General features: G+C 66.4%; 98 protein-coding genes and 3 pseudogenes (1 of these 101 cut by a window edge). 53 read left to right on the forward strand and 48 right to left on the reverse strand.

Annotation, left to right across the window (positions count from 1 at the left end; translation table 11 throughout):
- Positions 1-1,406 carry the 5' portion of a multicopper oxidase family protein gene (locus IBJ82_RS21420; protein WP_194827849.1) on the reverse strand. 37 nt of this gene lie to the left of the window's left edge, so the window shows 1,406 of its 1,443 coding nt (coding positions 1-1,406); the start codon lies at positions 1,404-1,406; its stop codon lies beyond the left edge, outside the window.
- Positions 1,407-1,657: 251 nt separating this feature from the next.
- On the opposite strand from IBJ82_RS21420, the gene IBJ82_RS21425 reads away from it, so the two are divergent.
- The 3 genes from IBJ82_RS21425 to IBJ82_RS21435 all read left to right on the forward strand — a co-directional run bounded on the left by IBJ82_RS21425 (position 1,658) and on the right by IBJ82_RS21435 (position 4,631).
- The gene (locus IBJ82_RS21425) at positions 1,658-2,812 is read left to right on the forward strand and encodes a sensor histidine kinase (protein WP_370585408.1); all 1,155 of its coding nucleotides are present in this window, start codon (positions 1,658-1,660) and stop codon (positions 2,810-2,812) included.
- The gene (locus tag IBJ82_RS21430) at positions 2,809-3,447 is read left to right on the forward strand and encodes a response regulator transcription factor (RefSeq protein WP_194827726.1); all 639 of its coding nucleotides are present in this window, start codon (positions 2,809-2,811) and stop codon (positions 3,445-3,447) included. Before IBJ82_RS21425 ends, IBJ82_RS21430 begins: the two co-directional genes overlap by 4 nt.
- A 146-nt stretch (positions 3,448-3,593) precedes the next feature.
- Positions 3,594-4,631, forward strand: coding sequence for an alpha/beta hydrolase family protein (locus tag IBJ82_RS21435; protein WP_194827727.1), 1,038 nt, complete (start codon positions 3,594-3,596; stop codon positions 4,629-4,631).
- Here IBJ82_RS21435 and IBJ82_RS21440 read toward each other — a convergent pair whose 3' ends face one another.
- Genes IBJ82_RS21440 through IBJ82_RS21450 form a run of 3 tightly spaced genes read right to left on the reverse strand, consistent with a single transcriptional unit; the run spans position 4,632 to position 7,820 of the window.
- Positions 4,632-5,513 carry an amidohydrolase family protein gene (locus tag IBJ82_RS21440; protein WP_194827728.1) on the reverse strand — a complete coding sequence of 294 codons (882 nt, stop codon included), beginning with the start codon at positions 5,511-5,513 and terminating at the stop codon, positions 4,632-4,634.
- Positions 5,510-6,550, reverse strand: a complete 1,041-nt coding sequence (locus IBJ82_RS21445; RefSeq protein ID WP_194827729.1) for a nucleoside hydrolase — start codon at positions 6,548-6,550, stop codon at positions 5,510-5,512. The genes IBJ82_RS21440 and IBJ82_RS21445 overlap by 4 nt, the downstream gene beginning before the upstream one ends.
- 55 nt (positions 6,551-6,605) lie before the next feature.
- Positions 6,606-7,820 carry an FAD-dependent monooxygenase gene (locus IBJ82_RS21450; RefSeq protein WP_194827730.1) on the reverse strand — a complete coding sequence of 405 codons (1,215 nt, stop codon included), beginning with the start codon at positions 7,818-7,820 and terminating at the stop codon, positions 6,606-6,608.
- Positions 7,821-7,926: 106 nt separating this feature from the next.
- Here IBJ82_RS21450 and IBJ82_RS21455 point away from each other — a divergent pair, with 106 nt between their 5' ends.
- On the forward strand, positions 7,927-8,496 hold the full coding sequence (locus IBJ82_RS21455; protein ID WP_194827731.1) for a TetR/AcrR family transcriptional regulator: 570 nt from the start codon (positions 7,927-7,929) through the stop codon (positions 8,494-8,496).
- A 13-nt stretch (positions 8,497-8,509) separates the two neighbouring features.
- Here IBJ82_RS21455 and IBJ82_RS21460 read toward each other — a convergent pair whose 3' ends face one another.
- Positions 8,510-9,928, reverse strand: a complete 1,419-nt coding sequence (locus tag IBJ82_RS21460; protein ID WP_194827732.1) for a CoA transferase — start codon at positions 9,926-9,928, stop codon at positions 8,510-8,512.
- Positions 9,929-10,039: 111 nt separating this feature from the next.
- Here IBJ82_RS21460 and IBJ82_RS21465 point away from each other — a divergent pair, with 111 nt between their 5' ends.
- Positions 10,040-10,723: a thioesterase II family protein gene (locus IBJ82_RS21465; RefSeq protein WP_228537430.1), complete on the forward strand. Its 684-nt coding sequence runs from the start codon at positions 10,040-10,042 to the stop codon at positions 10,721-10,723.
- Here IBJ82_RS21465 and IBJ82_RS21470 read toward each other — a convergent pair.
- Both IBJ82_RS21470 and IBJ82_RS21475 read right to left on the reverse strand, forming a co-directional pair.
- Positions 10,704-11,078 carry a DUF2784 domain-containing protein gene (locus IBJ82_RS21470; protein WP_194827733.1) on the reverse strand — a complete coding sequence of 125 codons (375 nt, stop codon included), beginning with the start codon at positions 11,076-11,078 and terminating at the stop codon, positions 10,704-10,706. The two genes, IBJ82_RS21465 and IBJ82_RS21470, sit on opposite strands and share 20 nt — an antisense overlap.
- 69 nt (positions 11,079-11,147) lie before the next feature.
- The gene (locus IBJ82_RS21475) at positions 11,148-12,578 is read right to left on the reverse strand and encodes an SDR family NAD(P)-dependent oxidoreductase (RefSeq protein WP_194827734.1); all 1,431 of its coding nucleotides are present in this window, start codon (positions 12,576-12,578) and stop codon (positions 11,148-11,150) included.
- An 83-nt stretch (positions 12,579-12,661) separates the two neighbouring features.
- Between IBJ82_RS21475 and IBJ82_RS21480 the strand changes: the two genes are divergently transcribed.
- Entirely contained in the window at positions 12,662-13,384 is a 723-nt protein-coding gene (locus tag IBJ82_RS21480) for a TetR/AcrR family transcriptional regulator (protein ID WP_370585419.1), read from the forward strand.
- Here IBJ82_RS21480 and IBJ82_RS21485 read toward each other — a convergent pair.
- The gene (locus IBJ82_RS21485) at positions 13,381-13,731 is read right to left on the reverse strand and encodes a hypothetical protein (RefSeq protein ID WP_194827735.1); all 351 of its coding nucleotides are present in this window, start codon (positions 13,729-13,731) and stop codon (positions 13,381-13,383) included. The two genes, IBJ82_RS21480 and IBJ82_RS21485, sit on opposite strands and share 4 nt — an antisense overlap.
- 258 nt (positions 13,732-13,989) lie before the next feature.
- Here IBJ82_RS21485 and IBJ82_RS21490 point away from each other — a divergent pair, with 258 nt between their 5' ends.
- Positions 13,990-14,700, forward strand: a complete 711-nt coding sequence (locus IBJ82_RS21490) for a hypothetical protein (protein ID WP_194827736.1) — start codon at positions 13,990-13,992, stop codon at positions 14,698-14,700.
- A gap of 42 nt (positions 14,701-14,742) precedes the next feature.
- Here the strand turns inward: IBJ82_RS21490 and ligD are convergent, their stop codons facing one another.
- The 3 genes from ligD to IBJ82_RS21505 all read right to left on the reverse strand — a co-directional run bounded on the left by ligD (position 14,743) and on the right by IBJ82_RS21505 (position 17,375).
- A complete protein-coding gene (ligD, locus tag IBJ82_RS21495) occupies positions 14,743-15,741 on the reverse strand; it encodes a non-homologous end-joining DNA ligase (protein ID WP_194827737.1) in 999 nt (332 codons plus the stop codon).
- Positions 15,738-16,817: an ATP-dependent DNA ligase gene (locus IBJ82_RS21500; RefSeq protein ID WP_194827738.1), complete on the reverse strand. Its 1,080-nt coding sequence runs from the start codon at positions 16,815-16,817 to the stop codon at positions 15,738-15,740. Before IBJ82_RS21500 ends, ligD begins: the two co-directional genes overlap by 4 nt.
- Before the next feature lie 174 nt (positions 16,818-16,991).
- Positions 16,992-17,375 (reverse strand): cold shock domain-containing protein, encoded by a 384-nt coding sequence (locus tag IBJ82_RS21505; RefSeq protein ID WP_228537431.1) that lies wholly within the window; start codon positions 17,373-17,375, stop codon positions 16,992-16,994.
- A 198-nt stretch (positions 17,376-17,573) separates the two neighbouring features.
- Here IBJ82_RS21505 and IBJ82_RS21510 point away from each other — a divergent pair, with 198 nt between their 5' ends.
- Positions 17,574-19,112 (forward strand): condensation domain-containing protein, encoded by a 1,539-nt coding sequence (locus IBJ82_RS21510; RefSeq protein WP_194827739.1) that lies wholly within the window; start codon positions 17,574-17,576, stop codon positions 19,110-19,112.
- Here IBJ82_RS21510 and IBJ82_RS21515 read toward each other — a convergent pair whose 3' ends face one another.
- The 6 genes from IBJ82_RS21515 to IBJ82_RS21540 form a co-directional block, all read right to left on the reverse strand.
- Positions 19,113-20,426 (reverse strand): pyridoxal-phosphate dependent enzyme, encoded by a 1,314-nt coding sequence (locus tag IBJ82_RS21515; RefSeq protein WP_194827740.1) that lies wholly within the window; start codon positions 20,424-20,426, stop codon positions 19,113-19,115.
- Positions 20,426-21,835: an alanine racemase gene (locus IBJ82_RS21520; RefSeq protein ID WP_194827741.1), complete on the reverse strand. Its 1,410-nt coding sequence runs from the start codon at positions 21,833-21,835 to the stop codon at positions 20,426-20,428. Before IBJ82_RS21520 ends, IBJ82_RS21515 begins: the two co-directional genes overlap by 1 nt.
- A complete protein-coding gene (locus tag IBJ82_RS21525) occupies positions 21,832-23,085 on the reverse strand; it encodes a heavy-metal-associated domain-containing protein (protein ID WP_228537432.1) in 1,254 nt (417 codons plus the stop codon). The genes IBJ82_RS21520 and IBJ82_RS21525 overlap by 4 nt, the downstream gene beginning before the upstream one ends.
- A gap of 40 nt (positions 23,086-23,125) precedes the next feature.
- Positions 23,126-24,403, reverse strand: coding sequence for an aminotransferase class V-fold PLP-dependent enzyme (locus tag IBJ82_RS21530; protein ID WP_194827742.1), 1,278 nt, complete (start codon positions 24,401-24,403; stop codon positions 23,126-23,128).
- 85 nt (positions 24,404-24,488) lie between these two features.
- On the reverse strand, positions 24,489-24,923 hold the full coding sequence (locus IBJ82_RS21535) for a CBS domain-containing protein (protein ID WP_194827743.1): 435 nt from the start codon (positions 24,921-24,923) through the stop codon (positions 24,489-24,491).
- Positions 24,924-25,010: 87 nt separating this feature from the next.
- A complete protein-coding gene (locus IBJ82_RS21540) occupies positions 25,011-25,199 on the reverse strand; it encodes a hypothetical protein (protein WP_194827744.1) in 189 nt (62 codons plus the stop codon).
- 351 nt (positions 25,200-25,550) lie between these two features.
- Between IBJ82_RS21540 and IBJ82_RS21545 the strand changes: the two genes are divergently transcribed.
- Both IBJ82_RS21545 and IBJ82_RS21550 read left to right on the forward strand, forming a co-directional pair.
- Positions 25,551-25,784, forward strand: a complete 234-nt coding sequence (locus tag IBJ82_RS21545; protein WP_056817490.1) for a DUF397 domain-containing protein — start codon at positions 25,551-25,553, stop codon at positions 25,782-25,784.
- Between the two features lie 18 nt (positions 25,785-25,802).
- Entirely contained in the window at positions 25,803-26,687 is an 885-nt protein-coding gene (locus IBJ82_RS21550; RefSeq protein ID WP_194827745.1) for a helix-turn-helix transcriptional regulator, read from the forward strand.
- A 99-nt stretch (positions 26,688-26,786) separates the two neighbouring features.
- Here IBJ82_RS21550 and IBJ82_RS21555 read toward each other — a convergent pair whose 3' ends face one another.
- From IBJ82_RS21555 to IBJ82_RS21570, 4 genes are all read right to left on the reverse strand, one after another.
- Positions 26,787-27,041, reverse strand: coding sequence for a hypothetical protein (locus tag IBJ82_RS21555; protein WP_194827746.1), 255 nt, complete (start codon positions 27,039-27,041; stop codon positions 26,787-26,789).
- A 355-nt stretch (positions 27,042-27,396) separates the two neighbouring features.
- A complete protein-coding gene (locus IBJ82_RS21560; RefSeq protein WP_194827747.1) occupies positions 27,397-28,050 on the reverse strand; it encodes an NAD(P)-binding oxidoreductase in 654 nt (217 codons plus the stop codon).
- A gap of 10 nt (positions 28,051-28,060) precedes the next feature.
- Positions 28,061-28,546, reverse strand: coding sequence for a DUF2599 domain-containing protein (locus tag IBJ82_RS21565; protein WP_194827748.1), 486 nt, complete (start codon positions 28,544-28,546; stop codon positions 28,061-28,063).
- An 80-nt stretch (positions 28,547-28,626) separates the two neighbouring features.
- Positions 28,627-28,878: a hypothetical protein gene (locus IBJ82_RS21570; protein ID WP_194827749.1), complete on the reverse strand. Its 252-nt coding sequence runs from the start codon at positions 28,876-28,878 to the stop codon at positions 28,627-28,629.
- Between the two features lie 278 nt (positions 28,879-29,156).
- Here IBJ82_RS21570 and IBJ82_RS21575 point away from each other — a divergent pair, with 278 nt between their 5' ends.
- From IBJ82_RS21575 to IBJ82_RS21585, 3 genes are all read left to right on the forward strand, one after another.
- Positions 29,157-30,374 carry a lipase family protein gene (locus IBJ82_RS21575; protein ID WP_194827750.1) on the forward strand — a complete coding sequence of 406 codons (1,218 nt, stop codon included), beginning with the start codon at positions 29,157-29,159 and terminating at the stop codon, positions 30,372-30,374.
- A gap of 251 nt (positions 30,375-30,625) precedes the next feature.
- Positions 30,626-31,990, forward strand: a complete 1,365-nt coding sequence (locus IBJ82_RS21580; RefSeq protein ID WP_194827751.1) for a lipase family protein — start codon at positions 30,626-30,628, stop codon at positions 31,988-31,990.
- A 281-nt stretch (positions 31,991-32,271) separates the two neighbouring features.
- Positions 32,272-33,453, forward strand: coding sequence for a triacylglycerol lipase (locus IBJ82_RS21585; protein WP_194827752.1), 1,182 nt, complete (start codon positions 32,272-32,274; stop codon positions 33,451-33,453).
- Positions 33,454-33,522: 69 nt separating this feature from the next.
- Here IBJ82_RS21585 and IBJ82_RS21590 read toward each other — a convergent pair whose 3' ends face one another.
- Positions 33,523-34,698, reverse strand: coding sequence for a PucR family transcriptional regulator (locus IBJ82_RS21590; RefSeq protein ID WP_370585409.1), 1,176 nt, complete (start codon positions 34,696-34,698; stop codon positions 33,523-33,525).
- Positions 34,699-34,931: 233 nt separating this feature from the next.
- Between IBJ82_RS21590 and IBJ82_RS21595 the strand changes: the two genes are divergently transcribed.
- On the forward strand, positions 34,932-35,408 hold the full coding sequence (locus IBJ82_RS21595; protein WP_194827754.1) for an HAD-IIIC family phosphatase: 477 nt from the start codon (positions 34,932-34,934) through the stop codon (positions 35,406-35,408).
- Positions 35,409-35,486: 78 nt separating this feature from the next.
- On the opposite strand, the gene IBJ82_RS21600 is transcribed toward IBJ82_RS21595, so the two are convergent.
- A complete protein-coding gene (locus IBJ82_RS21600) occupies positions 35,487-36,365 on the reverse strand; it encodes a sigma-70 family RNA polymerase sigma factor (RefSeq protein ID WP_194827755.1) in 879 nt (292 codons plus the stop codon).
- A gap of 121 nt (positions 36,366-36,486) precedes the next feature.
- Here IBJ82_RS21600 and IBJ82_RS21605 point away from each other — a divergent pair, with 121 nt between their 5' ends.
- Positions 36,487-36,831 (forward strand): DoxX family protein, encoded by a 345-nt coding sequence (locus IBJ82_RS21605; RefSeq protein WP_194827756.1) that lies wholly within the window; start codon positions 36,487-36,489, stop codon positions 36,829-36,831.
- 45 nt (positions 36,832-36,876) lie between these two features.
- On the opposite strand, the gene IBJ82_RS21610 is transcribed toward IBJ82_RS21605, so the two are convergent.
- A complete protein-coding gene (locus IBJ82_RS21610; protein ID WP_194827757.1) occupies positions 36,877-38,466 on the reverse strand; it encodes a GMC family oxidoreductase N-terminal domain-containing protein in 1,590 nt (529 codons plus the stop codon).
- A 145-nt stretch (positions 38,467-38,611) separates the two neighbouring features.
- A complete protein-coding gene (locus IBJ82_RS21615; RefSeq protein ID WP_370585410.1) occupies positions 38,612-40,093 on the reverse strand; it encodes an FAD-dependent oxidoreductase in 1,482 nt (493 codons plus the stop codon).
- A 180-nt stretch (positions 40,094-40,273) separates the two neighbouring features.
- Here IBJ82_RS21615 and IBJ82_RS21620 point away from each other — a divergent pair, with 180 nt between their 5' ends.
- Positions 40,274-40,765, forward strand: a complete 492-nt coding sequence (locus IBJ82_RS21620) for a glutathione peroxidase (protein ID WP_056817451.1) — start codon at positions 40,274-40,276, stop codon at positions 40,763-40,765.
- 1 nt (position 40,766) lies between these two features.
- On the opposite strand, the gene IBJ82_RS21625 is transcribed toward IBJ82_RS21620, so the two are convergent.
- From IBJ82_RS21625 to IBJ82_RS21635, 3 genes are read right to left on the reverse strand one after another with little or no spacing between them, the layout of a single operon-like run.
- Entirely contained in the window at positions 40,767-41,984 is a 1,218-nt protein-coding gene (locus IBJ82_RS21625) for a hypothetical protein (protein WP_194827758.1), read from the reverse strand.
- Positions 41,960-43,537: a serine/threonine-protein kinase gene (locus tag IBJ82_RS21630; RefSeq protein WP_194827759.1), complete on the reverse strand. Its 1,578-nt coding sequence runs from the start codon at positions 43,535-43,537 to the stop codon at positions 41,960-41,962. Before IBJ82_RS21630 ends, IBJ82_RS21625 begins: the two co-directional genes overlap by 25 nt.
- Positions 43,538-43,546: 9 nt before the next feature.
- Entirely contained in the window at positions 43,547-44,239 is a 693-nt protein-coding gene (locus tag IBJ82_RS21635; protein ID WP_194827760.1) for an MFS transporter, read from the reverse strand.
- Between the two features lie 176 nt (positions 44,240-44,415).
- On the opposite strand from IBJ82_RS21635, the gene IBJ82_RS21640 reads away from it, so the two are divergent.
- Together IBJ82_RS21640 and IBJ82_RS21645 are read left to right on the forward strand one after the other, a co-directional pair.
- A complete protein-coding gene (locus IBJ82_RS21640) occupies positions 44,416-45,246 on the forward strand; it encodes an SAM-dependent methyltransferase (protein WP_194827761.1) in 831 nt (276 codons plus the stop codon).
- A 63-nt stretch (positions 45,247-45,309) separates the two neighbouring features.
- A complete protein-coding gene (locus IBJ82_RS21645; RefSeq protein WP_370585411.1) occupies positions 45,310-45,894 on the forward strand; it encodes a QsdR family transcriptional regulator in 585 nt (194 codons plus the stop codon).
- Here IBJ82_RS21645 and IBJ82_RS21650 read toward each other — a convergent pair.
- On the reverse strand, positions 45,891-46,505 hold the full coding sequence (locus IBJ82_RS21650; protein ID WP_194827763.1) for a TetR/AcrR family transcriptional regulator: 615 nt from the start codon (positions 46,503-46,505) through the stop codon (positions 45,891-45,893). The two genes, IBJ82_RS21645 and IBJ82_RS21650, sit on opposite strands and share 4 nt — an antisense overlap.
- Before the next feature lie 57 nt (positions 46,506-46,562).
- Here IBJ82_RS21650 and IBJ82_RS21655 point away from each other — a divergent pair, with 57 nt between their 5' ends.
- Genes IBJ82_RS21655 through IBJ82_RS21675 form a run of 5 tightly spaced genes read left to right on the forward strand, consistent with a single transcriptional unit; the run spans position 46,563 to position 51,950 of the window.
- Complete coding sequence (locus IBJ82_RS21655) at positions 46,563-47,726, forward strand: acyl-CoA dehydrogenase family protein (RefSeq protein ID WP_194827764.1); 1,164 nt, start codon at positions 46,563-46,565, stop codon at positions 47,724-47,726.
- Positions 47,727-47,735: 9 nt separating this feature from the next.
- Positions 47,736-48,863: an acyl-CoA dehydrogenase family protein gene (locus IBJ82_RS21660; protein WP_194827765.1), complete on the forward strand. Its 1,128-nt coding sequence runs from the start codon at positions 47,736-47,738 to the stop codon at positions 48,861-48,863.
- Complete coding sequence (locus IBJ82_RS21665; protein WP_194827766.1) at positions 48,863-49,987, forward strand: alcohol dehydrogenase catalytic domain-containing protein; 1,125 nt, start codon at positions 48,863-48,865, stop codon at positions 49,985-49,987. The genes IBJ82_RS21660 and IBJ82_RS21665 overlap by 1 nt, the downstream gene beginning before the upstream one ends.
- Positions 49,984-51,426 carry an NAD-dependent succinate-semialdehyde dehydrogenase gene (locus IBJ82_RS21670; RefSeq protein WP_194827767.1) on the forward strand — a complete coding sequence of 481 codons (1,443 nt, stop codon included), beginning with the start codon at positions 49,984-49,986 and terminating at the stop codon, positions 51,424-51,426. Before IBJ82_RS21665 ends, IBJ82_RS21670 begins: the two co-directional genes overlap by 4 nt.
- 41 nt (positions 51,427-51,467) lie before the next feature.
- Positions 51,468-51,950: a hypothetical protein gene (locus IBJ82_RS21675; protein WP_370585420.1), complete on the forward strand. Its 483-nt coding sequence runs from the start codon at positions 51,468-51,470 to the stop codon at positions 51,948-51,950.
- Here IBJ82_RS21675 and IBJ82_RS21680 read toward each other — a convergent pair.
- On the reverse strand, positions 51,920-53,176 hold the full coding sequence (locus IBJ82_RS21680; protein ID WP_194827768.1) for a CdaR family transcriptional regulator: 1,257 nt from the start codon (positions 53,174-53,176) through the stop codon (positions 51,920-51,922). The genes IBJ82_RS21675 and IBJ82_RS21680 overlap by 31 nt on opposite strands.
- A gap of 549 nt (positions 53,177-53,725) precedes the next feature.
- Between IBJ82_RS21680 and IBJ82_RS21685 the strand changes: the two genes are divergently transcribed.
- A complete protein-coding gene (locus tag IBJ82_RS21685; protein ID WP_194827769.1) occupies positions 53,726-54,283 on the forward strand; it encodes a TetR/AcrR family transcriptional regulator in 558 nt (185 codons plus the stop codon).
- Positions 54,284-54,450: 167 nt separating this feature from the next.
- Positions 54,451-55,767, forward strand: coding sequence for a lipase family protein (locus tag IBJ82_RS21690; protein WP_228537433.1), 1,317 nt, complete (start codon positions 54,451-54,453; stop codon positions 55,765-55,767).
- Positions 55,768-55,829: 62 nt separating this feature from the next.
- Here the strand turns inward: IBJ82_RS21690 and IBJ82_RS21695 are convergent, their stop codons facing one another.
- The gene (locus tag IBJ82_RS21695; RefSeq protein WP_194827770.1) at positions 55,830-56,921 is read right to left on the reverse strand and encodes an alkene reductase; all 1,092 of its coding nucleotides are present in this window, start codon (positions 56,919-56,921) and stop codon (positions 55,830-55,832) included.
- 59 nt (positions 56,922-56,980) lie between these two features.
- On the opposite strand from IBJ82_RS21695, the gene IBJ82_RS21700 reads away from it, so the two are divergent.
- A complete protein-coding gene (locus tag IBJ82_RS21700) occupies positions 56,981-57,361 on the forward strand; it encodes a MerR family transcriptional regulator (RefSeq protein WP_194827771.1) in 381 nt (126 codons plus the stop codon).
- Positions 57,362-57,458: 97 nt separating this feature from the next.
- On the opposite strand, the gene IBJ82_RS21705 is transcribed toward IBJ82_RS21700, so the two are convergent.
- A complete protein-coding gene (locus IBJ82_RS21705) occupies positions 57,459-58,463 on the reverse strand; it encodes a diiron oxygenase (RefSeq protein ID WP_194827772.1) in 1,005 nt (334 codons plus the stop codon).
- Positions 58,464-58,887: 424 nt separating this feature from the next.
- On the opposite strand from IBJ82_RS21705, the gene IBJ82_RS21710 reads away from it, so the two are divergent.
- The 4 genes from IBJ82_RS21710 (at position 58,888) to IBJ82_RS21725 (ending at position 61,864) form a co-directional block, all read left to right on the forward strand.
- Entirely contained in the window at positions 58,888-59,307 is a 420-nt protein-coding gene (locus IBJ82_RS21710; protein WP_194827773.1) for a hypothetical protein, read from the forward strand.
- A gap of 123 nt (positions 59,308-59,430) precedes the next feature.
- On the forward strand, positions 59,431-60,627 hold the full coding sequence (locus tag IBJ82_RS21715) for a zinc-dependent alcohol dehydrogenase (RefSeq protein WP_194827774.1): 1,197 nt from the start codon (positions 59,431-59,433) through the stop codon (positions 60,625-60,627).
- Positions 60,628-60,752: 125 nt separating this feature from the next.
- Positions 60,753-61,427: a phosphate signaling complex protein PhoU gene (phoU, locus tag IBJ82_RS21720; RefSeq protein WP_194827775.1), complete on the forward strand. Its 675-nt coding sequence runs from the start codon at positions 60,753-60,755 to the stop codon at positions 61,425-61,427.
- Positions 61,428-61,666: 239 nt separating this feature from the next.
- Positions 61,667-61,864, forward strand: coding sequence for a hypothetical protein (locus IBJ82_RS21725; protein WP_194827860.1), 198 nt, complete (start codon positions 61,667-61,669; stop codon positions 61,862-61,864).
- Positions 61,865-61,890: 26 nt separating this feature from the next.
- Here IBJ82_RS21725 and IBJ82_RS21730 read toward each other — a convergent pair whose 3' ends face one another.
- Positions 61,891-62,364: an STAS domain-containing protein gene (locus IBJ82_RS21730; protein WP_194827776.1), complete on the reverse strand. Its 474-nt coding sequence runs from the start codon at positions 62,362-62,364 to the stop codon at positions 61,891-61,893.
- A gap of 256 nt (positions 62,365-62,620) precedes the next feature.
- Complete coding sequence (locus tag IBJ82_RS21735; protein ID WP_194827777.1) at positions 62,621-64,108, reverse strand: FAD-dependent oxidoreductase; 1,488 nt, start codon at positions 64,106-64,108, stop codon at positions 62,621-62,623.
- Between the two features lie 323 nt (positions 64,109-64,431).
- Between IBJ82_RS21735 and IBJ82_RS21740 the strand changes: the two genes are divergently transcribed.
- Positions 64,432-64,749 (forward strand): hypothetical protein, encoded by a 318-nt coding sequence (locus IBJ82_RS21740; RefSeq protein ID WP_194827778.1) that lies wholly within the window; start codon positions 64,432-64,434, stop codon positions 64,747-64,749.
- A gap of 27 nt (positions 64,750-64,776) precedes the next feature.
- On the opposite strand, the gene IBJ82_RS21745 is transcribed toward IBJ82_RS21740, so the two are convergent.
- The 4 genes from IBJ82_RS21745 to IBJ82_RS21760 form a co-directional block, all read right to left on the reverse strand.
- Complete coding sequence (locus IBJ82_RS21745) at positions 64,777-65,562, reverse strand: MerR family transcriptional regulator (protein WP_194827779.1); 786 nt, start codon at positions 65,560-65,562, stop codon at positions 64,777-64,779.
- A gap of 93 nt (positions 65,563-65,655) precedes the next feature.
- Positions 65,656-66,825, reverse strand: coding sequence for a serine hydrolase (locus IBJ82_RS21750; protein ID WP_194827780.1), 1,170 nt, complete (start codon positions 66,823-66,825; stop codon positions 65,656-65,658).
- Between the two features lie 253 nt (positions 66,826-67,078).
- Positions 67,079-67,438: a nuclear transport factor 2 family protein gene (locus IBJ82_RS21755; RefSeq protein WP_194827781.1), complete on the reverse strand. Its 360-nt coding sequence runs from the start codon at positions 67,436-67,438 to the stop codon at positions 67,079-67,081.
- Between the two features lie 165 nt (positions 67,439-67,603).
- On the reverse strand, positions 67,604-68,158 hold the full coding sequence (locus IBJ82_RS21760; RefSeq protein WP_370585412.1) for a VOC family protein: 555 nt from the start codon (positions 68,156-68,158) through the stop codon (positions 67,604-67,606).
- Between the two features lie 138 nt (positions 68,159-68,296).
- Between IBJ82_RS21760 and IBJ82_RS21765 the strand changes: the two genes are divergently transcribed.
- Positions 68,297-69,247: an alpha/beta hydrolase gene (locus IBJ82_RS21765; RefSeq protein WP_194827858.1), complete on the forward strand. Its 951-nt coding sequence runs from the start codon at positions 68,297-68,299 to the stop codon at positions 69,245-69,247.
- 82 nt (positions 69,248-69,329) lie between these two features.
- Here IBJ82_RS21765 and IBJ82_RS21770 read toward each other — a convergent pair whose 3' ends face one another.
- The 3 genes from IBJ82_RS21770 to IBJ82_RS21780 all read right to left on the reverse strand — a co-directional run bounded on the left by IBJ82_RS21770 (position 69,330) and on the right by IBJ82_RS21780 (position 73,177).
- Positions 69,330-70,364, reverse strand: a complete 1,035-nt coding sequence (locus IBJ82_RS21770) for a CdaR family transcriptional regulator (RefSeq protein WP_194827782.1) — start codon at positions 70,362-70,364, stop codon at positions 69,330-69,332.
- A 363-nt stretch (positions 70,365-70,727) separates the two neighbouring features.
- The gene (locus IBJ82_RS21775; RefSeq protein WP_194827783.1) at positions 70,728-71,597 is read right to left on the reverse strand and encodes an isopentenyl transferase family protein; all 870 of its coding nucleotides are present in this window, start codon (positions 71,595-71,597) and stop codon (positions 70,728-70,730) included.
- A complete protein-coding gene (locus tag IBJ82_RS21780; protein WP_228537434.1) occupies positions 71,594-73,177 on the reverse strand; it encodes a GMC family oxidoreductase in 1,584 nt (527 codons plus the stop codon). Before IBJ82_RS21780 ends, IBJ82_RS21775 begins: the two co-directional genes overlap by 4 nt.
- 165 nt (positions 73,178-73,342) lie before the next feature.
- Here IBJ82_RS21780 and IBJ82_RS35415 point away from each other — a divergent pair, with 165 nt between their 5' ends.
- The 3 genes from IBJ82_RS35415 to IBJ82_RS21795 all read left to right on the forward strand — a co-directional run bounded on the left by IBJ82_RS35415 (position 73,343) and on the right by IBJ82_RS21795 (position 76,544).
- Entirely contained in the window at positions 73,343-74,545 is a 1,203-nt protein-coding gene (locus tag IBJ82_RS35415; protein WP_194827784.1) for a helix-turn-helix domain-containing protein, read from the forward strand.
- A 189-nt stretch (positions 74,546-74,734) separates the two neighbouring features.
- Entirely contained in the window at positions 74,735-76,117 is a 1,383-nt protein-coding gene (locus IBJ82_RS21790) for a glutamate decarboxylase (RefSeq protein WP_194827785.1), read from the forward strand.
- A 253-nt stretch (positions 76,118-76,370) separates the two neighbouring features.
- Entirely contained in the window at positions 76,371-76,544 is a 174-nt protein-coding gene (locus IBJ82_RS21795; RefSeq protein WP_194827786.1) for a CsbD family protein, read from the forward strand.
- A gap of 269 nt (positions 76,545-76,813) precedes the next feature.
- Here the strand turns inward: IBJ82_RS21795 and IBJ82_RS21800 are convergent.
- Positions 76,814-77,572, reverse strand: a pseudogene (locus IBJ82_RS21800) (helix-turn-helix transcriptional regulator); the annotation flags it as partial.
- Positions 77,573-78,832: 1,260 nt separating this feature from the next.
- Between IBJ82_RS21800 and IBJ82_RS21810 the strand changes: the two are divergent.
- The 6 genes from IBJ82_RS21810 (at position 78,833) to IBJ82_RS21835 (ending at position 86,283) form a co-directional block, all read left to right on the forward strand.
- On the forward strand, positions 78,833-79,750 hold the full coding sequence (locus IBJ82_RS21810; protein ID WP_194827788.1) for a hypothetical protein: 918 nt from the start codon (positions 78,833-78,835) through the stop codon (positions 79,748-79,750).
- On the forward strand, positions 79,743-80,261 hold the full coding sequence (locus IBJ82_RS21815) for a hypothetical protein (RefSeq protein WP_194827789.1): 519 nt from the start codon (positions 79,743-79,745) through the stop codon (positions 80,259-80,261). Before IBJ82_RS21810 ends, IBJ82_RS21815 begins: the two co-directional genes overlap by 8 nt.
- On the forward strand, positions 80,258-80,887 hold the full coding sequence (locus IBJ82_RS21820) for a hypothetical protein (RefSeq protein ID WP_194827790.1): 630 nt from the start codon (positions 80,258-80,260) through the stop codon (positions 80,885-80,887). The genes IBJ82_RS21815 and IBJ82_RS21820 overlap by 4 nt, the downstream gene beginning before the upstream one ends.
- Positions 80,884-83,961 carry a hypothetical protein gene (locus IBJ82_RS21825; RefSeq protein WP_194827791.1) on the forward strand — a complete coding sequence of 1,026 codons (3,078 nt, stop codon included), beginning with the start codon at positions 80,884-80,886 and terminating at the stop codon, positions 83,959-83,961. The genes IBJ82_RS21820 and IBJ82_RS21825 overlap by 4 nt, the downstream gene beginning before the upstream one ends.
- 169 nt (positions 83,962-84,130) lie before the next feature.
- Entirely contained in the window at positions 84,131-85,372 is a 1,242-nt protein-coding gene (locus tag IBJ82_RS21830) for a Wadjet anti-phage system protein JetD domain-containing protein (RefSeq protein WP_194827792.1), read from the forward strand.
- A 350-nt stretch (positions 85,373-85,722) separates the two neighbouring features.
- On the forward strand, positions 85,723-86,283 hold the full coding sequence (locus IBJ82_RS21835) for a TetR/AcrR family transcriptional regulator (protein ID WP_194827793.1): 561 nt from the start codon (positions 85,723-85,725) through the stop codon (positions 86,281-86,283).
- A gap of 41 nt (positions 86,284-86,324) precedes the next feature.
- On the opposite strand, the gene IBJ82_RS21840 is transcribed toward IBJ82_RS21835, so the two are convergent.
- Positions 86,325-87,443, reverse strand: a complete 1,119-nt coding sequence (locus IBJ82_RS21840) for an alpha/beta hydrolase (protein ID WP_194827794.1) — start codon at positions 87,441-87,443, stop codon at positions 86,325-86,327.
- 225 nt (positions 87,444-87,668) lie between these two features.
- Positions 87,669-87,839 (reverse strand): hypothetical protein, encoded by a 171-nt coding sequence (locus tag IBJ82_RS21845; RefSeq protein WP_194827795.1) that lies wholly within the window; start codon positions 87,837-87,839, stop codon positions 87,669-87,671.
- Here IBJ82_RS21845 and IBJ82_RS21850 point away from each other — a divergent pair.
- The 6 genes from IBJ82_RS21850 (at position 87,833) to IBJ82_RS21875 (ending at position 95,056) form a co-directional block, all read left to right on the forward strand.
- Entirely contained in the window at positions 87,833-89,068 is a 1,236-nt protein-coding gene (locus IBJ82_RS21850) for a helix-turn-helix domain-containing protein (protein ID WP_194827796.1), read from the forward strand. The two genes, IBJ82_RS21845 and IBJ82_RS21850, sit on opposite strands and share 7 nt — an antisense overlap.
- Before the next feature lie 168 nt (positions 89,069-89,236).
- Entirely contained in the window at positions 89,237-89,572 is a 336-nt protein-coding gene (locus IBJ82_RS21855) for a hypothetical protein (protein WP_194827797.1), read from the forward strand.
- Between the two features lie 94 nt (positions 89,573-89,666).
- Positions 89,667-91,394, forward strand: a complete 1,728-nt coding sequence (locus tag IBJ82_RS21860) for a DUF3556 domain-containing protein (protein WP_194827798.1) — start codon at positions 89,667-89,669, stop codon at positions 91,392-91,394.
- On the forward strand, positions 91,391-92,848 hold the full coding sequence (locus IBJ82_RS21865; RefSeq protein WP_194827799.1) for an NAD(P)/FAD-dependent oxidoreductase: 1,458 nt from the start codon (positions 91,391-91,393) through the stop codon (positions 92,846-92,848). The genes IBJ82_RS21860 and IBJ82_RS21865 overlap by 4 nt, the downstream gene beginning before the upstream one ends.
- Entirely contained in the window at positions 92,841-94,634 is a 1,794-nt protein-coding gene (locus IBJ82_RS21870) for a long-chain fatty acid--CoA ligase (protein WP_194827800.1), read from the forward strand. The genes IBJ82_RS21865 and IBJ82_RS21870 overlap by 8 nt, the downstream gene beginning before the upstream one ends.
- A gap of 32 nt (positions 94,635-94,666) precedes the next feature.
- On the forward strand, positions 94,667-95,056 hold the full coding sequence (locus IBJ82_RS21875; protein ID WP_194827801.1) for a hypothetical protein: 390 nt from the start codon (positions 94,667-94,669) through the stop codon (positions 95,054-95,056).
- Between the two features lie 344 nt (positions 95,057-95,400).
- Here the strand turns inward: IBJ82_RS21875 and IBJ82_RS21880 are convergent, their stop codons facing one another.
- Positions 95,401-96,258, reverse strand: coding sequence for a helix-turn-helix domain-containing protein (locus IBJ82_RS21880; RefSeq protein WP_194827802.1), 858 nt, complete (start codon positions 96,256-96,258; stop codon positions 95,401-95,403).
- 124 nt (positions 96,259-96,382) lie between these two features.
- A pseudogene (locus tag IBJ82_RS21885) lies at positions 96,383-96,529 on the reverse strand (transcriptional regulator); the annotation flags it as partial.
- Positions 96,530-96,747: 218 nt separating this feature from the next.
- Between IBJ82_RS21885 and IBJ82_RS21890 the strand changes: the two are divergent.
- The 6 genes from IBJ82_RS21890 to IBJ82_RS21915 all read left to right on the forward strand — a co-directional run bounded on the left by IBJ82_RS21890 (position 96,748) and on the right by IBJ82_RS21915 (position 102,231).
- Positions 96,748-97,170: a cupin domain-containing protein gene (locus IBJ82_RS21890; protein WP_194827803.1), complete on the forward strand. Its 423-nt coding sequence runs from the start codon at positions 96,748-96,750 to the stop codon at positions 97,168-97,170.
- A gap of 26 nt (positions 97,171-97,196) precedes the next feature.
- Positions 97,197-97,451, forward strand: coding sequence for a DUF2255 family protein (locus tag IBJ82_RS21895; protein ID WP_194827804.1), 255 nt, complete (start codon positions 97,197-97,199; stop codon positions 97,449-97,451).
- Positions 97,452-97,469: 18 nt separating this feature from the next.
- Entirely contained in the window at positions 97,470-98,507 is a 1,038-nt protein-coding gene (locus tag IBJ82_RS21900) for an alcohol dehydrogenase catalytic domain-containing protein (RefSeq protein ID WP_194827805.1), read from the forward strand.
- Positions 98,508-98,629: 122 nt separating this feature from the next.
- Positions 98,630-99,232, forward strand: coding sequence for a TetR/AcrR family transcriptional regulator (locus tag IBJ82_RS21905; protein WP_194827806.1), 603 nt, complete (start codon positions 98,630-98,632; stop codon positions 99,230-99,232).
- Between the two features lie 90 nt (positions 99,233-99,322).
- Positions 99,323-100,804, forward strand: coding sequence for an amidase (locus IBJ82_RS21910; protein WP_194827807.1), 1,482 nt, complete (start codon positions 99,323-99,325; stop codon positions 100,802-100,804).
- 188 nt (positions 100,805-100,992) lie between these two features.
- Entirely contained in the window at positions 100,993-102,231 is a 1,239-nt protein-coding gene (locus IBJ82_RS21915) for a CdaR family transcriptional regulator (RefSeq protein WP_194827808.1), read from the forward strand.
- Between the two features lie 54 nt (positions 102,232-102,285).
- Here the strand turns inward: IBJ82_RS21915 and IBJ82_RS21920 are convergent, their stop codons facing one another.
- Entirely contained in the window at positions 102,286-103,410 is a 1,125-nt protein-coding gene (locus tag IBJ82_RS21920; protein WP_194827809.1) for a CdaR family transcriptional regulator, read from the reverse strand.
- 7 nt (positions 103,411-103,417) lie between these two features.
- Positions 103,418-103,858: pseudogene (locus tag IBJ82_RS21925) on the reverse strand (lipase); the annotation flags it as partial.
- Positions 103,859-104,048 lie beyond the last annotated feature (190 nt).

Here is a 104,048-nt window from a genome sequence, read left to right on the forward strand (position 1 = left end):
GGAGCGGGTTGCTGACCAGGGGCGAGGACCAGGAATTGGCCCATCATGCCCTGGTCTTCGTGGTGGAGGAGGTGGCAGTGGTACATGTACGGGTAGGTGGGATCGGTGTGGTCGGCGAAGTGCATGGCGAGGGTGTAGGTGATGTCGGGGGCGGTGTAGACGGTGTCCTTCCAGCCGGAAAGGGCTGGGGGAGGCGGTGTTCCGTCGACAGCGAGTATCTGGAATTGGACGTCGTGGACGTGGAAGTTGTGCGGCCAGTTGTCCTTGTTGCGGACCGTCCAGACTTCGGTGGTGTCGACGGGAATGCTCATGTCGATGCGGTTCATGTCCATGCGGCGGTTGTTGATCATGAACCATTGCAGGTCGAACGAGCGGGTCGGTGCGGTGGTCGCGGAGGCGAGGGCGCGCATCGGGATCAGCGTCGTGGGCAGCGCGGCGGAAGGTCGTAGCGATCCGGCGGCACGCAGTGTCAGGATGTCGAAGGTGTCGTCGAAGCCGAACTCAGTGGCGCGGTCGATGCCCGCGCGCTCGCTGATCGGCAGCGACCGTAACGTGACGTTCTCGCCCGCACCAACGGTGACCACCACCTCGGCACGTTCACCGGGGCTGAGCTGAATCCGGTTCGTGGAAAATGGTTTCGGGAGCAGGCCGCCGTCGGTGGCGATGAGCTGGAACGTTCTGCCGTCGGCGAAGGCGAGGTTGTAGAGGCGGCCCGACGAGCCGTTGAGGATTCGCAACCGGACCCGGTCGGTGGTGACCGACAGGTGGGCGTTGGCGATGCCGTTGGTGACGATCGTGTCGCCGAGCAGGCCGACATCGGTGGCGTCGGATTCGTCGAGTGCGCCGTCGGCGGTGAACCGGCGATCCTGAATTACCACCGGAATGTCGTCGACGCCGTAGTCTTTCGGCAATTCCAGTGCGTCCGCCGCATCGTCGTCGATCAGGAAGAAGCCGGAAAGCCCACGGTGGACATGCTTTTCGGTCGCGCCGTGTGGATGCGGGTGGTACCAGAGCGTCGCGGCCTGCTGCTGCACCGTCCACGTCGGCGCCCACACCGCGCCCGGCCCGATCATCTGATGGGGACCACCGTCGAACTTCGCGGGCAGGTGCATGCCGTGCCAGTGCACCGAGGTGGGCTCGGGCAGCTCATTGGTGATGGTGAAGGCGACCTTCTCGCCGCGTCGAGCGCGCACCGTCGGCCCGAGAATCGACCCGCTGTAGCCCCAGGTGGGGGTCTGCTTACCTTGGATCATCTCGGTGGTGCCTGCCTGCGCCCGCAGCGTGAACCGGCGGACGCCGTCCGCTCCGACGGCAGCGGCGGCCAGTGGCGGGATAGGCAGCGGGCGGGTCGAGCCGGCGCCCGGACCAGGTGTCGACGGGCGGATCGAACACCCGGCCGCGTACATCACCGGTGTGAGGGCCAGCCCGGTGAGAAATCCTCGTCGCGAGACCACATGTGCTCCTTCTGTGCGGGAACCTCCAGCTTCATGCGATGACGGCGGCTGCGACTCCGCCGAACAGCCGGACCGGACCCACCGGATTCCGCCCGCACGGCCCTTGCGGACATGCCGGTCGCGTGGTACATCGAGCCGCTCTCGCGGACGCGCCGACCGCCTGCTGGTGCGGTCCGAACCTTTCGGTCGCCTACCGTGGGGGCGTGATCGACATCCGTGCCCGCCGCGACCTGCGCGGGCTGCTGCGGTGGCTGCCGCTGGTGCTGATCCCGGTGTTGCTGCTGGCCAGCACCTACCCGGACCAGTACCGCGTACCCGCGCACTATTGGCTGCCGGCGATGACGGCGGCCGTGGTGTTCGCGGCCGGATCGCGATGGCCGCTCGCGGTCTCGCTGGTGCTGTCGGCGCTGGCTGTACCGATGTTGCGCACGGAGGCCTGGGGCGTATCGGGCCTGGTGCCCTACCTCGGCGCGGTGGCCCTGGTCGATGTGGTGGCGCGCACGCACCGGTGGTCGATCGTGGCGGTGGCGACCGCGGGATGGGCAGCCGCGGTGATGCTCGGGCGGGTCGGTCTGCACGACAACTCGATCGGGCGGGCGTCCACCCTCGTCGAGGCCGCGGCGTATGTGGGACTGCCGTTGCTGCTCGGGCTGTACCTGCGCGGACAGCATGACCTGGCGCAGAATCTGCGACTGCGCGCTGTCGAGGCGCAAGCGCGGACCCGTCTCGACGAGCGCGCCGCACTGGCCAGAGAACTCCACGATGTGGTCGCGCATCACATGGCATCGATCATCCTGCGGATCTCGGTGGCCGAACACGTTGTGCGAGAAGCTGATCCGCGCATCGTCGCTGTCCTCGACGACGTCCGTGGCACTGCGGCCGACGCGCTCGCCGACATCCGCAGGCTGCTCGCCGCCCTGCGTGATCCTGCTCTGGGCACCGTCGCCCTGGTCGACACCGACGCGGTCGCTACCGAGATCGACGCCGCGCTCACCCGGGCTCGTGCCGCCGGGTTCGCCGTGGAGGCCGAGGTCGATGCCGACCTCGGCGGGCTCGACGCGATCAGCAGGCTCACCCTGCTGCGGCTGGTACAGGAATCACTGACCAACGTGATGAAACACGCCGATCATGGTGTGCCGGTGCGATTCCGGATCGGCAGACACGACGACGGGATCTCGATCGAGGTCGTCAGCGGCGTTCACCAGGCGACTGCCGTCGCGGGACACGGAATCGTCGGGATGCGCGAGCGCGCCGAACTCGCGGGTGGCACCCTCACTGTCGGCAAAGGCGCCGACGACGAGAGTTGGACGGTGCGCGCCTGGCTGCCGGACAGCACCAAGGGAGTGGAGGCGTCGTGATCACGGTCTTGCTGGTGGATGATCAGCGTCTCGTCCGCGCCGGCCTGCGGATGCTCATCGAGGACACCACCGATCTCGTCGTTGTCGGCGAAGCGGCCGACGGCGTCGAGGCGGTGCGACTGTACGCCGAGCTGACCCCCGACCTGGTCGTCATGGATCTGCGCATGCCGGGACTGGACGGTGTCGCGGCGACCCGGCAGATCCTTGCCTCGACACCGCGCGCGAAGGTGCTCGTACTCACCACCTTCGACGACGACGAACATTTGTTCCCCGCGCTGTCGGCCGGGGCCGCGGGCTATTTCGTCAAAGACACCGAGCCCGCTGTGCTGCTCGACGCGATCCGGCGCACGGTGGACGGAGATCTGCTGTTCTCACCCGCGCTCCTGCGCCGACTGGTCGGGCGGGCTCTCGCAGCGCAATCAGCCCCTGAAACACCGGCCCTGCCTGCCGATCTGACGCCTCGTGAACTCGATGTTCTGCGCCTGGTCGGCGCCGGGCACGGCAATCAGGCGATCGCCGACCAGCTCCATCTCGGCGTGAGCACCGTGAAGAGTCACGTCGCCAACCTGCTCGACAAAACGGGCACCGACAACCGGATTCGGCTCGCTGTTTACGCGTCCAAGATCACCGGCTGATCGCTCGGGCCGCATTGTGACAGTGACCAATCACAGCGGGTCGTTGGTGACGAAATGGTATGAGGACGGTAACGGCGATGTGACCTAGCCCGATACTGTGATCGACCGCACTGAGCGGTCTGTTTCGGTGTGTGGAGGTTGAATCGATGAAGTGCCGCAGTGCGGTCTCGGCGGTGCTCGTCGCGGTGTGCTCGACGATGATGAGCGCGGGCGAGGTGCACGCACAGGGTCCGGAAGCCGCTGTGGCGGTGGTGAATCCAGTCGTGACCAGCGAAGGGTCGCGGGCCGAGGTGACCGCGATCGACGGTCGGCAGGTGACGGTGCGGATCCACTCCGCGGCCATGGGGCGCGAAGTCTCCGTCAAAGTGCAGCGGCCCGCCGACACGTCGGTGCCGCGGCCGTCGCTGTACCTGGTGAACGGCGCGGGCGGCGGTGAGGACACGGCCACCTGGGAGCAGAACACCGACGTGGTGGACTTCCTGGCCGGCAAGGACGTCAACGTGGTGATGCCCGTGGGCGGTGCGTGGAGCTACTACACCGATTGGCGCGAGCCCGATCCCATGCTGGGCGTGAACAAGTGGCGCACTTTCTTCCTCGACGAACTACCCACCATCGTCGACACGATGTTCGCGACGACCGGCAAGAACGCGATCGCGGCCAACTCGATGACGGCCACCTCCGTCCTGCAACTCGCGATCGCCAAGCCGGGACTGTTCCGCTCGGTCGCCGCCTACAGCGGCTGCGCCCAGATCAGTGACCCGGTGGGCAGGCAGTTCGTCAATGTCGTCGTCGGGACCGGCGGTGGCGACGCGTCGAACATGTACGGACCTCCCGGCGATCCGGCCTGGGCCGCCAACGATCCCGTCGTGAACGCCGAAGGTCTGCGCGGGACGAAGCTCTACGTGTCCAACGGCAACGGCCTGCCCGGCGAATTCGACAAGCCCGGCGACTCGCACCTGGTCACGTGGGGGCCGGTCGGATTGGCCAACCAGATCGTCGTCGGCGGCGTCATCGAGGCCACCACCCGGTGGTGCACCAAGAATCTGCAGCAGCGGCTGGACGAACTCGACATCCCCGCGACCTTCGACCTGTCGACCCAGGGCACCCACTCGTGGGGCTACTGGCAGAAGGCGTTCAAGAACTCGTGGCCGCTGCTGGCCGAAGGGATGGGTATCCCCGCCTGATCAGTCGAGCTCGAACAACCGCACGGCGTTGTCGTGGCAGACCTTGCGCAGCCAGTCCGGACCGAGGTCGAGGCGCTCCAGCGCGGCCACCGCCTCGGCGTAGGGATACGGGATGTTGGGGAAGTCGCTGCCGAACAGGATGCGATCGGCGAAGCGGCGCAGGCGTTCTCGTTCGGCGGGCGGGAAGGGCGCACCGCCTTCGCTGAAATCGGTCCACACCATGGTGGTGTCGAGATAGAGCAGCGGGTACTGCTCGGCCAGATCGAGGAACTCACTGTATTCGGGGGTTCCCATGTGCGCGACGATCAAGCGCAGGGTCGGGAAGCGCCGCAGGAGTTCGGCGATGGGGGCGGGCCCGGTGAATTCGCCAGGGGCGGGACCGGATCCGCAGTGGATGAGAACGGGCGTGCCGGATTCGGCGAGGATCGCCCACACCGGGTCGAGCAGGGGGTCCAACGGCGAGAACGCGCCGACCTGGATGTGCACCTTGAACACTCGCGCGCCGTTGTCGATGGCCTCGCGGACATAGCGTGGCGCGTCCGGCTCGGGGTAGAAGGTAGCCGTGTGCAGGCACTCGGGGGTGCGGGCGGCGAACTCTGCGGTCCAGTCGTTGAGCCAGGCGCCCATCTCCGGCTTGTGCGGGTACACAAGCGAGGTGAACGCGCGGACGCCGAAGTCGCGCAAGGTTTTCAGGCGCACCTGTTCGTCGTCGCGATAGGTGATCGGCCACGGTCGACCGGTCAGCGGCCCGGCGGCGTCGAAGTACGCCCAGACCTTGCGCATCACCTGATCGGGCATGAAGTGGGTGTGGACATCGACGATCGCGGGCAGGTTGTAGCGAGCGCGGAAGTCGGCGAGATAGGCAACGGTGTCTACGGTCATGACTGCTCCGGGTAGAGGCGGCGGGCCAGGGCGCCGACGCGGGTGACGAGGCGTTCGAAGAAAACGGCGGGGTCGGTGCCGATCACGATGTCGGCGTTGGGTTCTCGGCCCCAGATGCCCGCCCAGTCGGCGACGGTGGTGGCGCGGGTGATGGTGCCCGCCAATTCCACGTCGACGGTGGCCGGGCGCGTGGTCGCCAGGGTCGGGTCGAGTGCCACCGCGGCGGCGAACGGGTCGTGCATGTGCGCCAGGTAGCCCAGGTCGTACTGGTGGTGGAAGTCGAAATAGAACCGCACCGCGTCGGTGAGATAGCGGATGATCGGATTGCTCGCCGCCGAACGGAATTCGGGGGGATCGCCCGCGTCGACGTGCTCGATCGGTGCGCTGTGGGCCGCCTGCGCCAGGAGTTCGAGATGTTCGGGGATCATCTCGATGGACTCGGTGATGTCCAGCGGGCAGACCAGCGGTCTGCGGTCCGGCGGCGCCGCCGAGAAGGCGTCGAACACCTCTTTGGCCGCTTCGGGGTCGACGTGGATGTTCCACTCGTTGGTCGGGGTCGTATTGCCCGGATGGTTGAACGCGCCGCCCATGATGACCAGACGGCGCAGTAGGCGCGGCAGTTCGGGTTCGATGCGCAGCGCCAGCGCGAGATTGGTCAACGGCCCGGTGCACAGGCCGGTCACCTCGCCGGGATCGGCGCGAACCAGGTCGACCCAGAGTTGGGCCGCCGACCGCGACGACAGCGAACGCGGCGAGACGGGCAGTTCGGCGTACCCGAGGCCCTGCGGACCGTGGGTGTCCTCGGTGGTGCGCAAGGGGATTGCCAGCGGTTCGGCCGCGCCGAGCGCCACCTCGATCTCGGGTGCCCGGCCCAGGTCGAGCATCGCCAGGGTGTTGGCCGCGACCTGTGCCCCGTCCACGTTGCCCGCGGTGGCGGCGATGCCGATGATCTCGGCGTCGTCGCAGGCCAGCAGGTAGAGGATGGCGAGGGAGTCGTCGATCCCGGTATCGACGTCGAGGATGATCTTCTGCGGCACGTCATCGAGAGTAGCCGCGGACCTCACCGGGTCCGCGGCCAGTCTGTGGGTGGGATCAGTAGGTCGGCAGGGCGAATTCCTCGGTGTGGCCGAAGAAGATCTTCTTGGTCAGCGGACGCATCGGGCGAGACATCATGAGTCGCACGTTCGCCTTGGCGAGTCGCGTCAACAGCGGGGACTTCGGGATCATCATCGCCATACCGCCGCCGGGGATCTCCTTGGCCTTGTCGAGGAACGGCGAGATCTTGTCCTGGTAGCGCTGCTGCGCGCCCGCCAGGTCGTCTGGCGTGGCGGCGATTTCGGCGGCCAGCACATAGCCGCCGACGATGGCCATCGCGGTGCCCATGCCGCTCAGCGGGGAGCCGCAGTAGCCCGCGTCGCCGATCAGCGTCACCCGGCCGATGGACAGCTCGGGAACGTCGACGCGGGCGATCTCGTCGAAGTAGAAGTCGGGTGTGGAGTCCATCGCGGCGAGGATCGCCGGAGCGTGCCAGCCTGCGTCGCCGATCGTCTCGGCGATGAGCGCGCGCTGGGCGTCGGTATCGCGGCGCAATGCCGGGTCCACCTCGGTGCGCATGGTGATGATCGCCTTGGCGGTGGCCGGGTCGCCGTCGGGGCGGATGCCGAGCATGGCACCGGGCACCAGGCGCATGCTGAACCAGCCGGGCTCCACATCGGCAGGCTTCGGCATGGTGAAGAAGGCGCCGTATCCACCGAGGTTGGTCCTGAACTTCTCCTCGGGTCCGAAAACGAGTCGTCGGGTCGCCGAATGGATGCCGTCGGCGCCGATGACCAGGTCGAACCGCTCGGTGGACCCGGAGGCGAAGGTGACTTCCACGCCGGCGTCGTCCTGGACGAGCTCGTCGATCCATTCGCCGTAGCGGTAGTCGAGCCGTCCGTTGTCGGCGGTGGCCAGCGCGTCGAGTAGTACCTGATTGAGATCGCCGCGGGTGATCTCGATTTCGGCGACGGCGCCCTGGCCGTCGAAGTCCTCCATCGCCATCCTGGCGTAGATCTTGCCGTCGCCGTCGACGTAGGACATCCCGCGCTCGTCGAGCTGGTACTCGGCGATGCCCGCCATCAGACCCATCCGCTGGGCGGCCTCCTTGCTCGGGCCACGCAGATCGACGGCCTGGCCGCCGGGGCGGGGGACCGCGGCGCGCTCGACGACGGTGGTGCGAATGCCGTTGCGCAGCAACTGGAGTGCGACCGCGTTGCCCGCGATACCGCCGCCGGAGACGAGAACGTGCAGGGGGCTGGTGATGCTCATAATGGTGTTTCCCGTCTGATGTACGAATGTCTCAGACATATGTCTAACAGAGATTTGCACGTCTGTCTAGAACAAACGTCTGAGACGATCGGGTAGGCTGCGGAGCATGGGCAACAGGGAAGATCTACTGGCTGGGGCGCGCAAAGTGATTCTGGAGCGCGGCGTCGCGAAGGCGACCGCGCGCGATATCGCCGCCGCGGCGGGGGTGAGCCTGGCCGCGATCGGCTACCACTTCGGGTCGAAGGACCGCCTGGTCACCGAGGCGTTGAGCGAGGCGCTCGGCAACTCTATCGGTGACGCGATGGAAGGGCTGATCGCCGCCGGCGCGGGGAAAACGCCACTGGAAGGGCTCGCGCAGCTCTGGAACGGGATGCCCGCGGTCTTCGCCGACAACCACGAGGCGATGCTGGCCAGTCTGGAGAACATCGTGCGGATCGTGCGCTCCGATGACGCGCGGGGCCAACTCGGGGACCAGCTATCCGGCGCGTTCGACGACCTCGCCGCGAACGTCAAGGCGGCACACCCCGAACTCGACGCCGCCCAGGCCGCAGCCATCGGACGGATGTACTTCGCGCTCGTCCAGGGGCTCGGGGTGCTGTGGTTGCTCAATCCGGGCGAAGTGGTCGCCAACGGTGATCAGTTGACGGCCGCAGTCTCGGCGCTGGCCGGAAAATGACCGGGGCGACGCGTCACGCCGGGTGGTAGTGGTCGGTCGCTTCGACCCAGAACGGCTGTGCCGATCCGTACGGTGGTGCGGGCCAGCGGTAGTCGTCGTACTCGGCGAAGACCGGTGCGGCCGTGACCAGTTCGCCGTGGGTGACAGTCGCTGGCTCCTCGGGCGGTGTGGCGACGGTGTGGTCGGGGGAGCGGTCGTCCGCGTTCAGGAGCCAGGACGCGGTGCGGGCCAAGGAAACTCGAACGGTCCGGGCGAGCCCGTCGTCGGTGCGAGCCAGCAGGGCGTCCATGACACCGGCGGCCAGCAGGTAGCCCGAACCGTGGTCGAGCGCCTGGGCGGGTAGCGCGCCGGGACGACCCGGTGTGCCTTCGAGAAGCGAGATGCCCGATGCCGCTTGGACGATGCTGTCGAAACCCCGTCGCGCACCCCACGGTCCGTTCGTACCCCAGGCGCACACGGACGCCTCGATCAAGCCTGGACGTCGGGCCGCGCTGACCCCGGCCGCAGCGAGCGCGCCCGGGCGGTAACCGGTGACCAGCACGTCCGCCGCGGCGAGGAGATCGTCGAAGGTCGCGAGGTCGGTGCCCAGGTCGAGCAGCGTGGAGCGTTTGCCCTGGCCGGTATCGGAGAACTGCCAGTCGATCTCGGGCAGTTGCGGTGGGTCGATACGGAGCACGTCGGCGCCGAGCAGGGCCAGCGTTCGGGTGGCGACCGGGCCTGCGAGGACACGGGTGAGGTCCAGTACGCGAACGCCGGTCAGCGGTCGCTCGACGGTCGGAGAAGCGGAGGCGGTGCCGCTGCCGAGTCGAGCAACCGCGTGTCGATCGAGTGGGGCCGGGGTATCTGCCGCTGTCGGCCCACGAGCGTCACCTGTCTCCACGGCGACCAAGGGACCTGTCGCAGCGGCGCGGCCCATCGGACTATCCGCCCATTCGCCCTCGGTGCGGACTCGCACGGCGATGGCACCGGCGCCTGCGGCGGCGTCTTCGACCTCGGCGCCTTTCATCGCGCCCACCCTGGCGGTGAACTGGGCGGCGTCACTGTCTGCCGCGAGTTCGAGCGCCCGCAGCAATCGTTCACGGTGATGTGGGTAGTTCGCGTGGGTGCGGACCCAGCCGTCGGCGGTGCGAAAGAAGCCCGACAGCTCCGCGAAGAACTCCGGTGCGCTGCCGTGTCGACGGAACAGTCGTTCGCTGCTGAACGCCCCGGTCACTCGGTCGGCGTCGAGGCTAACCGGACTGACGGACAGACTGTGCGCCGCCCGCACGCGGTTGGCGGCCGCGCTCGCCACCGCGACCGAACCCGCCGCGAGCGCCCACACCGGTAGGGTGGCCGCCAACCGCGCACCGGGGTCGGGCACGTCGGCGTCGCCGGAGGGGGGCAGTCCCAGTCCCGTCTCGTAGGCGTGGACGAGCTGCTGCGCGGTGGTCACATCGACCAGCCTAGTTGCGGTGACGACGGTGAGGAGTGTGATGTGGGCGTGAATACGGCTGCGACGGAGTGGGTTCGAATACTGCGACCGGGTACCGCGACAGGTGGGCGATTGACGTGCTTTCCGCCGGGCGGTGGGTCGGCGACCTTCTATCGGGAGTTGGCGCGACACATCGGCCCTGACGTCGACGTGACGGCGGTGCAGTATCCGGGCAGGCAGGACCGTCTGGGCGATCCGATGATCACCGACCTGCATCTGCTCGCCGACCGGATCGCCGCCGACATCGCGCGTCGGCCTGCAGCGACGCGTTCGCTGTTCGGGCACAGTATGGGCGCCACCGTGGCCTACGAGACAGCGCTGCGACTGGCCGCCGACGGACAACCCGTTCGCGCTCTCGTCGTGTCCGGCCGTCCCGCGCCGGAGTTCGTCGAAACCGCCCGGCTGCACCAGGCATCGGACGCCGCGCTCATCGACGACCTGGAGCGGCTGGCGAACGACCCGGCCCCGGTACGACTGCTGCGCACCGAACCGGGACTCGCCGATCTGGTACTGCCCGCCGTTCGCGCCGACTACCAGGCGGTCGAGACCTATCGGCATCGGCCGGGACCGCTACTGAGCTGCCCGGTCGTCGCGCTCGTCAGCACCGAGGACCCCACGACCACCGTGGCTCAGGCCGAGCAGTGGCGTGCGGTCACCTCCGGGCCGTTCAGCATGCGTACCTTCGGCGGCGGGCACTTCTATCTCGACGCACAGCACGCCGCGGTGGCGCAGGAGATCACACGGCACGTGAACTGAGTCGGCGCTGGTACAGGCGCGCGTAGCCGAGCCAGGAGACGAGCACCGTCACCGCCACGAGCGCGCGGACCAGGCCGAGCGCGCTGTCGGGGTAGATCACCCCGGTCAGGTAGTGGTCGATGAATCCCGCCTCGGGCAACTCGCCCACTCCGCCTCGTCTGCGCGCCCAGTTCTCGGCGTAGGTCAGCGGGCAGTGGAAGCCGATCAGGATGGTGCCGAAACCCCAGGCCACGGCCATCGCGTGCAGGCCGATGGTGCGAGGCCATCGCCACGCGAGGAATCCGCCGGCGACCACGTACGCGATGAACGCGACGTGGGTGACGGCGAGAATGTCGGCCAACACCTGGAACGGCACCTATTCAGAATATGTACCCGCTCGCCGATCGGATCATGATCATCATTCCGGTTCGGCAACGCTTGTGGATCACCAGGGCGAAGGCCGGTAGTCCTTCAGGAAGCAGCCGTACAGGTCGACGCCGTCCTCACCCTGCACGATCGGGTCGTAGACGCGGGCTGCGCCGTCGACGAGATCGAGCGGAGCGTGGAAGCCCTCTTCGGCCAGACGGACCTTCGTGAAGTGCGGGCGCTCATCGGTGATCCAGCCGGTGTCGACGGCGGTCATCAGGATCGCGTCGGCCTCGAACATCTCGAGCGCGCTGGTCCGGGTGAGCATGTTCAGCGCGGCCTTGGCCATATTCGTGTGCGGGTGCCCCGGACCCTTGTAACCGCGGCCGAACTGGCCTTCCATCGCGGAGACATTGACCACGTACTTGCGCCTGCCCGCCGCGGCGGCCAGCGCCGGACGTAACCGCGACACCAGGATGAACGGCGCGACCGAGTTGCACAGCTGCACCTCGAGCAGTTCGGTGGCCTCCACCTCGCCGACGGTCTGCACCCAGCTGTTGGTGTGCGCGAGATCGGGGACGAGCCCACCGGCGTCGATGGCCACGCCCGCCGCGATCCGTTCCGGGGTGGCCGAGCCCGCGACCAACGCGAGTTCGGCGACATCGGTGGCCGACAGCGACGGCGTGAGCGAGGCGGTGAGCGCCGTCGGGTGCGCCTGCATGGTCTTGCCGAAGGTGACCATCTCCGGCAGCACGCCCGCGGGCAGCGGCGAGTTCTCGGCGTCGACCAGCGCGCTGTAGGCGCCGGCCGAGCGGCGCACGGTCTGGGCGGCGTTGTTGATCAGGATGTCGAGGGGGCCCTGAGCGGCGACGTCGTCGGCCAGGGCGACGACCTGTGCGGGGTCACGCAGGTCGATGCCGACGATGCGCAGCCGGTGCAGCCAGTCGGCGCTGTCCTCCATGGCGGCGAAGCGGCGGATCGCGTCGTTGGGGAAGCGGGTGGTGATGGTGGTGTGCGCGCCGTCGCGCAGCAGGCGCAACGCGATGTACATGCCGATCTTGGCGCGGCCACCGGTGAGCAGGGCGCGCTTGCCGGACAGATCGGTGCGGGCGTCGCGCTTGGTGTGGCTCGAGGTCGCGCACTCGGGGCACAGCTGGTGGTAGAACGCGTCGACCTGGGTGTATTTCTGCTTGCAGATGTAGCAGGGTCGCGCCTTGAGCAGGGTGCCCGCGCTCGCACCGGAGGTGGCCGAGCTGATCGGGATGCCCGCGGTCTCGTCATCGATGCGCTGGGGGGAACCGGTGGCGGTCGTGGCGATGACCGCGCGGTCGTTCGTGGAGATCTGCTCCCTGGCCTCGATGCGGCGGCGGTGCTTGAGCTTTTTGAACATGTGCCCGACAGCGCGCTGCACGGCGATGGAATCGGGATGTTCCTTCTCCAACTGCCCGGCGCGTTCCAGTACCCGCAGACAGGTCGCCAACTCATCCGGATCGATCATGTTCTCGGTCATCGGGGAGTGCGACATTCCTTCGTGCGGGAGCGGTGGACGACATCTATTGTCGCATTGGCCGCGCGAGCGACCCGCTGGGTATCGTGATGGGCCGTCGCCGCAACCGCGCGACGACGATACGAACCCGACGGAGCAGCCCGATTTCCCCGCTGGACACCGATACCGCAGACGCGCCGCGCAGGCGCAGGCTCGAACCCGACGAGCGACGCGCGCAGATCCTGGCCTGTGCCATCGACATGTTCGGTGAGCGGCCCTACGCGGCGGTGTCGACCGCGGAGCTAGCCCAGCGCGCGGGGGTGGCGCGCGGCCTGATCAACCACTACTTCGGCAACAAGCGCGACCTGTATCTGGCGGTGGTGCGTCGGATGGTGACCCTGCCGCGTCAGGACAGGGTGTCCATTCCCGACGGCACCGCGGGCGAGCGGGTCGACGCGATCGTGGGCTGGCTGCTCGACACCATCGCCGAGCACGGCACCACCTGGGTGAAGGTCACCAGCCACGAGGGCGTCGGTGACGACCCCGAGGTGCAGCAGATCCTCGACCAGGCCGACGACGCCGCCGCCGAACGCATGCTGGTGATGATCGGACGCGCCGATCTGGCAGACAGTGCGTCGTTGCGCGCGCTGGTGCTCGCCTACGCGGGCCTGGTGAAAGTCGCCGGGCGCGAATGGATTACCCGCGGCACGCTGACCAGGGCCCAGATGCATCAACTGCTGGCGGACACCTTGCTCACGATCATCAACGAGACGATCCCCAGCATCCTGCGCACCGAAACGACACCGAGGGTGGAACGGGGCGAACACTAGGGATCGAGCGCACGCCGCGAGGGTGGCAGCGCGACCGCGGCACCGTAGCGCTGTGGTCCGGCGTGGCCGGGTGCGTGGCCGGTGCGGCCGAGCGCCTGTTCGATCTTCTGCTCGCGGTGATGTTCGAACATCAGCGCAGCGACGCCGCCGCCGAGGAAGAGCACCGTCGCTATTCCGGCCAGCACGGCCCACCCGGTGTGCTCGGTGCCTGCCGCGACGAGGGTGCAGGCGAGCCCGACCACCCCGATCGCGCACATGATGATGCCGGGGACGTTGTAGTCGTCGGCCAGGAGGTCACCGGCTTGGGCATGCCAGGCTGGGTCTGCCGAAGGCGTGCTGCCGGACATGAGTCCTCCTCGCGAGCTGAGGGATGCGCGCAGTGGTCCCCCTGACTACCAGCATGAACCTGTTCCGTCGGGCGAAGCAAATGGGTTAGCCGGTTCTTTACCAGGTGGGTTACCGCACAATCACACGTTATGTCACTGTGACCCTATTTTGCGTTTGAGCTGTGCTATCGGGCTGCGAGTCCTTATTCTCGTCGCGTAACCCGGCGTCATACCTGTTTCGTTGTGCGCCCGGGGAGATCGGAGAGGGACCCGGGGTTGATGGCACGGTACGAGGAATGGGACGACGACCCCGAGCAGGAGTCCGATGATCGACGTTGGGACGGCCAGCGCTGGCCGCAGGTGTCATCGGAGGGTGTGGGCGGCGGTCGCCGCAGTGACCAGCCGCGTGTGAATCCGTATGCGATGGTGGCGCTCGCCGCCGCGCTGGTGCTGCTGTTTCCGATCGCGATCGTATTCGGGCTGCTGTCGTTCGGGCATCCGCGCGGGCGGGGAATCGCGTTGCTGGCGTTGCTGCTCGGCATTTGCGAGGTGGCGGTGGCGGTGGCGATCGGGCTCGCTGTTTTCGGTGGGTTGGATGTGTCCGTTCCGGCGCTCGCCGGGTCGTCGACCACGACACCGATGCCGGTGTCGGTGACCTCCCACGCGACGCCGACGACCACCGAGGCCGTCCCGGTGACGAGCCCCGCGGCAAGCAGCGAGAAGGGCAGCGTGGTCGAGAAGGGCACCGAGTGTGCCGCCGAGAAGGCCGGTCTACTCGGTGTCGCCGCAGACGGTGCGACGTTGCTCTGTCTGCGCGGAGCAGGCGGTTACACCTGGTCGGGGCCGTTCCGGGTTTCGGGGTCCTACTACACCGCGGGGGCGAAATGTGATCCCGCGGTGGACAAGTCGGGCCGCACCTCCGACAACCACGCGCTCGTGTGCGAGGGCAAGGGCGGCGCCGCGGTCTGGTCGCCCTGGACCACCGAGTAGCCCTCAGCGGCCGGCGGGGGCTCGGGATCGGGGGAGTAGACCTCAGTCCTTCTTGGCCCGGCTCGGTTGCACGCGCGGTGGCTCGTTCGGCATCTTCGGATACTGGGGTGGCCACGGTGCGTCCATCAGCCCCGCTGCCATGTCGCGCTCCGACATCTCCAGCAGCGGCTCGATCGACTGCGCTGCCCGGTTCGCCCACGGATCACCGGACTCGGCGAGGCGGGCGGGCACGGTCGCGAGGGTGAGTTCGTCGGGGACGACGGTGTCGAGTTCGGCCCAGGTGATCGGCGTCGACACCTGACCGCCGACCTTCGGCCGCACCGACCAGGCGCCGAACACGGTCTTGTGCGGCGCGTTCTGATTGAAGTCGATGAACACCCGCGAGCCGCGCTCCTCCTTCCACCACTGTGCGGTGATCTCCTCGGGGTGCCTACGTTCCAGCTCCCTGGCCAGCGCCACCGCGGCCGCCCGCACTTCGTAGCCGTCCCACTTCGGTTCCAGCGCGGCGTAGATGTGCAGCCCACGCGAACCCGAGGTCTTGATGGAGGAATCGATGCCGAGTTCGGCCAGCAGTTCGCGCGTACGCATCGCGGCGCGGCGCAGATCATCGAATCCGATGCCGGGCGAGGGATCGAGGTCGATGCGCAGTTCGTCGGCGATCCGCAGATCGGGAACGTGATTGGGCCACACGTGGAAGCCGAGGCAGCCCTGATTCACCGCCCACAGGATGTGCGCGAGATCGTGGGCCACCAGCGCGTCACTGGTGGTGCCGTTCGGGGTGGACACCTCCACCGTCTGCAACCAGTCCGGCGCCGACTTCGGCACCCGTTTCTGGAACCACGATTTGCCCGAAGCGCCGTCGGGATAGCGTTCCAGCAACAGTGGACGGCCCCCGATCGCGCCGAGCAGCGGATCAGCGACGGCCTGGTAGTAGTTGACCAGGTCGAGCTTGGTCTCCCCGCGTTTGGTGAAGTAGATCTTGTCGGGATTGCTGATCGTCAGCGCGCGGCCGTCGATGTCGAGTTCCACCGCGGCGCTCATCGGCCGACCCCGAAGATCGCGTCGAGCTCGGCGGGTGCCACTTCGTCGAGTTGGGCGTAGGTACACGACTCCGGGGTGCGATCGGCCCGGAACCGGGCCAGCCGCCCGCCGTGGCGGAACCGTCCCGACTGCACGTGCTCGTAGCGCACCTCGGCCACCAACTCGGGCCGCAACGGCTCCCACGACAGGTCCTTGCCGCCGCTCCATCGACTCACCCCGCCCGGCATCTTGCCGTCGGCGTTCGCCTGCGCGACAGCGTCGGCCCAGTTGCGCCACGGATGATCATCGAGCGCGTTCTCGCGCAACGGCGCCAACTCGCCGAGCAGTTCGCGGCGCCGGGCCGCGGTGAAACTCGACGCCACCCCGACATGATGCAGATTGCCCTCGTCGTCGAACAGACCGAGCAGCAGCGAACCGACGCCCTCGCCGTCCTTGTGCATCCGGTACCCGGCGACCACACAGTCGGCGGTGCGTTCGTGCTTGATCTTGAGCATCACGCGCTTGTCCTGCAGGTAGGTCAGCTCGTCGGATTTGGCCATCACGCCGTCGAAGCCGGCACCTTCGAACCGGGTGAACCAGTCCTGGGCCACGTCGGGGTCCTGGGTGATCGGCGTGAGGTGGATCCGGCCGGGCGCGGCGTCGAGCAACGATTCGAGCTCGCGGCGCCGCTGCGCGAACGGTTCGGTGGTGAGATCGCGATCGCCGAGGGCGAGCAGATCGAAGGCGACGAAACTGGCCGGTGTCTCGACCGCGAGCTTGTTGACCCGCGAGGCCGCCGGATGCAACCGCTGCTGCAAGGTATCGAAATCGAGGCCCTGGTCGGTGACCATCACGATCTCCCCGTCGACGACACAGCGCGGCGGCAGCGCCGCCTTCAACAGCTCGGCCAACTCGGGGAAATACCGGGTGAGCGGGCGATCGTTGCGGGAACCGAGCTCGATCTCGTCGCCGTCGCGGAACACGATGCAGCGGAAGCCGTCCCACTTGGGCTCATAGCTGAGTCCGGGTTCGCGCGGCAACGACGGCGTCGACTTGGCCAGCATGGGGCGCACTGGCGGCATCACCGGTAGATCCATCCGATCCTCCTCGCGGGTGTGTTCACCCGTATCGACGATGCGAGCACGCCCGATTCATCGGTGTGTGAGGCGATCGTAGGACGGGGTACCGACACGTGCGCGGACATCGGGCGTGCGCCTGTCGCGGTCAACTGTCCGCGGGGAGCGCACGCGGCGCGGAGCGCGGGCGCGAGGTCAGCTGTCGAGCCAGCCGTGTTCGTCGGCGAAGGTGGTGAACCGGTCGCGGATGGTGATGATCTCGGCCGCGGTGAGCGCGGGGGAGGCTTCCAGCAGCAGTTCGGTGATCTGCTGACGCAGTTCCTCGGGACCCAACTGGTCGCCGCTCTTACGCGTCTTCGGAGCCGCGGTGGCCTGGCCGACCCCGGTCAGGTTGATCGCCTTGGGTCCCCGATCACCTTCGGTCACATCGAATTCGAACAGACGACCCTGACGGAGCTCGTCCTCGTCGAGGCCGAAGTCGTTGACGTGGACGAACACATCGGGCCCGCCGTCATCTGGCCGGATGAACCCGAAACCCCGTGAACCGTCGAACGACACCAATTTCCCGATGGACACCAACCAACTCCTCGCTCAGCTTCCCGTCGCTACTCTAACGCGGCTTTTGGGCGATTTCGCCCGGAAAGTGGATAGTCGGCGAAATCTACGGACTCGCGATGCGGTCGGCCGACCGAGCATGGTCACGATCCGGTAACTGCGCGTTCACATCCAGTCATTAGCGTGGCTCACCTGTCGGAACGGTGTGGAGGTTGTAGACGCGTGTTGGACCCCGGCGTGGGGATGAGGTCGGGGGGATTCGAGGCCGGTCGCGGCGTGTTGTCGGCGACGGTGCGTACCGGGAGTGCTCCGGGGCGTTCGCGGCCTGCCACGCCACCGGTGCTCGCTCCACGCCCGTGTCCGGCGCACGTGCCGCTCGCGCCCGCACAGGAGCGGATGTGGCAGGCGGCGCGGCTGGGCCGGTCGGCGGACTGGAATGTCGCGCGGGCCATGCGTTTGCGCGGCACGTCCGTCGACGTGGCGGCCCTGCGCGAAGCGCTGAAACTCCTTGTCGCCCGCCATGATCCGCTGCGAACCCGATACCCGGCGACCGAGCTCGGCCCGGCGCAGCGGGTAGTCGAGCCCGGCGATGTGGTCCTCGATGTGGCCGAATGCGCAGTCAGCGCAGCCGAACTCGGCCCCGCGGTCGCCGAGCTGGCCGGGCGGCCCTTCGATCTCACCGGTGAACTGCCGGTGCGGGCACGGCTGTTCGTACTCGGCCCCGACGATGTGGTGCTGGCCCTTGTCGTGCACCACATCTCGGTCGACGGCCGCTCGATGGGCCCACTGATCCGCGATCTGGTCACCGCCTATCTGGCATGCCGGGCCGGCACGTCCCCGCAGTGGCGGCCGCTGCCGATCAGCTACATCGACTACACCCTGTGGAAGCACGAGCAGCTCGGCGAGTTCACCGACGAGTGGAGCCGGGCAACCCATCAGCTGCGGTACTGGGCCAATGCGCTGGCGGGCCGTCCCGCCCTGCTCGCCCTACCCGCCCGCGAACAGCCCGCGCCGACGATCGACCCCGTCGCCGGTGCGCTGCTGCCGATCTCGTTCGATGCCGCGACCCACGCCGGGCTGCTGCGGTTGGCCCACGACGGTCGGGCGAGCCTGTTCATGGTGTTGCAGGCCGCGTTCGCCCTCACCGTCGGCGCCTTCGCGCGCAGCTCCGATGTCACTGTCGCCACGGCTGTTTCGGGACGCGATCACCGCCTGCTCGACGATCTCGTCGGCAACTTCTCCGATGACGTGCTGATGCGGGTGCGCCTCGACCGCGCGGGCGACGTCGAGGAGCTCATCGATCAGGTCCGCCGCGTCGCGCTCGCCGCGTACGCCCACCCCGATACCCCCGACACCCGCCTCAAACGCTGCCTGCTGGAGGACGCCGCGCTCCCGCTGTTCCAGGCGACGCTCATCCTGCAGCGAGCAGGGGCGCCGCGCACCGCCACTGAACCTCCACCGGCACAGGGTCTTTCGATCACCGAGATACCGACCGGTGTGGTCAGGGCCAAGCATGATCTCGAGTTCGGGCTCACCGATCACTACGATCCGCTCGGCGTGCCCGCCGGTATCGACGGGTCGTTCATCTATCCGATCGCCCGATTCGACGAATCGACCGCACAGCACTTCGTGGCGCGCTTCCGCGTGGTCATCGGGCTGCTCGCGCAGGGGTATCGCGGCCCGCTGGCGCCACTGCTGGCGGCGGCCGGCCGAGCTCGTTCGCTGAGTACGGCTCGACGTGCGACCAGGGTGCTCGTCTGATCAGCCGCCGCGCTCCATGGCATATCCGGCATCGCGCCACGCGACGATGCCGCCCTCGAGGCTGAACGCCGCATAGCCCGCGCGGTGGGCCAGTGCGGCGAAGCGCAGCGAGGTCTCCCCGACCGGGCACACGAACACCACCGGCCGTGACCGCGGAAACGGCACACCTTGGGTGAGCATCTCGTCGAGTTGGTCGTCGCGGATATTGAGTGCGCCGGGGACATGCCCGACCCGGTAGGCCATCGCGCCCCGGGTATCGACGACAGTGGGTCTGCCGGTGCGGTCGAGTTCGGCGAGTTCGGCGGGTGAGAGCGTCGGCGCGGTGTCGTCGGGGCTCGGGGGCGCGGGTGCGGTGGGCTTGCCGAACAGGTCGGGCCGACGTTTGGCGAAATAGGACAGATACGGTTCCATTCGGTCGCACACGATCAACACCGCTACCAGCGGTCTGCCCTCGGGGCGCGGCGCCGTGGCCAGGGTGCGCAGAGCGGCGTAATAGCCTGCGCCGCTGGTCGGTCCGGCGAGGACGCCGTAGCCGTGAACCAGGTCGAGGGTCGCCTCGACGGCGGCGGCGGAGTCGACGGTGACGATCTCGTCGTAGAAATCCGGCCGAAACAGGCCGACCTCCCACATCTCGCGCTCGGAGCGGATACCGGGGATGAAGTCGAAACGGTCCGACACCACTCCGACGGTGCGCAGCCCGGGATGATGGGCGAGCAGTGCCGTGGCGGTGCCACGGGTGGAGCCGGTGGTGCCGAGGCCGCCGATCAGATAGTCGAGATGGTCGATGCCCGCGTCCGCGAGATCGGTGGCGATCTCGGCGCCGGTGCCGTCGTGGTGGGCGGCGACATTGCGCTCGTTCGTGTACTGCGAGGGGTGATACCAGCGGCCATGCCCCTGGCTGATGGTCTGCTCGATGACGGCCGAAACATCATCGGCCGCATGGGGATCGGGGCACTCGGACAGGCCGGGCAGCTCCACGATCTCGGTGCCGAGCAATTGCAGCAACTGGCGGACCTCGCCCACCCTGATCCGGTTGGTGACCGCGCGCAGCGGGATTTTGTGCAGTGCGCCGAGTACCCGCAGCGCTTTGGCGGTGTTGCCGCTCGACGCCTCGATGAACGACTGTCCGTCCGCGGTGACGCGCTCGAGGTCGTCGCGGATCATCGCCCAGGCGACACGGTCCTTCACCGAGCCGAAAGGGTTGTGCGACTCCAGTTTCGCGTACAGGTCGACGTCGGGTAACCCGTGTACGGCGGGGTCGAGACGCAGCAGGGGAGTGTTGCCGATCAGCTCGGTGATGTGGGTGTAGACCATCACCGGCCCCCGGGGCGATAGTCGGCGTCAGGGCAGAGCTCGAACCGTCCGTAACGATGCAGCACAGCGACTTTCGCCGGAACCGGATGCATGCTGGCCTGTGCGGCCGACAGATCCATATGGTAGGCGGCGGTATTGGCGAACACCACCGGATCGCCGGGGGAGGGCAGCTGCGCGACCCGCACCTGCCGCTGGGTGACCAGGTCGCGCTCGAGGCACAGGTGCCCGGCGAAATACACTCCGACAGGCCGCGATTCGACCTCGTCGGCCAGCACGATCGGATCGATGAGCACCTCCTGGTCGGCGGCGGTGACGGTGTCGCGGCTGAGATCCAAATGAACCAGCGTCGCGCCGTTACCTGCCTGTTTGACGAATTCCACCTGGGCCACGGTGATTCCAGCGTGGTCGACCAGCGCTTTGCCCGGTTCCAGCCACAGGTCGAGGAGATTGTCGGTGAGCACCGTCCCCAGCGCCCGTCCACCGTGTCCGGGCAGCGCGGCGGCGAGTAGTTCGGCGAGCATGGCGGCGGCGGGTTCGGAATTGGCGTATTTGTGGAACACCGGCCCGCCGTGCACCATTCCCTCGGCGAGGTGGTAGCCGAAAGTGTTTTTGCCCCAGTGCATCGCGGGGCCCCGTCCGAGCAGGCCCGCCCGCAGTACATGGTCGTAGGCGTCGTAACCCGCGGCGTCGGCGGTGAAGACCTGGCGCAGCCCGCCCCCGATGTCGAGCACGGTCGGCGCGAGTCCGTGCGCGTAGGCGCGTTCGATCAGTTCGAGACAGTCGCCGACCGCGTTGACCCGCTCCGTGGTGGCCGCGGTGTCGAGGTGGAAGGCGAACCCGAGCAGCTGCAGCCGATCTCGGTGCCGCACCAGCAGTTCCAGTGCCGTGGCCACATCGGCGAGATCGATGCCGAACCGGCTCGGCGAGCTACCGGAGAACCCCGAAACACGCAGCAGCACCGGCACTATCTGCTCTGGCGACGCCAGCTCGGCCAGCGTCGCGAGTTCCCACAGATTGTCCACATTGACCGTCACACCCGCGGCCAACGCGGCCCGCAGCATCGCGGCGCCCTTGGGTCCGGTCACCTCTACGCGGTCGGCGGGGAATCCGGCAGACAGTGCCGAACCCAGTTCCTGCGCCGACGCCACATCGACAGCGATCCCCGCGTGTGCTGCGGTACGGGCGAACGCCGCCGAGCGATTCACCTTGTGCGCGTAGCAGAGTCGATATCGGACGGCGTCGGCGTCGAGCACGGTACGCAGCGCTGCGAGGTTGGCGGTGAAGACCTGCGGGAACAATAGATGCAGGGGGGAGCCGTAGCGGCGCAGCGCCGCGCGCACGCCGTCGCGGTCGGTGAGGAACGCGGCGACGAGCGGATGCAGCGCGGCGGGGACGGCAGGCGGGATCATCCCACCGACGCGCCGGGCACCTGCGCCGGCACGTCGTCGACCGGGTTGTAGCCACCGTCGCGCAAGGCCTCGAACACACGGAACCGGTTGCGCGGACTTCTGATCCGGGCGATCACCAGCTTGGATTCCAGGTCGATCTCGACGACGGGGATGTCCATCGACTCGAGCAGAGCGGTGATCGTGCGCACGCAGTGTCGGCAGCTCATATCGGGCACGTAGAAGACACCGTCGTCGCCTGCGGGGTCGGTGCCGGGGCGCTGCTCGGTCAGGTCCTCGACCACCTCCACCGAGCCCGCCAGCGCGGCGAAGGTCTCGACGAACCGGTCTGCCACGGTAGCGAGCACATGCACCCCGACACCGTCGATATCGTGCTGGGTAGCCGCGAGACAGGTGGGCCTGGTGTCGGCCGACAGTAGCGCGTACTGCCGGGAGATCAGGTCCAGGTCGTCGTGATACTTCGCGACGGCCGCCTCGGTCTCGAGACCCTCCTCGGTGGTCGCGCGCGCCATCACCGCGTGCGCGTCGGCGATGGTGGCGTCCTTCATCGTGCGCAGGACGGCGATCGAATCGGCGGTATAGCGCACGGACCCATCGGGCTGGGCGGCCAAGCGCACCGGGATCATCCCGCGCCGGAAGGTCGAGGCCTGCAACTCCCAGAACCAGCGGGTCGCGACGGCGGTGAAGATGCCGGAATCGTGCATCCCCCTGGCGAATTCGACGACTCCGCGATAGGGGGTGTCGGCGGCGATCAGTCCGTGTTGGACCAGCGCCCGCCCTGTTGCCTCGACGCCGACCCGGAAGATCTCGTGCGGATCGTGATCGGTGGTGGTCGCGGAAAGGACACCGCGATCGTGGGCGAGCAGGGCCGCAGCCCGCGCCGGGAGACCGGACTCCGACAGCGAATGCCACAGTGCGAGAACGGTTTCACGCGCGATCACCGCGAGTTCAGGGCCTGAGCCCGCGGTGTGGAAGTACCCGGTGTTGGGGATGCCCGCGCTGTCGGTCCAAGTGAGACGGTGGGTCGCGCTGGTCACCTGGTCGGTGCGGCACGGTCGCATGAACCGTTCCAGATACATCCGCTGGGACTGCGTCAGCGCGGCGCCGGACTCCGGTTGTAATGCGCTGGTACGAAAAGTGATTCGCACCGGGGCCGGCGGGGCGGTCGAGGCGAAGAGTCCGGGGGCGGCCAGTCGGGCCAGTACCCGGGACGCGGCGCGGCGATCGTAGTGCTGCACGGTGGGCGTGCCCATCGTTCCTCCTCGGCGTCGGGGGCTTGGTGGACAGCTCGGGTCAGCGCCCGTGCCCGGCGATGCGGGACACGCAGGCGACGAATCGGTCGATCTCGTCGAGGGTGTTGTAGAGGTGGGTGCTCACCCGCACCGAACCGCTACCGGCATCGGCCGAGGGCACACAGTGCGCCCCGGTCCGGACCAGGAACCCGGCATCTGCCAGCACGAACCCGAGGTCGGCGGCGGTGAGCGTATCGAGGGTGAACGAGACGATCCCGTAGCCGACCGCGCACGCGGCGTGCGCGGGCCCGGGAAGAAAATCCAGCCCGGGGACCTCGCGCAGACCATCTATCAGCCGCAGGGTGAGCACCCGGTTGTGCGCGGCCACAGCGAACCGGTCGAGTTCGTCCAGCAGATCGAAAGCCGGTGCCAGGGAAAGGATCCCGGGAAGATTATGGGTGCCGCCCTCGAGCAGTTCGGGCATCCCGGTGCCGACCAGGCCGGCGTCGGTGATCATCACCCCGGAGTGCCCGCCGGGCAGGAAGGGCCGCAGCCTGCCGTGCACCCGGCGATGGCAGTACAGCAGGCCGGTCCCGGGCGCACCGAACATCTTGTGCCCCGCGAAGACCGCGAAATCGGCACGCAGAGCGCTCACGTCGACCGGCAGATGCCCACCGCTCTGCGAGCAGTCGAAGCACAGCAGGATCTCGGGGTCGATACGGCCGTGCAATTCCTCGAGGGTGGTGAGCCCGCCGTACACGTGATGCAGGTGGCTGGTGGTGATCAGCCGGGTGCGCGGACCGACCTGCGCGAGGAGGTCCTCGATGTCGGCCTCGCCGGTCGCGGTGCTGCGATAGGGCCGCAACACGATGCGCCGGCCGAACCTGGCGAGGGTGTCACGTAGGTGATGCCACGGCAGCACATTGGCGGCGTGATCGGCGGGGTTGTAGACGATCTCGTCGCCGTCGTTCAACTCGGCCAGGCCCCAACTGTGCGCGATCGCGCCGAGTGCGGCGGTGGCTCCGCCGGTGAACACGATTTCGTCGCGGTGCTGCGCGCCGAGGAACCCGGCCGCTCGGGTACGGACAGCGTCGATCCGCGTGGACAGCGAGGTGGCCCAGCCGTAGGTCCCGCGGCCCGCGTTGGCGGTGTGTTCGCGGTGGTAGTCGGTGATTGCCGTGATGACCGTGTCGGGCTTCTGTGTCGTCGCGGCACTGTCCAGATACACCACCGAGGGATCTGCCAGGGCGGGGAACCGCGCGCGAATCGAGGCGGGCACCGGGGTGGGCGCGTGCCGGATCACCGAGGCGGCGGCAAGCTCGGGCCGGGCGGGGTGCACGTCTCAACGATACGCACGTTTGTGGCGCGGCTCGCGAAGAATTCTCAGCCGCAGGGCTTTTCGGCAGCGCGGGGTGGTGTCGGGCTCAGTAGTTGCCCTGGAGGTATTCGACGAGATGTTCACGTTCGGCGGCGAGTTCGGTGATCTCACTCTTCACCACGTCACCGATGCTGACGATGCCGACGAGTCGGTCCGACTCCACCACCGGCATGTGCCGGATCCGGTGCTCGGTCATCACATCTCGCAGCGAGGACACGTCTTCCTCGGGCCCACAGGTGCGAACCCGGGCGGTCATGATGTCGTTGACCGGCCGATCGAGCAGCGCGGGCCCGTGGGCGTGTAGATGACGCACCACATCGCGTTCGGAGACGATGCCCGCGATCACCACGCCATCGGGGGAGACGACCACCGCGCCGATATTGTGCTCGGCCAGCGCCGCCAGCAAATCGCGCACCGTGGTCTGCGGTGTCACCGTGGTGACCGCCGTGCCCTTGTGACGCAGGATCTCCGCTATCCGCATACGCGCACCACCTGTCCGGATCGTTCGTCGCCCACCAGCATGACCTGTCGGAACCGACCTGACCAGCACGAAGACGTTACGACCGGACTATTCGTCGTCCAGCCCCGCGGACAGATACGCGGCGGCGGCCAGCCACTGACGACATTGTGGGCCGTGGATATCGTGCTGGCGCAGCATCTCGCGCGCCTGACGGTAGGTGAGCCCGTTCGGCTCGTCGCTACACGCGGTGGGCGTTGCGACCGCGGCACCGAGGTGACGCTGAAACGGACTACTCATCGAAGTCCCCTCCCATCCGGCGACGGAAGGTTGCCCGGCCGGTGGAGCCTGGAACCTTCCGATGATCTTGCGGCCTGAGTCTACGGGCGCGCTGTTTTCGAATGCAAGCACATCTGCACGTTCGTTTCGGCCGTGTCGGCTCGCGATGGGGTTGCGGCGCTTACGAATTCAGGGGGCTGGACGGCTCTATCGGAGCGTGTTCCCGGTCCTGACATCGGGTAAGTACCGACCGGTGCGCAGTGGCCTCGGGCGTGTTAATGTCCCCCTCGCGCAACACAGATGCAAGAACGTTTGTGCGTGCATCTGCAAATTTCGTACCGATGGGCATTATTCGAGAAGGAGGAGTGCGGTATGTCCGGAATGCAGCATGATCAGCGTGAACGCCCGGGAGACGGTGCGTGGCGCAAGAGCACCTACAGCAACCCCAGCGGCAATTGCGTCGAGGTTGCCGAAGCCGCCGACGGCTCGGTCGCCGTGCGCAACTCGCGCGACCCGCAGGGCTCGGTAATTTTCTACACCCGGCCCGAAATCGACGCGTTCATCCGCGGCGCGAAGGCCGGAGAGTTCGACTACCTCACCGGGTAATCGGTAGGATCTGGGTCCATGACGGCTGAACCCGACGAGATCGGTCGCGTGCAACCTGTGGTCGACCGCGGCCCCACCGTGTTGCGCATTGCGCTCGGTGGCCAGTTGCGCAAGCTACGCGAGAGCAAAGGCATCACCCGCGAGGCCGCGGGTGATGCGATCCGTGGCTCGCACGCCAAGATCAGTCGACTCGAGTTGGGTCGCACCGGTTTCAAGGAACGCGACATCCGGGATCTGCTCACGCTCTACGGCGTGCACGATCCGGTGGAACGTACCTCGTTCTTCGAATTGGCGAGGCAGGCAAGTGAACCCGGTTGGTGGCATCGCTACAGCGATCTGCTGCCGTCGTGGTTCAGTACCTACCTAGGGCTCGAGCAAGCGGCCAGCCAGATCCGCACCTATGAGGCACAGCTGGTGCCCGGCCTGCTGCAGACGCCGGAGTACACCAGGGCGATTGTCAGCCTCGGTTTCGACGACGCCGAAACCGACCGTCGGGTCCAGGTTCGGCAGTTGCGCCAGGATGTCCTACGCCGGATCGACCCGCCGGTGGTGTGGGCGGTGATCGACGAGGCCGTGCTGCATCGTCCGATCGGTGGGCGCGAGGTGCACCGGGCCCAGCTGCGCCATCTGGCCGAACTGTCGGAGCTGCCGAACGTGACGGTGCAGGTATTGCCGTATGCGGCGGGCGGGCACGCGGCCGCGGGCAGCTCGTTCAGCATTCTGCGCTTCGGCGAGCCGGAACTGCCCGACATCGTCTACCTCGAGCAACTCACCAGCGCGCTCTACCTCGAGCGTCGTCAGGACCTCGCGATGTATCTGACAGTGATGGATCAGCTCAGCGTCCAGGCCGAACGGCCGGATCGCTCGCGCGAGATCCTGTTGTCCTACGCCGAGCGGGAGTGACGGCCGAACAAGATCGACGGCCGAGCGGATTCGACACCGAGAACTGGATCGGACTGCACTGAATATCGCGCAGTCGATCGTCGGATACCGACTCGATGGTCAGTATCGGATGCAGCCGGCGGCGATTCGCCAGAAAGTATCCGGGGTCAGCATCTGCAGATCCCAATCGTCGGCCAGGTCGTGTGCGGTGGTCACGATCCGGTCGATATCGAAATCGTTGCGGGTCGCCGCGCCGGTGGATTCCACGGCGTCGATGACGAAGGCGACCGCGCTTTCCCTCGACCACTGGGTGGTCTCGGCGTGAGTGGCCGCTGCGAGATCAGCGAGGCCGGACCGGCCTTTGGTGTTGTTCATGACAAATGCCCCTGTGCTTCTCAGGCAGTGGCAAACCCAAGGCAATCCTGACCCCGGGTGTGCCGCTCGCGGCCTCCCCTGACTATCCCCTGAATTGTGTTGCGGCCCTGAGTTTAGGACGGAGGCACTTTCAGATGCAAGCACATCTGCACTATCGATTCCGTCTCGATGCAGCGCATTACCCGGCTTCTGAGCGGCGAATCGGGGGTGGTGGCACCGCCCCCGCCGAGAGTGGCGCTCGGATAGTGGCGTGACCGGCGGTTAACAGTGTTCATCGGGTGACGACGTAATGTCCCCGAGGGGTGGCGATTGTGTCCATCGGGCGAAATATGCTGCGATAGTTAATTTCTGGTTATCAAATGGCCGCGACGGCCGGGTCGATGGGCTGCGATCCGGATACCAGCTCGAGAGTGCGGCGAAAAGTGTTGTCCGCGACCAAGATCGATGCGAGCGTCGCGGCGACGTCGGCGCGCGGCACCGAATCGCGCGGAATCGGCGGCGGTCCGAGCGTGATCAGACCGTTGCCTTCGGTGTCGGTGAGCTGACCGGGACGCAGGATCGTCCAGTCCAGATCGCGGGTCCGCAGATCCTCTTCGGCGCGGGTCTTGGCGTCGATATAGGCGGCCCACACCTCGTCGGTTCCCGCGGCGGGTGGGCTGCCGGCGCCCATCGTCGAAATCTGCACGAACCGCGCCACGCCGGTCTGCTCGGCGGCGTCGGCGAGTTGCACCGAACCGTTGAGGTCGACGGTGTATTTGCGCGCCGCACCGCTGCCCGCGCCCGCGCCCGCCGCGAATACCACCGCGTCCGAGCCCGCGAGGGCGGCCGCGAGGTCGGCGGGGGTGTCGCGCTCCATGTCGTAGACCACCGGGACGCCGCCGGTCGCGGCGATATCGGCGGCCTGGCCCTGGTCGCGGATGAGCGCGTGGACGTGGTCACCGCGCCGGGTCAGTAACTGGGCGAGCAGGAGGGCGATTTTGCCGTGTCCACCGGCGATGACGATGCGCATGGTGCTCCTATCAGCGTTCGGGGCCTCCGGGATTGCAGTTCGCCGCCACCGTAGCCTGATAGCCGACGTCGGGACGCCACGGCTCGAGATTCCAGCTCGGTTTGTCGGGTGCGACCATCCTCGCCCACACCCAGTGGCACAGGAACTGGTCGCGCATGCCCGGCGCGTCGGCGTCGGCGTCGAGAGCGCGCACTTCCTGCCAGGCCAGCTCGTCGGTGCCGGGAGCGCCCGTTTTGCGGCCCGCCTGGGTAGGGACGACGAGCAGGCGGGGACCGTCGACGTTCTCGGTCCAGCTCACGTGGTCGATGAGGGGCAGGCCGGCGTAGGGATCGACCGTCGTGGTGGGCGGTGCGATGGTGGCGGGCACCCGCTTGGTGGTGGTTGTCGTCGGAGCGGCGGTGCTGGACGGGGTCGCGACCTCCGGGGTGTCGGCCGAGCCGCAACCGGTGAGCACGGCTACCGCGGCGAGTACGAGCCGGAACTGCCACCGTGTCACGAACGCCCTTTCTGTCGTCGCGGGCCGACGAGCGCCCGCCCCGACAGCCTAATGCGGTCGGCGCAGCGGTGTCGCGATCGTCAGTGCCACAGGGACCGGCAGGGCAACCGGCGCAGTCCGGGGGCGACCTGACCGTCGACGGTGACCTGCAGGCCGGAGTGCACGGCCGCCGAGGTGAACTCCCACGCCTCGGCCTGGGTCGCGGCGTATTCGAGGACCAGTGCGTCCTCGGGTGTCGGGCCGTCGAAGTAGACCGTGATCCGCCGGGTCGGTATCTCGTTCGGGTCGATGCGGTGGAGGGTGGCGGCGATGTTCTCGTCGGTGGGAATCATGGCGTGCTCCTTTCGCCCCGGCACTGGTGAGCGCCTTCCTACTCGACGGTAGGGCCTGCACCATGGAGAGGAACACGTTCCGATTTCGCTTGGAGATCTCACAATCCACCTGTCGCCGCGGCGGTGCGCCCCCCATATGGGCGCGCGCTGCCCTCCGGTCACAACCATGTGGCAAGCAGGTTGTGAGCTCCGCCGATGTTCGCGGCGACCCGTCGACGGGGAGCCACGGTACCGGCGAGGATCGCTTTTGACAGCAGCGACACGGGAGGGACAGCCGCATGATCTGGGGACGCGCTCGGCCACGCCGGACACTATCGGTCTGCCTGGCGGCGGCGGTGCTCACCATGGCCTCCGCCGCGGCGGGCCACACCACACCCCTGTACCCGACTGCCGACCCCGACCCCTTCTACAGCCAGCCGGCCGACCTCGACGATCACCAGCCCGGAGACGTGCTCGGCGTGCGGCCGATGCCGCCGCTGGCGATGTTTCCCGACACCACGATCACCCTGATCCAGTTCCGCTCCACCAACTCCGCGGGCGACCCGATCGCCGCGACGACCACGGTGCTGCAGCCGAACAATCACCGCGCCGATGCCCCCGTGCTGTCTTATCAGCACATCATCAACGGGCTCGGCACCCGGTGCTCGGTCTCCAAAGTCCTCTACACCGACGATCCGGACCTGATGGTGCGCGAGGCGGTGGCCTGGAACTACGCGCTCAAGCGTGGCTGGACGATGGCCGTGCCCGATCACCTCGGGCCCAATTTCGCTTATGGCGCGGCGAAATTGGGTGGTCAGGTGACCCTCGACGGGATCCGGGCGGTGCGCCAGGTCGAACAGCTGCGGATCGGCGGCAGCCGGGTGGCGATGGCCGGGTACTCCGGTGGCGGCATGGCGACGGCGTGGGCGGCGGCACTGCAGCCCGAGTACGCACCCGAGCTGGAGATCGCGGGGGCGGCGATGGGTGGGGTGCCGATGAACCTGGTGTCGATGCTCGAGGGGCTCGGCTTCGGTTCGCATCCGGTGTTCGGGCTCGCGCTGGCCGCGGGGATCGGCCTGGAACGTGAATACCCGCAACGGTTTCCGATCAGCGATCAGATGAATACCAGCGGCCTGGCGGCCCGCGCGTCGATCCGTGATGCCTGCACCAACGACATTCTCGGAGCCGGAGCGGGACGCGGCATCCTGGACTTCGCGGCCACCACCTCGCTGGTGAGCGATCCCCAAGCGCGCGCCGTGGTGGAGGAGAACAGCCTCGAGCTCTATCCCGGTGCGCCGACAATGCCTGTCTTCGAATGGCATTCGCCGATCGACGGTCTCATCCCGGTCGATGCGATCACCTCGACGATGCATCGGTGGTGTGCTGCGGGGTCCAAGGTTGTCAGCCAGCAGACACCGACCCCGGACCACCTGACCGCAGCTGTGCTCGGACTGCCTTCCGCGCTGAGTTGGCTCGACGCCCGGCTGCAGGGGGAACCGGCGCCCAGCACCTGCTGAGTCCGGTTTCGATCGGTCCGGATCCGCGCGCCCCGAGCGGATCCGGACCGATTCGTGGTGCGCCGGGTCGATTCTTGTTGCGATACAGCGGCATTGCGCACACGACTCGGGCACAACGCCGAAGTCAGGGATCGCCTGCCCGTAGCGTAATTGCTCTGACGACGGCGCGGTGGGGGAGTTTCGGCGGGGTCGAAGCACCGCATGGTGGCACGTCATCGACGAATCCGTTGCCACCCGAAGGCGTGTGTGCCATGAGATCTGTTCGAGTACTTGTCGGTTCGATGCTGCTGCTCTTCTCGTTCGCGGCAGGCACCGCCGCCGCGAATCCGCCGCCGACCCAGGAATTTCCGGTGCCACAGGTGGGGACACCCGGATTCCTGCCTGATCTACAGCGCTGGATCGACCAGGTGCTGCCCTCGCCGATCCAGCCCGACGCCGCCGATCCGGCCGCCGAGCTCGCGGCGCTGCACGCGGCGGTGTTGCCCTCGGCGGTGGGTGATCCGATCTTCGACCAGTGGCCTGCGGGGCTGGCGGAGTTATCGCCTGGTGATCTGATCGAATCCCGCGACATCACCGCGACCGCGGCCTGGTTGACGGTGGTGCCCATCCGCTCGGCGACGCTGCTGAAGTTCCGCACCGAAGACGCGCAGGGCAGGCCGTCCTATGCCACCGCGACCCTGATCGTGCCCGCCACCGAGTGGACCGGGCCGGGGGACCGCCCCGTGCTGGTGAACAACCTTCCGATCGACGCGCTCGGCCGCAAGTGCACCCCGGGATACTCACTGACGCACGGTCTGACATCGCAGTCGAGTGCGACGGAATTCCTTCCGCCGACCACCCAGCTGGCGGTCCTGCGCGGGTACGCGGTCCTGGTGCCCGACCACGAGGGCCCGTGGATGGCCTATGCCGAACCGTATGTCGCCGGGCACGCGGTACTCGACTCGATCAGAGCGGTGCGCGGTATCGACCCGATGTCCTACGGCGAGAGCCGCTTCGCGATGACCGGGTACTCCGGCGGTGCGATCGCCACCCACGGTGCGGCCAAGCTGATCGACTCCTACGCACCGGAACTGGCCGACGTGATCGTCGGCGCGGCACTGGGCGGCGTGCCGGCTGACTTCGAAATCCTCTCGCGCAGTATGAATGCCAACCTCGCATCCGGAATATTTATGGCCGCGACCTTCGCGATCGGCCGCGAGCGCCCCGAAATCCTCGCTGCGATGAACAATCTCGGCCGGTGGGTCACGACCTCGTTCATGAAAGATACGTGCGCCAGCGTGTTCGCGGTGCCGGGGATTTTGCACCTGCCGATCGACGTCGGGGCCAATATCGCCGACCCGCTGCGTTCGGAACTGGCCACCGACATCTACGAGATCACCCGGATGCAAGGTCTTCGGTCAGCTACTCCGCTCTACATCTACAACGGTGACCAGGAATTCTGGATCCCCGCGGAGGGCGCTCACAATCTCTACACCGAGCAGTGCGAACTCGGTGCCACCGCGGTCTATCGCGGTGTGCTCGGTGAACACATCATCGGTGCGGTGACCGGGTATCCGGAAGCGATGGTGTGGCTCGACGAGCGACTCCTCGGGGTCGCCGCGCGCAGCGAATGCTGAACGGCGAGATGATAATTCACAGAGCTTTTCGCGGAACCTGATGGTTGGACACAGTGCGGCTTTGTGGCTCGAATTCCGGGGATACCGGAGAGCTGGAAATTTTAATGTGCCTCGTCATGGCAGTTTTCGAGAAGGCGTGGTGACCTGCCCAGACCGGACGTGACAATCGTCTCGTAAGGAATTCTGCGGCTTATGTTTTGGGCGGTTTCGACAAGCCATTCGTTCTCCCGGCAGGAAATGGGCGACGAATATTCGAATCGCACAGGAAGACAAGTCAACACATGAAAACTCCCAGTCGCAGGCGCACGCTGCACACGGCGGTCTTCGCCGGAGTCGGCGCCCTCTCCATGGTGTTCACCGGGCCGGGGGCGAGCGCGGCTCCCGCTGCGGCGCCGACCGAGCAGGATCTCGCCGCCATCGTCTCGGAAGGCCGCCAGGTCGCCGGGTCCGGTTCGGCGTGCACCTCCGGCAGCGGTGCCGGGTCCGGTAACGGGTCCGGTGACTGCTACGGCGGTTCGGGTTCCAGCTCGGGTTCCTCGGGCGGCTATTCCTCCGATCCCGGCGCATATGGGCCGGAGTCGACGGCGTTCCTCGCCGCGTTCGCCTACGGCCTCGGCAATCCCGATGCCGCCGCGCCCGGGACGAACGACTGGAACTGCAAGCCGACCGCCGAGCACCCTCGCCCGGTCGTGCTGCTGCACGGCACCTGGATGAACGCCTACAACGGCTACGCCTACATGGGTCAGCCGATCAAGGACGCCGGTTACTGCACATTCACGTTCAACTACGGTCGCTCGAACATCATGGAGGGTGGCGGCGTCGGTTCGTTCCTGCCCGGCGTGATGGGCACCGGCTACATCGAGGATTCGGCCGAGCAGACCGCCGCGTTCATCGACCGGGTCCTCGCGGCCACCGGCACCGCCGAGGTCGACATCGTCGCGCACTCGCAGGGTGGGGCGATGGCGAATTACTACACCAAGTTCGAGGGCGGCGCGGCGAAGGTGAACAAGCTGATCACCTTCGGCGCCACGCATCACGGCACCAGCCTCGACGGGATCGGCGCGCTGGGCCGCATGATCAACAACCTGGGTATCGACATCCTCGGCCCGATCGAGATCTTCGTCGGGCACGCGGGTATCCAGCAGACCATCGGCTCGGATTTCGTCAACAACCTCAACGCAGGAGGTGACACTGTCGCCGGCGTCGATTACACCGTGGTCGGTACCCGGTACGACGAGGTCACCAACCCCTACGAGCTGACCTTCATCAAGGCAGGCCCGGGGGCGCACGTCACCAACATCACGCTGCAGGACGGCTGCGAGCAGGACATCTCCGATCACTTGACGATGATGTACTCCCCGCGTGCCTTGTCGATCGCGCTTCGTGCGCTCGACCCGGTCCAGAACCCGCAGTTGACCTGCGCGTTCAACCCGTGGCTCGTCGGTGGCGGCGGTTCGATCTGACCCGTTCGGGCTGACAACGACGAAGGCGCTGTCCACATCATGTGGACAGCGCCTTCATCATGTTCGGGATCAGACAGGGACGGAACGGTAGCTGCGCGCGACCAGTGCGGAGCGCAGGTACCACAGCCCCGAAGGCTGGGTGGGATCGAACCCGGTGAGCTGGCCGATCCGCTTGAGCCGGTAGTCGACGGTATTGGTGTGTACGTGCAGTACGCGAGCGGTGCGCTGGCGGTTGAGGTTGTTGGCGATATGGCGCTGCAGGGTTTCGAGCAGCTCGGGGTACTGATCCAGCGGATCCAGCAGCGAGCCGAGGAATTCGCGGCCGGGGCCGGGGCGGGTCAGCTGGTATTCCAGGGCGAGCTCGTCGAAGCGGTACAGACCCGAGGTCACCTCGAGCCGCTGCACCATGTCCAGCAATTCGTGGGCCTGGTCGGCGGCATCGGGGACCCCGGTGGTGGTCGTTTCGACCATCGCGGCGGTGATGCCGACCTGTGCGGCCTGGGAGAGCTGGGCCACCAGTGCGGTCAGACCCTCGCGGTCGAACGTCTCGGCCGGGATGAGCACGGTCCCGCCGTCGACGCTGAGCAGCGACAACGCCGAGTCGCCGCAACGCTTGGCCAGCTCGGCCTGCACCCGGCGCAGCTTACGGCGGGCGACGACCTTCGAATCCAGCGCCGGATTGGCTTCCTCGCGGTGCTGTGGGATCGACAGGGCGAAGACCGCGTAGGTCTCGGCGATCGTGATGCCGCATTCGCGGGCCATCGTCGAGGTGCTGTGACCGCCGAGCAGCGCCGAGGTGAGGGTGTGGACGGCGGTGTGGTGTTCGCTGACCACACCGCGGAGCTCACGGACATAGGCCATCGAGATCTGGGCGGTGATCGTGTCGAGCAGTTCCATCACGACCTTGACGCCGCCGACGAGACTGTCGAAGTCCTTCCCGGAGGCGCTCGATACCACCAGGTCGAGGCCCATTTTGAAGCCCTCGGCGATCGAGTGGTGGATCGTGTCGATCGGCACGCCCTCACGGGCCCACGCGCTCGCCGCGTCCTGCAGACGCTGCAGCTGACTGGGGACGTCGCGCCCATCGAGCATGCCGACGGCGAATTCCAGGCAGATCCGGGTGATCGTGGTCACATCACCGGAGATGGCGTCACCCGGTAGCGTGCCGCACGGTGCGACGTTGGCGACGAAATGGCCGACCATCTGACGCGACAGCGCGCGAACGTCCTTGAGTGGCAACGACATAGGCCTGCCCGAGACGGTCAACGACGGTCGGGGTGGATTGTGGACGGACATCTATTTCCCTTCGCCAGTTTCGGCTGTACCCCCCGCTGTCCAGCGAACCTCACCCTAACGAACTACAAAGGAAACCGGAATGGATTGTCAGGTTCTGGGTACGGGGCCCACGACTGGAGGTCGGCGTAGTGACCGGTCACAAGTCTGGTTCTTCGCTATGAGTGGTTGTAGAGTTCAGCGCCATGCGACCTGCCGTCCGTTGTCTGGTCTGGGAACTGGACGAGACCCTGTGGGAGGGTGTCGTCCATGACGAGACCGGCACCACGCCGCGCCCACCGGCACTGCGCACGCTGACGAAACTGAGCGAGCGCGGTGTGCTGCATGCTGTCGCCGCGCGCGGTGACCGGGCCAGAACCCTGCGCACGCTCTACCGCCACGGTCTGTACGAGATGTTCTCGGCGGTCGAGGTCGGCTGGGGTCGCAAATCCGCCTCGATCGTCCGGATCGCAGGCACCCTCGGCCTCGGCCTCGACGCACTCGCGTTCGTGGATGCCGAGCCGGTCGAGCGTGCCGAGGTCTCGCGCGCGCTGCCGATGGTGCGTTGCTATGCCGCTCGCAATGTCGACATGCTCCCGCTGCTGCCCGATTTCCGGCACGACCTGCGGTCCGGCCCCGTACCGACCCCGCCGTTGGGATTCGCCCGCGTCCCCGCCTTCTGAGTGGGACGAATCCGCACCAGCCGCATCATTGCATCGAGTGCCACAATGGCCGGGATCCGGTCATTGTCGCAGCCCTGATCATGGCAGCAGCGACAGCGTGAGCGCGGCCAAACGTTGTGGCGAGGCCACCACGTCGTAAGCCGCGATCTGCCCGTCGCGCACCAGGAACGTCACCGCGAAGACTGGGCCGCCCGCACCCGCCATGACCAGGCCGGGCCTGCCGTCGACGAGGACCAGCACCGCATCGCGTGACCGGCGGCGCAGTGCGAGGGCGCCCTCCGCCACGGCCCTGGCCCCGCGCACGACGACGGCCATCCCGGGCGACAGCGCCGATGGGTCGGCGGTGCGCACCACATCCGGCGCGAGCACCGCCAACAGTCCGCCGAGATCGCCCCCACGGGCAGCCCGCACGAAGGCCGTCACCGCGGCCTGATGCGCGAGCAGTTCGGTCGGCTCGATCCGGGCGGGCGCGTGCACCCGCAGCCGTGCGCGACTGGCGAGCTTCTTGGTGGTGGCGGGAGTGCGTCCGAGCATCGGCGCGATTTCGGCGAACGGCACGGCGAACAGGTCGTGCAGAACGAAGGCGACCCGTTCCTCGGGCCCGAGCGCGTCGAGAACCACCAGCAGGGCCCGTCCGACGGAATCCGCCCGCAGTGCTTCGGCTTCGGGGTCGATGCCCGCGCCGGTCGCCGCCCGCGCGGGCGCGTCCGGCGCCGCGACCTCGGCGCGGCGAGCACGGGTGCGCAGCATATCGAGACAGATCCGCGAGACCACCGTGGTGAGCCAGCCGTCGAGATCGGCGATCTCGGCGTCGGTCGCGGCCAACCGCAACCATGCCTCCTGGACCGCGTCCTCGGCTTCGGCCCCGGACCCCAGCATCCGAAAGGCGACACCGCGCAGGCGATCGCGCCGTTGTTCGAACGCGCCCGCCGATGCTCGGTTCCGGTCCGCGCGCATCGGTCACCTTTCGCTCACGCCGGTCGTCTATCGAATGGACGGCACTCGCTGTCCGATCACGGCGGCTGTCTCCACGATGGCAGAGGCGGCCGATCACCCCGAAACCGGAGGACCTGATTCGATGCACACCACCTATGTTGTCGTCACCGTGCTCGCCGCGGTGGCTGCCTTGGCAGCCGCGCTGATCGACGTCGTTCGTGCCGACTGGGTACGCGAGAACATGCGCCACTACGGCGTCGCCCCGTGGACGCTCACGCCGCTGGCCCTGATCAAGGCGGTGGGTGGGCTCGGTCTGCTCGCCGGCCTGGCCTATCGGCCGCTGGCGGTGGCTGCCGCGGCCGGGCTCGTGCTGTATTTCGTCGCTGCCGAATTCACGGTCGCACGCTCGCGCCGGTACTCGGATCTGGGTTACCCGCTGCCGTATCTGCTGCTCGCGGCCGCTTCGCTGGGCCTCGCGGTGGCATGAGGCACGTGGTGGCGCGCCGTCGCGGGCGCGCCACCATCACCTAGGTCAGGCGTCGGCCAGGATGAAATCCGCGGCCTGTTCGCCGATGAAGATGGCGGGGGCGTTGGTGTGGCCGCGGATGATCAGCGGCATCACCGAGGCGTCGGCGACGCGCAGCCCCTCGACACCGCGGACCTTCAGGTCCGGGGTGACGACGCTGGCGGCGTCGGTGCCCATCCGGCAGGTGCCGATCGGGTGGTAGAGGGTGTGCGAGAACTGTTCGATGGTCAGCGCGATGGTGGCCTCGAGGTCGTCGGGTGCCTCGGGCGGGTAGATCAGCGCGCCGAGCGCGCTCTTGAGCGCGGGCTGCCCGGCGAGCCCGGCACACGCCCGAAGTCCGGTGGTCAGCGCGGCCCGGTCGGCACCTTCGGGATCGGACAGATACCGCGGATCGATCACCGGCTTGGCGGTCGGATCGGCCGAGGCCAGGCTGATCTTGCCGCGACTGCGCGGGCGAAGCAGGATCGCGCCGAGCACCACACCGTGTTCGGTGGCCTCGACCAGACCCTCGTGATAGAACGGCGCCGGTGCGTAGATCAGCTCCAGATCGGGGTGCTCGAGGTCGGGTTCGCTGCGCACGAAACCGTAGGCCTCACCAACATTGGAGGTGAGCATGCCACGGTGGCGGACCAGGTAGTTGACCAGTTCGAGGGGCTTCTCCGCGGTGAACAGCGAGTCCGATTCCACGCTGTAGCCCAGCGCCGAGATGAGGTGGTCCTGCAGGTTCGCGCCGACCTCGGGGGAGTGGGCGACCAGCTCGATGCCGTGTTCTTTCAGCTCGTCCTGATCGCCGATGCCCGAAAGCTGCAGCAGCTGAGGGCTGTTCACCGCGCCACCGCACAGGATGACCTCGCGATTCGCGGTCACGGTGAGTGTCTGCTCGCCGTTGCGGTACTCCACGCCGGTGGCCTTGGTGCCCTCGAACAGCACGCGGGTGGCCAGCGACTCGGCCAGCACGGTCAGGTTCGGCCGCTTCATCGCAGGACGCAGGTACCCGTCGGCGGTGCTCCAGCGCCTGCCGTCACGCTGGGTCACCATGGTTTGGGTGAAGCCTTCGGGCGCGGGCCGATTCGCCGATTCCAGGTCGTGGCCCGCTTGGCGCGCGGCCTCGAGGAACGCGTGCGTCGACGCGCGCGGGCTGCGCTGGCGCTGTACGTGCTGCGGTCCCTTGGAACCTTCGTCGGGGAACTGCGCGTCCTGGACGTTCTCGATCTTGCGGAACTGTTCCACCGCGGCGGCGAAGTTCCACTTCTCGCCCGCCAGTAGCCCCCATTCCTCGTAGTCGGCGCGGAAACCACGCACCCACATCATCGCGTTCATCGATGACGAGCCGCCGAAGGTCTTGCCGCGCGGCCAGTAGATCTGGCGGTCGCCGAGCTCGGCCTGCGGCTCGGTCAGATAGTCCCAATCGCGCTCGCTACGAAACAGCTTCGAGAACGCGGCCGGAATATGGGCGAATTTGTCGTCGTCGGCCGGGCCGGCCTCCAACAGAACGACCGTGGTGCCCGGGTCGGCACTGAGCCGATTCGCGAGCACCGCCCCCGCGGATCCGGAGCCGACGATCACGTAATCCGCGGACGTCCCACCTGCTTGCACTGTCCAACTCCGATCTGCACTGCGTCTGTCGTTCGGCGCGCCTGCTCACGGGCGTGAAAAGACCGCGAGCCCAGCCGGACTCGTCGTCTGGCGTGACGCTGCAAGCAGAGTACTGACAGAAGGCCGACGGTGGGTCGTGCGTGGTTCAGCCCGCTGCGGCGGCTTTACCCGCGCGACGGCCGTAGAAGCTGCCGTCGCCGAGCGAGGCCCCACTGACGTAGCCGTAGGAACACAGTCCCGAGGTACAGCGACCGGCCGCGAACAGGCCCTCGATCGGCTCACCGCTCACGTGCAGCACCCGCGAATCCAGGTCGGTGCGCAGCCCGCCCAGGGTGAACCCGGCGGTGAGCCCGCGCAGGTCGAAGCAGGCCAGCGACCCCTTGATCGGGCGCACCCATTCGGGCTTCTTGCCCAGCAGCGGATCGGTGCCCTGCTCGGCGTGCTGGTTGTAGGTGGCGACGGTGGTCTGCAATGTTTGTGCGGGCAGCCCCATCTCGGCCTCGAGTTCGGCGACCGTCTCGGCGACCCACTTCGGCTGGAAGCGGAAGAACGGGGTGGCGCTCTCGGTCGCGAGCGCCTCCTCGAGCGAGGTCTCGTCGATGATCAGGAACGCCTGGTTGCCGTTCTGCAGCAGCGTCGCCTGACCGATCCGGCCGGGGTAGGTGTCCTCGGTGACGAAGCGCTGACCGCGTCCGTTGACGAGGATGCCGCGCGCCATCATCTGCGGATCGCCGAAGATGGCCACCTCGCTGGCGTCCATGTGCGCGAGCTCGGCGCCGAGCGCTTGGGCCAGCCGAATGCCGATGCCGTCGTGTTCCTCGATGGCCGCACCTGGCCTGCCGCTCAGCCGCGGGGTGTAGCGGTCGATCATCTCGGTGTCGTAGGCGAAACTGCCGGTCGCCAGCACCACACCGCGCGCGGCCCGCACGGCGACGGGCTTGCCGTAGGTGGTGGCCAGCACGCCCACCACCCGGTCCTCTTCGTCGACGACGAGCCGACGGATACGGGTGTCGTACTCGACGTCGATCTCGAGCTCGGCGACGGTGTCGGCGAGTGGCTTCATCAGCATGTAGCCGCCGCTGCGCTCACCGATCTTCTTGCCCGCCAGCTCCGGAACATGGCCGCGCGGAGCGGGTTCGGCGATGTCGAGGAACGGAGCGGAGTTCTCGCCGCCGGAGTACATCAGACCTTCGTCGTGCGGGGGCTCCCAGCCCGGCTCGCCCCAGAACGACTCCTTGAACGGCACACCGCAGTCGACGAGCCAGTTGTAGTGCTCGACGCTGCCCGCGCAGTAGTCGTTGATCTTGGCCTCGTCGACGCCGGGCCCGAGCGCCGCGGTGAGGAACGCCGCCATGTTCTCCGGGGTGTCGTCGAATCCGAGCGCCTTCTGCAGCGGTGTGCCGCCACCGAGGTAGACGAATCCGCCCGCCAATGCCGCCGCGCCGCCCCAGCCGCCGGTTCGTTCCAGGATGAGCACCTTCGCACCGGCCCGCGCGGCTTCGATCGACGCGCACACGCCCGCGATGCCGAAACCGGCCACCACCACATCGGCCTCGAAATCCCAGTGCGTCACCTCGCTCGCGCGCAGCGGGCGGACGGTATCGATCCGATGTGGCTGGTTGCTCACGGGCTTCCTCCGGTGCTCGGGGTGCGGGCGTTACCGCCCATCCTTGGAATGGTGCCGCCAATAGCGCGACAAAACAAGAACGTGTTACAGATTCTCCCGCCCAGCGGGATACTTGCACGCAGATCGGGCTCCGGTACGGTGGCGATCGAACCGACATAGACGAGATCTGGTGGTGATGTGATGAGCGCGAACATTCGAGACATTGCGGTGCAGACCCTGGCGGGCGAGGACACCACACTGGGCGAGCTGGCGGGCGAGCGAGCAGTGCTGCTGGTCAACGTGGCTTCCAAGTGCGGCCTGACCCCGCAGTACAGCGCCCTGGTGGAGTTGCAGAAGACCTACGGCGAGCGCGGTTTCACCGTGATCGGCTTCCCGAGCAACCAGTTCATGGGTCAGGAGCCGGGCAGCGCCGAGGAGATCCAGGAATTCTGCTCGGTCACCTACGGCGTCGACTTCCCACTGTTGGCCAAGGCTGACGTCAACGGCGACGAGCGGCACCCGCTCTACTCCGCACTGGTCGAGACGGCCGATGCCGAGGGCGCGGCGGGCGATGTGCAGTGGAACTTCGAGAAGTTCCTCGTCGGTCGCGACGGCACGGTCGCAGGCCGGTTCCGCCCGCGCACCACCCCCGATGCCGCCGAGGTCGTCCAGGCGATCGAGGCCCAGCTCTGAACTACTGAGCGTTCGCCAGCAGCGCGTACTGCGCCGCGGCCTGGCGTCGAACCCCCGCGGGTTCGGCGCCACTGACGAAGGCGCCGTAGCGGCGGTAGCTCACAAAGCAGCGGGTCAGCGCCGGCGCGCTGCCCGCCCGGCGCTCCACACACCGCGCCTGCGGCAAGCCGTCCGGCGCCGCGACAGGGTGCGCGGCCGCGCTGCGCGTGTCCTGCCAGGTGCTGCCGAACGTGGTGGCCGCGGCGTCGTCACGAAACCGGAACAGCGTCGTGCTGTAGGAATGCGCGACGCTGTCCACCCCACCACGATCCCAGGCCGCACCGAGCTCGGCGGGTTCGGTGGGGCGGTAGTGCAAGCCGGCGCGGCCCGGCCACGACGCGAACTCGCGCGAGGCGATGGCGATCTGCTGATTGGCCGGACCGGGAATCAGCGTGCGCCGCAACAGATCATCGGGATCACGGGGCAGGTCGGCGATCCGGTCGGACGCGGTCGGAGTGAACTTGTCGAGCAGGGGTATCTGGGCGTCGAGGACCGCCGCGACGCGCTTGGCGAGTGCATCGATGTCCGGTGACGGATGCTGCAGGAACAGGCTCACCACGATCTCGCCGTGGGCGAAGGTCGCCCCGATCGTCTTGATGCCCGGTCGCCAATGCGCTTGTGCGGCAGGGTAACCCGGGATCGGCACCGGCCGGTTGTCCGGGCTGACCCCGAAATCGGTCGCCTCGAGTTCGCGCGCCGCCTCTGCGGCGATCTTCGCGCCGGGAAAACGCAACAGCACGACCCTGGTGATCCGCGCGTCGGTCTCGATCGCGGGTTTCGCCTTGTCGAAAGCCTGGGAGCCCTCGGCGATGTCGAAGCCGACGATCATCCGATGCCGTTCCAGCACACCGAGATTGACATTGGAGATCGCCGAGGCATCCGAGGCTCGTCGCGGCGTATCCAAGACATCGGTGCCCCAGCTATGGGTCAGCGCCGGATCGACCTCGTGCGGAAACACCACCGCCCCCGCCATCCGCAGACCTTCCAGAATCGGCCCGTCCGTGGGCTTTCGGCCGATCTCGATATCGGCGGGCACCGTCGTATAGCTGCCGACATCGAGGGACCGGACGTCGATCTCGCCGGGCGTCGCGGTGCCGTCGACGGTGCCGCAGCCGACGAGCAGAACCGCGAGTGCGCCCAGAGCCAGTCGCGCGGTCACAGGGGTGCGGTGCTCAACCATTGGTCGATCATCTCCTGATGGGTGTGGCCCTTCCAGTACACCTGGAGCAGCACAGTCGAATACGGTGCTGCGTCGAAGCGCACCAGCAGCCATGGTCCGGTGGAACCGTTGAAACTGTGCACGGTCAGCGGCCTGCCGTACCTCGACCGCAACTGCTGGGTCGCCCCGGCGGGCAGGGTCGCGACGAACCGCCCGACGGTCTCGGCGTCGGAGTGCGCCATCACCTGCAGCTGCACGCCCTCGCGATCGGTGCAGTCGAACCCCGTGTCCCACACGGCCTGCGGGCTCTTCGTCGCGAAACTGCACCGCAGCCCCCGATACCCTTCGCTGTCGGGACTCGCGGGCAGCAGGTCGGGGAACATCGCGATCGTCGGTCGTGCTGCCGCCCACGCATCGAGAGTGGTGGTGGTCGGCGCGATGGTCGTGGTCGTCGGCCCCGCAACGGTGCTTCCGGATCCTCGGCTCATGAGCACTGCCGTCACGATCGTGAGCGCCGTGACCAACCCGATCGCGCCTACGGCCCACCATGCCGCGCTCCCTCGGCGAGTGCCCGCTCCGTTAAAGCCTGCCCGATTGTTCACATCGAAGCCTCGACCGCCCGCGACACCGGCGGCCGCCACAGGTTGTCTGCCCATCGGGGTGACCTGTTGACCTCGATCGTCGGGCACGAGGACTCCGGCGGAGTCGGTCACCGGACGCGTCGGAGCGAGTCCTGTCGTCAGCGCCGTGGTCGCCGCCGCGACCATCTGCGCGCAACTGGCGAATCGGTGATCGGGATCTTTGGCGAGTGCCCGTGCGAACACCACGTCCACCGCGTCGGGCAGACCCGGCACCAGTGGGCTGATCCGCGGCACCGGTTGCATCAAGTGCGCACCCACCAACGCACCCGCGTTGGTGGCGGTATACGGCGGCCGCCCAGCGAGCAGGTGAAACAGTGTGCACGCCAACGAATACTGGTCTGATTGCGGGCCCGTGGCGCGTCCGTCGAGTTGCTCGGGCGCCGCATACCGCAGCGTCGCCACCAGCGTCCCGGTCCGGGTCAGCGCGGTGGCCTCATCGATGGCCTTCGCGATCCCGAAATCAGTGAGCAGCACCCGCTCACCACTGCCACCCGCACCCTCGCTCAGCAGGATATTGGCCGGTTTGACGTCGCGATGCAGCAAACCGGCCGCATGCGCGCAATCGAGCGCGTCCGCCGTCGCCCGCGCGATCCGCAACGCCCGATCCGGTGCCAAAGCCCCTGTCCGCAGCGCTGATTCGGCATCGCTGCCCGCGACATACTGCATCGCGATCCACAGTCGCCCGTCCTCGCTGCCCCGATCGTGAATCGCCACGATGTTGGGATGATCGAGGCGGCCCGCAAGCTCGGCCTCGCGCTCGAACCGTCCACGGAACACCGGATCCGCCGAGAACGAGGAGTGCAGCAGTTTCACCGCGACGAGTCGCGGTAGTCGCGGATGCCGGGCGGCGTAGACGCTGCCCATCCCACCCGACCCGAGCACCCGCTCGATGCGATAACCGGCGACGATGTCACCGGGCCCGAGCTCGTGCATGGTGCCACGCTAGCTCAGGACCGATGACCACGCGATCGGCACACTCAGCGGCTGATCCTGCGCACGGCGCGTCCGATCGGTGCGCGCGACGGTCACCGGGAGCACGCGCGGCGCCAACACCAGCAGGGCGAGCCCGATCGGCACATTCACCAGGAACACCCCACGCCAACCAGTGCCGCCCCGGTTCGCGTCGACGATTAACCCACCCAGAATCTGGCCCGCCAGCAGACCGCCGGAGACGATCGTTGCCGCATAGATACTGAGCGCCCTGGCCCGTTCCGCTCCGGTGAACGTGCGCTGGATCAGCGTCATCACCTGCGGCGCCATCGCGGCCGCGCCGATGCCCTGGGCGAATCGGAACACGATGAGCGACTGGTCGTTCCACGCCGACTCGCAGGCGAGTGAGGCCAGGGTGAACACCACCCGACCCGCGATGAACGTGCGCCGCTGAGTGAACCGGTCACCCAGGCGCGCACCACCGATCAGCAACACCGCGTAGGCGATCACATAGCCGGCGACGATCAATTGCAGTGCGGCCCCGTCGGTATCGAGGTTCGAGCGAATGGACGGAATGGCGACATTGACAATGGAGCCGTCGAGCACCGCCATGAACTGGCCGGTGAGGATCACGACGAGCACGGCGATCGAGCGCCTGCCCGCCACCGAATCGGGCGCCGGGTCTGGTTCGAGCATCTGGATCATGCTCTGATCGTGGGACCGGCAGGCGCTGGAGGAATAGGAGCCCATCGATACGGGTACTCCGGGTACCCGGCTCCGTGTTCTGGTCGGGCGCGGGTCGGAATAGCTTGTCTGCCAACGCAACCGATGCTCTAGGCTGAAATCGTCCCCTCGGCTCCGATGCTCGAAAGGCGCTACCGATGTCGCATTCTTCTGCCGCCTACCCCAGCGCTGTCCCGGTCGGGGTCGACACCACCCGTGCGAGTATCGCTCGCGTCTACGACGCCGCGCTCAACGGCAAAGACAACTTCGACGTGGATCGCCAAGTGCTGGAACAGGTTCGCACCGTCGCCCCCCAGGTCAACGATCTGGCCTGGGCCAACCGTGATTTCCTCATCCGCGCCTGCCGGTTCCTGGCCAGGGCGGGCATCGACCAGTTCCTCGATCTCGGATCGGGTCTGCCCACCGCGGAGAACACCCACCAGGTGGTCCAGCGGGTCAACCCCGGGTCCAAGGTCGTCTACGTCGACAACGACCCGTCGGTTCTCGTGCACGCGCAGGCGTTATTGGCGAGCAACAGCCGCACCCGCATCGCCGAAGCCGACATCTTCCGGCCCCTGGAAGTTCTCGGTAACCCGACAGTGCGCCGCGAACTCGACTTCACCCGCCCGCTGGCCCTGTTCCACATCGGCACGCTGCACCACTACCTGGGCGAGGACGGCCCGGCCCTGATGCAGACCTACATCGACGCACTGCCCTCGGGTTCGTTCGTGGCGATCGCCCACTTCCACGACCCGGAGACCGCCGAGTACAGCGAGCTCGCCAAGAAGATGGAAGAGAAGTTCATCCACAGCCCGATGGGCAGTGGGCGCTTCCGTACCCGCGACGAAATCCAGGCGATGTTCGGCAATCTCGAGATGGTCGAACCCGGCCTCGTCCGCTGCGACGACTGGTGGTCCGACGGCCCCCACCTCACCCCGCTCTCCGACGTCCGCAACTGCATCGTCGCCGGCGTCGGCCGCAAACCCTAGACCTCGCGCCGATCCGGGCCGGGTCGGCGGAGGGACAGCGCAGCGCGCCCTATGCTGTCGGGCGTGGCACGCACCGAAGGAACTCGAGCGCCCGGCCGCCCGGCCGGGGCCAGCCGTGACGCCGTGCTCGACGCGGCGGTCGAGGCCTTCCTGGCAGGTAAGCGGGTCGACGCGAATGCCATTGCCGCCCAACTCGGTCTCGGCCGCACCAGTATCTACCGGTGGTTCGGCTCCCGGGACGGACTGGTCGGTGCGGCGCTGGCGCGCCAGCTCGATCGCATGGTCGCCTACGCCGAACGGCACAGCACCGCTACCGGCGGCGAACGGCTCGTCGAGATCCTCGACCGCGCCATTCACTGGCTGGTCGAGGACGGTTCGCTGCGCACCTACTTCGATCAGGAGTCCACGGCGGCATTGCGCGTGATCACCCGCAGCGACGGGGTGGTGCACCCGGCGGCGGTCTCGATCGTCGAAGGTCTGCTCGAACGTGCCGAGCAGCAGGGGTATCGTCCGCCCATCGACCGCGCCACCCTCGCGTACGCCCTGGTCCGGCTGTGGGAGGCGTTTCTGTACAACGACGCCGTGGCGGGTTTCCAAGGTGACGTGGAGCGGTTGAGCCGCGTCCAGGTCGCTTTGCTGCGGGCCTAGGTGTAGCTGCCCGTCTGCCGCACGCCCGCGCAGTACCACCCGGCGATTGCGTCCAGCGCCGACCGCCGCGGTATCGGTTGTCGTGTGCGGTGCCATTCGTCTGCCGCCGCCAGAGTCGCCCCGATGAGGCCGTAGGCGAGCAGACGGGTCCGATGCCGACCGTCGTCGTCTGGATGCAGATGAGTGGCAAGCTCGGCGACGAATTCGCCCAGGGCCGTAGCGATTCGGGCCTCGACGGCGTGGTCGCCGAGGGCGCCGGAATTGAAAACCAGCGTCGATGTGGAATGCGGGCCGGACTCGACGAGGCCGAACAAGACTTCCACGGTGCGCCACACCCGATCGAAATCGGAGCTCGCCGCGTCGCGGACCTCGCTCAGCCGGTCGGTGAGCTCGGCCAGGTACTCCAGAATCACCGCGAGGTAGAGCTCGCTCTTGGTCGAGAAATACCGGTAGAGAACGGGTTTGGTGACATCGACGACCGCGCTCACGATGTCCATCGTGGTGCCGTGATAGCCGTGCGCGGTGAAGCTCGTCCGCGCGGCCGTGACGAGCCGACCGCGCTGGGTGCTGTGACGGGTGCCGGATCGGGCCGTCGCGAAAGAAGTGCTCATGTGCCGGATCCCTGCTTCCATTTGATACACGAGGAACTCTATGTAACATACTGGACCATGCAACTGGCCTTCACCGAGGACGAGCTCGCCTTCCGCGACGAGCTTCGTTCCTTCTTCGACCGTGAGATCCCTGCCGACATCCGCCAGCGGAACCGGCACATGCACGAGCTGAGCAAGAACGACTACGTCAGCACCCAACGCATCCTCAACAGCGCCGGGCTGGCCGTACCGAACTGGCCCGTCGAATGGGGCGGGCGGGACTGGTCGGCGGTGCAGCACCACATCTGGCATCACGAAATGCAGCTCGCCTCGGTGCCCGAGCCGCTCACCTTCAACGCCAACATGATCGGCCCGGTACTCGCCGAGTTCGGCTCGCCCGAGCTCAAGCAGCGATTCCTGCCCGCGACGGCGAATCTCGACATCTGGTGGTGCCAGGGCTTCTCCGAGCCCGACGCCGGATCTGATCTGGCCTCGCTGCGCACCGTCGCGGTCCGCGACGGTGACGACTACGTGGTCAACGGGCAGAAGACCTGGACCACCGCCGCCCAGAGCGCGGACTGGATGTTCTGTCTGGTCCGCACCGACCCCACCGCGCCGAAGAAGCAGGCGGGCATCTCGATGCTGCTGTTCGCCATGGACACCCCCGGCGTGACAGTGCGGCCGATCGAACTGATCGACGGTGGCTTCGAGGTCAACGAGGTGTTCCTGGAGAACGTGCGCGTCCCGGCCGATCAGCTGGTCGGCCAGGAGAACCAGGGCTGGACCTACGCCAAATTCCTGCTCGGCAACGAACGCACCGGCATCGCCGCGGTCGGGCAGACCAAGGTCCGCCTGGAGTTGGCGAAGGAATACGCCGCCCAGACCCGGCTCGGCACCGGCACACTCCTCGACGACCCGGCCTTCGCCGCCCGTATCGCCGACCTCGACAACGAGCTGCTGGCACTGGAGCTGGTGCAGCTGAGGGTTGCGGCGAGCTCGAGCGGGGGCGCCCCGAACCCCGTCTCCTCGATTCTCAAATTGCGAGGCACCGAACTGCAGCAGGCCGTCACCGAACTGCTCGTCGACATCGCGGGCCCCGCCGCCGTGGCCCGGGTGGGCGAGACCGACGACTGGGCGCGCCGCACCATCGCCGGATACCTCAACTACCGCAAGACCTCCATCTACGGAGGATCGAACGAAGTGCAGCGCACCATCATCGCCTCGACCATCCTCGGACTGTGAGTTATCGCCATGGATTTCACCTTCACCCCTGAACAGACCATGCTGCGCGACACCGTGCGCAGCGTGCTGACCCGCCACTACACCCCCGAGCGTCGTGCGGAGGTGATCGCCGATGATCCCGGCTGGGATCCGAAGGTGTGGGCGGCCTTCGCCGAGATCGGTCTGCTCGGGCTGACCGTGTCGGCCGAGGACGGCGGCATCGGCGGCGGCCCCATCGAAACCATGCTCGCCCTGGAGGAACTCGGCCGCACCCTGGCGCCGGAACCGGTCTTCGACTGTGCCCTGCTGCCCGCCCTCATGATCGGCCGGGCAGGCACCCCGGACCAGTGCGCGGCCCTGCTGCCCGGCATCGTCGACGGCGAGCAGCTGTTCGCCTTCGCCCAGGCCGAGCCCGGCCTCCGTTGGCCGTACACGCAGGTGGAAACGCTGGCGCTGGACAACGGAGACCAGTGGACGCTGACCGGTCGCAAAAGCCCTGTGTCCTATGGGGATCGGGCCGACCGGCTGATCGTCTCGGCCGTGGTGCCCACCGGCGAGACCGCACTGTTCCTGGTCGATGCCCGTGACGCGGCGGTCGTGCGCACCGCCTACCGCACCTACGACGGGCGCCGCGGCGCCGATATCGAATTGCGTAATGCGCCTGCCGAACTGCTCGGCACCAGCCTCGATGCCGGCGCGGTCATCGACGAAGCCGTGATCACCACCCAAGCCGCACTGGGTGCCGAATCCGTGGGTGCGATGGCCGAGGCGCTGCGCCTCACCACCGAATATCTGAAGACCCGCAAGCAGTTCGGTGTCGCACTGCGCACCTTCCAGACCCTCACCCACCGAGCCGCGGACATGTACGTCTCGCTGGAACTGGCCCGCAGCATGAGCCTGTACGCGTCGATGTCCTTGGCCGACGGAGTAGTCGACCCCACGGTGGCCTCCCGTGCGAAGCGGCGGATCGACCTCTCCGGCAAACATATCGGCCAACAGGCGATCCAGCTGCACGGCGGCATCGGCATGACCGCCGAATATCCGGTCGGCCATTACACCGCGCGGCTCACCACCATCGAGCACACCCTCGGCGACACCAGCGATCACTTGCGCTACCTGTCGGGCCTGCTGGGCGAGCATCAGATGGCGGAGATCTGATGCGTATCCGTGGCGCGGTCCTCGACCACCCCGACCGGCCGCGGCCCTTCGCGTCGTCGCGCCCGATCGGGGTCTACGACCTCGAACTCGACGAACCGGGCCCGACCGAGGTGCTGGTCCGCATCGAAGCAGCCGGTGTGTGCCACTCCGACCTCAGTGTGGTCGACGGCAATCGGTTGCGGCCGCTACCCATGCTGCTCGGTCACGAAGCGGCGGGCATCGTGGTGACACTCGGCGAGCAGGTCGACGATCTGGCCGTCGGCGACCGGGTGGTCATGTCGTTCCTGCCGCGCTGCGAGCGCTGTGCGGCGTGCGCCCGCGGCGGGGCGCTGCCCTGTACCGAAGGAACCCGAGCCAACACCGCGGGTGAACTCCTGCACCACCCCGGCAGGCTGACCAGGGCCGGACAGCCGGTGCGCCATCACCTCGGCGTCTCCGGATTCGCGACGCACGCGGTGATCGACCAGGCTTCGGTCGTCGCGGTCGGCCCTGATGTGCCGCCGGAGGTGGCGGCACTGTTGGGGTGCGCCGTGCTCACCGGCGGCGGCGCCGTACTCAACGTCGCCGACCCGGGCCCCGAGGACGACCTGATGGTGGTCGGGCTGGGTGGCGTGGGAATGGCCGCGCTGCTCACCGCGACCGCGATCGGCGTGCGGCGCATCGTGGCGGTCGATCGCCTACCCGCCAAGCTCGAAGCCGCCCGCGACCTCGGTGCCACCGAAACATACACACCCGAACAGGTTGCGGCGCAAGGAATTCGAGCGCGCTACGTGATCGAGTGCGCCGGTCACCCGGCCGCGTTCGAAACCGCCTTTTTGGCCACCGCTGCCGGTGGAACCACCGTCACCGTCGGCCTGCCCGCCCCGTCGGCCACCGTGACGCTGTCCCCGCTGATGTTCACCGCGGAGGCCCGCACCGTGGTCGGAAGCTACCTCGGCTCGGCCGTGCCGGCGCGCGACATCCCTCGCTACGAGCAGATGTGGCGGGCAGGTCGGCTGCCGGTCGAGAAACTGATCTCGGCCCGCATCGGACTCGACGACCTCAACGAGGCGATGGATCAGCTCGCCGACGGTGCTGCTGTGCGCCAGGTGATCGTCTTCGCACCGGAAGGGCACACACGATGACATCCACTCTTTCCGACCTCCCGGTCGCCCAGTTCCTCGGCGGACACTGGGTGGACAGCGCGACGACGATGCCCGTGCACAACCCCGCCACCGGCGCACAGATCGCGACCGTCGCCGACGGCGACGACGCGACGGCCCTGGCCGCGTTGGACGCCGCGGCCGCCGCGCAGCAGGCCTGGGCGGCCACCGACGCCCGCCACCGCAGCGACATCCTCCTGCGCGCGTTCCATCTGCTGCATGCCGACGCCGAGCGGATCGCGCGCACGATCACCCTGGAGATGGGCAAACCGCTCGCCGAGGCACGCGGCGAAGTCGCCTACGGCGCCGAGTTCCTGCGCTGGTTCGCCGAGGAGACCACCCGCGGCAGCGGAGCCTACTTCCCGGCACCGAGCGGCGGACGCCGCATCGCTGTCCGGAAACAGCCGGTCGGCCCGGTCTTCGCGATCACACCGTGGAATTTCCCCCTGGCCATGGTCACCCGCAAGGTGGCCCCCGCGCTCGCCGCGGGCTGCACCGTCGTGCTCAAGCCCGCGCCCCAGACCCCGCTCACCGCACTGGAATTCATGCGGATCCTGGTGGAAGCAGGAGTGCCACCTGGTGTCGTCAACTGTGTGACGACCTCACGCGCGCCGCTGGTGTCGGCGCCGATTCTCGCCGACCGGCGGCTACGCAAGATCACGTTCACCGGCTCCACCGCCGTCGGCCGCACCCTGCTCGGGCAAGCCGCGCAGGGAGTCCTGCGGGCCTCGATGGAGCTCGGCGGCAACGCCCCCTTCGTCGTTCTGGAATCCGCCGATCTGGACAAGGCCGTCGACGGCGCGGTGCTCGCCAAACTGCGCAACGCCGGACAGACCTGCGTCGCCGCCGACCGCTTCCTGGTTCACCGATCGCGGGCCGCGGAGTTCACCGAACGATTCCTCACCGCCGTCGCCGCGCTGCCGGTGGGCGACGGCCTCGACGAATCCACTCGCATCGGACCCGTGATCGACGGCGCGGCGGTGCAACGGATCACCGCGCTCACAGATGAAGCGGTCAGCCAGGGCGCACACCTGCACACCGTCGGCGCCGAGATCGACGGATCCGGTCACTTCCTCCGACCCGCGGTCCTGACCGACGTCGACACCCGGACCCGCCTGTGGAATTCGGAGGTATTCGGCCCCGTCACCGCGATCCGCACCTTCACCGACCCGGCCGAGGCGCTCCGCCTGGCCAACGACACCGACTCCGGCTTGGCCGGTTACGTGTTCGGGGAAAACTTCGGCGACACCCTCGATTTCGCCGAAGCACTCCAGACCGGCATGGTCGGCGTCAACACCGGCGCGATCTCCGACCCGGCCGCACCCTTCGGCGGGATGAAGTCCTCCGGCCTGGGCAGAGAAGGTGGCAGCACCGGACTGGAGGAATACCAGGAGGTGCAGTACCTGGCCATTGCCCGCTGACGACCCGCGCCTATGCCGATCCGGGTACCGGTACCACCTGGATACCGGGATCGGCCGACAACGTGCTGCGCCGGGTGTTCACGACGCCCGATTGCTGTAACCCCTACGCGCACAACGCTGATGACCTGCGCAGGATGGTGGCCTACCTGCGCGGCGCCTACGCCAAACACTTCGACGACCCGACATGGCAGCGCCTGGTCGACGGATTGTGTACCGACAGCCTAGCTTTCGCGATGCTGTGGGCGAGCAACGATGTGGCGGTGCCGATCAGCTTGATCAAAGAGGCCCGACACCTGGCCATCGGATCGATCATCCTGCATCTCACCAACCTGTCCCTGCCGCTGATCGACGGCGCCTGGGTGCAGATCTTCACTCCGGTCGACGAGGTGCAGGGCGCGAGGCTGACCAGGCTGTTGGCGATGAGCGACGAGCAACGTCGCGCAGTCTGGGTCGACCACGTCGCACAGGTGCACGGCGCCGGCCGCCCGTCGGCCTACAACGCTGGGAGTAGTTCGTCGCCGTAGACGCGGAGACAGCGCAGCGCGAGCTCGATGTGCACCCGTCGGCTCTCGATCGTATGACCCAGGCGGCGCTCCGCCTGTCTGAGTCGATACCGGACGGTGTTGCCGTGCACTCCGAGCAGACTCGCGGTCGCGTCGATATTGCCTCCGGCGCACAGGAATTCGAGCACCGTGTCGCGAAGGCGCGCGATCGGCTCGCTCCGATCGGCGAGTGGGCCGAGTTCGCCCTCGATGAGCGCGCGCACGGATTCGATATCTCCGTCGCCGGTGAGCAGGCAGACCAGGTCGACGTCCCGGTAGGCGGTGACCGCGCTCGCGTTGCGCGCGCTGGTCGCGATCCGCTGCGCGGCACCGGCTTCCAGGTGGCTGCGTCGAAAGCCCGCCAGGCCGGAACGCGGGGTACCGATCGCGAGATGAATGTGCGCGATCGGCGGCACCGGCACATCGGCGAGGTCCGGGAAATGTGAGGTTGCCATCCAGGCCCACAGGCCGTGGACGCCGCTGCTGATCAGGAGCGGCGGTGGCGCCCCGAGGGCGTAGGCGATGTGGGAGGCGTGCTCGCGGAGCAGACCGGTCGCGTGTCGAGCGGGCACCTCCCGGTCGGTCCAGAGAATGAGCGCGACATGGGAGTCGTCCATCGGGTATCCGAGATAGTCGGGCGAATCGGCTGACGGCGCCGGCTCCCCGCGCAGGATGGCCTGAACGATCTCTGTGCGCTGGGCATCGAAGTTGCGGGTGTGGTGCTCACGCTCGTTCATATACGCGGCGACGATGCCGTCGAGGCAGGTGTCGAGCCACTGCGTGCTGTGTTCCCAGAAGATGACCAGGACGGCCCCGCGCAGCTCGGGATCGGGAATCTGCTGGTGGAGCACCTGGGTGATGTATCGCCACAACCCCCGCTGCGCGGCTCGGTAGGTCTTGAGCAGCATGTCCACGCCGTAGCCGCGGCGGGCCACGGTCCGCGCGCCGTCCACGGCCTCGGTGGGTGGGCGCGCCTCGAACTGCGTGCGCCCGATCACCGCGAGGAAGCCCAACCAGTGGGCTCTGGTGGCTGCCCGGACTTCTCGATGGACTTCGACATCGGCAAGGTAGTGCGGGAACGTCTCCTGGATCGCGGAGTCGACAGCGGCCAGGATCAGTTCGGACTCGGACTCCGACCGCATCCGCAGCGCGAAAGCCGCGAGCCATTCGAACGCCGATGCCTCGTCTGCCACGGTGGTCGCCGTCAACTCGCGACCGTGGCGTTCCGTGCGCGGGATCGCCGTCTTCACCGCACGGTCAGGTGGTAGTCGGGCTGTGCGAGGTGCCCGGATGTGGTGTCGGAGGGAGCGGATACCAGCATAGGTGCACCTTAGCGCAACCGGACTGTCGTGTCCGGATATTTCCTGGTCTGCGATGTGCAACGGTGGGGATTGTGGGGGCGTACGAATCGTGCATTCGTGCTTGGAAGGGCGAACAAATTTGAAAAATTCAGTTGGTAGGGCAGGTTCTCGCTGCTACATTCGAATCGGTCAACGCCGGGCGGCATATATATTTCGTGTACAGCGTGGTACCGGAATCCGTCTGGCGTCGGCTGAATTTGTTCAATACTCGAAATACATATCGCTGGCTGCTAATTCTCGGTATTCGAATAGCGCTTCGGTAGGTCACCGGGGGAGCGAACGGCTCGCTGTTCAGGTGATCCGCTCGCGTTGTCGGACTCCCGGGCGTGCACATCCACAGCAGTTACGGCGCCGTTCGGCGCCGAACTGGATCGGCGGATGGGTAACGTTGCCCGGATGAGCTCGCCACGCCGTATCAACAGGGGACCTGCCGCTGCCGCGGAAAACCGCGTCGCTCTGCTCGTCGCGGCGAAGGCCACGTTCGCCGAACACGGGCTCGACGCTCCGCTGAACCTGATCGCGCGCACGGCGGGAGTAGGTCAAGGCAGCCTGTACCGGCACTTTCCGAGCCGTGAGGCGATTATTCTCGCGGTCTTCGAGGAGAACCTCGGCCAGTTGGAGTCGATGGTCGCCAATGTCGACTCGACTCTGGACGAACTGCTGGCGGAGATCGTCGACCAGATAGTCGAGGTCGCGGTCCTGTTCGATCTGTTTCGTCTCGCGGACAGCAGCGACCCGCGCCTGGTGGACATTATCGGGCGCCTCTACGCCTTGTTCGACGAGAAGCTCGCAGACGACAGTCGTCGCGGGAGTGTGCGCCGGGGCGTCACTGCCGAGGAGATCTTCCTGGCCGTGGGAATGCTGGGAGCGCTGCTGAACAAGACGCCGGAATCGGAACGCGCATCGGTGGCGGGCAAATGTTGGGGACTGTTGCTCCGCGCATTGTGTGACTAGAACTCGCGTACTTGACTAGCGAGACGATTGTGTCAAGAATACGTTCCAGCAACCGGATATCTGTGTCCGGTTGTGGTCGAGTATTCATGTCGATCCCGCGCTCGGTCTCGTTCGAAACGGCTGCTGGATTTCATCCGGTGTCAGGTATCAGATTTCAGGGGAAATTCTTGAAGAATGCACGCTCGATCGCCCCGATGATGTCGGCGATTGCCGCGCTGTCGGTGGCGTTCGCCTCGACAACAGCGTTCGCGCCGCCGGTATACGCGGTATCGGACCCGTTCTACAGCTACCGCGACAGCATGTCGCTGGCCGAAGTCGAACCCGGTACTGTCCTGGACAGCCGGACCACGACCTATCACCTCGCCGGCATCCCCACGCCGATCACGGCGGTGCAATTGCTCTACCGGACGACCGACGCCCGGTATCGACCCAGTGCCAACGTCACCTCCATCTTGATCCCGCCCGGCGGAGCGGATCCGACACGGGCGGTCGCCTACCAGTCCTTCTACGACTCACTCGACCCGGAGCACAGTCCCTCGCGCTCGATCGCCGGTGATGTCAGCTTCGGTGGCATGGTGCTGACCTCGGAGGCCACGGTGATCGCTGACCTCCTCGCCCGCGGCTACACGGTGATCATCGCCGATACCGAAGGGCAGCAGGCGAATTTCGCGGCGGGCCCCGAGTACGGCATGAACACCCTCGACTCGATCCGGGCAGCAGTCCGTTCCGAGGCCACCGGGCTCACGGCACAGACACGCATCGGCCTGGTCGGCTACTCCGGCGGCGCGATAGCGACCGACTGGGCGGCGGCGCTGGCACCGGAATACGCCCCCGACGTGAACGCGAACCTCGTCGGCGCGACCCAGGGTGGTCTGCTGGTCAATCCCGCGCACAACCTGCGCTATGTCAGCGGCAGCGTCGGCTGGTCCGGTGTGGCCGCTATGGCGATCATCGGTGTCGCCCGCTCCTATGACATCGATTTCTCGACCTATCTGAGCGCTTACGGTGCGCAGGTAGTCGGCGCACTCCGGTCTGCATCGATCGCCAACGTGCTGTTCCAGTACCCGGGCCTGAGCTGGCAGCAGATGGTCAAGCCCGAGTACCTCGACCCCAATACCGTCGCGCCCCTTGTCGAAGTGGTCGGCAAGGTCAACCTCGCGAACGCGCCGACACCGACCATCCCGCTCTACATCGCCCAAGGCGCCAACGGAGTTCTCGAAGGCACGGACGGTAGCAAGCCGTCGACCGGCGCCGGTGACGGTGTCATGGTCGCCGGTGATGTCCGCAGCCTCGCCCGGCAGTACTGCGCGGACGGAAACCCCTTCGTCGAATACCGGCAGTACGACGAGCTCAGCCACGTTCCGACCTTGGCCGCGTGGAGTGCCGGCGCCGTCTCGTGGATCGATGCCCGCTTCGCGGGTGAGTCCGCCGGGTCGAGCTGCGGGACGATCCCCGAGGGCAACCCGCTGACATCGGATCTGTGATGTCGGGCTGCCGGTCGCTTGCGACCGGCAGCTGTCGTCATCGATCGCAACCGATCAGTGCATCACCGCTGAGGCAGATGCCGGTAGGCGGAGTAGTCGAGGTAACCCTGGTCGCCTCCGGCGTAATAGGTCGCCTCGTCGGCCTCGTCGAGCGGAAGGTCGGACCGCAGCCGCTCGACCAGGTCAGGGTTGGCCACAAACGCCCGCCCGAAGCTGATCACATCTGCGCCCAGCTCGAGCCAGTGATCGGCGGCCTTGCGGTCGGTAAAGGTGGCGCCCAACGGCTTCGAGGGATTCATGATCATGGTGCCGGGCCATGCTCGGCGCAGCCCGACCAGGATCTCCTCGTCCGCGGTCGCCTCCAGGTGCACGTACGCCAGGTCGTGCCGGGCGAGCTCGGCCAAGAGCGCGCCGTAGAGCTCGGGGACTTCTTGCTCGACCGCGTCCCAGATCCCCGCACCGGGACTGAGCCGGATGCCGACCCGGTCGCCGCCGATCGCTGCCACGGTGGCCTCGACCGCCTCGACGGCGAAGCGGATCCGGCCGGTGATCGAGCCACCGTATCGGTCGGTTCGCTGATTGGCGCTGTGGGAGAGGAACTGCCCGATCAGGTAGCCGTTGGCGCCGTGCAGTTCGACTCCGTCGAAACCCGCCTCGATCGCCCTACTCGCCGCCGCCGCGTACGAGAGCGCCTCAGGGGCGACTTCGGAAGTATCGAGCGCGCGGGGGACCGGTGCGGGTTGCGGGCCGGTCGGAGTGAAGACCATTACCTCCCGCGCGGCGACGGCAGAAGGGCCGACAGGTTGGCGACCGGTGGTGTCCGGGTGACTGATCCGGCCGCCGTGCATGATCTGCGCGAAGATCCGCCCGCCGTTCGCGTGGGTCGCCGCGGTGACTCGGCGCCACGACTGGACCTGAGCGTCGGTGTGCAGTCCCGGCGTCATCGGGCTGGACTGGCCGAGCAAGCTGGGCTGGATGCCCTCGGAGATGATCAGCCCAGCAGTCGCGCGCTGTGCGTAGTACGTGGCCATCGACGCTGTCGCCAAACCCTCGGCGTTGGAGCGCACGCGTGACATCGGCGCCATCGCGATCCGGTTCGGGAGCCGAAGGCCCGCAAGGTCATAGGAGTCGAACAGCGTTGTCTCGGTTGTCATGATTCGACGGTAAGACCTACCATTGACGTCAGAGGCAAGCGTTTGCGATGGAGGTCACAGTGCGGATCGGTCAGCTGGCAGAGCAGGCAGGGGTGAGTGTCCGTTCGCTGCGCTACTACGAAGAACAGGGGCTGCTGTACAGCACGCGCAGCCCCAGCGGCCAACGGACCTACGTCGAGGGCGCTGTCGAGCGGGTCCGCCTGCTCCAGCGCCTCTACGCCGCCGGATTGCCGAGCCGCACCATCGCTGAGCTGCTCCCGTGCGTCGACTCGCCGAGCGCCGAGCAGACCGACGAGACCTGGGCGCGCTTACTGGAGGAACGCGATCGCCTCGACGCCCACATTGTCGAATTGCTTGCCGCCCGCGACGCCTTGGACGCAGTCGTCACGACGAACCGCCGCCATCGCCAGACCTACGTCGACCGGGTCGACGCTCGCTGACCGCGAGCACCGGTGTCGATGGCGGCTTCGCATCGGGTGCAATCGGTGGCAATGACTTACCCGCAGTACGAGCAGCAATCAGAGAGTGGGTGTCGTCTCAGCCGACGTGCTCGGCGGAGCGCTTGGGCTCTGAGCGATACCGGCTGGACGGGCCATCGATCCCGAGCAGCTTCCACACCTTGCGCGCGACCGGGTTCATCAACCCGATCTCCTCGGCCAACGCACGCACATCGACGTAATAGTCGGCGAAGGTCCGCTTGGCTTCCTTGGAACCGTAGAACAGGTCCTTACGGACCTCGGCGGGCATGTCGAACTGCTTGAAGAACGACTTCGGCGGCGTCGCGATGGCACGGCCGAGGACGAACATCACAATCGGCATCGCGATCGAGAGCACAGCCTTGTTCAACGCGGGCTGGGCAGGCACGTTCTTCTTCAGGAACTCGTGAGCGAAGGAGATATGGCGAGCTTCCTCGGCCACATGGATCGCCATCACACCACGCATGATCGGGTGGATATCGTCACCCGAGCGTAGGATGTCCTTCTGGATATGGTCGATCGGCTCCTCGCCGGCGAGCACGGCCATGAAGAAGAAGTTCGGCAACAACGCACCGGCCGGGGCGGCCAGGTGACGCAGCTGACGCACCAGCGGGTTCATACCCGGCACGTCGGCGACGCGGTTGACCATCTCCTGGAACATCAGAGTGTGGTTGTGCTCTTCGATCATCTCGTGCGAGCAGTACCGGAACTCCGGGTCGTTGTTCTTCAGGTTGAAGATGTGCTGCATCATGCCGATGATCAGAATGGCCTCGAACTGCAGGCCGACCTTGGCGACGTTGGCCTGACGGACCTTGCCGATCTCGATCTTCTGCTCCAGCGGCAACGCCTGGTACCAGGGGTGGCGACCGATGGGGTCAGCCGAGGTCACCAGGACCCAACGCTCGGGCTTGCAGTTCGGGTCGAAGTCGGGGGCGTCCCAGTCGATGTCCTCGAACGGGTCGAAGTGGCGATCGACCGATGCCTCGGACAGCATCAGCAACTTCTCGGCGTACGCCTGAGCCTCGGTGACTACAGGATCGACGTCAGGGGTGGTGGGCGCAGACATTGTTATCACTGCCTCTCCTCGAAAACTGTTGCTGTGTCTTCTGGTTACCCCTAAATGTGGAACCGTAACAACGCCGAAATCGGATTCCAGCTGTCGGACCGTAGGCGCCGAGCTCGAGCAGATATAAGGGTTTGTTGAGAGTGTGAACTGGGTAAGGACGCCAGGGTCTACTCGCTGGTAGCTTGTTGTGGCGTGTATCGCAATCTGCAAAAGCCCGGTGCGTCGGTGCGGGGCCCGGCGGACATGCGTCTACTCGCGCTGCCTGGTCAGGAGTTGCTTTGTTCAGTGAAGGAAATCTGAATTTCGTACAGAGCCCGGACGGTCATGCCGGGGCAGGTCTGTCGGGTGCACGCCGGTGAGTGCACCGATTCCTCGTTATTCGATCTCATCCCCACACGGGCCGTTCCTCTCGCCACAGGAGTTGGTGGCCGCGATCCATGGGCGCAGCGACTGTGATCTGCCGTTGGCGCGATGGGCTCGCACTCTCGGATCGTTGTATCGGGACTGGCTGTCCGAGCCCACTGCTGTTCGTGTCGGCCAACAGATTGTCGAGGTCGTGCACGACATCGACGTCTGGATCACCGCCCGACTTCCGCGCCCGCGCCCAGGTGTTCCGCGCGCCACCGATTCGGTGGGCGGGGTAATCGGTCGGGTCGCCGAGGCCGCTGCCTGCGCTCAATGGGCGCTACACAACACCCAGGACACCAACCAACGGCACCGAGCGTGGAACCATCTCGCCGAAATGCGCGAAGGCTACGAAGATATGGTGCGGTTGATACTCGATGGGTCTATCCATCTACCTAAGTCCTGGCCCAGCATCAGCTGGTCGGGCGCGACGATGTAGCTGTGGTCGCGATCCGGGCGAGTAACTCGCGAATCCGGATTGGTCCTGTGAAGACCGGGTAGGCACCAACCTATGGAGCTGATCGTTTGATCGCTACCCGAATCTCGATCAGGAGAGGTAGCAATGAAGGCAGTCACTTGGCAAGGCAAACGTAAAGTCGCCGTGGATACGGTGCCCGATCCTGAGATCGAGGCCCCCACCGACGCCATCATCCGGGTCACTTCTACCGCGATTTGCGGCTCGGATCTGCACCTGTACGAAGTACTCGGTGCCTACATGAGCGAAGGCGACATACTCGGCCACGAACCGATCGGCATCGTCGAAGAAGTCGGGTCGGCGATCACCGACCTCGCTGTCGGCGATCGCATCGTGGTTCCGTTCCAGATCAGTTGTGGTCACTGCTATATGTGCGACCACGGTCTGATGACCCAGTGCGAGACAACGCAAGTGCGTGAACAAGGCAGCGGCGCGGCATTGTTCGGCTACTCCAAGCTCTACGGTCAGGTCCCGGGCGGTCAGGCGGAATACCTGCGAGTACCGCACGCGGACTTCACGCATATCAAAGTACCCTCGGGGCCGGAAGACACCCGATTCCTCTACCTGTCCGACGTGCTGCCGACCGCGTGGCAGGCCGTCGAGTACGCCGAGGTGCCCGAGGGTGGCTCGCTCACCGTGCTGGGTCTGGGCCCGATCGGCGACATGGCCTGTCGGATCGCAGCCCAGCGTGGCCTGAAGATCTTCGGGGTCGACCGAGTGCCCGAACGGCTCGCTCGCGCAGCGCGATTCGGAGTCGAGACCATCGACTTGGATGCTGCTGGCGGTAAAGTCGCCGACATCATTCGCGAGGCCACCCATGGGCGCGGCACCGACGCGGTAATCGATGCGGTCGGTATGGAAGCCCACGGTTCCCCGGTTGCGGCCACCGCGCAATGGTCGGCCTCGCTCCTACCGGACGCGGTGGCGGAAAAGCTGATGAACACCGCGGGTGTGGACCGCTTGGCGGCGCTGCAGCTGGCTATCGACATCGTGCGGCGGGGCGGCACGATATCTCTGGTCGGCGTCTACGGCGGCATGCTCGATCCACTGCCGATGCGAGTCCTGTTCGACAAGCAGATCCAGCTCCGCATGGGGCAGGCCAATGTCAAGCGATGGGCCGAGGACATCATGGTGCTGCTGGGCGATGACGACCCGCTCGGCGTGGAAACCTTTGCCACCCACCGGCTCCCGCTCGCATCCGCACCCGAGGCGTACGAGATGTTTCAGCACAAGACCGACGGGGCCGTCAAAATAGTTCTCGACCCCGCCGTTCAACCGGGCTGAATGGCGGAGGTGTCGTCGAACCATCGGGGCAACGTGACGGTGGGCACGATGACGACACGGCGCGCTCGACGACGAGTCCCGGGACGATATGAGCGCTACGAGACTCCGAGGGGTGATGATGAGCTATGCGGACACGCTTCCATGAAGATCTCGAGCAGCTCGCAAACCAGCTACACACGATGTGTCTGCGCGATCGGGCGGCGATCGCGGCGGCGACAGGTGGGCTACTCAACGCGGATCTGGAACAGAGCGAGCGGGCCATCGAGATCTGTCAGGAACTCGACGCCCTGCGCGATCAGTGCGAACGCACTGCCGTGGCGCTGTTGGCGTTGCAGTCCCCGGTGGCCGGCGAGCTTCGCAAAGTAGTCACCGCGATCCAGCTGGTCGCCAACCTGCACAGAATGGGCGCCCTCACCGAGCACATCGCCGACATCGCGCGGCGTCGGCACCCCGAGCACGCGGTCCCTGAATCGATGCGCTCGATCGTGGCCCGGATCGGTGCGGCGGCGGTATCGATGGCGACGGCGGCCGCCGCGGTACTGGCCTCCGGCGATCCCGAGGATGCCGCCGGGTTCGAAGCCCAGGACGACACCATGGACCGGTTACATCGCGAACTGCTGACCGCTGTGCTCGCCAGCAACGAGCACGGTAACAAGGCGATGGTTGTCGATATGACGTTGCTGGGCCGCTACTACGAGCGGTTTGCCGATCACACCGTGGAAGTCGGGCGCCGAACGATCTTCATGGCCACCGGCTGCACACCCGAGGAGTGGGCTGCTGCCCGACACCGCGATCAGTAGTGCATCGGCCGCCCACGAACCACAGGTAACAGCAGCATCACGACCCGAGACAAACAGGGATCGACGTGCTCAAATGGGGGATATCAGTCGATCTTGACTGCACAGGACCGGCCGAGCAGCAGTGTGGCTTGCCGGTGGGTCCCACCGACCGGCGCGCACGCGCAGGGCCTGCACTCACATCGCAGCCATCGTGATTACCACCGCACATTTCGAAGGTATCGACACGAGGACATCGGCTCATGATTCACGATCTCGAACACAGCCCCGCCCGCTTCGCCGACTCCGACGATGATCCAGAGCAGACGTCGCTGAGCTGGCCCGACCCCAGCCCATTGCAATCCTGGTGGGACGAGGTCATGGGCGGCGGCTCACCACTTGCCAAGCCTCGAACCATCCGTTCCAGCGGTCAGCAGGCACCCTCGCTGCGTTCGGCATAGAGGGTCACGGGACATCCGTGCCATCCTCATGATCCGGGCGTGCGGGCGGTGGGTCTCGTTGGTACACATGCCCGTCGGCGGAGTGGGTCCGCGGTGAGCGGGTCAGCCAGATCGGTGAATACCGGCAGCCATTCGGTGAGCCCGGTCATGGTGATGATCCGGGAGAGGACCGAGGGCACCGGATCGACCGCGCTGACCCGGATGCCTCGGGCAGCGCCCTGCTGAGCGCAATGAGCCAGGTCCAGGACCGACCGGCACCCGATGAAGAAGGCGGCGTCGACATCGACGACCAGACACTTGGATTCCTCGGCCGCGGTGAGCGCGGTGTCGAGAATATAGCGCCACCGGTTCTGGGTGTAGGCGTCGATCTCGCCGTACACGGTCAAGATCGCGGCCGTACGCCGCATGCGCAGTTCTGCGCGCAGTCGCGTGCAGGTGTCGAGGGGGTCACCGTCGACAAGGACGGACAGGTCTTCGCTGTCGCGGAATCGGGGATCCATGAGAAGCCGTCCTCCTCAGAGCGTCGGCGGGCCCTCCGTACTTCCCCGCCGGAGCATGTTCGATCAAGATCGGCTGGTGTGCCTACATTGGAGCACCTGGATCCATGGTTGTGCGCGTCTGTGATGCTGTTGTTGCCTGTGATTTGCTTGAGTCGATGCGCCGCGACGCCCGGCGACCGAGCGACGTACAACAACAGTGTCGCTAGCGGTCGCGAGGCGTCGCGTCGAAAGCGGTCTAGGTGAAGAAGAAGCGACGCTAGCCAGACAACGGAGGGAGCGGTGCGGTGGCCGGACCTTCCAGGACGGTGCCGTTGGGGGCGAAGCGGGAGCCGTGCAAGGGGCAGTCCCAGGTCTTTTCGGCATCGTTCCAGTTCATGATGCCCAGCAGGTGGGTGCACACCGCCGACACGGCGTGAGTCTGACCGTCGACGGTGCACCGCGCAGTCGGCTGAAGGCCATGACGGTCGACAGTTCCCTCTCCTTCAGCCGGCGTCGTTGCGGAGCCGGGATCGAGCAGACGAAGCCATCCGGTCGAGAGATGGCGGGCCACTGCGGCATTCGCTTGCGCGCCCGCGAATACCGTCTTCACCGCGCCGGTGTGCCAGCCGTCATAGGCGCCCGGCCATGCGGGCTGTCGCCCGGTGAGGCGGTCGGCCAAAGCGAGCGCTGCGGCGACGCCGTTGGTGATGCCCCATTTGGCGAAGCCGGTCGCGCAGAATACGTCGTCGGCACCGAGCTGCACGGCGCCGACGTAGGGCAGTTCGGAGATCGGGTGGTAATCCTGGGCAGACCAACGGTGGAGGAGTCGTGCGCCGGGAAACCAGCGATTCGTCCAGTCCATCAATTCCGCGACGTGATCGGCTTCGGAATCGACGCGGCCGACATCGTGGCCGTTGCCACCGACCAGCAGTACGTCGCCGGCCTCCGTCGGGCACCAGCGCAGCGAACGGATCGGTCGACCGGCGCTGACGAACATCTCCTGCGATACCGGATCCGGGACCTGGAATGCGGCCAGGTAGGACCGCTGGGCGATCAGCTGCCCGAAGATTGCGCGGCGGTCGAAGACAGGTGATCCGGTCGCCACGATCGCATTCGCCGCGGAGACCTCACCATGGTCGGTTCCGATCACGACGCCGTTCTTGTGTCGACGAAGACGCCGCGCGCGAGTCGATTCGAAGATCTGACTGCCATGCGCCTCGCTATCGGCCGCGAGTGCGGCGAGGACGGCGACCGGGTCGACTTGTGCCTGCTCCCTGAGTCGGACACCGCCCTGGGTGGGAAATGGCAGCTCCAGCTCGTCGATCAGTTGGGTCGGCAGGCCGACAGCGCGGGTGGCCTCGTACTCGGCGCGGACTGCCGCGGCTTCGTCGGCACTCTGCGCGTAGGTGACCGCGGGGACGCGCTGGGAAGCGATGTCGTGGTTGGCACAGAATTCCAGCAACCAGTCGAAACCGACCTGATTGGCGGCTATGTATTGCGCCAGGACTTCGGTGCCGTGCCGGTGGGCGATGGCCTGGGCGCGAGTTCCCTGCAGCAGCGAGATCTTCGCGGTGGATGCGCCGGTGGTAACGGCACCGATCTGACGTGCCTCGAGCACGGCGACCTCGCGGCCGCGCTCGGCCAACACCGACGCGGCGGCCAATCCGACAATCCCGGCACCGATGACCACGGTGTCGACCTCGATGTCACCGCCGAGAGGTGCTCTGGTCGGCGTCGGTGCGTCGGCGAACCAAAACGATGTCATGGGGACCGCATACCCCGCTACATCGAACGAAACTATCGTGAGCGCGCGGAAGCGGTCCGCCGTCGCTCTGTCCATCTGCTCGAGAGTATGGGTTGGCGCCCGCCTGCCGCTCGGACTCGGTCCATCCGCATCAATTTTCGGGATGCGGTGTCAGGTGGAATTGTCCAGCTGATCGTTTGTCTTTCCAATCGGGGGTATTCCACTGGAGTAAGGACAACACGGGGGATGCGAGGAGTAGCAGAATGAGCACCACCAGTGTAGTCGTGACTATCGTCGTCGCAGTCGTAGTCGTTATTGTGCTTGCTGCCGTCATTATGGCGTTGATGCGGAGTCGGCGTGAACACCGTCGGGTCGACGCGGCGGGAATCCGCGATCGGGCGGCGGAACAGGAATTCGAGGTCGGACAGCGAGAGGCGCGGGCGGAGGAGATCGCCGCCCGAAGCCGTGCGGCCCAGGCCGAAGCCGACGCCAAAGCCGCGCATGCCGAACAGCTTGCCCAGCAGGCCCAGGTGCATCACAGCGACGCGGCGGAATCGCGCGCCGACCTGGACGCAGAATGGGAGCGTGCGGACACGATCGACCCCGATAGCAAGCCGGGTCAGCCGAAGGAAGATCCGGAACGGCCGCCGCGCAGCACCTGAATGCCTTCGGCGGGAAGTGGCTCGCACTCAGTGGGAGTGCGGCCTGGGGATTTGAATGCCTGCGGCACGGAGCTCGTTCTCGAAAACCGCGGCCGCTCGGGTCGTGGCCGATTCCCGATCCTCGCCGTGGCGGGCGATCAGCGTGTACCGAGTCGCGGCGTCGGTGCGCGCTTGCAGGGCAGTCACAATTTTCAGGTGTTCGGGGTTGGCGAGGTAATGCTCGGCCATGGCGGTGGCGAGCTCGGTGATGCGGGGATCGTCTGGTTGCCAGGCCGCGGCTTCAGCGGCGCGCTTGATCAAGGCGACATAGTCTGGGTCGTCTAGCGCGTGCTCGACATGGGTGAGGTAATCGTCGAACCCTTCGGGGACAAGGGCTTTGGCCAGCACCCAGCCCTCCTGAGCCTTCGCTACTTCCTCGATGGCGAAGCCGAGGCCGGTCATCCGCTCGAGCAGCGCCACCGCGCGGTCGCCCAGCAACGCCCGGTCGCCATCGGCGAGCCGGTCCAGCGTGTCACGTCGCGCGATCAAATCCTCGATTCGTTCGGTGAGCTGGCGCCCGACGTCGGCAAGTGCGGCAGCAAACGACGCGGCGTCGGCGGCGAGCATGGGCCCGACCTCGGCGAGCGGCACCCCGGCGGCGGCCAGCGTTCGCACCTGCACCAGTCGCGACAACTCTGCTGACCCGTACCGACGGAACCCGGAGCTGTCGCGGTCGGGCTCCGCTACCAAGCCGAGCTTGTGATAGTGCCGCACCGTCTTCACCGTGACACCGACGAACGCCGCCGCCTGCCCGATCGTGACCCCGTTGTTCATCTGCTCAGACTGCCTTGTGTGCGCATGACAAGAATTCCTTTGAGCCCGTTCGTGACTGGGTGAGTGGAGTGCGGCGTCGTCCCGGTCGTCGTGCTACAGACCCGGGTCGGCCTGACCGCCTCCGAACACCTCGGCGAGGAGCTTTTGCTGGGCGGTCTGGAACGGCACCGCCACAGACATCGCGGAGTCGTCTACGCAGGTCAGCGAGGCGGTCATGGTCTTGGTGCCGTCGGGGGTGGCGTACATCAGCGTCGCATAGCCCGCGTGGCCGCCGTTGTGTGTGATGACGATGCCGCCGCCGTCCGGACCCAGGTCCCGCACGAAGACCCCAAGCCCGTAGTCCATCGTCGGGATGCCCGTCGGCCGCGGTGTGCACATCTGGGTCAGCAACTCCGGCGGCAGGAGCTTGCCACTGAGCAGCGCGGAGATGAAGGTATGCAGATCCCGGGTGGTCGAGATCATGTCACCGCCGCACGGGTTCCAGGAGGGGTTGTGGCGGGTGACGTCGACGATCTTCTCCTCGCCGTCGTCCTCGAACCGGTAGTAGGCGTGGGCGTGCGGCTCGGGAATCTCCGGTGAGTTCTCCGGAACCACGGTGCCCGACAGGCCGAGCGGTTCGATGATCAGGCGCTGCATCTCCTCGGCGAAGGAGCGGCCGCTGACCTTCTCGATCAACAGCCTGGCCAGGACGTAGTTGGTGTTGGAGTAGCTCCAGCTCGTGCCGGGCTCGAACCGCGCGGGCTTGGACAGTGCGAGCTCCACCAGATCCTGCGGCCGATAGGCGTGGAATCGGTTGTCCACCCACTCTTTACCCAAGGGGGTGCCAGGTGCGGGGATCCCGAGCACGATCGTCCCGTCTTCGTACATCTCGCCGGTGAAGTTGAACACGCCGCTGGTGTGCTGCAACAGCATCCGCACCGTGATCCGCTCGTCCAGCCCGAGCTCGGGCAGATAGTTCACCACCGGGGTCTCGAGGTTGATTTTGCCCACAGCTACCAGCTTCAGCACCAGGGCCGCGGTGAATGTCTTTGTGTTGCTGGCGATCCGGACATGCCCGTCGATCGGGGGCTTCGCCGTTCCGCCCAGCTCGGCCACCCCGGCACTGCCGACCCACTCGCCCCGCTCGTCGTGCACGCGCAGCGACACTCCGAGGAACCCGGACTCGACGATCTGCTCGATCGCCTTCTGCAACTCCGGGCGATCTTGTCCGGCGGCGGCCGTCCGCAGAGTGTTCTCTTCCTCGCCAAAAACGGTGATCGACATGGTGGTTTGCTCCTTCGATATCGTGTCGGCTTCGTGCCGCTACGACGAGGTTCCACCCTGACCTAAGGTCAACTGCAATAGTGATCTAGCTCATATCTCGCCTGGGGCTGGGACAGATTCGAAGCAGAACTGACGACACGTACATGCCCGGCTCGGCCCGCAGCTGGGATCTATCGGCGGCGCAGTCTCCGCCGATGGCCACCGCCACAGCTGGATCCAATTACACACATGTCGAATTCGCGCGATAGGACCATCAATCCGTCGTGCTGGCGTGTGCTGCGATAATCCGCCAGCCATGCGTATCGTCGTGCAACCAGGAACGCGTGTAACGCATCCTGGCTCCGAAAGGCTCGCCGTTGACGGTCCCCTCGACGGTCCCGAGAAACCAGGTCACCCCGGTGCGTCCGTCGGCAAGTACGCTCAGCTCTTCCTCGACCAGGGCCGTCATCACCTGCGTCCGGGTGCGGTGAAGCTCCAGGTCATCCGTCTTGGTGTAGGTGTCTGCGCCGAAGGTGAAGATCAACCGGTCATCGAGCAGACGATCCAGCGCCTGCACATCCCCAGCAAGTTGCGCGGCCTGCAACCGCCGCTCAGCGTCTCGCAAGTTCTCCATGCACCTCACCTTGCCAGCCGATGTCGTACTCACGCCACGATGTTCGCGTTCGGCTGAGAACGTCAGGTGATGCCGACCGGCGCGCGAAGGGGGTTGTGGCCACACATATTCCGTGGAACGCCGGGTGCCGGCCATCTGTTGTGCCCGCCGAACCGGCTCGACCGCTCAGTTATCGGCTGCCGTGATTCCCCATACGAGGCAGAACGTATGACCTGCGGGGTCACGGAATACCCTGAAGTTGTCTTCGCCGACAGCATCGGTCACACGGGTAGCGCCGAGACTCAGCACATTTCGCTGCGCCGACTCGATGTCTCCGACTTCGATGTCGAGGTGGAATTGTTGCGATCCTCGTGGGTCCGGGAATCGCGGAGGCTCATGTTCGGGCGCGAGCTGGAATGCGAGACGCCGCCCCTGCGAATCGGTCAGGACCGTCCACGTCTCATCGGTGTCCTCGACAGTGCCGCCGAGCAGTTCCCGGTAGAAGCGCGCCAGTCCGGCCGGATGCTTACAGTCGATTACCACCGAACGAAGGTTTCCGATCATGCACCCCGAGTTGCCGTCGTACGAGGGGTTAAACCCCGGCAGAAGCGAGCGAGCGGTGTCTCGACACAACGACAGCGCCGGCTTGCTGCGCCACCTGTCCGCAGGGTATCTTTCGGTGCACATATGTTCACTGAAAGGGTTTCGGGTGCCTGTCGCGGAACTGTCGATGCGATCCACGCCGACCCTTCGCTGATGGGTCCGTGACCGGCCAGTGACGAGGCTTCGGCCAACGGGAAGTACTCAGCTTTCCTGTGCCGCACAAGCCCACGATGAATGGCCTACGTTCTGTCGGCCTTCCTGATCGAGCGGAAAACAATGATCACCGAGATCACCTTCCTCAGCCGCGGCACGCAGTGCGCGGCCTGGCACCTCCCCGCCCGCGCGGACGCGCTCGCCGGATCTGCAGGCCGACCCGCCGTAGTCATGGCGCACGGTTTCGGTGGCACGCGCGACACCGGGCTGCTCGGCTACGCCGAAGCCTTCGCCGATGCCGGTATCGACACCCTCCTGTTCGACTATCGCGGGTTCGGCGCCTCCGAAGGCACTCCCCGCCAAGATGTGTCGTTTCGACGGCAACGGCAGGACTACCACGCTGCCATCGCGGCCGCCCGGCAATTACCGGGTGTGGATCCCGACCGCATCATCGTCTGGGGAACGTCCTATTCGGGCGGCCATGTTCTGGCCGTCGCGGTCCAGGATCCACGGATCGCCGCGGTCATCTCGATGACGCCCGCGACTGATGGTCTGGTGACCTTGGCCCACGTCGCCCAACGAGGCGGGATCAGCCATCTGGCACGAGCGATCTCCCACCTCGGGCTCGACCTCGTGCGAGCGCTCGCACGAAGGGCGCCGCATCATGTACCGGTCCTCGGGTTGCCGGGTTCGGCGGCGATGATCATCACCACCGCGGAAGCGATGGACACCATCACCTCGATCGCAGGACCCACCTGGCGCAATGAGGTCTGTGCCCGAACCGCTCTCGAAATCGGGTTGAATCGGCCGACCACCTTCGCCGGTCGCGTGTCCTGCCCGATCCTTTTCCAGATCGGCAGCAACGACAGCGTCGCGCCACCGGCAGCAGCGCGACGGTCGGCGCAGAAGGTGAAATCGCGTGCTCAGGTGCTCGAGTACCCTCTCGATCATTTCGACGTCTACGACGGTCCATGGCAAAAGCAGGCGCTCGGCGATCAACTGCGGTTTCTGTCGGAGATTCTCGCACCCGAGCCCACGCCCGATCACGAACTGCCGTCACCCGCAATGGGTTGATACTTGCAGCCCGGTGAGCCGACGACGGGTCGGCCCACCAGGCCACCGAAGCAGGCGATGGCTTGTCGAAGCGGAATGCCTATCAGGCAGTGCCGGTTTCGTGGGCGTGGGCCACGAGGGCAGACTGCAGATACCACACCCCGTCGACGTGGGTAGGGTCCATGCCGGTGGCTCGAGCGACCCGCTGTAGCCGGTAGTCCAGGGTGTTCGGGTGAATGTGCAGCGCACGCGCGGCGGGTTGACGGTTCCGGCCGTGGCGAAGGTAGGTAGCCAACGTCTCGACCAGTTCGGGCTGATCGTGCAGAGGATTCATAATCGTCGCCAGATGCCGCCGCCCAGGACCGGGGCGGGTGAGCTGATACTCCATCACCAGATCGCGCATTCGATACAGACCCGCGGGCCGGTGCAGCACTTCGGCAAGATCGAGCAGTTCGTGGGCTTCCGTTGCCGCCTTGGGGATCTGACGGATCGGGGCATGAACGAGTGCTGCCCGCAAAGGTCTTCCGACCGCGGCTTGCAGGCGATCGAAGAGCTGATCCACGGCCCCGCCATCGGTGGTGTCATCGGGGATCAAAACCGTCCCGCCGACCTCGCTCAACTGAGCCGGCGGCGAACCGCCGACGCAGGCGGCCAGCTCCGCGCGCAGTCGCTGCAGCCAGCGCCGAGTGTCGAGTTCGCTGGGGTCGACACCGCCGCGATGCCGGTCAGCGGCGGCCAGCGCGAGGACGGCGTAGGACTCGCTGATCGTCAATCCGCTGCTGCGTGCCCACGCTGGGGTCGGCGACCCGGCCATCAGGGCCGAGCCCAACGCCTCGGCGGCGTCGGCGATCCCGCTCGCTTCGGCTCGAAAATGATGCAGGTAGGTACTGGTGAAGCTGGTCGTCACTCGTTCCAGGACCTCGGCGACGCGTTGCCCGGCAACCGTCATCGTTCTGCTGTCGGCGCTGGTCGCGCGTCGCGCCAGCTGGTCCAGAACAAATCGGAAGCCCGCGTGCGTGGCTTGTTGCACAGCCTCGAGCGCCACACCCTCGGCGGCCCAGTCGCCGATCCTGGCAGTGAGCGGGGCCGGTATATCGCCGAGCGGTCTACCTTGCAAGGCGGCGGCAATGAGATCCAAGCATCCCTGCACCACCTCGTCGGCTTCTCGCCTCCGCACCCCACACGGCATCGCCATTCCTGGTGTAGCGGAACGGCCACCGAACTGTGTCAGCAAACGCTGGGAAATGGTGTGATCGCGGCGCAGGTGCACTGCGGCCGACACCCCGGCGATCAGAAGCTCCTCCGTGCACGTACTGCTTGTCAGAACTCGATTCCGACCTCCTGTGTCAGGTGTATCGCCGTCCCTCATGCTGACTCCCAGTGCTGTTGATTGTTACAGTGATAACTGTAACCGTTGGTTGCCTCGGTAGCCATGGGTATGTCGATCTACCCGACCGCTCCAGCATCTTCTGAGCAGTTGGCTGAGACCGAGTCCGCACCTTCACAGTGCGTGCGCGAAGCACTCGCAGCTCGACAAAACTGTGCGCAGTGTCTGGTCTTGGGCATCGCCGGTGGTGGCGTGTTCGAACGCCATCACGATGGTCATTTCCTGAATTATCGGTTCGGTCAGAGCCATCTCGGACAACGTGTCGGGGCTGACACCTCTGAGCTCGCACCAGTCGATCAGCGCTCCGAGACCGGCGATCGAGGCGAGGAACTTGCGCTGCGGGCCGATCCGCCATGCGGCGCTGAGCTCGGCCAAGATCGATGGGCGCCCCGGTGGTGGGGTGATCATTTGCCGACAGCGATCGGTCAACCGCTTCATATACGCCGGGAAATCAGGCGGTGACAGCAGCTCGATCGACAACTCGAAGGGCAGTTGCTCGTGTTCGCCGAACACCGCCCCCAACAGGGCAGCCGAGCTGATCTCGACCACTATCACAGGGTGCTCGACAGCGAGTTGTCCCAGCGTGTAACACAGTGACCGACCTGCCGCGTCCGCGGAAAACTCTCCGTCGGAAACAGTGCGTTCCTCGAGGAACACTCGACGGACCGAGGACTGCCCATCGAGAAAACTTCGAGTGGTGGTCGCCAAGTCCAGATAGCACTGATCCGGGTCGCCGACCACAATCGGCACATCCCATTGCTGGGCAAGGGCTTTCGCGCGCTCCGCCGTTCCGGTGCCGGTTGCCCCGACCACAGCATGGACCCGGGATTTCGGGGTAGTGCTGATCGACATCGAGTCGCTCACTCTTCCTGGCGCAGGTCTGAGATCCGCAGTGTGCTTCGGTGCCGCCCTGGTGGCGAAGTAGTCCACCATCGCGCTCCCCGAATGCGTGTTGCGCTGATCGTTGTCGACGGTGGTGCTCACTGGGAGCCGCCTGTCGCCGAACCGGCATCCTCGACGATCATCGCGGCGGCCTTTTCCGCGATCATGATGGTGGGAGCGTTGGTGTTGCCGCGAGTGATACTCGGCATCACCGAGGCATCGACCACGCGCAAACCCTCGAGACCGAAAACCTTCAGCCGCGCGTCGACGACCGAGCCGATCGCGCACGAGGACGTCGGATGGTAGAGCGTCTGGGCGGTCCGTTGCGCGAAGGCGAGCAGGTCGGCGTCGGAATCACTGTCGGGGACAACGAAATTGCTGGAGATGACATCGCGCAGCGCCGGTCGGCCGGTGATATCGAGGGCGATCCGCAATCCGGCCAGTAGCCCGGCGCGGTCTTCGTCGGTGCCGAGGTAGTTGTGCAGAATTCGGGGGGCAGTATCGGGCGCGGAAGAACGCAATGTCACTCGGCCGCGGCTGGTCGGTTTCACCGCGCACGCACCCAGTGCGAAACCGTGCGCGACGGGAGCCCCGAGGCCTTCGTCGTAGAACAGCACCGGCGCCTGATGGAACTGCACGTCGGGTCCCGGCAGCCCCGGATCGGTTCGGACGAACCCGCCCGCCTCTCCCACATTGGAGGTCAACGGTCCGCGCCCGTGGCTTTGCAGCAGTTCCAGATTCTGCGGTGACAGTGCGGTCATCAGTGATTCGTGCTCGGTGAGGTAGTTCAGCATCACCATCAGGTGATCCTGCAGCCCTTCCCCGACCGGCAGATCGGCGAGCACGGGAATCTGGAACAGGGGCAGCTGATCGGCCGGGCCGACCCCGGACAACAGCAACAGCTGTGGTGAGCCGTAAGCCCCGGCGCAGAGCACCACCTCCCGGTCGGCGCGGATCGTTTCGACGGTGTTGCCGCGGCTGATCTGCACACCGACCGCACGGGTGCCTTCGAAGATCACCTTGTGCGCCAACGCTTCGGTGAACACTGTCAGGTTCGTCCGCTCGCCGACCGGGTGCAGGTAGGCCACCGCGGTACTGCAGCGCATTCCGTTGCGCTGGGTCAGTTGGTAGCGGCCGACACCGAGTTGGGTGGCGCCGTTGAAATCGTCGTTGCGCTGATAGCCCGCCTGTTCGGCCGCAGCCAGGAACGCCTCGCCGAGCGGATTGAGCGAGCGGCCGTCGGAGACGGTCAGTGGCCCTCCGACACCGTGGTAGGCGTCTTTGCCGCGCTCGTTGTCCTCGGCTGCCCGGAAGTAGGGGAGGACGTCGTGATAGCTCCACCCGTCGGCACCGTCGGCGGCCCACTGGTCGTAATCGCTGCTGTGGCCGCGGATGTAGATCATCGCGTTCATCGAGCTCGAGCCGCCGAGCATCTTGCCGCGCGGCAGGTACGCCCGCCGCCCGCCCAGTCCCGGTTCGGGTTCGGTGTCGAGGTCCCAGTCCCACCGGCTCTTGAACAACGATCCGAATGCCACCGGGATATGGATCTCATCGGCGGTGTCGGCGGGCCCGGCTTCGATCAACGCCACGCTGACAGCGGGATCTTCCGAAAGCCTGGCGGCCAGGACCGCTCCGGCCGACCCGCCTCCGACGATGACGTAGTCGTACATGTCGATCTCCATCCGTCCGCGCCAGGCAGTGAGCCCTGGCTCACAATGGACACGATCGTGCCGCACGGCCCACCGCCGCGACCATGGGCGAGGGGTGCCTCATGCGGGCAGCATGGTTGTGCTCGTGCACAGTCGAATCGTCAGGCGCGGCAGCGGGTTGCGGCCTATCCTCGGGCCGTGACGGTTGTGGGTACTCAGTCCTCGGACCTGTCGAGTGTGCTCGCGCAGCGCGTGCTGAAGCGTCTCGATGCGCTGACCGCCGAATTGGTCGACGCCATCCGCGCGGGCGATCACGCCTACGCGGAGACGACACTGTTGGCTCAGGAGCAATTGACCCTGGTCGTGCGCGACAATCTCGTCTCGATACTCGAGCAACTGTCCGGTGCCGGGAGCAACGATTTCAGCGCCCCCGCTACCGCCGGCGCGGTCAAGGCCGAACACGGGGTTCCCTTGGCGGCATTGCTGCACGCCTACCGGCTCTGTGGTCGTCTGATCTGGGCGCATCTGCTCGAAGAAGTCGGCGAGGGGCCCAAGGAGTCGTTGCCACAGTTGGCCTCGGAGGTGTGGCGAATCATCGACGAGTACTCCAGCGCCGCCGCCGAGTCCTACGGGCGATACGTCGCCGACCGCGCCCGCAGAGACGGCGAGCATCGCCGATTGATGTTGCGTTCCCTGTTGAGCGGTGAGGGCGAGGAAGCTGCGCTCTGGGAGACCGCTCGCGCCCTGCGATTGCCGGTGACGGGCACGTTTGTCGTGGTCAACGCTGAGGCGTCCGCCGATATCGCGCGCCCGCTCGACGGTATCGAGAAACGTCTGCAGTCAAAATACGTGCATTCGATGTGGCTCACCGAACTCGACGCACAAATCGGCTTGCTCAGCTTCACCGCACCCGGTTCGCGCCGCTGGTTGCCCGAGTTGCTGGGTGAACTGGCCGTGGGGCGCATCGGTATCAGCCGCCCTTTCGCCGACCCGACGCACGCCGGCGAGGGTTCGCGCGAGGCCGAACTGGCTCGGCGATGCGGTGACCCGGGCACGAACTCGGTGAACAGCTACGGTTCAGCCGCGATCCCGTTGCTGCTGGTGCAAGCTCCCCACCCTGGCCGCGAACTCGCGGAACACATTCTGGGCCCGATCCTCGAACTGGCCGAACCCAATGAGCGGCGCACCCTGCTGGATACCCTCGCCATGTGGTTCGACTGCAATGGTTCGAGCACCCAGGTCGCGAGCCGATTGCATTACCACCGCAACACCATTCACCACCGGCTGCGCCGGATCCAGGAATTGACCGGGCGTAGCTGCGCCGATCCGGCACAGGCGAGCGAACTGTATTTGGCTATTCGTGCCGTCGCACTTCTTGGCTTAGATCGCGATTCCGGCTAGCCCCGCGTTGCTGGTGAGACACGCACGCTATTTCATCCGAATCGGGTGAAGCGGCGGGGGCTCGCCGACGGCATCATTCGAAATACATCCGGCGCCTGGGTGTGGTTGCTGTGTTGGAAGGAGCCTTGTAGAACGCGCGAACCGGCGTTGCTCCGTGCGCGTCCTGTGTCTCTACTCGAAGGGATCTCCATGTCGCGCAAACGCACTCACGCTCCGCAGATCGTCCCGGCGTATACCGGGCGGCTGTCGATGGATCCGGTACCCGCGCTGCGGATGCCCGATGACAGTATGGATCCCGATGTCGCCTATCGATTCATCCACGACGAATTGATGCTCGACGGGAGCAGCAGGCTGAATCTGGCCACTTTCGTATCGACGTGGATGGACCCTCAGGCCGAGAAGCTGATGGCTGAGACGTTCGACAAGAACATGATCGACAAGGATGAATACCCCGCGACCGCCGCGATCGAGCAGCGATGTGTGTGCATGGTCGCCGACCTGTTCCACGCGCAGGGTCTGCGCGACGACGACCCGTCCAGCGCCACGGGGGTGTCGACGATCGGATCCAGCGAGGCGGTGATGTTGGCCGGGCTGGCCATGAAGTGGCGGTGGCGCGCGAAGGTCGGCGACGGGTGGAAGGGCCGCACACCCAATATGGTGATGGGTTCCAATGTGCAGGTGGTGTGGGAGAAGTTCTGTCGCTACTTCGACGTCGAGCCGCGATATCTGCCGATGGAGAAGGACCGCTACGTCATCACACCCGAGCAGGTGCTGGAGAACGTCGACGAGGACACCATCGGCGTCGTGGCCATATTGGGCACGACATTCACCGGCGAACTCGAACCGATCCGCGAGATCTGCGCGGCACTCGACAAGCTCGCCGCCGACGGGGGACCGGACATCCCCGTGCACGTCGATGCGGCCAGCGGCGGCTTCGTGGTGCCTTTCCTGCATCCCGATCTAATGTGGGACTTCCGGCTGCCGCGCGTGGTGTCGATCAATGTCAGTGGCCACAAATACGGGCTGACCTATCCCGGCATCGGGTTCGTGGTGTGGCGAAGCCCCGAGTATCTGCCCGACGACCTCGTCTTCCGGGTCAACTATCTGGGTGGTGACATGCCCACCTTCACGCTCAACTTCTCCCGGGCAGGCAACCAGGTCATCGGCCAGTACTACAACTTCCTGCGGCTCGGCCGCGCAGGCTACGGCAAGGTCATGCATTCCCTCTCGCAGACCGCGCGATGGCTCGGCGACCAGCTGCGAGAGAGCCAGCACTTCGAGGTGATCACCGACGGCTCGGCGATCCCCGTGATCAGCTTCCGGCTGTCCGGCGACCCCGGCTACACCGAGTTCGACGTCTCGCACGCGCTGCGTTCTTACGGCTGGCAGGTGCCCGCGTACACCATGCCGGACAACGCCACCGATATCGCGGTGTTGCGCGTCGTGGTGCGGGAAGGGTTCTCCGCGGACATGGCCAGGGCGTTGAGTGATGACATCACCACCGCGCTCGGACATCTCGACGCGCTCAAGCCCAACGGATACTTCGACCGGCTACGTCCGTTCGCGCACTAGAGCGCGCGACACGCGAATGCATGCCACGGGTGACGGAAGCCCAACTCGACGAACGCATGCGAGGCCAACAGAATCCGCTCCCAGCGATTTCAACTCGAACCTCACGCCTGAGTCCCAGCTCAGGGGGTGAACCGAGGTTGCCGGCGGTAGCGGTAAGTGCCCGCGGGTGTTTGCTTCGGCTCAGGCCGGTTATTCGTCACTTGACTGGCCGACAGAAACAGGGCGGTCGGAGCCGACTGGAAGGGGTTAGACAATGAGCACAGCTGACAAGGCCAATAACAAGGCTGAAGAACTCGCCGGTCAGGCGAAGGAGAAGTTCGGTAGCGCGGTCGACGACAAGCACCTCGAGAACGAGGGCAAGGGCGACCAGGTCAAGGCCAATCTCAAGGCCGCGGGGGAGAAGGTCAAGGACGCTTTCCGCAGCTGACCGATAATTCTGTCACTGCCGTCGAGCGGGTGCGCGCCCTACCGGGTGCCACCCGCTCGTTTGTGTCCGCAGACCATCCGACGAACGGCGCGCCCTTATCGCAGTGCGCGATCCTGCTGTCTATGAACATCATTCATCGAGCCATCAGCACACCGTCGAGTCCATAAATGTCGTGACAGCGAGGATCACGACCGCGACTCCGGGCGTGTACCGCGCCAACTGCGCGAATGGCGAGTTGTCTGGCAGCTCAGGGTCTTCGAGGTCTGGGCTCATCGTTTCGAGGTGGAGTCGTCGGCCCGGTCGGTGGTGGCGGCCAGGCTCGCGAGGAGTTTGAGTCCGTCCGCGGCAGGGGTGCCGGCGGGTGCGGTGTAGACGAGCAGGGTGAGGCCGGGGTGGGCGGGGAACTCCATCGCCTCGAATTCGAGGTCGAGGCGGCCGACGGTGGGGTGGTGCAAGGATTTGTTGCCGGTGCGGTGGAAGCGCACATTGTGCGCGGCCCATCGGGTGCGGAATACCTCACTGCGGGTAGACAATTCGCCGATCAGCTCGATGGGGTGCTTGTCGTGGGGATTGCGGCCCGCCTCGGAGCGGAGCATGGCGGCGATGTCGTCGGCGGCGCGTTCCCAATCGACGAAGAAGTCCTGGGAGGCGGGGTCGAGGTAGACGAATCGGGCGGTGTTGGCTGGTCGACGGTCATCGGCGAGCAGCGGTGCGTAGAGCGCTCTTGCCAAGGCGTTGGCGGCGAGCATGTCGTGGCGCGCGTTGCGTACCCAGGCCGGGGCGTCGGTGATGGCGTCGAGCATCTGCTGGATGGACGCGGTGACGCCGGCGGTGGGTTTGGCGCGGCGCTGTCTGGCCGGCGCCGGGGCTGCCGCGTGGGCGAGGTCGAACAGGTGGGCGCGCTCGGCGTCGTCGAGTTGCAGGGCGCGCGCGATGTTGTCGAGCACGCTGTCGGAGGCGCCCGCGAGGTTGCCACGCTCCATGCGCACGTAGTAGTCGATGCTCACCCCGGTGAGCGGTGACACCTCTGCACTCTGTATGGGCTGAGCTGTGAATCTTCAACCGGACCGAAATGGACGTGGTGCTTACGTCGATATTGATCGTGTCCGAGAACGTCCGTACGAGCACCGTCAGCTGACCGCGAAAGTCCCTGGCCGAGCGAGCTTTAGCCAACTATGGCGGCCATGAAATTGCGAAAGATACTCTGAACTAAGATAATTCAGCTCGCTGAGGGGCTGAATATCGAAGTAGTGGTAGCGCGTTTCTAGTTAGGCAGTCCACGGGATGGAAACCCGTCGCTGAAAGTTGACGGGATGGTCCGGGGTGGTGGCACAGACCGGAACGGCCGCGTTGTTGCGGCTTGCGACCGTAGCCACAGGTTGGTTCGGGCGTTATCGGCGTCGACTGCGCCGCCGACCTGGCGATGCTGCGGTGCGAGCCGGATGTGTTCGGATCCGTGGCGTTGGCCCCAACGGTGTCCCGGCTGATCAATACCCTGGCCGGTGATACGCGCAATGCGTTGTCCGCCATCAGTTCCGCTCACGCCACCACACGGTCGCCGACCTGGTGTGCAGTTGGTGAGCGGCACCCTAACACGACGACATCACCGCCACTGATCCGCTGGTCGTGGACTCGGATGTGACTCCGGTGGACGCGCACTCGGACAATCAACACACGACACCGACGTTCAAGCGCGGCTTCGGTTTTCACCCGCTGCTTGCCTTCGCAGACCATGGCAGTGGCCGGCCGCCGACATCCGGCCGCTAGTCGGATTCCGGCGCCGTTGGTTTGTCGGCAACGGCCAAGTCCGAAGCCTGCACCACCGCAGTCGGGTTCGTGAACCTCTGAGCCCCCAGCAATGTCCGATGCTAGTCTTCGTGGCGGGTTTCCAGCCACCACCGGGAATTCCAGGGGCGATCCGGAAGCCAAGTGACGAAGGTTGGGGGGGCGTTGACGGACGAGCCTGATCTGTTCCATCTGGTGCCGGATCTTGAACCGGACGAGGTCTTCCTCCGGCGATTGGCGACCTTCACCGCTCCGATAGCACGTCACTCCAACGCTGTGGTCGATGACGTTGGCCTACTTGAGTGGGCGAAGGCAGTATACGCCGCCTGCGGCGACCTCGACGCCACCGGCGAAGGGCTGACCAGCACGGAGCTGGAAGTCGCGTGCGGCGACGCAGGCCCGGGGTCGTTTGAAGGCAGGCTGGGCCTGTTCAAGGCCATGGGGCTGTTGCCCCGCCGGTCGACCATCCGTTTCAGCGGCGTCTGCTGTTTAGTACGACCGGAGTGGCAGCATTGCTGGTGTACGAGCGGCTGCGCCACGGCGGCGGTGTCGAGGAACTCGTCCTGCTTCTCGACCAGACACGGCGGGACATCACCGATGGAACACTCACCAAGGACGAGGTGTCGACTCGCCTCGCGACGTTGCGCCGGGGTCTGTCTATCAGCGCCGGAGAACTCCTACAGTTGCGGACTCGGCCGGTCGAGGAGTTGATCAGCCAACGTCGTGGCCACCCGGCAGCCGACCGACTGCTGTCGGAGGCACGGCAGTTGGTTGGCGTCGTCGAGGATCGGTTTCCGGAACTCAGCGCCGCCGGAGGGCACCTGATTACCCAGGCCCTACGCTACTCGGCTGCCGCCAACGACCTGGTCGAGCGACTCCTGCGCCAGGTGACCGCTAACCGCGACTTTTCCATGCTGTTGCCCGAGCAGTACCGGTCAGCGGCCCAGTATTCGACGGTCGACGACCTGGCCGCCGTTTTTGCACGCACTGTCTTCGACTTACCGGCCGTCCGAATCGACCCGCACCATCTGCTCGACACGGTCCGGGCGCGTCGACCCCAGGAGATCCGGACTCGGCCAGCGCAATCGATCGACCTGACTGCCGACGACGATCCCGTGGAGCGAGCACGAATACGTCGGGACAACGCCCGTCATCGCCTCGACACCGAGATGCGGCTATACCTGCAGGGTCGAACCGAAACTGATCTCACATCGACGATCGCTGCGGCGGGATGGCCCGGTGCCGCGCGAATGGTGTCGAACCTGCTGGTAGCGGCCGCCGATCCGGCAATCCCCGTCGACGTCGACATGGCTGTCACCATGATTGTGGAGCCGTCGAGCCCGGTTACCTATCTGACACCGATCCAGCTACGGCGTCTCCCGCCCGGGGACCCCGACAGATTCCAGGACGCCGATGGATAAGGCGATCACCTTGGCCAGACTGCGGGCACTGCAGGTCGTTTCACCACCTGTGGACCGACACGAGATCGACGCACTGCGAGCGGCGGCCCACACGGCGGGCCGCCGCCTCATCGAAGTGACGACCGCAGACGGTCAGACAGGCATCGTGGCGGGCTGGCTGCATGACAGCCCACTCGCGATCGATGAACGAGGCGGACCGCCCGGCACGAGCGAAGGTGCGGTGCTCGTATTGGCCGCCTGTGTTCGACTGTGCTGGCCCGATCCGGACAAGCCGCTCCTGCCGGGCACGGTGACGACCGTCGCCGATATCAAGGCATCCTTGTCGAATCTCGGTGTCCACCAGGTGACAGGGGCGCTGAACCGGCTGAGCGCGTGCGGCTATCTCCGTCTGGACCAGACCGGCACGGCCGTCTGGCTCGGTCCCGCGATCGGCCTGTGGCGTGCCGAGGACGTCGCACTGCTGCAGCGCGAATACGCCACACTGCCCGGCCCCCAAGGAACCCGCCCGTGATCGGCGACGGCTGGGAGGCGCTACCTCAGGCACGACAGGCCGAAGTGCTCGCGGCCGTGGCGGCGGTGGAGACCGCACAGGAACCGGTCCCAGCGAACGAGTTGCGAGCACTGTTGGAGCCGGCGCTGCGGCAGGTCGTTGAACAAGTGCTTGCGAGATCAGGCCGGGTGCTCCTCCAGGTCGGCAATGGCTATCTCTCCGGCTACGCGGACCCCGTCGCCGGGGAACTGGCCGATCTCGGGATCGGCATCCTGGAACCCGAACACCGCGCTGTGCTGGCCATGGTGTTGTTGTTTACCGTCGCCGTACCGCGCGCCGAAGGACGTCACCGGACGCAGAACCCTTGGCTGAGCGAGCATCCGGTAGCTGCCTCGGTGCTTGAGACCGGAGCAGTTCGGCCCAGCGTGGTCAAAGCGGCACTGTCGGCGCTGCGGTCCGCCGGGCTCATCCGAACTGTCAATGGCGGCATTGTCCCCGGCTGGGCGTTCTTGCGCCTCACGCCAGGCGCGACGACCGTGCTGTTCGAGGAACTGATTTTGCTGGCCGAACCACACGGCGACCTGGCCATGTCCATTCGACGGCTGCGTACACACGCCGCTGATCCCGATCGGAAGCCTGCCCCATGACCACACAGCTGTCGATCCCGCGCACTGCCAGCCGCGGGATCGTCGGAGACCGGCAGTTGCTCGCGATACAGACTTTCGACGTCGCGCGACTGACCAACCACGCTGTGCCGCTGATTCCTGGCACCTTCATTGCGGTGTCCGGTCAAGGACCCAAGCAGGACTCGAATGGATCCGGGAAGACGAGTTTCCTCGCCGCGGTGACAATCCTCATGGGCGATCCACAATGGCGGCTGGACTCCAACGCCGGCAAATACGCTGTTGGTGTGCTGTTCCGGCCGGATTCCGCAGGAGTGGACCCGACACACGACATTCGACCTGCGTCGAGCGGTTACATCGTCGGTGTGTTCGCCGAGCAGGACCGGGTTTCGGACACCGCCATGACAGTGTGGGTCCGACTGTCGACCTCGACACCGTATATGCAGGCCCGCTGGGGCACCGGGATCCAGGTGGCAGACGCCGAGACCGACGATGAGCGCTTCCTGCAGGCAGACGGCATCTGGCAGGGCCTCAAGACCAACGGGACGTTATCGGCACGGAAGATGGCAGAACTGCTCTACGGCGACGCGCCCCGATGCCTCAGCTACCTCGACACCCCGCTGCGTCCCGCTGTCGCCTCACTCTTGAGCCAACAGATGACCGAAATGGCGCCACGAGACATCGCCGACTCCTTGATCGCTTTGGCCGGATCTAAGGCACACATCGATGAGGAGCGAGATCTGCGCGGCACCGTCCTTGCCCAACGACGTGAGCGAGACGAATCCCTCACCCAGGAAGACGAACAGCGCGCACGCGAGCAAACCGACCTCGACAGCATCGCCGGCCGCGACGCCGCACGCTCCGAACTGGCCGGTGCACTGTCGCACTGGCACCAGTACACAGCGCAGCGCTATCTTGATGTCCTGCGCAGGGACGGCGAGATGGCGGAAAGGATCGGTGACCTAGCGAAACGGCACGCCGAAGCAGCGGGCCACACCGCGGCACTCACCCAGAAACTGGCTGACCTGGAGTCTCGATCCGACCTGACCACCGATGAGCAGCGGGCACGAGCCGCGCGAGACCGCGCGTGCCAACACAGAGAAGGCCTGCAGCAGGACCGGACAGCCAAAGCAACCATCCAGGCCGGCCATGACGCCGAGCTGATCGCCTTGCGACCCATGATCGACAATTGGGACGGCCGCGATCCCGATGAGTGCGAACTTGCCCTGGAACTAGCCCGTGACAACCACGCCGAACACAAGCAACAGCTGAAACTGGCGGAATCCGCAGTAACCGCGGCACGTGAGGCACTGCAACGCGCCGAGCAGGGACGAGGCGGCGACGCCGGGCTCATTATTGACATCCTCCACAGTCAGGCCATCGACGCCACCGCCTTGTTCGATATCGTGGAGCTGACCGAAGACACGCGTGCGGAGTGGGAGCCGCGCTTGTGGCCATGGCGCGATGCGGTAATCGTTGACCGAGACGCTGGCGCGGCCGCTCGGTACGCCGTCGCCGAAATTCCCGGCGCTCAACTGATCTACACCGACGGGGGGCACGCGGTGACCTATGCGGGCGTACGATGCCCGCTGCCCATCGCCACGTTCTTCCGACAGCTCGAACAACGCCTGACACCCGGGATCAATCCGGTCCAAGTCACCGATTCCGCACTGCAGGCCAGCATTATCGGCGACTTCGCAGAAGCCCTCACCGGCCGTGAGGCGCTGCTGGCCAGAATGCGCCGCAGCGTCGCCGAAACCGAGCAGACGCGCGACGACATGGTGGCAGCCACCGAGGTCTCCGACGCGGCAGCGCGGCTCGCCGACCTCCGCTTCCAGGCTGCGCGGGCCGCCGGGCGAACACGATTTCTCACTGTCGAGGTCGAGAGCTTGGCGCGCGAAGTCGAGAGCTTGGACCGCCGGATCGGGGAGGCCATCGCCGCTGAATCCGGACAGATCAAGGCGTGGGAAGAGTCTTACCAACTGTTGACCGGACACAACACGGCAGTCCAACTCAATCGCACGCAGGTGACGCTGCTGAGGGAGAAAGAACGGGAGCTGCACAAGAACCTTGCCGCCCGGCAGCAGGACCGCCAAAACCTCTCGATCGAGCGGTGGCGAGAAGTCTGGGGCGGCGACCTGCAGCAAGCGACCGACCTGGTCAGCGCCATCCCCGCGGACACTCGGCAACCGGTTGAGCAAGTCCGAGTGCGCGCCGTAGAACAACTCGCCCGTGCCACGAGCCTGTTCGGTATCGACGACTCCTCAGCAGCCGACCTTCCCGCAGACTTCCGCGAGGCGGCCGAGCGGCGCCGGACCCTCGCCGCCGACTCTTTGTCCCAGCCACCTTCGGTCGGGTTGGCCGACATCGCGTTCCCGTTGCGCACCCGCCTGGACGGCCAAGCCGGTGCCGACCGAGTGCTGCGCAATCGGATCGAGCAGCAGCGCATGGAACGCAGCCGCATTCACGAGGATCTGGAAGAAAGACTCGCCGACGCCGAACAAAGGCTGCAAGTCGTCCAGGACATGATCGCCCAGCGCGTCGAAGGAGTGCTCAAACGAGTCAGCGCCGCATTCAACCAGCTCGACATCGACCGCGGCGGTTGCGGTGCCGAATTGATCTTCGACAATGTCCGCCCCGCAGGCCCCGGCGAATGGTTATGGGAGGTCACACCCCGCTGGCGCCGCTCGCTGCGCGGCCCGTTTGTGTCCTACCGAGAGGTCGCCAACGGCGCGCAGGTGAAGGTCTACGCGGTGCAATTGGTGCTGGCCGCACTGCTCGCCGACGCCGATACCAGCGGGCGAGTCCTGGTGCTCGACGAACTCGGTAACAGTCTCGGCGAGGTCAATCGCAAGGATGTGCTGGGAGCGCTCAAACGCGTCGCCGAGCGGCAACACGTCACCATTCTCGGCACCTGTCAGGACAGTGTCGTCGCCGACGCATCGGATGTGTGCGGCGCACTGACGTGGTTCACCCACACCAACACCGCCAACGCCTACAACAACCCCACCCGAGTCTGGGCCTTCGACGCTAACGGCGAACGAGTGATCCTTACCGCCGAATGGCTCACAACAGGACGCCATGATGACTGGCCGTGACAATCACTACGGCCTTCTGTTCGGCGAATCCGCCGGTCGAATTCCCGTTCCACTTCCGGAGATGCCGGCGGGTGTCACCGCGTACACCGTCCCGAAATCCGGCGACACAGGTAATCCCAGCGAAAGCAGGATTCCACGGGACCGACGCGGCAGAATCAGAGTCGCCCGTGTGGATCTACTGGCCCAGGATCAACCACGAGCGCTGGTACTGCCGACCACCATCCGATCGCGGGACCTGGTCTGGATCCTGCGCACCGGTACCGGCCGCAGATGGCACACTATGCAGTCCCAATTCGGAGACTCTGCCTGGGATACCGCCATCGAACTTGTGCGATCCGGTGTCGGTGTCGTTCGGTGCACCGTCGATGGATTCGACTATCGACCGCACTCGTTCCGGCTCACCGAGGCATGGGCCGCGGTCGCCGAAGACCACATCACGGAACTGACCGGTCGTGCTGACCCCGACACCGCTCGTAGCGAACTGCTCGACTGCCTGCGCACCGTGCCCGAACTCGCTGACGAGCACGCGCTGCTCGCCGCAATGCCGGCGACTGGTCCGCTGCGCGTCCCGCCGGCGTCACAGGCGGCGACTGCAGCGTGGTCGGTGTACGACTGCGCCGTCCGTGCCGCCTGCGTTTGGTTACCCGACCACGCTGCTGGGATCACGCACACCTCGAAGGCATTAGCCGGATTCGCTTTCCACAACACGAAACGATGGACACCCGAACGAGAAACCGCGTTCGCCAACCTGATCCGGATGCCATTCCATACGGCGGTTAAAGACGCCGACGTCGCTGTCCTGATGCGGGGACCGCTGCAGTGGCGAGTCGGTACGGTAGTCGCCGACGCCAGCGCCAGCAGGCCATGGATCGGCCTTCCCGCTGAGGGCATGCGACTACTGGGCACACTCGACACCTCCGGGATACACGGCGTGCTCTTCGTGGAGAACAAGGACACTTTCCAGCAAGTGTGTGGCCACACCGACATCGTCGAACGGTGGCTGTGCGTGTGGGGACAGGGATATCCCAGCAACGGGTTGGTCGCCTTGCTGACCAGGCTCGACGGCGTTCCGCTGGCCGCCTGGTGTGACCTTGATGCCGACGGCATCGGTATCGTCGCCAACCTGGCTGAACGAGTCGGCCGTCACGTCAATCCGATCGGGATGGATGTCGGATTCTGGGCCGCAGGCCCACATCGCGAGCAAACTCCTGACGCTATGGCCCTTGGCCGTGCCTTGGCGGCAAAAATGGCTGATCACGGTCCCGCTCAGTTGCGATTGCTGGCCGCGTCTATCGCAGAAAACGGTGAGGGACGCGAGCAGGAGACCCTCCATCACGAGGTCCTACCAGGGCTCGGCGCTTGCCTCCGCGAACTGGAAACGGCTTCGACAGCGGGCGTCAACCGACAGTGAGGGGGACTGCTGCGCAGTCAGGTGACCTTCGCACTGCGTTGAGTATCCGGCGTCGGCGCACAAGGAGTGTGTAACAGACATCTCACCCCGGCCAGCAGCGCGCACTACGTACCTCACCTCGTCTGAGCAGCGCGGAGAACACCTAAGAACGCCGCGCCGAGGACCGATACCAGCCCGGTCGGCCGGGCTGTGCATGGGCGGCACGGCGGTGTCGGAGAGGCTGGTCAGGTCACGTGGTAAGCGGCAGAAGAAGATGTTCGTCGGATCGCTTACCCGACGCTTCCCTGCCCAAGCAGTTCTTGGAGGCTGGCCAAGATAGCATCGTGGCAGGAACTAGGTCGGGACTGGAGATGCCTCGCAACAGACGTCCGCAAGATCGGGAAGAGAAACGCGCCGAGATCGTTGTAGCCGCCCGGCGGTTGTTCGTCGAGCAGGGATACAACGCGGCATCGATGACGCGGATCGCCCGCGACGCCGGAGTGGTGTCGAACACGCTGTACTGGTACTTCCAGGACAAGGACGCGGTATTGATTGCGGTCCTGGATGCAGTCCTGGCCGACTCGATGGCCTCCTACAGCGAAGTGCTGGGCTCGGAGCTGGTTGATCGACTGTTGTGGCTCGTCGAGGAATTGGAGCAACTGGGCCGGTTGGTGAGCACGGTGCACACCCGCGCCGAGGAGTCCGCGTCCATTCGGGAATGGCACGAGCAGTTCCACGCACTGGCCGAGGGATTGTTCCGAGCAGAGCTGATCGAGCTCGGCGTGCCCGCTGACGAAGTCGATCCGCTGGTCACGATCGGTGTTTTCGTTGTCGAGGGCTTGCTGACGCATCCGACGGAGCAGGCTCAGCGGCGCGCGGTGATCGAGACGTTGCTGAACAGCGCTCGCAGTCTTGCCGCAGTCGCTGACTGAGTGCCTTGTCTCCGCACGCCGACGAGCCCGGGGGTGGCTGACTAATGCGTGTTGCGGGCGGTGTAGTCGAATTGTGTTGCCAGGAAATAGAGTTGGTCACGCACGACACGTTCGAAGTGCTCGCCCAGGTAGATATCGAAGTGATCGCACGGGTAGTTCTCGACATGCACGTGTGCCAGGCCCTGGGCATGACGCTTCGTGGCCTTCGCGGGCGCGGCCTCGTCGTTGTCGCAGACACACAGCAGGGTCGGAGTGCTGAAGCGGGCCAACGCGCGACCGGGCCGATCGAGCGGAAGACGTAGCACCAGCCGCGCGGCCAGAGCGTTGGCGGCATCGAATTCACCGTCCGGGCCGCGCAAGACACCCCACATGCTGTCGCGACCGACACCGGTCTGGGGTTCTTCCCCGGCGTCGCTCTCGGCCAGCTCGATGTTCTTCGACACCTGAGCCCGCACCGAGGGCAGCCGTTTCAACAACGCGCTGGTGCGCCGCGAGAGCCGAGTCCCCGCGGGCAGGAGCGCGGAAGCACCAGTGAGGGCGTCGGGTGAGGCCACGAACGCGGGCATCCAGGACGTCCCCGCCATCGGCAACAGGATCGGCTTCGCGCCGAACCAGGAACCGACCGTATCGAGGACGCCTGCCACTGTCAGCGCTACCGCGCTCAGCGGGCCGGTCCGGATACGCGAGCGCAACGACGCCGGTCCATCAGTGAAGGGACATTGGGCAACGACCGCCGCGACTCGGGTGTCTTCGGAAGCGACTTGAAGGACATGTCCGCCGCCGAAAGAGCTGCCCCACAACGCGATCCGGTCGACGTTGACCTCCGGCAGAGTGCGTACGAACGCCAGGGCGGCATGCCAATCGGCGCGTTGCCGACCGATATCGAGGAGCTGGCGCGGTGATCCGCCGCTGGCCCCGAGATGGCGGTAGTCGAACACCAGCACCGACCACCCAGCCTCGGCGAACCGTTCCGCGTAGGCATCCAGGCGCATCTCCCGCACCGCCCCGAGCCCGTGGGCCATGATCACCATCGGGCGCGGACCGTTCAGGTCGGGTGTGGTGTACAACCATGCCGCACACTCGTCCTGACCTGAGGTGAACGAGACCTCACGCCGCTGCACCGCCGCCGCATGCCGATCTGCAGGACCACTGATTTCCATGACTCGCGTCCTCTCGCTCACCACCCTTCTTGGATACCACCCAAGAAGCACTCGGGGTTACAGTAGACCTCTTCTTGGATGTCAGTCAAGAAAGCAATAGCATCGAGGCTGGAGCCAGGTCAGCAGCAGTTGGTAGCTGCCGACGGACGCGCCGGCGATCAGGGCGGTGCGAGGGAAGGTGGTCATGGTTGCTTCGTTCAGGTCACGGGCGATGGATGAGGGATGTCAGACAGGTGGTCCGAGCAACTCGCTGCGGCCGGGGATGAAGGCGGGCCGGGCTGTCACGATCTCGCTGCGGTCGCGCCCGGCGAGTACGCGCGCCGCCGCCCGTAGGCGTTGTACCCACAGCACGAATTCGGCGCGGCCGAACAGCGGAAAGGTGGTGCGCCGTGGCATTCGAATCCCTGACATGCCTGGGGCGGGCGCTGCAGCCGCATCGTGAGGCCGTCGCCGCCGAACTGATCCGCCAGACCAAGCTCACCATCGACGGTCTCGACACCGACCCGGAACTCGGCGATCTGCTGGCCGCGAGCATCACCGAAAACGTTGTCACGGTCGTCCACGTCCTGGCCAACGGCGTCGATCCCGTGACCGTCAATCCGCCGTCCACGGCGATCGTGTACGCGCGGCGGCTGGCTCGCGGCGGGGTGCCACTCACGGCCCTGCTGCGCGCCTACGGGTTCGGTCAATCCAGACTGCTGGAGGTCAGCATCGGCCGCATCCTCGACGCGGGCGGACCCGATCAGATGGCGCAGATCGCCGACATGATGAGCTTCGGCGCCGCCTACCTCGACCATGTGACCAAAGAGGTGGGCGCGGTCTATGAGGCCGAACGCGACCGCTGGCTCAACAGCCGCCACGCGGCCCGGCGGGAATGGGTGCGGCGGCTGCTCGAGGAGGCCGACCCGGATGTCGCGGCCGCCGAAGCGGCACTGGGATATCGGCTCGACCAACGCCACCTGGCCGTCGAGCTGTGGACCACACCGCCGTGCACCGTCGCCGAGACGACGCGGGCCTTGGAGCAGGCAGCCCAATTGCTCACACAGGCGGTCGAGGTGATCGACCCGGTGCTCGCCCTGCCCGCCGGTGATCATGAACTGCGCCTGTGGCTCCCGGTCCGGCGCGAGTTCCCCGATCTGTCCGACCTGCGGCTGGACCTGACGCAGGCGCGGCTACCGGTACGAATGGCGTTAGGCGCGGCCGATTCCGGCCTGCGCGGCTTCCGCCGCAGCGCGCGCACCGCCGCACGGGGCAAGACCCTCGCACAGTCGGCTGGTTCGAACGCCCCCGCCGCGGTGGCCTTCGAGGAGATCGCTCCGTTCGCCCTGCTCGTCGACGAACCCCGGGAGCTGGCGGTGTTCGCCACCCGCGTACTCGGTCCGCTGGCCCGCGACGACGCGAAGACCGCGGTGCTGCGCGAGACCCTGGAGATGTTCCTCGCCGAGAACGGCAGCTACGCCCGCACCGCGACAAGACTGCTGATGCACCGCAATACGGTGCAGTACCGAATCCAGCAGATCACCCGCAAATACGGGCTGGACCTCACCGGCGACACCTTCGACCTGCGGTACGCGCTAGGCATCTGCCGGTGGCACCGGACCGTGGCCCTCCTGCCGCCCGGCTGATGCATCCGGCCGACCATCACCCTCCTGCCGGCACACGGGGTTGGGCGCGGCGGATGAATCGCGCGCCATCCTCTGTGCGCGGCGCACAGACCTCCGGCTGGGCGCTGGTCGGCCCGGATATCGCGTGGTGTCATGTGGCCACCGCCACTGTTTCCCAGGAAGGTCCGCATGTCCCGCCGCGCCATATTCATCACCGGAACCGCCGCCGGGATCGGCCGCGTCATGGCGGCGGTGCGCAGCTTGACCGAAGCGCTCGACCTGGAATGGCGCTCCCACGGCATCGCGGTTCATGACATCATGCCGCTGTACGTGTCCACCAGCATGATCGACGACGCCCCCGTGGCTGAATCGGTGCGCACGCCGGGCGTGCACCGGACCGCCGATGATGTCGCGGATCAGTTGTGGCGCAAGGTGATTCGGCCGCGCACCGGATTCCCGCACGTGCTGGTCGGTACTCGGACCAAGGTGGCGCACGCGGTCCAGAAACTCGCACCCGCCGGCTGACCCTACTGGTGATGGGCCGGGTCACCGGCGTGGACGACCTGTCCCGCCGGTCGCGATAACGTCGATTCCATTCTTCCCGAAGGATTACACTTTCATGGCTTTCCTGTCTCCGCGTCTGCCCGATCTCGACTACGAAAGCTGGCGGCGCGGCACCCGCATGCAGCGGCTGCGGCCGATCGTGCTGGACTGGGCCTCCGCGGGGGCCGGCACCCCGGATGCGGTCCTGCTCGGGTACGTAGTGAAGATCGTTCTCTATGTCGCGGTGGCGATCGGAATCGGCTGGGCCACGCCAGGTCTCGGCACACCGACGCAGTTCTTCGACTGGTGGGGCGAACCGCTGTTCCTCCAGAAGCTGGTGGTGTGGACGCTGTTGTTCGAGGTGCTCGGCCTCGGCTGCGGGTTCGGGCCGTTGACACTGCGTTTCCTGCCGCCGATCGGCGGGCCGCTGTACTGGCTTCGACCCGGCACCATCCGGCTGCCCCCATGGCCGGAGCGGGTACCCGGCACACGCGGCAGCACCCGCACACCGCTGGATGTTGCGCTGTATGTCGGCGTGCTGGCGGCCGCCGTCTTCGCCCTGACCTCCCCCGCCACCGAACCCACCGCCCTTGGCGAGGTGCCTGCGTTGGCCCCGGCGCGGCTGCTGCCCATCCTGGTACTCCTGGCGCTGACCGGGCTGCGCGACAAGGCGATCTTCCTGGCCGCGCGCACCGAGGTGTACGGCAGCTTCCTCGTGATGCTGATGCTGCCGGGCACGGACGGGCTGGTGGGCGCGAAACTCGTGATGCTGGCCATTTGGTGGGGTGCGGCGGTGTCGAAGTTCAATCACCACTTCCCGTACGTCGTGGCGGTGATGATGAGCAACAACCCGATCGTCCGCAGCACCGCACTCAAGCGAAAGCTATACCGCGACTTCCCGAATGACCTACGGCCGTCGAAGGTTTCGGCGTTTCTTGCGCACGGAACCGGCACCACCTTCGAGATCGTCATGCCTGCGGTGATCTACCTCGCGCACGGCAGCAAGCTCGCGATCGCGGCGGCAATCCTGTTCACCGTATTCCATCTGAACATCCTGACCAGCCTGCCCATCGGGGTGCCGCTGGAGTGGAACGTCTTCATGATCATGGGTACGTGGATCCTGTTCGTGGACCACGGTTCCCTGAGCCTCAGTGACCTGACAGGGCCGTGGGCGCTGCTGTTCATCGCCGCGCTGGTGGCCTTGGTCGCATACGGCAACTTCGTGCCGAAGCACACCTCGTTCCTGATGTCCATGCGCTACTACGCTGGCAACTGGCCGACCGGCCTGTGGCTGTTCGCGCCGAGCGCGTTGGAGAAGTGGGACAGCGGCCTGGTCAAGTCCTCACAGTTCCCCGCGCAGCAGCTCACGCGCCTCTATGACGAGACCGCGGCGGAATACTTCGACCACCGGCAGTATGCCTTCCGCTCGATGCACACGCACGGCCGCGCCCTCTACGGCCTCATCCCCCGCGCCGGGGGCGCCGACCACGAGCGTTACCGGGTGGTCGAGGGCGAGATAGTGGCGGGGTCGGCGATCGGATGGAACTTCGGCGACGGGCACCTGCACAACGAACAACTCATCACCGCCGTGCAGCAACGCTGCCGATTCGAGCCGGGTGAACTGCGGGTGATCGTGCTGGAATCGCAGCCCATGCACCGGCAGCGGCAGGAATACCGCCTGATCGACGCCGCCACCGGCACCTTCGAGATCGGCCATGTGGAAGTGTCGGACATGCTCACCGGACAACCCTGGGACGGAACGATTCCGGTGCATGTGCACGCCACTGGAAAAGGTGCGGCATGACCACCGCCATTGTCGTCGGGTCGGGCCCCAACGGGCTCGCCGCGGGCATCACGCTGGCGCGCCACGGTGTCGACGTGACCGTGCTCGAGGCCACCGACACCCTCGGCGGCGGCACCGCCAGCGGTGAGTACACGCTGCCGGGGCTGCTGCACGACCACTGCTCGGCGGTGCATCCCTTCGCGGCGGCCTCACCGTTGCTGCGATCACTCGAGCTCGAAAAGTTCGGGCTCCGTTGGCGTTACGCGCCCGTGGATTTGGCGCACCCGCTCGTCGGGGGGCGGGCTGGTGTGCTCGTACGGTCTGTGGAAGACACCGCCCTCGGGCTGGGCGTCGACGCTCACCGCTGGCATCGGTTCTACCAGCCGCTGTCGGAGCGCATCGACGATCTCATCGACGAGATGTTCCAGCCGCCCGCGCACCTGCCACGGCATCCGATCAGCCTAACGCGCTTGGGTATCCCCGCACTGGCGTCGGCGTCGCTACTGGCCCGGCTGTGGCGCACCGAGGAGGCGAAAGCGCTGTTCGGCGGCGCGTGCGCGCATTCGTTCAGGCCCTTGACGGCGCCCACCTCGGCGGCATTGGGCGTCATGTTCGTCGCGGTGAACCAGCGCTACGGCTGGCCGGTGGCCTCAGGAGGATCACAGTCCATCGCCGAAGCCCTCGCGGCACTGCTGAAATCGCTCGGCGGGAAGATCGAGACAGGTGTACGCGTCACCGCCATGTCGCAGCTGACGCCAGCCGATATGGTGCTGTTCAATCTGGGCCCGCACGCTGTCGCCGACCTGCTCGAAGACCGGATGCCGCACCGTGTTCAGCGCGCCTACCGGCGCTACCGCTACGGACCCGGCGCGTTCAAACTGGATCTGGCAGTACAGGGCGGCATCCCGTGGACCGACGAGCGATGCGGTCAGGCCGGAACCGTCCATGTCGCGGGATCTTTTGCGGAGATGGTCGTCTCCGAGCGCGAGACCAACGCCGGGCGCATGCCCGAGAGGCCGTTCATCATCGTGGGCCAGCAGTACCTGGCGGACCCGGGCCGGTCCCAAGGCGATCTGCACCCGATCTACGCCTACGCCCATGTGCCACACGGATTCACCGGTGACGCCACCGAAGCCATCCTGCGCCAAATCGAACGGTTCGCGCCCGGCTTCCGGGATCGCATCGTCGCACACTCGGTGACCACGACCGCGGATCTGATCGCCACCAACCCGAATTTCGTCGGCGGCGATGTTATCGGCGGCGCGGCAACGCCTTTCCAGCTGCTCACCCGGCCGCGCGTCGCCCTCGACCCCTATTACACCGGTGTGCCGGGCATGTTCATCGCCTCGGCCGCCGCGCCGCCCGGTGCGGGCGCACACGGCATGGCAGGCCACAACGCCGCCCTGTCGGCCTTACGTCGCGCCGGAATACCACTGCTGCACAACGACTTCGAGAAGGCTCACCGCCATGCGTGAATACAATGTCCCCGCCACCTACTCCATCGCCGATGACCATTTCATGGGCGATCCCGTGCTGCGCAACGAACGTAACCACCCCGGCGCCGTGCTGTTCCTGATCCCGACCGCCGACGGCGGCTGGTCGGAGCTGACCGCCGCTGAATTCGCCCGCGAGGTGCGGGCCGTTGCGAAGGGCCTGATCGCGGCCGGACTCGAAGTGGGCGACCGGGTTTCGCTGATGAGCGATACCCGCTACGAGTGGATTCTGCTCGACTACGCCATCTGGTTCGCCGGCGGCGTGACCGTGGCCATCTACGCCTCCTCGGCGGCGGATCAGGTGCGCTGGGTGGTCGAAGACTCCGGATCGGAGCTGCTGGTCGTGGAAACCGGCGCACACCTCGCGATCGCCGAGCAGGCCATCGCGGGCCTGCCCGTGCGGGAAACCCTGCACATCGACGGCGGCGCGATCACCGAGCTGATCACTCGCGGCGCGGAGGTGCCCGACAACGAATTGGATACCCGCCGTGCCCGACTCGGCGCGAACTCGGACGCACTGGTCATCTACACCTCCGGCACCACCGGCAAGCCCAAGGGTGTGCCGCTGACCCACGGCAATCTGGCCGCCATGGCCGAGTGCGCGCCCGCCCGTGTGCCCGAACTGCTGCGTCCGAACGGTCGCACGCTGCTGTTCCTGCCGCTGGCCCACATCCTCGCGCACGCCACCTCGCTGGCGGCCGTGGAACACCGTTTCACCGTGGCCCACACCAGTGATTGGACCGACCTGCCCGCCAAGTTCACCGCCCTGCGGCCCACCGGACTCGTCGCGGTGCCGCGGGTTTTCGAGAAGGTCTACAACGGGGCCAAACAGAAGGCGCACGACAACGGTAAGGGCGCGATCTTCGACCGGGCCTCCGACGTCGCCATCGCCTGGAGCCGGTCCCTCGACGCCGGCGGTCCGGGCCTGCTGCTGCGATTGCAACATCTGTTGTTCGACAAGCTCGTTTACGGGAAGCTGCGGGCGGCGCTCGGCGGCCAATGCGCGCACGCCATTTCCGGCGGCGCACCGTTGGGTGCGTGGCTGGCGCACTTCTACCGTGGCGTGGGCGTCAATATTGCCGAGGGGTACGGACTTACCGAAACCACCGCGGCCATCACGCTCAACGGCAACCAACCGCGCAGCCAGCGGCTGGGCAGCGTCGGTCGCCCGTTCGACGGCCACACCGTGCGGCTGGCTGATGACGGTGAACTCCTCGTGCGCGGACCCGTTGTGTTCCAGGGTTATTGGCGCAACCCGCAGGCGACTGCGGAGTCCTTCACCGACGGCTGGTTCCACACCGGCGACCTGGCAGCCCTCGACGCCGACGGCTACGTCACCATCACCGGCCGCAAGAAGGAAATCCTCGTCACCGCCGCAGGCAAGAACGTCTCGCCGGCCCCGCTCGAAGACGGCCTGCGTGCGTACCCGCTGATCAGCCAGTGCATGGTGATCGGCGACGCCCAGCCGTTCATCGCGGCCCTGATCACCCTGGACCGCGACGCGCTGCCCGGCTGGCGCGAGCGGCACGGACTCGACGGGGGAACGAGCGTGGCGGATCTGATCTCGCATCCCGACCTGATAGCCGAGATCAACGCCGCGGTCGCCCAGGTCAATGCCAGGGTCTCCAAGGCCGAGCAGATCAAGAAGATTCGCATCCTCGACGGCGAATGGTCGCAGGAGACAGGCGAACTCACCCCGAAGCTCTCTCTCAAACGCCTCGCCGTGCTGAAACGACACGCGGTCGAGATCGACGCGCTCTACGCGTGAACCTGCTACCACTCCCGCCCGAAGCAAACCCCGTGGCCGCCCAGCCCTCCTCGATCCGCACCGCCGGGATCGACTCCGCCACTTCTGAACTCGACGCCCTCGATTGCCGCGTGGCCGCACTGCGGCTGCGTGCGCAGCCCGATCCCGTCGGTGCGCACGACGAAGCATGGTCGTGGATCAACGAGGTAAGCGCCTTTGTACCCTACGAACGCAATATGGCGCTTGCCACTCTGGATCCCATGCACCGCGTCGGCCGCCCCTGTGCGGAATTCGCCGACGGCCAAAACATCTTCGGTGTCGCCAACACCACCACCAACCCGGTCGTCGACCGGCTCATGCGCGCCATCCTCAGTCTCTGGCAGCCTTGGCACGGCAAGCAGTGGTCGGCCGCAAGGCCACCACCTTTGGCGTCGGCTGGCTAGTAGTCGACACCCTCGTGACACGTCATGCTCGGCCTGCGTATTGTTCGAAACCTGATTTCAACGCGTCCCGCCTGGCGAAATCGCCACTTCATCGGCATTACAGGATTTTCAGACGGGCTCGGTGATAGCGATGTAGACGCAGACCGATCTGCGGACGGGAGAGGTGACTTTGTCTTCTCCTCTCGTGCTCGGGCTTTGAGGAGTGTGTAACCGACATCTCACCCCGGTGAGGCATACCACCTCCGCACTCCGTATGGCAGTAGCCGCGAGATCGCCCTTCCCATGCTCGTCCTGAGTCCGGCACCGAGTCGTTCCTTTGCTGCGATATGTGTGCCTGGCCTGATTTAGATTGAGATCGCCCGCAGCGCGCCGGGGTGGCGGCCCGCGATCTTGTCCAACGCGGTCGCAGTGGCTTCGTCGGCCGGGAGGTAGACGAACAACTGCTGGTCGTCCTCGGCCGGGAGATCGAGGGTTTCGTACACCAAGCGCAGCGAACCGGTCTCAGGGTGTTCGACGCGGGTGGTGCCGGTCGCGGCGGGGAGGTTGGGGACGGTAGCGACACGGCGCGTGAATTGCTCACCGGCCGCGATCTCGAGTTGATCAGCCAGGGCGGCGGTGGCCGGATCATTGCGGAAGGGGCCTTGTTTGAGGTCGGCGACTTTGAGGTCGGCGATGTGTTCCCAGTCCGGGTAGAAGTCGTGAGCCCGGGAGTCTCCGAAGATGAAGGAGGCGAGGTTGGCTGTGGACGGATCGTCGAGCACGCCGGTCGGTGCCATCAGGCGGTGGTAGCCCTCGGTATAGGCCAGAACATCGCTGAGGCGGTTCACGACCACCGCGACCGCTGGTTCCAGATGTTCGAGGATGGCGCGGACCGTGGGACGAACGGACCGTGCAGGGCCTGCGTTGCCCATGCAGCTGAAGCCCGCGTCAGCCGTTTTGGTCAGTCGGTACAGGTGGATGCGTTCGCTTGGTGCGAGATGTAGTGCGTTGGCGATGGCTGAGAGCACTGACGGGGACGGGCGACGGTCACGGCCTTGTTCGAGGCGGATGAGGTACCCGACGCTAACTCCAGCCAGGGTGGCGAGTTCGGCACGACGCAAACCGGGCGTGCGGCGTCGCGGCCCGGCAGGCAAACCGACATGGGCAGGTGAGACCGCCTCGCGTCGGCTGCGCAGGAACAGGCCCAACTCGTTGTCGGTCATTTTCGTGCTCCTTTGCGTCCTGCAAGGTTCATTCCACACGCTATGAACCTGACCAGGTCGGTGACTGCCTGCACAGCAGCACTCAACCAACACCTCGTACCTAGAGAGTGTGTAACCAACATCTCACCCCGGCCAGCAGCGCTACCTCTTCGCGACGCAATCCGGGGACGCGCCGATTGCCACCGAAGACAGGTAGTCCTGCCCGATCGGGCGTCAGGCGGGCCCGGCGAGAAGTCGGGAATTCGCGGACCTGTGCGTGGTGGTCGTCCATGTTCTCCACGGTAAACGCGTTGCGGTGGTCGATGGGGGTACTGCGGTTACCTGGAAGAGCCGTCACTGTCGCGCTCGCGTGAACCGGCGTGTACTCGATTCCATGACGATCACCACCGAGGAACCGCCGGGGCGGGCCGCGCCATGGCGAACCGGTAGATGCTCGCCCTGTGGGTAGTAACTGAGAAATAGCAACCGAGGGCAGGAAGGGTCGTGCTGATGGAGAAATTGACGAAACAGCCGTCGGGGAAGGGCCCTGAGCAGTGGTTCACCGGCGAGGTGTGGTTCGACCAGATCTACCAGGGGCGAGAACCGTCCCGAGCACGGGTCAACGCCGTCCATTTCACCCCGTGTGCACGCACGGCCTGGCACACCCATGCCGTGGGGCAGACCCTGCACGTGACCGAAGGCATCGGAATCGTGGCATCCCGTGACTGTGAAGTGATCGTGATGCGCCCCGGCGACACCGTCCACACCCCACCCGGGCAGTGGCATTGGCACGGCGCCGTCACCGACCACTTCATGACCCACCTGGCGATCTGGGACGGCACCGGCGACCCGGACGTCGCCGAAACCGTGTGGGGCGAGCACGTCACCGACGACGAATACCGGCGCGCCGAGACCCATCGCACCCAACCCTGAACGTCCACGCGAGAAGGGGCCACACGATGACCGACGATGCCGCCAACCCATGGTTCCGCCGAGCCGAAAAGGCGGGCATCGGGCGTGTCCGCGCCGACGGGGTCGAGCGCGATGTCACCTTCACTCCGCTGGACCCCACATCCAGTGCCCACGCTCGGATCGACGCCGCCTATCACGACAAGTACGACATCTACGGGCCGCAGATCGTCGGCTCCGTCGTCGGCGAGCACGCCACCCGAGTCACCCTGCGGCTCGATCCGCAGATCCACAAACAACCCTGACCAGAACTGAGGATTCCCATGCGAGCGACCTACATGTACGCCCCCGGCGACGTCCGCGTCATCGACGTCCCCGACCCGGTCATCATCGACTCCACCGACGCGGTGGTGCGGATCGTGCGCAGCTGTATCTGCGGCTCGGACCTGCACCCGTATCACTCCATGGCCGCCAGCGACCAGGGCAGCCCGATGGGGCACGAAGCTATCGGTGTCGTGGAAGACATCGGCGCCGACGTCACCACGGTGCGCAAGGGCGACCTGGTGATCACCCCCTTCGCCTGGTCCGACGGCACCTGCGACTTCTGCCGCGAAGGACTGCAGACCTCGTGCCGTCACGGTGGCTTCTGGGGCGGGGGACCGGTCGGCGGGCTCCAAGCCGAAGCCGTGCGAGTGCCGTGGGCTGATGGCACGCTGGTCGCGGTTCCGGTCGAGGAGAACTCCGCGCTGATCCCCTCGCTGCTGACGCTGTCCGATGTCTACGGCACCGGTCACCACGCCGCGGTGAAGGCGCGGGTCGATCAGGACACGACCGTCACGGTGATCGGCGACGGCGCGGTCGGGCTCATGGCCGTCCTCTCGGCCCGGCAGCTCGGTGCGCAGCGGGTCATCCTGATGGGTCGCCACAAGCAGCGCACCGATCTCGGTCGTGAGTTCGGCGCGACCGAGGTGGTGGCCGAACGCGGTGAGGAGGGTATCGCCGCGGTGCGTGAGCTGACCGGCGGCGACGGCACCCACGTCGTCATCGAAGCCGTCGGCCACATGCCCGCCTACGAGCAGGCCATCGGTGTCGTGCGACCCGGCGGTGTGATCAGTCGCGTCGGTGTTCCCCAATATTCCGACGCGCCAGTCGGTTTCGGCACGCTGTTCGGCCCGAACATCACCCTCACCGGCGGTCCCGCCCCGGCCCGCGCCTATATCGGCACACTGCTGCCGGGTGTGCTCGGCGGCACGGTCGAGCCCGGCAAGGTCTTCGACCGCGAAATCGGTCTGGACGAGGTCGCCGACGGCTATCGCGCCATGGACGCCCGCGAAGCCCTCAAAGTCCTGCTCCGCCCCTGACCACGCCCGCACGAGAAGACATCTCGTTTCGTGGAGCGCTTCATCGATGGATAGTCCGGACAATATTGTCGTATGGCGCGCAGTACCCGCATCGACGGGTTCGAGCTCTACCATCGATACCGATGACTGACAGTCAAGTGGACGGGCGCACGCTGCGGTACCGGCATCGCCGACCCGAATTGCTGGCCGCGGCCACGGAGTACGTGCTCGATCACGGCATCGACGACGTGTCCTTGCGGCCTGTCGCCGCCGCACTCGGGGTATCGCACGCGACGCTGCTGCGTCACTTCAACTCGAAAAACGAGCTCCTGCTGCACATCGGGGAAAAGATCCGCAGCGACTTCGTGCGGTCATGGCAGCAGGACGAGCACTTCAACACCGCGACGTCGGCTGCCGAACTGGTGCGCATGGTGTGGACGAGGTTGTGTGAGCCCAAGGAACAACGTCAGTTCATTCTGTTGTTCCAACTGGTCGGCCGCGTGGCGCGCATTCCTGCCGAGGCGGACGCGCTGGCGCCGTCGATCGTCGACGACTGGCTGACTCCGATCGAGGAACGTTTATGTGCCGATGGTTGGCCTGCGAGTGAGGCGCGCAGCCTTGCCACCCTCGTCTTGGGGCAGATACGCGGACTGCAGTTGGACTTGCTTCTGACCAGAGATCGCACTCGTGTCGATGCCGCGTTCGACGCGGCGATCGCGATGATGCCCCGACCTGGGAGGCCTTGACACGGTCGGACCCGATCTCACGCCGACATCGGAATAGATGCCGTACCAATCGGTTTGTCTAACCGATTGGTACGGCTATGATCGCGCGGTATGCGGACCGACGAATACCGGAGCTTCGATGCACTGGGTCTAGCTCAACTTGTCAAAGCCGGCGAGGTGACCTCGCGCGAGCTACTCGACGTCGCGCGGCGGCAGGCTGAAACGGCGAACGGCCGCCTCAACGCGATCATCCGATTCATGGACGCCGAGGCAGATCGCCGCGTCGCCCAGGAATTGGTCGGCCCTTTCGCCGGTGTCCCGTTTCTGATCAAGGACATCGCGCAGGACTACGCCGGCTTGCCCAGTAGCAGCGGGTCTCGCTCGCTGGCGCGGACCCCGGCCCTAGAGCACTCGACGGTGGTGCAGAGATGGATCGATGCGGGCCTGGTCATCTTCGGAAAGACCAACACTCCCGAATTCGGCGCCAAAGGCGTCACCGAGCCCGAACTGTTCGGTCCCACCCGCAACCCGTGGAATCTTGATCGATCGCCTGGCGGCTCGTCCGGGGGTTCGGCCGCGGCGGTGGCCGCCGGAATCGTTCCAGTCGCCGGAGCCAACGACGGCGGCGGTTCCATCCGCATCCCCGCCGCCTGTTGTGGACTCGTCGGCCTCAAGCCGGGGCGAGGGCTGCTTCCGTCGGGGCCCGATGTCGGCGAAGCCATGCACGGGGCCGCGGTCCAGGGTGTCGTGTCCCGCTCGGTGCGTGACACCGCCGCGATGCTCGACGTCCTCAAAGGCGGCGAACTCAGCGGTCCCTACCTTCCTGCCGTTCCGGCCGAGACGTTCCTCTCGCAAGTCGGTGCCGACCCGGGGCGGCTGAGAATCGGAGTCTGCGTCTCCTCGGCGATCAACTCCTCGCCCCATCCCGAGGCTCGAGCGGCTGTCGACGCCACAGTCCAGGTGCTCACCGATCTCCATCACCGAGTCGAGATCCTGGACAATCCACCGGTCGACGACCGAGGGCTGGCCCAGGATTTCCTGTTGACCTGGTTTGCCTACCTGGCGTGGGAAGTCGCCGATGCCAAGCGTCGATCTGGTTGCGGCGAAGAAGGATTCGAATTCGACACCCGTCTGATGGCTGCGCTGGGGCGGGCCTACAGCAGCGTCGAATACGTCGATGCCGTCATGCGTCGCCATGATCACGCGCGGCGGCTATCGAGCTACTTCGACAGCTATGACCTGCTGTTGACACCCACGCTGGCAGATCTTCCGCCCCGCATCGGCTCGCTCGACACACAGCGGTCACTGCGCCTGGCCGGGGAGCTGCTCTTGAAGTCGGGGACTGCGGGCTTTCTGCGGCATTCCGCGCTGACCGATCGGCTCATTCACAGCAACTTGAGTTGGACTCCGTATACCCAGTTGGCCAATGTGACGGGACGACCAGCCCTGTCGCTGCCACTGCATTGGACCGCCGACAACATTCCGATGGGTGTGCAATTCACCGCGCAACTGGGCGGCGAAGCGATGCTGCTGCGCTTGGCGGCGCAACTCGAAGAGGCGATGCCGTGGATCAACCGACGCCCGATTATGTAGCCGGTGAATACAGGTGTGAGCGCAGGGCTGCCGGCGAGCCGAAACCGGAATCCTTCGTAGCCGCTGCCCGGGCTCGACCTGCACTCGTGAACCGAGAAAGCGCTCCGATGATTGTCATCGCAACCAAGTTCTTCACTGTATTCACCAGACTGTCCCCTGTCGTGCTGTGTGAAGACACAATCTGAGCCATGCTCGTGCGACAACCCGTTTCTGCCTCGCTCCCGCTGACGGCTCGATTGCTCAGCCGTTGGCCACAGATCGCCGAGCGGATGCTGACCGAGGGCCTGGATGCCACGGCACCTGCCGAACTGCCCGACGGTCACTTCACCGCCGAGGTATTGCCGACGATCTACGCCTGTGGTCGGGCGGTACTCGAAGCGATCGGCGCCGACCGCGAGTTCACCCGCGCCGAGGTCACCGCGTTCGTGGCCCCGGTCGCCGAGCGCCATGCCGAGGACAGACTGCCGCTGTCGATGCTGATCAGCGCGATCCATAGATCGGCACAGGCGGTGCTCGCGGAAGCCGCAGCTGTCGCTGACCCCACGCAAATGGATGAGTTCGTCGAGGTCTTCAACCGCTTGCTCGAATTGCTGCGGCGCATCAATATGGCCGTTGTCGAGACCTACACCGAGGTCGAACAGTCGATTTACCACGCCGAGCGGGAGGCCCGGCGCGAATTGTGCTCGGCGTTGGTGCGCGGGCTGCCTGCCGAAGAACTCGCCGTACGGGCGGACACCATCCTCGCTGACCGGTACACGGTGCTGGCGATCCATGTGAGCGAACCGGCGCGCACCGGTAGCGCGGTCAACCTGGTGGCCCGGCGCCGGATTCGATTGCTGCAGCGCGCACTCTACGAGCTCACCGGCGCGATCACTCCCGCGACTTTCGATGGTGCGAGCGGAATCGCGTTGGTGGGCAACAGTTCCGAGGCCGATGTCGTCGACGCCAAGCGGTTCGGCGAGCTGGCCGCTCGGCTGTCGCAGCAGTTCGGGGTCACGGTGTATCTGGCGGAATTCTCCGGCGTGAGCCGCGACGGTATTCCGGCGGCGGCCGAGGACGCGGGCGAGCTGGCCGAGCTGGCCCGTCTTTGCGGTCACCCCGGGGGCTGCTACCGGCTCGACGATCTGTTGCTGGAGTACCAGCTCACCCGGCCGGGTCCTGCGCGAGAACGGCTGGCGCAGCGCGTGGTTCCGCTGCTCGCGAGCCCTCATCTGCTCGAAGCGTTGGAGGCCCACCTACGACATGGAGCTGATCGCAAAACAGCCTCGCGCCGCATCCACGTCCATCCGAATACCTTCACGTACCGGCTGCGCCGCATCGCCGAACTCACCGGTCTCGACCCGGCCGATCCTACGGATTCGCGCATGCTGGCAGCGTCGCTCACCGTACATCGGCTCGGCCCCTCCCAACGTCGAACCGACGCCTAGGAAGGCATCGGTACCTTCGGCCCGTGATCCCACCCCGGACAACCCGCAGCGCGGCTACTCAGCGTGGGTGACGGGTTCCCTCTTGTGTTCCTCCAGACCGAGATATTCGCGCACGGTCAGCGCTGCCCTCAATTTCCAGATGAGCCCGGGATCGTGGGAATCGAGGCGGGCGAGACGGTAGATCCGCTTCAGGCGATAGTCGACCGTATTCTGATGGATATGCATATCTCGTGCGGTGAGTCGACGATTCAAACCATTGTTGATATGCGCGCGGAGGGTCGCGACCAGTTCCGGATCTGCCGACACCGCGTCGAGGGCGGTCTCGAGACGGTCCCGGCCGGGGCCGGGGCGCGTCAGCTGATACTCGATAGCAAGGTCGTCGAAATGGTAGAGGCCGGGCGGTCGATGGAGTCGGCGTACAACGTCGAGCAGTTCGTGTCCGTCTTCGGTAGCCGATGGGATCCGGTCTCGGTCTACCTCGATCGCCACAACGACAAGTGCTGTCCGCCTGACAAGTTCACCGATTTCCTTGGTGTCGGGGCAGCCTTGGATCAGGATTGTGCCCCCGAGGTCGCTGTGCAGTGCGGACATCGGTTGTTCCACACGGGCGGACAGCATTTCGAGGAAGCTGCCGGGTGAGACCGCGCCTCGGGCAGAATTGTCAGCGGCTACTGCGAGGACCGTGTACTGGTCGGTGAGTGGAATGCCGCATTCTCGGGCAACGCTGGTGGCGTGGCGTCCGCGGAGTAGGGCGCGAGCGACGGCTTGGTGTCCGTTGCGTTGAGTAGCCGACGATGCGACCTCGAGGTATGCCTTGGAAACGGTCGAATTCACCGTGTGCATCGCGTCCATGATGTGGTTGATGTTGTTGTGGCGCAGTAATTTTGTGGCGTTGTCGTTCAGATGAAGCTGGAAGCCGGTGTGGACGAGGCGTTGGACGGTTTCGATCGGCACCCCGGTGGCGGCCCAACGCGCAGCGGCGGGGTGAAGTGCCGCTCGTGAATCGAGCGTGCGCGCACCACCGGCTTGTTCCAAGTACTCCACGACAACGGCTCGGATCTCCTCCCGCAAGACGTTGCCCTGGATACTGCGGGGAGGGATAGCGCTCAGGATCCCGTCGACGATGTGTTGTGTCGCCCGCGGAGGGCTCGCGGGCGACTCGAGCTGGGTGGGACTCATCGCGGTCTCACAGTTTGCCGGTGCCACCGATCAACCACGGGTTGAACGTGCAGTCCAGCTTCGGGTGGTTGACGGAATCGAGGGCATTGAGGGTGATGGAAGCCGCGCGCGGCGAATACATGATGGTGAGGTGGTCGGACAGGTCCTGTTCGCATCCCTCTTGCAGGGTGATATTGCGAACGGTGGCGCCCGCTCCAGCGTTGAGGAAGGTCAGGTCGTAGGGGTTAGTGACTTCGTCGTAGCGAGATCCGACTGCCGTGTAGTCGACGCCGGGAACCGTATCGCCCTGGGCGTTGAGCGTGGCGTAGAACGGGGAGCCGATAACTTGTTGAATGTTGGAGATCCCGATGATCGGTTCGTAGAAGCCCAAGATGTTGATTCCGAGGTTGTTGATGGCGCGCCCGAGTGTGGCGATTCCCAGAAGTGTTGTGCCGTGGTGGGTTGCCCCTGTCCCTGGCCATGAGAAAGTCCCCACTGGTGGCCACGTGTAGGTCACCACTGGTGGCCACCTAAAGTCCCCACCCCCTTCGGCGGGTTGACCGTGTGTCGACCCGGAGCACAGGCCCTGGGCGGTGACGGTGATAGCGCCAACTGTCACCGAGCACCAACCCAGGGAGCTCCATTGAAGTCCGAGAGGG

Source organism: Nocardia sp. XZ_19_231 (genome assembly GCF_015355705.1).
GTDB classification, from domain to species: domain Bacteria; phylum Actinomycetota; class Actinomycetes; order Mycobacteriales; family Mycobacteriaceae; genus Nocardia; species Nocardia salmonicida.

Coding starts and splice junctions, on each gene's coding strand:
- IBJ82_RS21435 (WP_194827727.1), top strand. CDS start 3,594: ATGAAGTGCCGCAGTGCGGTCTCGGCGGTGCTCGTCGCGGTGTGCTCG.
- IBJ82_RS21440 (WP_194827728.1), bottom strand. CDS start 5,513: ATGACCGTAGACACCGTTGCCTATCTCGCCGACTTCCGCGCTCGCTAC.
- IBJ82_RS21450 (WP_194827730.1), bottom strand. CDS start 7,820: ATGAGCATCACCAGCCCCCTGCACGTTCTCGTCTCCGGCGGCGGTATC.
- IBJ82_RS21455 (WP_194827731.1), top strand. CDS start 7,927: ATGGGCAACAGGGAAGATCTACTGGCTGGGGCGCGCAAAGTGATTCTG.
- IBJ82_RS21475 (WP_194827734.1), bottom strand. CDS start 12,578: ATGACCGAGAACATGATCGATCCGGATGAGTTGGCGACCTGTCTGCGG.
- IBJ82_RS21485 (WP_194827735.1), bottom strand. CDS start 13,731: ATGTCCGGCAGCACGCCTTCGGCAGACCCAGCCTGGCATGCCCAAGCC.
- IBJ82_RS21490 (WP_194827736.1), top strand. CDS start 13,990: ATGGCACGGTACGAGGAATGGGACGACGACCCCGAGCAGGAGTCCGAT.
- ligD (WP_194827737.1), bottom strand. CDS start 15,741: ATGAGCGCCGCGGTGGAACTCGACATCGACGGCCGCGCGCTGACGATC.
- IBJ82_RS21500 (WP_194827738.1), bottom strand. CDS start 16,817: ATGGATCTACCGGTGATGCCGCCAGTGCGCCCCATGCTGGCCAAGTCG.
- IBJ82_RS21515 (WP_194827740.1), bottom strand. CDS start 20,426: ATGGTCTACACCCACATCACCGAGCTGATCGGCAACACTCCCCTGCTG.
- IBJ82_RS21520 (WP_194827741.1), bottom strand. CDS start 21,835: ATGATCCCGCCTGCCGTCCCCGCCGCGCTGCATCCGCTCGTCGCCGCG.
- IBJ82_RS21525 (WP_228537432.1), bottom strand. CDS start 23,085: ATGGGCACGCCCACCGTGCAGCACTACGATCGCCGCGCCGCGTCCCGG.
- IBJ82_RS21535 (WP_194827743.1), bottom strand. CDS start 24,923: ATGCGGATAGCGGAGATCCTGCGTCACAAGGGCACGGCGGTCACCACG.
- IBJ82_RS21540 (WP_194827744.1), bottom strand. CDS start 25,199: ATGAGTAGTCCGTTTCAGCGTCACCTCGGTGCCGCGGTCGCAACGCCC.
- IBJ82_RS21545 (WP_056817490.1), top strand. CDS start 25,551: ATGTCCGGAATGCAGCATGATCAGCGTGAACGCCCGGGAGACGGTGCG.
- IBJ82_RS21550 (WP_194827745.1), top strand. CDS start 25,803: ATGACGGCTGAACCCGACGAGATCGGTCGCGTGCAACCTGTGGTCGAC.
- IBJ82_RS21555 (WP_194827746.1), bottom strand. CDS start 27,041: ATGAACAACACCAAAGGCCGGTCCGGCCTCGCTGATCTCGCAGCGGCC.
- IBJ82_RS21560 (WP_194827747.1), bottom strand. CDS start 28,050: ATGCGCATCGTCATCGCCGGTGGACACGGCAAAATCGCCCTCCTGCTC.
- IBJ82_RS21570 (WP_194827749.1), bottom strand. CDS start 28,878: ATGATTCCCACCGACGAGAACATCGCCGCCACCCTCCACCGCATCGAC.
- IBJ82_RS21575 (WP_194827750.1), top strand. CDS start 29,157: ATGATCTGGGGACGCGCTCGGCCACGCCGGACACTATCGGTCTGCCTG.
- IBJ82_RS21580 (WP_194827751.1), top strand. CDS start 30,626: ATGAGATCTGTTCGAGTACTTGTCGGTTCGATGCTGCTGCTCTTCTCG.
- IBJ82_RS21585 (WP_194827752.1), top strand. CDS start 32,272: ATGAAAACTCCCAGTCGCAGGCGCACGCTGCACACGGCGGTCTTCGCC.
- IBJ82_RS21590 (WP_370585409.1), bottom strand. CDS start 34,698: ATGTCGTTGCCACTCAAGGACGTTCGCGCGCTGTCGCGTCAGATGGTC.
- IBJ82_RS21595 (WP_194827754.1), top strand. CDS start 34,932: ATGCGACCTGCCGTCCGTTGTCTGGTCTGGGAACTGGACGAGACCCTG.
- IBJ82_RS21600 (WP_194827755.1), bottom strand. CDS start 36,365: ATGCGCGCGGACCGGAACCGAGCATCGGCGGGCGCGTTCGAACAACGG.
- IBJ82_RS21605 (WP_194827756.1), top strand. CDS start 36,487: ATGCACACCACCTATGTTGTCGTCACCGTGCTCGCCGCGGTGGCTGCC.
- IBJ82_RS21620 (WP_056817451.1), top strand. CDS start 40,274: ATGAGCGCGAACATTCGAGACATTGCGGTGCAGACCCTGGCGGGCGAG.
- IBJ82_RS21625 (WP_194827758.1), bottom strand. CDS start 41,984: ATGGTTGAGCACCGCACCCCTGTGACCGCGCGACTGGCTCTGGGCGCA.
- IBJ82_RS21630 (WP_194827759.1), bottom strand. CDS start 43,537: ATGCACGAGCTCGGGCCCGGTGACATCGTCGCCGGTTATCGCATCGAG.
- IBJ82_RS21635 (WP_194827760.1), bottom strand. CDS start 44,239: ATGATCCAGATGCTCGAACCAGACCCGGCGCCCGATTCGGTGGCGGGC.
- IBJ82_RS21640 (WP_194827761.1), top strand. CDS start 44,416: ATGTCGCATTCTTCTGCCGCCTACCCCAGCGCTGTCCCGGTCGGGGTC.
- IBJ82_RS21650 (WP_194827763.1), bottom strand. CDS start 46,505: ATGAGCACTTCTTTCGCGACGGCCCGATCCGGCACCCGTCACAGCACC.
- IBJ82_RS21655 (WP_194827764.1), top strand. CDS start 46,563: ATGCAACTGGCCTTCACCGAGGACGAGCTCGCCTTCCGCGACGAGCTT.
- IBJ82_RS21660 (WP_194827765.1), top strand. CDS start 47,736: ATGGATTTCACCTTCACCCCTGAACAGACCATGCTGCGCGACACCGTG.
- IBJ82_RS21665 (WP_194827766.1), top strand. CDS start 48,863: ATGCGTATCCGTGGCGCGGTCCTCGACCACCCCGACCGGCCGCGGCCC.
- IBJ82_RS21670 (WP_194827767.1), top strand. CDS start 49,984: ATGACATCCACTCTTTCCGACCTCCCGGTCGCCCAGTTCCTCGGCGGA.
- IBJ82_RS21685 (WP_194827769.1), top strand. CDS start 53,726: ATGAGCTCGCCACGCCGTATCAACAGGGGACCTGCCGCTGCCGCGGAA.
- IBJ82_RS21695 (WP_194827770.1), bottom strand. CDS start 56,921: ATGACAACCGAGACAACGCTGTTCGACTCCTATGACCTTGCGGGCCTT.
- IBJ82_RS21705 (WP_194827772.1), bottom strand. CDS start 58,463: ATGTCTGCGCCCACCACCCCTGACGTCGATCCTGTAGTCACCGAGGCT.
- IBJ82_RS21715 (WP_194827774.1), top strand. CDS start 59,431: ATGAAGGCAGTCACTTGGCAAGGCAAACGTAAAGTCGCCGTGGATACG.
- phoU (WP_194827775.1), top strand. CDS start 60,753: ATGCGGACACGCTTCCATGAAGATCTCGAGCAGCTCGCAAACCAGCTA.
- IBJ82_RS21725 (WP_194827860.1), top strand. CDS start 61,667: ATGATTCACGATCTCGAACACAGCCCCGCCCGCTTCGCCGACTCCGAC.
- IBJ82_RS21730 (WP_194827776.1), bottom strand. CDS start 62,364: ATGGATCCCCGATTCCGCGACAGCGAAGACCTGTCCGTCCTTGTCGAC.
- IBJ82_RS21735 (WP_194827777.1), bottom strand. CDS start 64,108: ATGACATCGTTTTGGTTCGCCGACGCACCGACGCCGACCAGAGCACCT.
- IBJ82_RS21740 (WP_194827778.1), top strand. CDS start 64,432: ATGCGGAGTCGGCGTGAACACCGTCGGGTCGACGCGGCGGGAATCCGC.
- IBJ82_RS21745 (WP_194827779.1), bottom strand. CDS start 65,562: ATGAACAACGGGGTCACGATCGGGCAGGCGGCGGCGTTCGTCGGTGTC.
- IBJ82_RS21750 (WP_194827780.1), bottom strand. CDS start 66,825: ATGTCGATCACCGTTTTTGGCGAGGAAGAGAACACTCTGCGGACGGCC.
- IBJ82_RS21755 (WP_194827781.1), bottom strand. CDS start 67,438: ATGGAGAACTTGCGAGACGCTGAGCGGCGGTTGCAGGCCGCGCAACTT.
- IBJ82_RS21765 (WP_194827858.1), top strand. CDS start 68,297: ATGATCACCGAGATCACCTTCCTCAGCCGCGGCACGCAGTGCGCGGCC.
- IBJ82_RS21780 (WP_228537434.1), bottom strand. CDS start 73,177: ATGGAGATCGACATGTACGACTACGTCATCGTCGGAGGCGGGTCGGCC.
- IBJ82_RS21790 (WP_194827785.1), top strand. CDS start 74,735: ATGTCGCGCAAACGCACTCACGCTCCGCAGATCGTCCCGGCGTATACC.
- IBJ82_RS21795 (WP_194827786.1), top strand. CDS start 76,371: ATGAGCACAGCTGACAAGGCCAATAACAAGGCTGAAGAACTCGCCGGT.
- IBJ82_RS21815 (WP_194827789.1), top strand. CDS start 79,743: ATGGATAAGGCGATCACCTTGGCCAGACTGCGGGCACTGCAGGTCGTT.
- IBJ82_RS21825 (WP_194827791.1), top strand. CDS start 80,884: ATGACCACACAGCTGTCGATCCCGCGCACTGCCAGCCGCGGGATCGTC.
- IBJ82_RS21835 (WP_194827793.1), top strand. CDS start 85,723: ATGCCTCGCAACAGACGTCCGCAAGATCGGGAAGAGAAACGCGCCGAG.
- IBJ82_RS21840 (WP_194827794.1), bottom strand. CDS start 87,443: ATGGAAATCAGTGGTCCTGCAGATCGGCATGCGGCGGCGGTGCAGCGG.
- IBJ82_RS21845 (WP_194827795.1), bottom strand. CDS start 87,839: ATGCCACGGCGCACCACCTTTCCGCTGTTCGGCCGCGCCGAATTCGTG.
- IBJ82_RS21855 (WP_194827797.1), top strand. CDS start 89,237: ATGTCCCGCCGCGCCATATTCATCACCGGAACCGCCGCCGGGATCGGC.
- IBJ82_RS21860 (WP_194827798.1), top strand. CDS start 89,667: ATGGCTTTCCTGTCTCCGCGTCTGCCCGATCTCGACTACGAAAGCTGG.
- IBJ82_RS21865 (WP_194827799.1), top strand. CDS start 91,391: ATGACCACCGCCATTGTCGTCGGGTCGGGCCCCAACGGGCTCGCCGCG.
- IBJ82_RS21870 (WP_194827800.1), top strand. CDS start 92,841: ATGCGTGAATACAATGTCCCCGCCACCTACTCCATCGCCGATGACCAT.
- IBJ82_RS21880 (WP_194827802.1), bottom strand. CDS start 96,258: ATGACCGACAACGAGTTGGGCCTGTTCCTGCGCAGCCGACGCGAGGCG.
- IBJ82_RS21890 (WP_194827803.1), top strand. CDS start 96,748: ATGGAGAAATTGACGAAACAGCCGTCGGGGAAGGGCCCTGAGCAGTGG.
- IBJ82_RS21895 (WP_194827804.1), top strand. CDS start 97,197: ATGACCGACGATGCCGCCAACCCATGGTTCCGCCGAGCCGAAAAGGCG.
- IBJ82_RS21900 (WP_194827805.1), top strand. CDS start 97,470: ATGCGAGCGACCTACATGTACGCCCCCGGCGACGTCCGCGTCATCGAC.
- IBJ82_RS21905 (WP_194827806.1), top strand. CDS start 98,630: ATGACTGACAGTCAAGTGGACGGGCGCACGCTGCGGTACCGGCATCGC.
- IBJ82_RS21910 (WP_194827807.1), top strand. CDS start 99,323: ATGCGGACCGACGAATACCGGAGCTTCGATGCACTGGGTCTAGCTCAA.
- IBJ82_RS21915 (WP_194827808.1), top strand. CDS start 100,993: ATGCTCGTGCGACAACCCGTTTCTGCCTCGCTCCCGCTGACGGCTCGA.
- IBJ82_RS21920 (WP_194827809.1), bottom strand. CDS start 103,410: ATGAGTCCCACCCAGCTCGAGTCGCCCGCGAGCCCTCCGCGGGCGACA.